At 69.4% G+C, this 81,633-nt stretch carries 73 protein-coding genes (1 of these 73 only partly in view); 32 read left to right on the top strand and 41 right to left on the bottom strand.

Annotation, left to right across the window (positions count from 1 at the left end; all coding sequences use genetic code 11):
* Positions 1-115: 115 nt before the first annotated feature.
* The 5 genes from AB0B90_RS12825 to lanM all read right to left on the bottom strand — a co-directional run bounded on the left by AB0B90_RS12825 (position 116) and on the right by lanM (position 11,831).
* Complete coding sequence (locus AB0B90_RS12825; RefSeq protein ID WP_350948275.1) at positions 116-2,281, bottom strand: peptidase domain-containing ABC transporter; 2,166 nt, start codon at positions 2,279-2,281, stop codon at positions 116-118.
* Positions 2,278-5,520 (bottom strand): type 2 lanthipeptide synthetase LanM family protein, encoded by a 3,243-nt coding sequence (locus AB0B90_RS12820; protein ID WP_362922497.1) that lies wholly within the window; start codon positions 5,518-5,520, stop codon positions 2,278-2,280. The genes AB0B90_RS12825 and AB0B90_RS12820 overlap by 4 nt, the downstream gene beginning before the upstream one ends.
* Before the next feature lie 207 nt (positions 5,521-5,727).
* Entirely contained in the window at positions 5,728-8,661 is a 2,934-nt protein-coding gene (locus AB0B90_RS12815) for an AAA family ATPase (RefSeq protein ID WP_362922494.1), read from the bottom strand.
* Positions 8,662-8,701: 40 nt separating this feature from the next.
* Positions 8,702-8,959 (bottom strand): hypothetical protein, encoded by a 258-nt coding sequence (locus tag AB0B90_RS12810; RefSeq protein WP_350948272.1) that lies wholly within the window; start codon positions 8,957-8,959, stop codon positions 8,702-8,704.
* The gene (gene lanM / locus AB0B90_RS12805; protein ID WP_362922491.1) at positions 8,949-11,831 is read right to left on the bottom strand and encodes a type 2 lanthipeptide synthetase LanM; all 2,883 of its coding nucleotides are present in this window, start codon (positions 11,829-11,831) and stop codon (positions 8,949-8,951) included. The genes AB0B90_RS12810 and lanM overlap by 11 nt, the downstream gene beginning before the upstream one ends.
* Before the next feature lie 183 nt (positions 11,832-12,014).
* Between lanM and AB0B90_RS12800 the strand changes: the two genes are divergently transcribed.
* Together AB0B90_RS12800 and AB0B90_RS12795 are read left to right on the top strand one after the other, a co-directional pair.
* Complete coding sequence (locus AB0B90_RS12800; RefSeq protein ID WP_350948270.1) at positions 12,015-12,302, top strand: type II toxin-antitoxin system Phd/YefM family antitoxin; 288 nt, start codon at positions 12,015-12,017, stop codon at positions 12,300-12,302.
* Complete coding sequence (locus AB0B90_RS12795) at positions 12,299-12,571, top strand: type II toxin-antitoxin system RelE/ParE family toxin (protein WP_350948269.1); 273 nt, start codon at positions 12,299-12,301, stop codon at positions 12,569-12,571. The genes AB0B90_RS12800 and AB0B90_RS12795 overlap by 4 nt, the downstream gene beginning before the upstream one ends.
* 180 nt (positions 12,572-12,751) lie before the next feature.
* Here AB0B90_RS12795 and AB0B90_RS12790 read toward each other — a convergent pair whose 3' ends face one another.
* The 7 genes from AB0B90_RS12790 to AB0B90_RS12760 all read right to left on the bottom strand — a co-directional run bounded on the left by AB0B90_RS12790 (position 12,752) and on the right by AB0B90_RS12760 (position 19,276).
* A complete protein-coding gene (locus AB0B90_RS12790; protein WP_350948268.1) occupies positions 12,752-13,330 on the bottom strand; it encodes a PIN domain-containing protein in 579 nt (192 codons plus the stop codon).
* Positions 13,331-13,349: 19 nt separating this feature from the next.
* A complete protein-coding gene (locus tag AB0B90_RS12785) occupies positions 13,350-13,808 on the bottom strand; it encodes a helix-turn-helix domain-containing protein (RefSeq protein WP_350948289.1) in 459 nt (152 codons plus the stop codon).
* A gap of 247 nt (positions 13,809-14,055) precedes the next feature.
* Positions 14,056-14,949: a hypothetical protein gene (locus AB0B90_RS12780; protein ID WP_350948267.1), complete on the bottom strand. Its 894-nt coding sequence runs from the start codon at positions 14,947-14,949 to the stop codon at positions 14,056-14,058.
* A gap of 327 nt (positions 14,950-15,276) precedes the next feature.
* Positions 15,277-15,828, bottom strand: a complete 552-nt coding sequence (locus AB0B90_RS12775) for a hypothetical protein (protein ID WP_350948266.1) — start codon at positions 15,826-15,828, stop codon at positions 15,277-15,279.
* 85 nt (positions 15,829-15,913) lie between these two features.
* Complete coding sequence (locus AB0B90_RS12770; RefSeq protein ID WP_350948265.1) at positions 15,914-16,666, bottom strand: lysophospholipid acyltransferase family protein; 753 nt, start codon at positions 16,664-16,666, stop codon at positions 15,914-15,916.
* Positions 16,667-16,742: 76 nt separating this feature from the next.
* A complete protein-coding gene (locus AB0B90_RS12765) occupies positions 16,743-18,506 on the bottom strand; it encodes a thiamine pyrophosphate-binding protein (protein WP_362922487.1) in 1,764 nt (587 codons plus the stop codon).
* Positions 18,503-19,276: a cyclase family protein gene (locus AB0B90_RS12760; protein WP_350948263.1), complete on the bottom strand. Its 774-nt coding sequence runs from the start codon at positions 19,274-19,276 to the stop codon at positions 18,503-18,505. Before AB0B90_RS12760 ends, AB0B90_RS12765 begins: the two co-directional genes overlap by 4 nt.
* Positions 19,277-19,472: 196 nt before the next feature.
* On the opposite strand from AB0B90_RS12760, the gene dhaK reads away from it, so the two are divergent.
* The 3 genes from dhaK (at position 19,473) to dhaM (ending at position 21,630) form a co-directional block, all read left to right on the top strand.
* Positions 19,473-20,465: a dihydroxyacetone kinase subunit DhaK gene (gene dhaK / locus AB0B90_RS12755; protein ID WP_350948262.1), complete on the top strand. Its 993-nt coding sequence runs from the start codon at positions 19,473-19,475 to the stop codon at positions 20,463-20,465.
* Between the two features lie 170 nt (positions 20,466-20,635).
* Positions 20,636-21,265, top strand: a complete 630-nt coding sequence (gene dhaL, locus AB0B90_RS12750; protein ID WP_350948261.1) for a dihydroxyacetone kinase subunit DhaL — start codon at positions 20,636-20,638, stop codon at positions 21,263-21,265.
* Positions 21,259-21,630, top strand: a complete 372-nt coding sequence (dhaM, locus tag AB0B90_RS12745) for a dihydroxyacetone kinase phosphoryl donor subunit DhaM (RefSeq protein WP_350948260.1) — start codon at positions 21,259-21,261, stop codon at positions 21,628-21,630. Before dhaL ends, dhaM begins: the two co-directional genes overlap by 7 nt.
* 205 nt (positions 21,631-21,835) lie before the next feature.
* On the opposite strand, the gene AB0B90_RS12740 is transcribed toward dhaM, so the two are convergent.
* The 3 genes from AB0B90_RS12740 to AB0B90_RS12730 all read right to left on the bottom strand — a co-directional run bounded on the left by AB0B90_RS12740 (position 21,836) and on the right by AB0B90_RS12730 (position 24,230).
* Positions 21,836-22,198 (bottom strand): hypothetical protein, encoded by a 363-nt coding sequence (locus AB0B90_RS12740; protein WP_350948259.1) that lies wholly within the window; start codon positions 22,196-22,198, stop codon positions 21,836-21,838.
* 275 nt (positions 22,199-22,473) lie between these two features.
* Positions 22,474-23,829, bottom strand: a complete 1,356-nt coding sequence (locus AB0B90_RS12735) for a hypothetical protein (RefSeq protein ID WP_350948258.1) — start codon at positions 23,827-23,829, stop codon at positions 22,474-22,476.
* Between the two features lie 146 nt (positions 23,830-23,975).
* The gene (locus AB0B90_RS12730; protein WP_329093428.1) at positions 23,976-24,230 is read right to left on the bottom strand and encodes a Smr/MutS family protein; all 255 of its coding nucleotides are present in this window, start codon (positions 24,228-24,230) and stop codon (positions 23,976-23,978) included.
* A 398-nt stretch (positions 24,231-24,628) separates the two neighbouring features.
* Here AB0B90_RS12730 and AB0B90_RS12725 point away from each other — a divergent pair, with 398 nt between their 5' ends.
* The gene (locus tag AB0B90_RS12725; RefSeq protein WP_350948257.1) at positions 24,629-27,973 is read left to right on the top strand and encodes a S8 family serine peptidase; all 3,345 of its coding nucleotides are present in this window, start codon (positions 24,629-24,631) and stop codon (positions 27,971-27,973) included.
* 241 nt (positions 27,974-28,214) lie between these two features.
* Here the strand turns inward: AB0B90_RS12725 and AB0B90_RS12720 are convergent, their stop codons facing one another.
* Together AB0B90_RS12720 and AB0B90_RS12715 are read right to left on the bottom strand one after the other, a co-directional pair.
* Positions 28,215-28,643: a CBS domain-containing protein gene (locus AB0B90_RS12720; RefSeq protein WP_350948256.1), complete on the bottom strand. Its 429-nt coding sequence runs from the start codon at positions 28,641-28,643 to the stop codon at positions 28,215-28,217.
* A gap of 92 nt (positions 28,644-28,735) precedes the next feature.
* The gene (locus AB0B90_RS12715) at positions 28,736-29,935 is read right to left on the bottom strand and encodes a helix-turn-helix domain-containing protein (RefSeq protein ID WP_350948255.1); all 1,200 of its coding nucleotides are present in this window, start codon (positions 29,933-29,935) and stop codon (positions 28,736-28,738) included.
* Positions 29,936-30,118: 183 nt separating this feature from the next.
* Between AB0B90_RS12715 and AB0B90_RS12710 the strand changes: the two genes are divergently transcribed.
* The 9 genes from AB0B90_RS12710 (at position 30,119) to AB0B90_RS12670 (ending at position 39,752) form a co-directional block, all read left to right on the top strand.
* Positions 30,119-30,946: an ABC transporter ATP-binding protein gene (locus AB0B90_RS12710; RefSeq protein ID WP_350948254.1), complete on the top strand. Its 828-nt coding sequence runs from the start codon at positions 30,119-30,121 to the stop codon at positions 30,944-30,946.
* A 35-nt stretch (positions 30,947-30,981) separates the two neighbouring features.
* Positions 30,982-31,887 (top strand): ABC transporter ATP-binding protein, encoded by a 906-nt coding sequence (locus tag AB0B90_RS12705; RefSeq protein WP_350948288.1) that lies wholly within the window; start codon positions 30,982-30,984, stop codon positions 31,885-31,887.
* Positions 31,884-32,774: a branched-chain amino acid ABC transporter permease gene (locus AB0B90_RS12700; RefSeq protein WP_350948253.1), complete on the top strand. Its 891-nt coding sequence runs from the start codon at positions 31,884-31,886 to the stop codon at positions 32,772-32,774. The genes AB0B90_RS12705 and AB0B90_RS12700 overlap by 4 nt, the downstream gene beginning before the upstream one ends.
* Positions 32,767-33,942, top strand: a complete 1,176-nt coding sequence (locus tag AB0B90_RS12695; RefSeq protein WP_350948252.1) for a branched-chain amino acid ABC transporter permease — start codon at positions 32,767-32,769, stop codon at positions 33,940-33,942. The genes AB0B90_RS12700 and AB0B90_RS12695 overlap by 8 nt, the downstream gene beginning before the upstream one ends.
* Positions 33,943-33,946: 4 nt before the next feature.
* Positions 33,947-35,239 (top strand): ABC transporter substrate-binding protein, encoded by a 1,293-nt coding sequence (locus AB0B90_RS12690; RefSeq protein ID WP_350948251.1) that lies wholly within the window; start codon positions 33,947-33,949, stop codon positions 35,237-35,239.
* Positions 35,240-35,396: 157 nt separating this feature from the next.
* Positions 35,397-36,839: an aminopeptidase P family protein gene (locus AB0B90_RS12685; protein WP_350948250.1), complete on the top strand. Its 1,443-nt coding sequence runs from the start codon at positions 35,397-35,399 to the stop codon at positions 36,837-36,839.
* Between the two features lie 120 nt (positions 36,840-36,959).
* Positions 36,960-37,424 (top strand): MarR family transcriptional regulator, encoded by a 465-nt coding sequence (locus AB0B90_RS12680; RefSeq protein WP_350948249.1) that lies wholly within the window; start codon positions 36,960-36,962, stop codon positions 37,422-37,424.
* A 59-nt stretch (positions 37,425-37,483) separates the two neighbouring features.
* On the top strand, positions 37,484-38,164 hold the full coding sequence (locus tag AB0B90_RS12675; protein ID WP_350948248.1) for an LppX_LprAFG lipoprotein: 681 nt from the start codon (positions 37,484-37,486) through the stop codon (positions 38,162-38,164).
* A 37-nt stretch (positions 38,165-38,201) separates the two neighbouring features.
* A complete protein-coding gene (locus AB0B90_RS12670; protein ID WP_350948247.1) occupies positions 38,202-39,752 on the top strand; it encodes an MFS transporter in 1,551 nt (516 codons plus the stop codon).
* 162 nt (positions 39,753-39,914) lie between these two features.
* Here AB0B90_RS12670 and AB0B90_RS12665 read toward each other — a convergent pair whose 3' ends face one another.
* From AB0B90_RS12665 to AB0B90_RS12650, 4 genes are read right to left on the bottom strand one after another with little or no spacing between them, the layout of a single operon-like run.
* A complete protein-coding gene (locus AB0B90_RS12665; protein ID WP_350948246.1) occupies positions 39,915-41,201 on the bottom strand; it encodes an ArsB/NhaD family transporter in 1,287 nt (428 codons plus the stop codon).
* The gene (locus AB0B90_RS12660) at positions 41,198-41,659 is read right to left on the bottom strand and encodes a CBS domain-containing protein (RefSeq protein ID WP_350948245.1); all 462 of its coding nucleotides are present in this window, start codon (positions 41,657-41,659) and stop codon (positions 41,198-41,200) included. The genes AB0B90_RS12665 and AB0B90_RS12660 overlap by 4 nt, the downstream gene beginning before the upstream one ends.
* Positions 41,660-41,703: 44 nt before the next feature.
* Complete coding sequence (locus AB0B90_RS12655) at positions 41,704-42,006, bottom strand: hypothetical protein (RefSeq protein ID WP_350948244.1); 303 nt, start codon at positions 42,004-42,006, stop codon at positions 41,704-41,706.
* Between the two features lie 34 nt (positions 42,007-42,040).
* A complete protein-coding gene (locus AB0B90_RS12650; protein ID WP_350948243.1) occupies positions 42,041-42,385 on the bottom strand; it encodes a hypothetical protein in 345 nt (114 codons plus the stop codon).
* 173 nt (positions 42,386-42,558) lie between these two features.
* Here AB0B90_RS12650 and AB0B90_RS12645 point away from each other — a divergent pair, with 173 nt between their 5' ends.
* The 3 genes from AB0B90_RS12645 (at position 42,559) to AB0B90_RS12635 (ending at position 44,760) form a co-directional block, all read left to right on the top strand.
* Positions 42,559-43,563 (top strand): histidine kinase, encoded by a 1,005-nt coding sequence (locus AB0B90_RS12645; RefSeq protein ID WP_350948242.1) that lies wholly within the window; start codon positions 42,559-42,561, stop codon positions 43,561-43,563.
* On the top strand, positions 43,560-44,255 hold the full coding sequence (locus tag AB0B90_RS12640) for a response regulator transcription factor (RefSeq protein WP_350948241.1): 696 nt from the start codon (positions 43,560-43,562) through the stop codon (positions 44,253-44,255). The genes AB0B90_RS12645 and AB0B90_RS12640 overlap by 4 nt, the downstream gene beginning before the upstream one ends.
* Before the next feature lie 94 nt (positions 44,256-44,349).
* A complete protein-coding gene (locus AB0B90_RS12635; RefSeq protein ID WP_350948240.1) occupies positions 44,350-44,760 on the top strand; it encodes a DUF397 domain-containing protein in 411 nt (136 codons plus the stop codon).
* 57 nt (positions 44,761-44,817) lie between these two features.
* Here AB0B90_RS12635 and der read toward each other — a convergent pair whose 3' ends face one another.
* The 11 genes from der to AB0B90_RS12580 form a co-directional block, all read right to left on the bottom strand.
* On the bottom strand, positions 44,818-46,242 hold the full coding sequence (gene der, locus AB0B90_RS12630; protein WP_350948239.1) for a ribosome biogenesis GTPase Der: 1,425 nt from the start codon (positions 46,240-46,242) through the stop codon (positions 44,818-44,820).
* A complete protein-coding gene (cmk, locus tag AB0B90_RS12625; protein WP_350948238.1) occupies positions 46,239-46,895 on the bottom strand; it encodes a (d)CMP kinase in 657 nt (218 codons plus the stop codon). Before cmk ends, der begins: the two co-directional genes overlap by 4 nt.
* A gap of 270 nt (positions 46,896-47,165) precedes the next feature.
* Entirely contained in the window at positions 47,166-48,248 is a 1,083-nt protein-coding gene (locus AB0B90_RS12620; RefSeq protein WP_350948237.1) for a prephenate dehydrogenase, read from the bottom strand.
* Between the two features lie 34 nt (positions 48,249-48,282).
* Positions 48,283-48,642, bottom strand: coding sequence for a chorismate mutase (gene aroH / locus AB0B90_RS12615; RefSeq protein ID WP_350948236.1), 360 nt, complete (start codon positions 48,640-48,642; stop codon positions 48,283-48,285).
* 75 nt (positions 48,643-48,717) lie between these two features.
* Complete coding sequence (locus AB0B90_RS12610; protein WP_362922477.1) at positions 48,718-50,679, bottom strand: pseudouridine synthase; 1,962 nt, start codon at positions 50,677-50,679, stop codon at positions 48,718-48,720.
* Positions 50,679-51,398, bottom strand: a complete 720-nt coding sequence (gene scpB, locus AB0B90_RS12605) for an SMC-Scp complex subunit ScpB (protein ID WP_362922475.1) — start codon at positions 51,396-51,398, stop codon at positions 50,679-50,681. Before scpB ends, AB0B90_RS12610 begins: the two co-directional genes overlap by 1 nt.
* On the bottom strand, positions 51,391-52,224 hold the full coding sequence (locus tag AB0B90_RS12600) for a segregation/condensation protein A (protein ID WP_350948233.1): 834 nt from the start codon (positions 52,222-52,224) through the stop codon (positions 51,391-51,393). Before AB0B90_RS12600 ends, scpB begins: the two co-directional genes overlap by 8 nt.
* 30 nt (positions 52,225-52,254) lie before the next feature.
* Entirely contained in the window at positions 52,255-53,202 is a 948-nt protein-coding gene (locus tag AB0B90_RS12595; protein ID WP_350948232.1) for a ParA family protein, read from the bottom strand.
* A gap of 99 nt (positions 53,203-53,301) precedes the next feature.
* Positions 53,302-54,228 carry a tyrosine recombinase gene (locus AB0B90_RS12590; RefSeq protein WP_350948287.1) on the bottom strand — a complete coding sequence of 309 codons (927 nt, stop codon included), beginning with the start codon at positions 54,226-54,228 and terminating at the stop codon, positions 53,302-53,304.
* A 12-nt stretch (positions 54,229-54,240) separates the two neighbouring features.
* A complete protein-coding gene (locus AB0B90_RS12585) occupies positions 54,241-54,852 on the bottom strand; it encodes an NUDIX hydrolase (RefSeq protein WP_350948286.1) in 612 nt (203 codons plus the stop codon).
* Between the two features lie 92 nt (positions 54,853-54,944).
* Entirely contained in the window at positions 54,945-56,615 is a 1,671-nt protein-coding gene (locus AB0B90_RS12580; protein WP_350948231.1) for a CTP synthase, read from the bottom strand.
* Between the two features lie 156 nt (positions 56,616-56,771).
* Here AB0B90_RS12580 and AB0B90_RS12575 point away from each other — a divergent pair, with 156 nt between their 5' ends.
* From AB0B90_RS12575 to AB0B90_RS12560, 4 genes are all read left to right on the top strand, one after another.
* Positions 56,772-57,608, top strand: coding sequence for an acyltransferase (locus AB0B90_RS12575; RefSeq protein ID WP_362922473.1), 837 nt, complete (start codon positions 56,772-56,774; stop codon positions 57,606-57,608).
* Between the two features lie 28 nt (positions 57,609-57,636).
* Positions 57,637-58,230, top strand: coding sequence for a DUF4126 domain-containing protein (locus AB0B90_RS12570; protein ID WP_350948229.1), 594 nt, complete (start codon positions 57,637-57,639; stop codon positions 58,228-58,230).
* Between the two features lie 217 nt (positions 58,231-58,447).
* The gene (locus tag AB0B90_RS12565) at positions 58,448-59,062 is read left to right on the top strand and encodes a hypothetical protein (protein ID WP_350948228.1); all 615 of its coding nucleotides are present in this window, start codon (positions 58,448-58,450) and stop codon (positions 59,060-59,062) included.
* Between the two features lie 264 nt (positions 59,063-59,326).
* Complete coding sequence (locus AB0B90_RS12560) at positions 59,327-59,926, top strand: Uma2 family endonuclease (protein WP_350948227.1); 600 nt, start codon at positions 59,327-59,329, stop codon at positions 59,924-59,926.
* Between the two features lies 1 nt (position 59,927).
* Here the strand turns inward: AB0B90_RS12560 and uvrB are convergent, their stop codons facing one another.
* Positions 59,928-62,039, bottom strand: coding sequence for an excinuclease ABC subunit UvrB (uvrB, locus tag AB0B90_RS12555; protein ID WP_350948226.1), 2,112 nt, complete (start codon positions 62,037-62,039; stop codon positions 59,928-59,930).
* Between the two features lie 199 nt (positions 62,040-62,238).
* Between uvrB and AB0B90_RS12550 the strand changes: the two genes are divergently transcribed.
* From AB0B90_RS12550 to AB0B90_RS12515, 8 genes are all read left to right on the top strand, one after another.
* Positions 62,239-63,864, top strand: a complete 1,626-nt coding sequence (locus AB0B90_RS12550; protein ID WP_362922470.1) for an SPFH domain-containing protein — start codon at positions 62,239-62,241, stop codon at positions 63,862-63,864.
* Positions 63,864-65,114 carry an SPFH domain-containing protein gene (locus tag AB0B90_RS12545; protein ID WP_350948224.1) on the top strand — a complete coding sequence of 417 codons (1,251 nt, stop codon included), beginning with the start codon at positions 63,864-63,866 and terminating at the stop codon, positions 65,112-65,114. The genes AB0B90_RS12550 and AB0B90_RS12545 overlap by 1 nt, the downstream gene beginning before the upstream one ends.
* Before the next feature lie 30 nt (positions 65,115-65,144).
* Positions 65,145-65,918 (top strand): sporulation protein, encoded by a 774-nt coding sequence (locus AB0B90_RS12540; RefSeq protein WP_350948223.1) that lies wholly within the window; start codon positions 65,145-65,147, stop codon positions 65,916-65,918.
* A 413-nt stretch (positions 65,919-66,331) separates the two neighbouring features.
* A complete protein-coding gene (locus tag AB0B90_RS12535) occupies positions 66,332-66,538 on the top strand; it encodes a hypothetical protein (RefSeq protein WP_362922467.1) in 207 nt (68 codons plus the stop codon).
* A 145-nt stretch (positions 66,539-66,683) separates the two neighbouring features.
* Entirely contained in the window at positions 66,684-67,403 is a 720-nt protein-coding gene (locus AB0B90_RS12530; protein ID WP_350948221.1) for a TRIC cation channel family protein, read from the top strand.
* 48 nt (positions 67,404-67,451) lie between these two features.
* Positions 67,452-68,708, top strand: a complete 1,257-nt coding sequence (locus AB0B90_RS12525) for an amidohydrolase (RefSeq protein ID WP_350948220.1) — start codon at positions 67,452-67,454, stop codon at positions 68,706-68,708.
* A gap of 169 nt (positions 68,709-68,877) precedes the next feature.
* Positions 68,878-69,699 (top strand): DUF4259 domain-containing protein, encoded by an 822-nt coding sequence (locus AB0B90_RS12520; RefSeq protein WP_350948219.1) that lies wholly within the window; start codon positions 68,878-68,880, stop codon positions 69,697-69,699.
* A 130-nt stretch (positions 69,700-69,829) separates the two neighbouring features.
* Positions 69,830-70,627 (top strand): hypothetical protein, encoded by a 798-nt coding sequence (locus tag AB0B90_RS12515; protein WP_362922464.1) that lies wholly within the window; start codon positions 69,830-69,832, stop codon positions 70,625-70,627.
* 304 nt (positions 70,628-70,931) lie between these two features.
* Here the strand turns inward: AB0B90_RS12515 and AB0B90_RS12510 are convergent, their stop codons facing one another.
* Together AB0B90_RS12510 and AB0B90_RS12505 are read right to left on the bottom strand one after the other, a co-directional pair.
* The gene (locus AB0B90_RS12510) at positions 70,932-71,150 is read right to left on the bottom strand and encodes a hypothetical protein (RefSeq protein ID WP_362922462.1); all 219 of its coding nucleotides are present in this window, start codon (positions 71,148-71,150) and stop codon (positions 70,932-70,934) included.
* On the bottom strand, positions 71,147-71,566 hold the full coding sequence (locus tag AB0B90_RS12505) for an ATP-binding protein (protein ID WP_362922460.1): 420 nt from the start codon (positions 71,564-71,566) through the stop codon (positions 71,147-71,149). The genes AB0B90_RS12510 and AB0B90_RS12505 overlap by 4 nt, the downstream gene beginning before the upstream one ends.
* 252 nt (positions 71,567-71,818) lie before the next feature.
* Here AB0B90_RS12505 and AB0B90_RS12500 point away from each other — a divergent pair, with 252 nt between their 5' ends.
* Both AB0B90_RS12500 and AB0B90_RS12495 read left to right on the top strand, forming a co-directional pair.
* Positions 71,819-72,646 carry a helix-turn-helix transcriptional regulator gene (locus tag AB0B90_RS12500; RefSeq protein ID WP_350948214.1) on the top strand — a complete coding sequence of 276 codons (828 nt, stop codon included), beginning with the start codon at positions 71,819-71,821 and terminating at the stop codon, positions 72,644-72,646.
* Positions 72,628-72,846 (top strand): DUF397 domain-containing protein, encoded by a 219-nt coding sequence (locus AB0B90_RS12495; RefSeq protein ID WP_350948213.1) that lies wholly within the window; start codon positions 72,628-72,630, stop codon positions 72,844-72,846. Before AB0B90_RS12500 ends, AB0B90_RS12495 begins: the two co-directional genes overlap by 19 nt.
* Before the next feature lie 127 nt (positions 72,847-72,973).
* Here the strand turns inward: AB0B90_RS12495 and AB0B90_RS12490 are convergent, their stop codons facing one another.
* The 6 genes from AB0B90_RS12490 to AB0B90_RS12465 all read right to left on the bottom strand — a co-directional run.
* Positions 72,974-73,831, bottom strand: coding sequence for an SAM-dependent methyltransferase (locus AB0B90_RS12490; RefSeq protein WP_362922457.1), 858 nt, complete (start codon positions 73,829-73,831; stop codon positions 72,974-72,976).
* A 316-nt stretch (positions 73,832-74,147) separates the two neighbouring features.
* On the bottom strand, positions 74,148-75,533 hold the full coding sequence (locus tag AB0B90_RS12485) for an endo-1,4-beta-xylanase (protein WP_362922455.1): 1,386 nt from the start codon (positions 75,531-75,533) through the stop codon (positions 74,148-74,150).
* A gap of 157 nt (positions 75,534-75,690) precedes the next feature.
* Positions 75,691-76,935 carry a cellulose-binding domain-containing protein gene (locus tag AB0B90_RS12480; protein WP_362922453.1) on the bottom strand — a complete coding sequence of 415 codons (1,245 nt, stop codon included), beginning with the start codon at positions 76,933-76,935 and terminating at the stop codon, positions 75,691-75,693.
* Between the two features lie 361 nt (positions 76,936-77,296).
* Positions 77,297-78,610 carry a cellulose binding domain-containing protein gene (locus AB0B90_RS12475; RefSeq protein WP_350948209.1) on the bottom strand — a complete coding sequence of 438 codons (1,314 nt, stop codon included), beginning with the start codon at positions 78,608-78,610 and terminating at the stop codon, positions 77,297-77,299.
* Positions 78,611-79,440: 830 nt separating this feature from the next.
* Positions 79,441-79,689: a hypothetical protein gene (locus AB0B90_RS12470; RefSeq protein ID WP_350948208.1), complete on the bottom strand. Its 249-nt coding sequence runs from the start codon at positions 79,687-79,689 to the stop codon at positions 79,441-79,443.
* 567 nt (positions 79,690-80,256) lie between these two features.
* A protein-coding gene (locus tag AB0B90_RS12465; RefSeq protein ID WP_362922450.1) for a LamG-like jellyroll fold domain-containing protein crosses the window boundary here: on the bottom strand, positions 80,257-81,633 show its 3' portion. The gene runs 4,059 nt beyond the window's last position; only the last 1,377 of its 5,436 coding nucleotides appear in the window; the start codon falls outside the window, past its right edge; its stop codon occupies positions 80,257-80,259.

The raw sequence follows: 81,633 nt of genomic DNA, 5'->3' as shown, positions 1-81,633 counted from the left end.
TGGTTCTTCCACTGACGGATCAGCTCGTTCTCGGACATGACGTACTCTCCTTCTGGATTGAGATTTCGTGGTTCGGAATCGGTCCATGGGGCGCGTCGGCGGGACCCGGCGCGCCTCACGCGTTCAGTGCCCCCGCTCGCTGCCGGGGCGCCGCGTCGTGCGCGAACAGCTCTCGGTAGGTCCCCTCTCGTGCGATGAGGTCCTCGTGCGTGCCCCGCTCGACGATGCGACCGCGGTCGAGCACGAGGATCTTGTGGGCGTCGCGGATCGCGCTCAGGCGGTGCGAGATGACGATCCGCGTGACCTCGAGCCGGGACAGCGCCGCGTCAACGCGGCGTTCTGTCTCGGGGTCGAGGTGACTGGTGGCCTCGTCCAGGATGAGCAGGCGAGGCTTGTGGACGAGGGCGCGGGCCAGGGCGACCCGTTGGCGCTGCCCGGCCGACAGCGCGGCGCCGGCCTCTCCGACGAGGGTGCCGTACCCCATGGGCATGGCCTCCACGTCGTCGTGCAGTCCGGCGATGCGGGCGGCGCGCACCACCTCCTCCTCGGTGGCGTCCTCCCGTCCGAGGGTGAGGTTGTCCATGATCGTGCCGTTGAAGAGGTTGAGGTCCTGCAGCACGGCCCCGCAGCGGGAGCGCAGGTCGTGGACGTCGAGCTCGTCCAGTTCGTGCCCGTCGTGGCGCACCGTACCGGCGCTGGGACGCAGCAGGCCGAGGACCAGCAGGGCGATGGTGCTCTTGCCGGAGCCGGTGCGGCCGACGATGCCGAGCTTGGCGCCGGGCGGGACGGTGAAGGTGAGGTCCTTGAGCACCGGCGGGGCGTCCGCCTGATAGTGGAAGACCAGCTCCTCGACCTCGATGCCGCCGGCGGTGTTCTCGGGAAGACGCACGGGGCCGGTGGCCTCCTCGTCCGCGTCGACGATGTCGTAGACCCGCTCGATCTGGCTGCGCAGCATCGGGTAGCTCTGGCCCGCGCTGGCCAGTCCCTGAAGGGGGGCGAGCACGGCGAGGGCGACGGTGCTGGCGGCGAGTGCGGTGCCGATCGTCATGCCACCGTTCAGTACGAGCGCGAGCCCGGTCAGCAGCAGGAGCAGCGGGGCGGCGACGGTGAGGGCCTGATGGAAGGCCTCCAGACCGGCGGTGATCCGGCCGCGGACAACCAGGGCACCGCGATACGTCTCGAACAGCCGCACCCAGTGCTGCTCCGCCCGTCCCTCGACGCCGTTCGCCTTGACCGGGACCACGGCCTCCAGGGTCTCGGTGAGATAGCTCTGCTCCTCGGCCTTCGCCGACAGCTCCCGCTGGTAGACGGCCGCGACCCGCGGGGAGACCCGTAGCACCAGCAGCACGTGGGCGGCGCCCAGGGTGAGGACGACGGGCACGTAGCCGGGGGCGAGGACGGCCAGGCCGATCAGGTAGCCCACCAGGAGCGCGGCGTCCAGCACGAGTATCAGCAGCCGTTGCGTGACGGTCTCCCGGGTGGTGGAGACGCTGCCGAGCCGGGCGAGCAGGTCTCCCCTGCGGCGCTGGATGAAGAACGACAGCGGCAGCCGCAGCATGTGGCGGATGAGCTGCCGTCCCAGCGTCGCCTCGGCGCGGACGCGCAGGGTGAGCACCGCCATCTCCCTCAGCAGGGTCGTCAGCCCGGCCAGGACGGTGGTGCCGAGCACCACCCCGGCGAAGAGCGGCAGGATGTCCGTCCGCTGGTCGGGGGCGAAGGTGTCGACGACCTGCTGGGTGGCGAGCGGCAGCACCAGGGCCAGCAGCTTCAGCACGGTCGCGCAGGCCAGCACGGCGGCGAGCAGGCTCCGGCTGCCCGGCATCGCCACGAAGTCCCGCAGGTAGCGGAGCATCAGCCACTCCCGCATGGGAGTGCGCCGCCGGACGAACTCGGGGCCGGGCGAGAGGTGGATCAGCACGCCGCCGAAGCGCCGGTCGAAGTCCTTCCTGCTCTGCCACTGGCGTCCACCGCCCGGGTCGGCCAGACGGACGCGCCGCGCGCCGACCTGTTCCACGACGACGAAGTGGTGGTCGGCGAGGTAGGCGATGGCCGGCCGGTCGATGGGACCGAGGCTCTTCATCCGCTCGGTCCGCGCGGTCAGGCCCATGCGGGGGGCGGCGGCGATCAGGTGGGCGGCGGACACGCCGTCGCGTCCGATACCGAGCATTTCCCGGCATTCGGCGACCCGGGTGTCCCTGCCGTGGAAGCTGGCGATCATGGCCAGGCAGGCCGCGGCGCATTCGGTGGAGGTGAGCTGGTGTCGCAGCGGGACCCTGCTCATCGGCGCTCACCTCCGATGGGCGCGTCGAGCAGAAGCACGGACGGGACGTGCTCGGGCCGGGCGAGCCTGAGCAGGCCGTAGCCGATGCCGGCCAGCCCGTTCATCAGGCCGGGGGTGGGGGCGGCGCCGGGCGCGCCCCAGCGGGGGCCGCGGCGGGCCAGGTCGTCGAGGAGGTGGGCCGTGCGTGCCGTCAGCAGCTCGGCCGCCTCCGGCCGGTGGCGCAGCTGGATGAGCAGTTCGAGGTTGCCCAGCTCGCCGTGGCAGAGGCTGTGGTTGGCCATCGGCCCGCGCTCCAGTTCGGCGGCGAGCGCGCGGCCGAGGTCACCCTCAAGGTCACCGTCAAGGGCGCGGTCGAGGTGCTCGGACGCCGGGCCGCCGACGCGCGACAGGCCGATGCCGGGTGCTCCGTGGCACCAGGCGTGGAGCATGTCGTCGCCGCCCTGTCCCTGCCGGTAGTCGGGCCAGCCCCGCAGGTCCGGCCGGTAGTGCTCGCTCTCGTAGGCGAAGGCGGCCAGGGCGGTGTCACGGGCGCGCGGGTCGCCGCCCGCCTCGGCGTAGCGGCGCAGCGCCCAGCCGATGCCGCCGGCCCCGTGGGAGAAGCCGGTCAGCGGCCGGTCGTCGCTCATGGGCGTGTGCCAGGCCACTCCGGCTCCGACGGGGGCCGCGGTGTCCAGCAGGCGTTCGGCGCACGCCTCCGCGGCGCGCCAGGCCGCGGGTGACCCGGTGGCCCGGTGGATCGCGAGCATCGTGGCCAGGGTCCCCGCGGCACCGACGATGACGTCCAGTGCCTCGTCTTGGGCGGCCGCCTTCGCGCACAGCTCCACCAGGTCCTCGACCGGCCGCGCCAGCCCCGTGTCGTCCAGCAGGGCGGCCAGGTGGACCAGGGTGTACGCGACTCCGCCGAGGCCGGTGAAGGCGCCCATGACGCCTTCCTCCGGCGGGTCCTCGGCCAGCCCCGCGAGAGGGAGGGCCGCGCGTCGCGCCAGGTCGGCGTACCGTTCCTCACCGGTGACGGCGGCGCACTGCGCCAAGAACAGTGCCACGCCGGTGTAGCCGCCGTACAGGTCCCAGCTCAGCGGCCGCGGCATCCAGTACTTCTCCTCGACCAGCTCCAGCCCGAGCCAGTTGACGCGACCGCCGGGTTCCGAGGCACAGGTGTGGCGGTCGACGAGGTCGGCGACGTCCCGGGCGGCGGCGATCAGCCGGGCCTCGTCCGGCCTGTCGGCGGAGAGGGGGGCGAAGGCGGAGACGGAGGACGTCGTGCCGACGGCGAGGGCGGCGAGCCCGGAGCGGTCCCGGGTGACCATGGCGGCCCGGATGACCCACTCCTGGCGGGCGCGATCGACAGGCCCCATGCCGAGAACCTTGCGGACGGCGCGGCTCAGGCTGGCCTCGGGCAGGATGTCCGGGATGCGGACACCGCCCGAGGTCCACAGGTCGCGGCTGCCCGGCCGGGTGGTGAAGATCGGGATGTCGCCTGCCCAGAGGTCCTCCGCCTCATAGGCGATCAACCGCTCGCGGGTGCGGTCGCCGCGGGTGATCGCCCACAGGTGGTCGAGCACGCGGTCACGGTCGAGGCCGTGGCGGAGCACGTCCGGGTGGGTGGACTCCATCATCAGCTTGGCGTACGTGCGGGTCGCCCGCGGGACGACGCGAACCTCGTCGTCGGAGAACGTGGTCATCAGCCGGACCAGTGCGGGGGCGTCGGCCACGATGGCCTCGTAGCCGCGGCCGAACCCGGCCAGCAGGTCGTCGAGGTGGTCGGCGGGGTCGGCCGCGTCCTCGCCCAGGCGCGGGCGGTTGCGCACGCCGGGAAAGACCAGGTGTTCGCGGACCAGCCGCATCTCGTCGGTGCCCTGTCCGGTCCAGGTCGGCGTCTTCATCGGCAGCATGACGTCCTTGTCGCCGCCCATGCCGGACAGGTCGATCACGCCGTTCTCGCCCACCATCAGCTCGGGCAGCAGACCGCTGCGGCTCACCGACGACTCCAGGGCGAGCGCCGCGGGGTCCGCCATGAGGCGCTCGATCCCCGCCCCGGGCACCAGCGGGTGCAGCAGGGCCTCCAGGTCGACCAGCACGGGCTGGTCGCCGCAGGCGATCAGGTTCTCGCAGTGGAAATCGGCGCCGTCGAGAGCGTGCAGCATCGCGAGCAGCGCCCCGAGCCGGTGGTAGTAACGGGCGACCTCCCGGCGGTCCTGGCACGGCAGGTGGGGCGCGAACTCCACCCAGCCGTACGGGCCGCGGTCCAGCACGGCCAGGCGGATGAGGTCCAAGCCCGCGACGCGCTCGTTGAGCCAGGCCAGGGCGTCGTTGAAGTGCCGGTGAACGGCCTGCGGGCGCGGCTTGTAGACCACCTGCGCACCCGTTTCGAAGGTCAGGACACTCACCGCGCGGCCGCCCTGGTGGGTGTCGCCGCCACCCTCGATCGCCGTCAGCGGGCCGGGATCGACGCCGCCCAGCAGCGTCCGCACGATGTCGGGACGGTCCTCGGTGTAGCGGGCGAGCATCTCGCCCCGGCCGGCCGCGAACCGGTCTGCCGTCTGGGCGAGCAGCCTGGCCAGCACCGGGTACTCCTCGCACAGCGCGGCGAGCGCCTCGGGATGACGCCCGAACCATCGGACGAAGTCCGCGAACCGTTCCTCGGGCGTCGCCCCCTCAAGCCGCCGCGAGACGCGCATGACGTTGAGCTCCAGAACCAGCGTCCGTGACGCGAGCGCCGCGAGCCGCTGCCGGAGCTCGACGCCCCAGGCCGCGAGCAGGGCGTCCGCCCGAACGGCGGGGCCGCACGCGTTCAGCGCGTCACCCAGGCGCCGCAGCGCGCCTTCGGCGAACGGCGTCATGATCGCCGCGAATCCCTCGTCGACGGGTATCCCGTCCGCGCGGGCGCCGGACTCGGCAGGCGCCGCGGCGATCGCCTCCTCGGCCTGTACGGCCCAGTCCGGGCGGGCGACACGGCCGGCCAGCACGGCGGGCTCCTCGTCCAGCAGCGAGGTCAGCTCGTCGACGGTGAGCCCGGCCGCGGCCAGCCGCCGGTCGAACTGTCCGCTCTCCAGCAGCCCGTGAGCGTTCCGCCACTCCCGTAGCCGCCAGCGCGCGGTCTCGCCGGCCGACTCCGGCGACCGGCCGGCGGGGATGTCTCCGCCGGTCCGGTCCAGCCGCTCGGCCAGCGTCAGTCCGCCGGCCCACCATGCCGCGCCGAGCTCGGGCGCCGCCCCCAGGGTGATTCCGTCTCCGCTCATGGCTGGCACTCTGCCGACGCGCGGCGTCGGCCACATGCGGGAGCCGCCCCCATATTCGCGCGGGCCCGCCGGGGGTGATGGGGGCACCGGTCACATCAGGTGGGGCGCATCGGCATTCGCGCGGGCTCGGACCGGGCGCTTGAGAGGACGTCAGCTGGAGCGGCGGCGGCGTTCGCGCGCGCTCGTACGGGGCCACCTGAGGAGGCGTCAGGTGGGGCGCAGCAACTCGGCCGCGTGCTCGTACACGGCGGCCCGGTCGGGCAGGCCCGTTTTCTGCAGCAGGCTCGCGACGTGCTTCTCCACGGTGCGCGGCGAGATGAACAGCCGCTTGCCGATGTCGACGTTGCCACGCCGTTCGGCGAGCAGGGTGAGCACCTGATACTCCCGCACGCTGACGCCCTGGGCGCGCAGCCCGCTCGGCACCTGTTCACGTCCGGTGCGGCGCTGCGCCACGGCCGCGCCGGCTCCGCGCAGCATCGCCCGGCAGGCCCCGGTGACCGCGGGGACGCCCGCCTGGTGGAAGTACTCCTCGGCGGTGCGCAGCCAGACCAGCGGCTCGCCCCAGCCGTCCGCCAGGGCGGCCTCGGCGACCAGCCGGAGCCCCAGGTGGTGGGCGAGGGGAAAGGGCCGGGCGGCCTCGGCGGCCCTGCCGAACGCGGCGAGCGCCCCCTCGGGGTCGCCCTGGCGGCCCGACAGCACGGACCTGGCCAGGTGGAGGAAGGTGCGGTTCCAGGCCAGTTCGGCGGCCGAGGTGCTCTCCGCGGCGTCGCATTCGGTGGCGCCCGCCCGGTCGGCGAGTACGTCCATGAGCACGCGGAGTCCGTACCTGCCGGTGAGGTAGTAGATGGTGGGGTTGTCGTCCTCCCACTCCCGGGCCCTGATCAGCATCTCGCCGCAGAGGTCGCGGTCCTCCTCAAGGAGCGCGCACATCGCCTGGCACAGGCCGTAGACCACCGGCATGTGCAGGCTGCTCTCACCGCCCCACTCGCGGAACCGCTCCAGCACGCCCTCCATTTCCGCGCGTTTGGCCTGGTGGGCCGCGAGCGTGGCCTGGGCGAGCAGGAGGTACTGGGTGTAGGCGGTGTGGCCGAGCCGGATGGTGGACTCGACGCACGGGACGGCGAGCCCGTGGGCCTCACCGTACTCGCCGCGCAGCACGCCCGTCATGACCAGGGACGCCTGGGTGGAGTGGACCAGACTGATCGCGCCCGCCTGTGCCGCCGCCCTGCCGACCTCCTCCAGCGGCTCCCGCTCGCCGGTGCGCAGGGCGTGGTTCACGGCCAGGCGCAACATCGCCCGCAGCTTCCACAGCTTCAGGCCGTGGGCGTCGGCGATGGACACCACCCGCGTCAGGCACCGGTCGGGCTCGTCGAACCCACGGGCCCTGGAGAACATCGCCATCCGCTCCCACGCCTGGCAGGCCACCTCGGGGAGCGGGACGCGTTCGGCGACCTCCACGGCTCGCCGTACGAGGGCCTCGGCCGCGGCCATCCGCTGCGGGCTCTGCTGGAGGACCCCGTGGTCGGGGACGATGAGCTGGGCCTCGATCACGTCGACGGCCGCCGTACGGGCCTCGTCCGGGTTGATCTGGAGGAGCCTGCGGAGCGCCGCGACGTGCGCCAGTCCGTCGGCGGTCCCGCCGATCTCGGCGGCGACCCAGGCCAGTTTGGTGCGCAGGTCCATCTCGTGCGGGATGGTCATCGCCAGGTCGCCGCTGATCGGGAGGTCCTTGGCGAGGGCGAAGGCGCGGTCGGCCTGCCCGCTCTCGGTCAGCGCGTGCAGCAACCCCTGCAGGACGCGCGCCCGCAGGTCGGCGGGGGCGGATCCGAGCAGGGCGTAGGCGCGTTCGAGCAGCGTGACGGCGAGGTCGGCGGCACCGTCGTCCAGCAGGCGGCGGCCGGCGCCGGCGAGCAGGCCGGCCGCGCCCAGGGTGTCCCCGGCGGTCAGGCGCAGGGTGGCCGCGATCTGGCACCACTCGCCGGGCAGCCCGGGGTACAGCCGCTCCAGCGCGTCGGCGGCGCGGCGCGCGATCGACACCCGCTCGGCGGGGATGAGCGAGGAGCGCAGGGCTTCGGCCATCAGCGCGTGACGGAAGGCGTACCAGTCGCCGGCGGAGTCGTCCGGCGTGATGAGCCGCGCCCCCGTACCCGCGCGCAGGAACTCCATCACCTCGCGGTCGGCCAGGCCGGTGGCCTCCTGGATCATCGGAATCGGGAAGCGGGAGCCGAAGACCGCCGCCATGTGCAGCGACTCCCGGGCGGAGGAGCTCAGCTGGGCGGCGCGCAGCATGATGCTGCGCACCAGCGTGGTCGGCACGTCGATCGCGGGGTCGCCGTTCAGCCGCCACCGCCGCCCGTCGCGCTCCAGGGCGCCGACGTTCACCATGGCGGCGAGCAGTTCCTCGACGACGAACGGGACGCCCGCCGTATCACGTTCCAGCCGGGTGAGAAGCTGCCGGGGCAGGTCGTCGGGCGAGGCCTCCAGGCAGGCGGCGGTGAGCCGGGCGAGTTGCTCCGGCGGCAGGGGCGCGAGCTCGACGAGGGTCGCGGTCCGCCGCTGGGCGCAGGCCTCGGCGACGGACCGTGCCGGTCCCGCGTGGCTGCGCAGGTTGGCCAGCAGGAAGGCGGGCACCCCGGCGAGGTTGTCGGCCAGGTACTCGACGACGGCGAGTGTGTCGGCGTCCGCGTCGTGCAGGTCCTCCAGGACGAGCAGGCAGCCACCGTCTCGCCCGATGACGGCGAGCAGCCGCAGGACCGCCTCCGCCAGCACCATCACCGACTCCAGATGGTCGGTTCCCCCCGCCCGGCGCCACTCCGGGACCAGCTTGGTGAGCGCCGGCAGGTAGGGCACCAGGGCCGGATCGTCCGGCGGCTCCTTGGTCCTGGTGTAGGAGAGCAGCGCCTCGCACAGCGGTTTGAACGGGATGTCCGCGCTGATGCCCCCGCCCCGTCCCCGCAACGCGATCATCCCTGTGTCGAACGCCTGGTACGCGCATTCCGCAGAAAGGCGGGACTTTCCTATTCCGGGATCGCCGAGCAGGAAAACCGCGCCACCCCGGCCGTCTCGCGCGGCGGCGAGGCGCCGGTCGAGTTGCTCGACTTCCCTTTCGCGTCCGACCAAAATGGGGGAGGTATATGACATGACGACAGGTTAACTGCCGCCATGTCACCAAAAATGCCTTTTAGCGAGCACTCAGGGAAACGGGAATGACGGTGTCGTCCCCGCTCACGGCCATCACCGCGTGCGCCGCGGTGTCCGGCGAGCCGAACGCGATCGTCGTCCCCGCCGTCAGGCCGGCCAGCACGAGCGCACGGGTCACCGGGGACACACCGGCCAGTCTGATCATGATCGATCCGGCCGGCGTGCCCAGCCGCTCCTGCCACGACGCGGCCGGCTCCTCGGTGGTCGAACGGTTCTCAGCGTCCTTCTCAGGGTCCATGGATCTCTCCTTCATCAGTGGGCCGCAACAGCAGCACCGACGGTGTCATCTCGGGAAGGGCCAGCCTGAGCAGACCGTGGCCGATGCCGGCCAGGCCGTCCAGCAGACCGGGGGTCGGCGCGTGGCGGGGAGTACCGCACCGCGCTCCGTAGGTGTCCAGCGAGGCCAGCAGCCTGCCGGCGTGGCGGTGCAGTGACCGCTGTGCCACGGGGTCGCCCCGCCGGGCGAGGGCGCTCAGCGTCTCCAGACGTCCCGCCTCGCCGTGACACAGACCGTGTCCCCCCAGCGGGACGTCGGAGATCGGGAACGCCGCCGGATCGCCGGGGAGGGCGGCGTCGGACAGGGCCAGGCGCACTCCCGCCCGGCCGTGGCACCAGGTGTCCTCCGCTGCCGCCGCCCGCGCGGCGGCATGGACGAGCAGACGAGCGCCGTCCACACTCTGCCCCTGCCTGGCGAGCGCCCACCCCACGCCCGCGGCGCCGAAGGCGAACCCCGGCGGCAGATCCGCCACAGAGGGCGCCGCGGCCGCCAGGCGTTCCGCGCACCCGGCCGCCACCCGGCCGGCCCCGGCCGTTCCCGTGCTGTGCCGGACGGCGAGCATCGCGGCCAGGCACCCGGCCAGGCCGTCGTGGACGTCCAGCGGCGACTCGTCGACGACCGCCGCGCCGGCCGCCTCCACCGCGGGCTCCACCCAGCTCGCCACCTCGGCGTCGCCGAGCAGGACCCCGAGCTGTGACAGGCCGTACGCGATGCCGCCGAGACCGCCGAATCCCCCGCAGCCCACGGCTCGCAGCAGAGCCTCGTTCCCGGCGATCCGCTCCAGCAGCCGCGGCAGAGGTCGAACCGCCATCCAGGCGAAGTCCATGTAGCGGGAGATTCCGGTGACGCGACTCGCCTGTGCCAGGAACAGCGCGACGCCGAGGTACCCGCTGGACAACCCGGCGCCCAACGGCATGATCGTCCACCGGCCGTCCTCCACCGGCTCCAGGCCCAGCCAGTTGACGGTACGGCCTTCGCGGTGCGCGGTCGCGCACAGGCGATCCGCGATGCCCCGCGCGGCGGCCACGAGCGCCGCGCGATGGGGCACCGTGGCCGGCAACGGCGTCTCGGACGGCTCGCCGGGATCATGCCGCCCGCCCGCGACCCGGGTCGCCATCGACGCCTCGATGATCCATTCCTGGTTCTCCCGGTCGGCGGCGCCCAGCCGGGCCAGCTTGGCGGCCACGACGTCCAGCCCGCTCTCCCGCGAACACCACGGCAGCGCCCTGCCCCCGCCATCGCGAATCTCCCGCTCGCCGGGGGACGTGCTGAAGTACGGGATGTCCCCCGCCCACAGGTCGGCCCGCTCGAACGGCACCGCCGCCGACCGCGCGGGGTCGCCGACCGACACGGCGTCCAGCAGGTCGAACATCTCGTCCCTGTCGGCGTCGGACCGCATCACGTCCGGATGCGTCGACTCGATCAGCAGCTCGCCGTAGAAGCGGGTGGGCCGGAGCAGCACGCGGACCTCGGCCTGGCCGAACCTCGCCAGCGGCCCGCGCAGCAGTTCGTCGCGTCCCGCCGCGACGGCGTCGTAGGCACGCCGGAAACCGGCCAGCAGATTCGGCAGGTGGTCGGCGGGGTCGGCGTCCACCCCGTTCAGGGTGGGACGATTGACCGCTCCGGCGAAACGGGTGACACCGCGCACCAGCCGCATCGTGTCCGTCCCCTCCTCCTCCCACCGGGGGGACAGGAACGGGTACACCCCGCCCTTGTCCCCGCCCAGGCCGGAGACGTCCAGCGCGCCCTGCTCGCCGACCATCATCTTCGGCAGCAGCGCGGTGCGCTGGACGGAGTCCCGCAGGGCGTGCAGCGCCGGGTCGGCGGACGCCTCCGCGGGCAGCGCCGCGTGGAACAGTGTCTCGACGTCGACCAGCACCGGCCGGTCCGCGCAGGCGACGAGGTTCTCGTAGTGCACGTCGATGGCGTTCAACGCGTACAGCAGGGCGAGCAGCGCACCGGCGCGCGTGTAGAACCGCTCCACCTCGGCCGCGTCAGCGCACGGCTCGGCCGGCACGAACTCGACCCAGCCGTAGCCCTCCCGCCGCACCGCGCGCGGAACGCGCAGGCCGAGACCGGGGACCCGTTCGTTGAGCCAGTCGAGCACCTCGGCGAAGTGCAGGTATGCCTGGACCGGTCGCGGCCGGTAGACGACCTTCGCGCCGCCGGCCAGGGTCACCACGGTGACGGCGCGTCCCCCGAGATGGCTGTCGCCGACGGCGGAGAACTCCACCGGGCTCCCGGGGTCACTTCCCAGCAGTTCCCTCAGGTGCTCACGATCCGCCGCGAAGCGCGTCAGAAGTTCCAGCCCCGCCTCCACCTCCTGGTCGGCGGCCTGGCGCAGCAACCGGGCGAGGACGGGATACTCCTCAAGCAACTCGGCGAGCCCTTTTTCGCCGCTCACCCGGCCCACGAAATCGGCGAACCGCTCGGTAGGCGTGTCTCCTGACAGCTCTCCCCTCGTCCTCCGCGCGTTCAGCTCGAACACCAGGACCCGGGAGGCGACCCGCGTGAGCCGGGCCGTCAGATCCTTCGCGAACCGTTCCCCGACCGAGGCGCCCCAGACCCCGCCCTCCAGTCGTGCCGTGCCGGCGGCCAGCCGCTCCACCGCCCGCCGGACGAACGGGAGTACCGCGTCCGACAGAGTCACCTCCCGGCCCGCCGGAACGCCGGACATGTCCACAACGGCCTCCGGCGCGCCTGCTCCGGCGACGGGACGCTCCACGCCGGGAGCGGCGAGGCGAGCCGCGTCGGAGGCGGTGGCCCGATCGGAGGGACGTGCCGCCGTCCGGGCTCGGGGCGGCACGGCGACGAACGGGCTCGCGGAGTTCACAGCCGTCAAGTATGACGACCACCCTGAACCACGATATGGGGGCAATGCCCCCATATTTCCGCGAACCCTCCATCCACCGCCTCCGCACCGGGGACTCCACCCGGTCGACCACCGCTACCCAACCGCACGAAAGATGGCCCGGATTTTGGCCAGCATTCCAGCCAAAGAGATACCATGGACTCCATGGAGATCATCCCGATCAGCGAAGCGAAGGACCGGCTGACCGAGCTGGCCGACCGGGCCGCTCGCGAGCACGATCACTTCACGCTCACCCGGAACGGGCGGCCCCACGCCGTCATCGTGTCCGTGGCCGAGTGGGAGTCCCTGCAGGAGACGCTGGAGATCCTCGCTGACCCTGAAATGCGGGCCGACCTGGTCGAGGCCGCTGCCGCCGAGGCGCGTGGCGACGTGACCACCGAGGAGGAGATGGCCGCCGTCATGGCCGCCCGCCTTGGCAAGGCGAGCGCGTGAGCGACCGATACACCGTCCTGCTGGATCCGCCTGCCCGCCGCGCACTCGCCTCGGGCCTGCCCGAGACCGTGGCGTCCGCAGCCTGGGAATTGATCACCGGCGCCATCGCACGCGAGCCCTGGCGCGTCGGCAAACCTCTCCAAGAGCCGTACGAAGGGCTGCATGTCGCCCGACGTGGAACGTATCGCGTGGTCTACCGCATCGACGAGGACAAGCGCACTGTGACGATCCAGACGATCAAACACCGCCGAGACGCCTACCGTCCATAACAACGGGCCGATCTCAAGAAGGTCCCCCAGGCTCGGGGCAGCACGGCGACGAACGGGCTCGCAGGGCCTCGCGGGACTCCGGACCTATGGGCATCTCACCGGCCGAGGTTGCGATATTTCCATAGCCGACCATGGAAACAATGGTCGGCTTCGTCCACCGTCACATCGCCACCGGCGGAATCAAAACTCTTCGGGTACGGCGAGCAGGCGGTTGCGCGCCCTCCTGGCGAACACGGGCACCCCGGCGCGCTCCAGCGCATGAGTGATGTCCACTCCTGTCATGGGCGGGCGCCGCTTACCCACCGCCATCCGGACCAAGGCCGCCACCACCTCGCGAGGGCTCTGCGCCAGCAGCGAGCACAGATAAGTGTCAGGATCGGTGACGGTCAACCCGTAGGGGCTCAAGGTCACGGCAGGAAAATCGGTGAGATTCCAGGTGACCAAAGTCTGGGCGCGGCCGGCGATAGCGGCCGCCATGTGGTGACAATCATCGAAGTCAGGACCGACCAACCGATCCAGCAGGTGCTTGTAGTCATCCTCGGGCACACGGGTGTCGGCGAAGAACTCCCGAATCGCCGCACTGATGCGAGCCGCCGCTGCTGCGGAGCGGTGCTGCTCGCGCACGATGACGCGCTCCCATTCCTCCAGCAGGTGATCACTCCAGATGACGGTATGCACCGCGTCCTCGGTCAGGGCCAGCATCAGGTCCATCAGCGAGAACGGGAACAACACATTGGTGTCAACGAAGACGCGCACCATCGGCGCACTCCCAGGGCGGTCAATAAGGCAGATCAGCCTCTTCGGCGACATCCATGATCCTGCGACGGCCTTCCGCGCGCCGCTCGCGACGAGCCTGGAACTCCAGGACATCCGCGAGGCGCACCAGACGATGACGGCTGTCCGGCAGACGTTGCGAGGGGATCTCGCCCTCGTCGAGCAGCCGTACGACGAAGGGACGTGACAGCCCCAACAGCTCTGCGGCCTCGTTCGGAGTCAGCCGGGTCTCCACCGGCAGCGCCAGAACGGCATTCCCCTTCGCGAGGTCGTGCGCCGCCGCCACCAGCAGGTTCACCAATGATCTGGGCAACTCGATGTCGGTACCGTCGGGTCCTCGCAGCACCAGTGACGCCTTCGCCGCGGCCGCGGTCGTCTCCAGACGGGCAAGGAGTTCGCGGTCACCGCCACCTGCCTCAACGCGTGTCGCGCCAGCCAGAACACCGGTGCGAGGCATGTCCACCTCCAACTCAAGGAATATCTGCAATAAGTGTAACCCGGGGGATCGGAACACGCCAGCATCGGAAGCATGTGCACGACTTCGCCGCCCAGCGGTGATGCCCGGGTCTCCGGTCGGAGACCCGGGCATCACCGTTCTGAGCCGCCTGTCACCGGAACCGGGGCCGTCACGTCGTGACGGACGGCCCCGGTTCCACGGCGCGGCCACGCGGGTCAGGGCCGCGTGGCGGCCGCGCCCGTTTCCTGCTCGCTCAGGGAGTGGGGGTCGGGGTCGGGGTCGGGGTTCCCTCCGTCACGGTGGGGGTCGGCTCTGGAGTGGGGGCGGGCGGCGGCTCCTCCGTGGGCGGCGGGGTCTCGGTGGGAGGCAGCGGAGACTCCGTCGGCGGGAACGGGGTATCCGTGGGAGGCGGGGTGGGAGGCAGCGGGGTTTCCACGGGCGGCGTGGGGGTCGCGACCGGCGGCGTGGGGCAGATGGCGGGCTTGTGCCACCTGCTGCCCGGCCGCCACTCGTTGATGGACCACCAGCCGCCACCGCGCCAGAACTTCTTGTGAGGCCGCGTCAGGCCGAAGACGTAGGCGGCCGTCGCCGTCTCGCCGGAGGTCGTCGCGGTCACCGAGACCCAGTCGCCCTGCCTGAGCACGTTGTCCCGTCGTCCCGAGAGGGACTTGGTGGTGTCGGCGATCGTGTACACCCGCTCGAAGCCGTCCTGGCTCTTGACGGTGATCGAGTCTTCCGCCAGAGCGGTCGCCTCGCCGGTCTGGGCGAACACGGTGAAGCCGCAGCCGTCCTTCGCCGGTAGGACGAACTCGCCGTGCAGCGTGCCGGGGAACGCCACCGGGGGCACCCGGGGCGGCGTCGTGGTGGTGGGGGTGGGGGTCGGCGTCGGTGTCTCGGCCGAGGGCGGGGGAATCGGTGTCGGGCTCAGCGGGGGTGTCTCGCTCACCGTCACGCCGGGGGTCGGCGTCGGTGATTCCGTCGGTGCGGGCGGCGGCGATGCCGCTGACGCCGGGGAGGCCCCGACGCCGCCCGACGCCACCAGCACGACGGCGGTGGCGATGACCATCGGGCGGGGGATGCGCCGTGGTGGTCCGTCCGGTCCGCTCGACGACACCGCGTTGGGCCTGTCGGGATTTGTTAGCGTCACCTTGTCCTCCATCTGGTTTGATCCGGAACCAGCGGGGGCGTCGAAGTCGAAGGGGTGCTCTCACGCCCGCCGCCGAGACCGAGGACCACCGCCCGGTCGTGGTCCTCCATCGAGGGGCGCGGGGAAGACTTCCCGCTTCCGGAGCAGCCATGCCGACGAAACGGGCGACGGGCCGTCGAAACCGAAACTTTCGCCAGCTCACCGCCACATTTCGCGAATTACAACAAATTTCCCTCAGGGCCTGCAAACGTGCCTCGAGCCGTCTCGCGTGCCCTTCTCTGATCATCGCGAAGCGCGTGAACCGGGACGCGTCTCGGCGAGGACGGTTCAGGAGTAGGCGGCGACCATGCCGACGACGAGACCGGCGAGGGAGACGAGCGTGAGGACGCAGCCGAGGACCACCGCGGCGCGCCTGCCGCGACGCGCCTTGAGAACGTAGAGGAACACGTACGGCAGGAAGCCCAGCACGCCGACGCCGAGAAACGGCATGGTCAGCGCGGCGAGGACGCCCGAGGTGCCGGTCCGGACGGCACGGTCGCCCTCGGGGGTGAGCTGGGCGCGCCTGACGTCTCCCGCGGTGGAGTCGGGTGAGGCGTCGACCGGGACGGCGTCTCCGCCGCCGTCGGGCGCGAAGCTGCCCTTGCAGTCGTAACGGCCCCGGCCCAGTTCCTCGCACGAGACGACCGTGAGCGTGCCGGGAACGCCGACAGAACCCGTCGCGAGCTTGAGGCCGGGCACCGCGAACACGAAGGGCAGCACCCCCAGGCCCGTCCAGAGGATCAGCAGGATGGTCATGCCGATCTTCCCCGGTGTTCTGCCAGGGCCGGGGGTCGGAACCGGCTGGAAGGCGTTCGCCACGTCCTCGAAGGCGTTACTCATGAGGACAGGATGAGGCGCGCCACTTGCGAACCACCTGTTGGTGACTTGGGGGCGATCCTCACGATGAGGCCCTCGATCGAGGGCCTCAGGAGATGGCCCTGTTCGCCTTGGCCTCGGCCTCGGCGGCGTCCAGCTTCGCGGCCTCCTCGGGAGTGGGCGCGGTGCCGCCGAGGTGGCGTGGCTGCCACCAGACGCCCTGCGGGATCTCCGGGTAGCTCCGCTGCGCCGCATCGAGCATCTCGGACATGCGCTCGCGCAGGTCGGCGGTGACCTTGTCGTAGTCGTCGCCGCGCTGGGGATGCATGGGCTCGCCGACCCGGATCGTGATCGGCACGTGCCGCTGGAGCAGTTTCCTGGGGTGGCCCTTGGTCCACAGCCGCTGGGTGCCCCACAGGGAGACCGGGATCATCGGCACCTTGGCGGCGACGGCCATCCGGACCGCACCGTTCTTGATCTCCTTGACCGTGAAGGACCTGCTGATCGTGGCCTCGGCGAACACGCCGACGACCTCGCCGCCCCTGAGCGCCTTCAGCGCCGCGCCGAACGCGGCGGCCCCGGCCGCGCGGTCGACCGGGATGTGGTGCATGCCGCGCATCAGCGGCCCCGAGATCCGGTGGTCGAAGACCTCCTTCTTCGCCATGAAACGCACCAGGCGCCCGGCGGGCCGCGCGGCCCAGCCGGCGAAGATGAAGTCGAGGTAGCTGATGTGATTGCTGACCAGCACGGCTCCGCCGGTCTTCGGGATGCGGTCGGCGCCCTCAACGCTGATCTTGAGGTCCAGCGCGCGGAACAAGGTCAACGCCGCCCCGATGACCGGGGGGTACACGATCTCAGCCATGGCTGAACCGTACCTCAGCCACCCCCTCCCCCCGACCTCCACGTCCTCCCCGGGCGCGCTCGTGCGGGCGGGAACCTCAGTGCCCCCGGAACGCCTCCTCCAGCCACCACGCCCCCCGTACCCGGCTGACCCGAGCGTGGATCATCAGGGGCCGGTCGCGGGCCCCCTCCAGCCACCGGGCCACCGCGGTGAGATCGGCCCGGTCCCGTACGGTCACCGCCTCGCAGCCGAACCCCCTGGCGACGGCGGCGATGTCGGCGGGCGGGAAGGTCACGGTGTCCAGGGGGTGCCCGTCCGGGCCGAAGTGGTGCACCTCCGCGCCGTAACCGTCGTCGTCGTACACGACGATCACCATCGGAAGGCCGAGCCGTACGACCGTCTCCAACTCGGCGACGCCCATCAGGGCGCCCCCGTCGCCCAGCGCGGCCACCGGGAGCCGGTCGGGCTGGGCGAGGGCCGCGCCGATCGCGGTGGCGAGGCCGAGTCCGATCGACTGGAACGCCTGCGTGAAGCAGAACCCTCGCTCGTCAGGGACATCGAGGAACATCGACGGATATCCCATGAAATTTCCGGAGTCGATGGAGACGACGCGTTCCTCGGGAAGCAGGTCGTCCAGCTCGATGGTGAGCGTCCGTGGGTCGATCCTGCCGTCGCCGCTCTCGTCGACGTAGGGCACGTCCCGCCAGCGGTTCTCCCTCGCGATCCGCGCGGCCAGCTCCGCCGAGCGGTAACCGGCTCCGTCACCGTCCGGGACGCTCTCACCGAGCAGGCGGTCGGCGGCGCGCGCGGTGCGGGCGACGTCGCCGACCACCCCGAGATGGACGGGCCGGTGGGCGCCGAGCGCGGCGTCGTCCAGGTCGACCTGGACGACGGTGGTGTCGCGGCCGATCAGCGTGCCGTGGCGCATGGTCCACATGTTGAGCGCGCAGCCCCAGCCCACGAGCACGTCGGCGTCGCGGATGAGCTCGGTCGTGAGCGGCGAGGCGAAGCCACCGCTCACGTCCAGGTCCCACGGACTTCCCCTGAACAGTCCCCTCGCCACGGCGGAGGTGGCGAGCAGTGCCCCGGCCCGCTCGGCGAGCTCCTCGATCTCGCGCCGGGCCCCGCGTGCGCCCCGCCCCGCCACGAAGACGGGACGGCGCGCCGCCGCGAGGATCTCCACCAGCCGGGCGACCTCCTCGGCCCCCGGCTCCGGTGCCGGGGTGCCCTCCCCTGCCTCCGGTGATCGAACGACCTCCCCGACCTCCGGCGACCGAACCCTCTCTTCTGCCCCCGTCGGGACGATCCGCTCGGCTCCCCCTGCCTCGATGTCCGTGCCGTCCGCGAGGGCCGCCGCGACCTGCGCGCCCGCGGCGGGGACGGTCAGCCCCTGGACCTGCAGCGGAAGGTTGAGCAGGACCGTACGACGCCCGTCGCGAGCGGTGCGGAACGCCTCGGCCGTGTCGGCGGCGGCGGTCTCCGCCGACCCGACCCGCAGCGGTACGGCACCCACGGCCTCCGCCAGCGCGGTCTGGTCGACGAAGAAGTTCGAGCGGGTCTCGCTCACCTCTCCGGCCAGCACGACGAGCGGGGTGCGGCTCTTGGCGGCCTCGGCGATACCGGTCATCGCGTTGGTGAGTCCCGGCCCCTGGTGGACGCTGAGCACGGCGACCCCGCCGCTGAGGCGGGCGTAGGCGTCGGCCATGGTCGCCGCACCGCCCTCGTGGCGCGCGGCGACGTAACGCACGCCGTGCGCGACCAGCGCGTTGGTCACGTGGAAGTTGCCGCTGCCCACCACCCCGAAGGCGGTGTCCACCCCGAGTGAGGCGAGGGTCCGTCCCACGACCTCGGCGACGTTCACCTCTCGACCAGGGCCAGCACGCGCAGCGGGCTGCCCGAGCCTCCGACGATGGGCAGCGGCGGCGCGACGACCACGGCGCCGGTCACCGGGAGCCGGTCGAGGTTGCGCAGCTGGGTCAGCCCGTACTTCCCCGCGCCCAACAGGAACGAGTGACATGGGAAGGCGGGGTCGAAGCCGTGCGCGGCGCCCGCGTCGGTGCCCACGGTCTCCACGCCCAGCCCGGCGATCGAGGTCTCCTCGGCCAGCCACCGGGCGCACTCGACCGAGACACCGGGCGTGTGCGGGCCCGTCTCGTTCGCGTTCAGGAAGCGCTCCTGGTCATGGGAGTGGGCGTCCCAGCCGGTGCGGTAGAGCAGCCATCCTCCCTCGGGCAGCGGCCCGTTGACCTGCTCCCACGCCTTGACGTGCGCGATCTCCAGCAGGAAGTCGGGATCCTCGGCCGCCTCCGCGGCGAAGTCGAGCACCACGGCCGGGGCGATCAGCCGCTCGACCGGCACCCGCGAGACGTCCTCGCCGTCCTTGCCGGTGACCCAGTGAACAGGCGCGTCGAAATGGGTGCCGGTGTGCTCGCCGGTCACGATGTCGTTCCAGTACCACGCGGGGCCGCGATCGTCGTAGTGGCTGATCTCCTTGAGCGTGAACGGGACCGTGTTGCCGAACGGCTCCGGCAGCCTCAGGATCGGCGTCTCCGACGACAGCGGCGCCGTCAGGTCGATCACCTCGATCCCGCCGCTCCGGATGCTCTCCACCAGGTTCCGCAACACCGACATGACGCCTCCAGCAGGGATGAGATCTGGGCAGATCCTCCTACACCGCCACCTCGGACCGCCAGCTTCGCGTACGCGCGCGCCGGACCTCCGGGATGCGTACCGGTCTGCTCGCCGCTTCGGGATTCAAGCCCGGGCGGGAGCGGGCCTCCACGGCCGGTGCTTGCCATCGCCTGCGAACAAGGCGAGGTTGGGAGTTGTGAAAAAGCTCATCAACGATGTCGAGTCAGTCGTTCCCGATGCGCTGCGCGGCCTCGCGGCGGCCCATCCCGGGCTCCGGGTGGACGTGGACAACCAGATCGTGTTCCGGGCCTCGGGGCCCCGCCCCGGCAAGGTGGGCCTGGTGTCCGGCGGCGGTTCGGGGCACGAACCACTGCACGCCGGATTCGTGGGGTACGGCATGCTCGACGCGGCCTGCGCCGGTGAGATCTTCACCTCTCCCGTACCCGACCAGATGATCGAGGCCACCACGGCGGTGGACGGCGGGGCGGGAGTCCTGCACATCGTGAAGAACTACACGGGCGACGTGCTGAACTTCCGGATGGCGGCCGAGCTGAGCGGCGAGGAGGGGGTGCGGGTGGAGAGCGTGCTGGTCGACGACGACGTGGCCGTACGCGACTCCCTCTACACGGCGGGGCGCAGGGGCACCGGCGCCACCCTGTTCGTCGAGAAGATCGCCGGGGCGCTCGCCGAGACCGGCGCGCCGCTGCCTGAGGTCGCGCGGGTGGCGAGGGAGGTCAACGCCCGCAGCCGTTCCTTCGGGGTCGCGCTGAGCCCCTGCACCACGCCCGCGGCGGGCAGGCCCACCTTCGACCTCTCCGACACCGAGATCGAGCTGGGCATCGGTATCCACGGCGAGCCCGGCAGGACGCGCTCGGCCATGCGCCCGGCCCGCGAGCTGGTCCACCTCGCGATGGACGCGATCCACGAGGACCTGCCGATCTCCGGCGACACTCTCGTCATGGTGAACGGCATGGGCGGCACGCCGCTGATCGAGCTGTACATCGCCTACGCGGCCGTCGTGGAACACCTCGCGGAAAAGGGGGCACGGGCGGCGCGCAACCTGGTCGGCAACTACGTGACGAGCCTCGACATGCAGGGATTCTCGATCACGGTCTGCCGGTTGAACGAGGAGCTCACCCGGCTCTGGGACGCCCCCGTCGAGACCTCCGCCCTGCGCTGGGGCCGCTGATGACCGCTGCCCCGGGGCCTGACTCGGACGCCGACGCGGCCCCTGTCACGCCCGCCGGAACACAGACCGACACGGATAGGGGGACGGACACCGGGGCACACACCGACACGAACACCGACACGACCACTGACACGAACACTGACACGAACCGAGCCGAGATGAGCACCGCGATGGACACCGCCTTTTTCGCCGCCTGGATCGAGGAGATCGCCAGGGTCGTCGCCGCGGAGAAGGAGTGGCTGACCGGTCTGGACGCCGCGATCGGCGACGCCGACCACGGGGCCAATCTCGACCGGGGGTTCACCGCGGTCACCGGGGCGCTCGCGGCCAAGGGACCCGATACCCCGGGATCGCTGCTGGTGCTGGTGGGCAACACCTTGATCCGCAAGGTCGGCGGGGCGTCCGGCCCCCTGTACGGCACGGCGTTCCGCGAGGCGGGCAGGACACTGGGCGACACCCCCGAGGTGTCCGTCGCGCAACTCCACACCGCTCTGGAGGCCGGGCTCGCCGGGGTGCGGAAGCTGGGCTCGGCCGCCGAGGGCGACAAGACCATGGTGGACGCCCTCGCCCCGGCCGTACGGGCACTGGAGCAGGCCTTACGGGACGGCAAGGACCCGGCGGAGGCGATCGGCGCCGCGTCGGAGGCGGCACGCACCGGAGCCGAGGCGACGATCCCGATGCAGGCGCGCAAGGGGCGGGCGAGCTATCTCGGGCCGCGCAGCGTGGGCCACCAGGACCCCGGCGCCGCCTCCACCGCGCTCGTCGTCTCCGCCCTGCACACGGTGGCGACGTCGTGGTAGGCATCGTCCTCATCTCGCACAGCGGTCCGCTGGCGGCCGAGGTGGCACGGCTCGCCTCGCAGATCGGCGGCGCGAACGTGCCGCTCGCCGCCGCGGGCGGCACCGAGGACGGCGGTCTCGGGACCAGCCCCGACCTGGTGGCGGCGGCGATCGAGGAGGTGGACCGGGGGGACGGGGTGATCCTCATCCCCGACCTGGGAAGCTCGGTGCTCACCGCCCGGCTCTTCGCCGACGAGCGCGTGGTGATCGCCGACGTGCCGTTCGTCGAGGGGACCATCTCGGCCGTCGTGTCGGCGGGCATCGGTTCCTCGCTGGACGTCGTGCTCGCGGCGGCCGAGGAGGCGCGGACCATCCGCAAGCTCTGACGCGGAAAACCCCGCCCTCCGCGGGGGAGAGCGGGGTCCGGCGTACCCGCGAGGCCGGACGGTGCGGGCCAAGGCTCCGGCGCATGACACGGAGGTGCCGCGCGGGCCGAGGCCCGGCGTACACGCGGACGTGCTGTGCCGAGACTCCGGCGTACGCGCGGAGGTACGGCGCCGAAGCCCCGGCGCATGGCGCGCGGAGGCGAGGTCAGCGCGTGGCCAGCAGGCCCTCCAGCAGGCCGAGGACGGCCTGGATCGGAGGGGGCGTGGTCCCGAACTCCACGTCGGTCCCGCTGACGGAGTCCATCACGCTGACCGAGCTCTGCGGCAGACCCCAGCGCTCACCGCCGTCGTGACCCACGCCGACCTCGATACCGGCGAAGGTGACGTACTCCCAGTTCTTGAGGTCCCTCCTGAGCGCCTCGTGACCGCGTGCCGTGGCCCACTCGGCGACGGCCACGAGGATGCCGCCGAGCGTGTTCTCGCGCTCCTTCAGGTCTCCGGACTGGAGTTCCTCGATCTGACGGTCCAGCTCGGCGCGCTGGGCGAGGAGTGCGTTGAGGTCGCTCATGGGGGGCCTTTCGGGGAGGTGAGAGGTATGCGGGCGGGAGCGCCGGGCCCTTTTGGGAAGGTCGTGCACGAGAGAACCGGGCCCGCACCCGGGCAGAACCCCGCCGCGATCCACGAGCTGCTGGAGGCTGCGCCGATCATCGGAGAGGACATTGCCGTCATGCGTCACATAATGGTGCCGTATGAGCCCACTCGGCGTCGATCTATCCCGGTGGAATCCTCATGCTCAGAGACCTCGGGCATCGAGGTATGCCCTGCGCGGCGCCGTCGCGCCGATCAGGGTACGGCGTCCCGGGCGCGGGCGGTGAGGTCGAGATACTCCTCACGGCCCAGCGTACGGGCCTCGAAGCCGAGTCCGTACCGCGTGGCGAAACGATGCGCCTCCTCCGGCGGCCACGGCCCCGGCAGGTGGCGTACGGGCCTGCCTTCGCCGTCCAGCACGAAGAGTCCGGACAGCCCCTCGTGACGGTAGGTCATCAGGGCGGCCGCACAGCCCAGGTCGGGCCCGATCTCGATGTCGTCGGGGACCATCCGCGAACCGAGCCGGACGCGCAGCGTCGTCCCGCCGCGGACCGAGAGGTACGGACCGCCGGGCGGCCCGAGCGCGGCGCCGCGCCGGGTACGCCAGGTGTGCCACGCCTGGCGCGCGGGTTTGAAGACGACGATCAGGGGGGCGAAGAAGACCGCGAGCCACTTGGCGTCCAGCAGGTCCAGCATCATCCCGCCCAGCGCGGACACCCCCCGCCACGCGAGCCAGCCACCCGCCGTGACGACGTAGGCCATCACGAACAACCCGGCCACTCCCGCGCCGGCCGCGACGGCCTTCTTGGCCCTGGACATCCGCAGGACCTCCAGGCCGGCGAGACGCGTCCATCCGGGAGCCCGCCTGCTCAGCGCGGCGCGCACCCCTTTCGACGATGTCTTCAGGGCGTCGTGCACGGGGAGTTTCCGCCCGGCCGCGAAGACGGCCACCTCGTGGACCGGCCAGTCGCCGGGAAGGTCGGCGAGCACCAGCCCGTCGGCGTCGAGCACGGCGAGCCCGGTGAGAGAGCGCCGCTCCTCCTTGCCGGAGACGATCACCCGGCGCTCGTACCGGTAGTGGTACAGGGAGGCGGGCGCGAGCCGCAGCGAGCGTCCGGCCGCCGGATCCTTCGCGACCAGCGTCGGGCCGTCCCAGCTGAGCGCGGTCGCCGGACAGGGGGTGCCCTCCAGCGCACCCTCGCGCGGCCTGATCTCGCCGGACACCTCGTCGTACGGCCGGAGCCTGAGCGCCACCTCCCCGAGAGAGTGGTCGCCACGCACCGGAAGCCCCGCGTGCTCCGTGGTGTGCCACCGCGGCGCCCGGTTCTCAAGGTCGGCGCGCCCCTCGAACTCCGTGGCGTAGCCCCGGTACTCGAAGGTCAACCCGGCGTCCTCGGCGAACTCCTCCACCAGGTGGCGATGTCTGGCCCCCGGGGAGTCGAGCACGACCCTCCCAGCGGTGTCACGGACCGTGATCCCGTAGACGACCCCGCTCTCGCGGGGAAGGCGGTACAGGACCAGGCCGGCCGCGCGTTCCTCGCCGGTGAGCGGCAACCGGATCGGATGGCGGCCCGGCACGTCGACGACGAGACAGCCGTCGTCCACCCTCATCTCACACCCGCCTCCGGCGAGCACCCGCGTCGCGCCTATCGCTACCCCCGTCTCCCCCGCCCCGAAAATTCTCCTTTTTCCAGAAGCGACGGATAAAGCGAACATAAAGTTCCCGAACGGAGAGACGCCACCGGACCGGAAAGCGCCTACTTGTAGCGGAAGTAGACGAAGAGGCGACCGTGGTTCTTGGCGTCCTTGTCGATGCGGTGGTAGAGGGCCTTGATCTCCTTCTGCTCCAGGAAGCGCAGGACCTTCTTCTTCAGCTGGCCCGAGCCCTTGCCGGGGATGATCTCGACCTCGGTGGCCTTCTTCCTGATGGCCTCGTCGATGATGCCCCGCAGCGCCTTGTCGATCTCTCCACCCTTGTTGTAGAGGGGATGTAGATCAAGCTTGAGCTTCAACCGAGCCTCCCGTGTGTCAGGTGCGGCCAGTTTACGCGCGACGGAACATCCTCCTCGGGGTGGTCGTGTCCTCCCCCGGCCACGGGACACGAGGGCACGGGGACACGAGGCACGCGGGCACGGAGGCGCCCGAACTGCGGAGGTATGCGAACACCGCCGAGTCTGCAAGCAAATTTGACCAATTCCGGGGATTATTGTGTCAATTTAACGATCTAGGCAAACAAATGACCTCTAGTTAAGCTCCCTGTCATGATCGGCCGCCCCTGCCGGGTGGCCGAGCACGTGTCACCCGACGGGGAGGGTCGGCGCCCTCCCCGGCATGCCGTGCCCCAGGCATGCCAGGTGGCCTCCCCTCCCTGCCGCGTGATCTGTTCATGCGTGCCTACAGGGAGGTCTCGTTGACCAGAAGGCCCTACTCACCGAGGATCAGACGCGTGGCGGTGCTCGCCGCCGGCGTCGGGCTCGTCGCGGCGATGGCGCCGCCGGCGAGCGCGGATCCCACCCCCACCCCCACGCCGTCCGCCAAATGGACGGCGACTCCCCTGACCGGGGGTGAGCCGATCCAGGGCGCGAAGTCCCCCACCGGCAAACTCGCCCAAAGTGATGAGGGGCTACTGAAGTCGACCTCGGCCGCCACGGTCAGCGTGATGGTCAAGCTCGACTACGACTCTTTCGCCGCCTATCAGGGTGGCCTCGCGGGACTTCCCGCGACGAGTCCGGCGAAGACCGGAAAGGCTCTTGACATCAAGAGCAACGACGCGAAGAAATACCAGCGACACATCGAGGACGTCGAGAACACCTTCCTCGCCGAACTCGCCAGGAACGTGCCAGGCGCCAAGGCGGGCCAGAAGCTGCGGACCGTCTACGGCGGTATCGCGCTGCGCATTCCCGCCAACAAGGCGGCCTCGCTGCTGAAGCTGCCCGGCGTGGCGGCCGTCCAGGAGGACAAGCCCGAGCAGCTGCTCACCGACTCCAGCCCCGCGTTCATCGGAGCGCCCACGATCTACAACAAGCTGGGCGGCAGCTCCTCCTCGGGCAAGGGCGTCATCGTCGGCATCCTGGACTCCGGCGCCTGGCCCGAGCACCCCCAGTTCGCCGACCCCGGCACGCTGCCCGCCGCACCGGCGACCAAGGACGGCACGCCGCGCACCTGTAACTTCGGCGACAACCCGCTCACCCCGGCGGCCGACCCGTTCGTCTGCAACCGGAAGCTCATCGGTGGCGCCCCGTTCCTGGAGACCTACAACGCGAACGTCGGCGGCGAGGTCTTCCCCGACAGCGCCCGCGACTCCAACGGCCACGGCACCCACACCGCGACGACCTCGGCGGGCGGGCCGGTGGCCGACGCGAACCCGCTCGGCATCAGCCGGGGCCCGATCCACGGCATCGCCCCTGCGGCGCACGTGTCGGTCTACAAGGTCTGCGGTGAGGCCGGCTGCTATCCCTCCGACTCCGCCCAGGCGGTCGGCCGGGCCATCCTCGACGGCGTCCGCGTGATCAACTTCTCGATCTCCGGCGGCACCTCCCCCTACAGCGACCCGGTGGAGCTGGCCTTCCTCGACGCGTACTCGGCGGGCGTCCTCGTCTCGGCCTCGGCGGGCAACGCCGGCCCCGGCGCGGCGACCGTCAACCACGTCAGCCCGTGGGTGACCACGGTGGCGGCCTCCACGCAGACCAGGACCTTCCAGTCGACGATCACGCTGTCGGGTTCCGGCGGCGCGACGGCCACGGTGAAGGGCGCCTCCATCACCCCGGGCATCGCCTCCGCGCTGCCGGTGGTGCGGGCCTCGGCCCCGCCGTACTCCAACGCGCTCTGCACCACGCCCGCACCTCCGGGTCTGTTCACCGGGAAGATCGTCCTTTGTGAGCGCGGCCCCGACCGTGTCCTGAAGGGCTTCAGCGTCCGGCAGGGCGGCGCGGCCGGCATGATCCTGTACAACTCCTCCCCGCTCGACGTGATGACGGACAACCACTGGCTCCCCACCGTCCACATCGACAAGCCCGAGGGGGACGCACTGCTGGCGTTCCTGTCGGCCAACCCCGGCGCGACGGCCTCGTTCACCCAGGGCACCAAGACCACCTGGCAGGGCGACGCGATCACCACCTTCTCCTCGCGCGGCCCCGGTGGCGACTTCCTCAAGCCGGACGTCACCGCTCCCGGCCTGCACATCCTGGCCGGGCAGACACCGGTGCTGGAGAGTCCGGCCGGTGGCCCGCAGGGCAACCTCTACCAGGCCATCTCGGGCACCTCGATGTCGTCGCCGCACATCGCGGGCTCCGCGGCCCTGCTCTTCGCGCTGCATCCGACCTGGACTCCCGGCCAGGTGAAGTCCGCGATGGAGACGACGGCGAAGACCTCGGTCACCAAGCAGGACCGCGTCACCCCGGCCGACCCGTTCGACACCGGCGGCGGGCGCGTCGACCTGACCAAGGCCGGCGACCCCGGCCTGACCCTGGACGAGACGGGCGAGAACTTCGCCGCCTCGGCCGACGACCCGCTGAACCGCATCGACCTGAACCTGCCGTCGGTGAACGCCCCGATCATGCCGGGTCTCATCACCGCCAAGCGGACGTTCACCAACGTCACGAACTCGACGCTCACCTTCACCGCGACGGGCACGACTGTGAACGGCGCGAACATCACGGTGCTGCCGCCGCTGTTCAGCGTGAAGGCGGGCAAGAGCGTCAAGCTCAGCGTGGTGATCACCGCGCCGGACCTGCCGGAGGGCCAGTACTTCGGCCAGGTGAACCTCAAGCAGGTGGGCGGCTCGCGCAACCTGCACCTGCCGGTCGCGTTCGTCCGCAAGCAGGGCGCCATCCCGGTGGAGCAGACCTGCGCACCGGCCACCATCCCGCGCAACACCGGCGAGTCCGCCTGCACGGTGACCGTGCGGAACGACACCCTTGAGAACGCCGAGGTCACGGCGCTCAGCACGCTGGACGGAAAGCTGCGGCTGAACTCGGTGACCGGCGCCACCAAGATCGGAACCCAGATCGCGACGACGAAGACCACCCTCGCGGCCAGGCAGCCGGACAGGCCGGGCATCGCCCCGGGCACCGGTCCCGCCCCGTACCTGCCGCTCGACGCCTTCGGCATCGCGCCGGTACCGATCGGCGACGAGCAGGCGATCAACTTCACCGTGCCCTCGTTCCGGTACGCGGGCCAGACCTACAACAGGATCGGCATCGTCTCCAACGGCTACACGATCGCCGGGGGAAGCTCGGGCTCGGCCGACGTCTCGTTCGAGCCGCAGACCCTGCCCAACCCCGCGACCCCGAACAACGTGCTCGCCCCCTACTGGACCGACCTGGACGGCACCGGCACACCCGGCATCTACGCCGGAACGCTGACCGACGGCGTCAGCAACTGGCTCGTCATCGAGTGGCGGGTCAACCTCTACGGCACGAGCAACCTCAAGGTCTTCCAGCAGTGGATCGGCCTGAACGGGACCGAGGACATCACCTACACCTACGACCCGGGCAACCTGCCCGGTGATCCTCCCGCCGGCTACGGCCTGACCGTGGGCGCCGAGAACGCCGACGGCACCGCGGGCGGCCAGATCACCGGCCCGCCGACCACGGATCTCCGGGTGTCCAGCACGCCCGGCGCCCCCGGCGGCAGCCTGAGCTACACGATGAAGATCAAGGGCGTCAGCGCCGGGATCGGGACGGTGACGACGGGCACGTCGACACCGCAGGTCAAGGGGCTGACGATCGAGGTGGACAAGATAACCGTGCAGTAGCGAGAACGTGATGGGCCCGGCGCGACGCGCCGGGCCCATCCGGGCTTCCTGGGAGGATCACGGCGGGCCGGGCTCACGGATCCAGGCGTGGGAAAGGGCGGGTCGAGCTCACGAATCCAGGCTCGGGGAAACGGTCTCTCCGGGCGATACGGGCTCAGCGGGCCTCGCCTCGGGAACCCGGTCCCGAGGGCTCGAACTCAGGGGTCGAACCCTCGAAACCCGGGGTTCGGAGACCTCCGGCTCAGCGGTGGAGGTAGTCGACCAGGTGGGCCTTCTCGGTCTCCAGCGTCTCGATGGCGCTCTTGACCACGTCACCGATGCTCACGATCCCCGCCAGCCGGCCCGCGCTCACGACCGGCACGTGCCGGATACGGTGCGTGGTCATGGTCTGGCGGAGTCCGTCGACGTTGTCGTCCGGCGAGCAGGTGCGGACCTCGGCCGTCATGATGGAGGACACCGGGTCCTCCAGCACGGCGGCGCCCCGGTCGTGCAGTCGCCGCACCACGTCGCGCTCGGAGACGATGCCCGCGATGGACGAGCCGTCCTCGGACACCACCACGGCGCCGATGTTCTTCTCGGCCAGAACGGCCAGGAACGCGGCGACCGTCGAGTCCGGGCGGACGGTCACCACCTCCGTGCCCTTGCCTTGAAGAATCGTACCGATCAGCATTGGCATCACCTCGGTTCAGCCTGGCGCGAGTATTCCTACCTTTGCCCTCTTGTGCCACACGCTAAGCACGCGGGAGAGCAAAGTATCGACTGTCAGGTGACGGGCAGCAACCGCACCGCGTCGAGGGCGAGGGTGAGCTCCACGATGTCGAGCGGGCGGGCGAGCGAGCGGCCGGTGAGCTGCTCGATTCGGCGGATGCGGTTGAAAACCGTGTTGCGGTGGCAGTACAGCCGCCCGGCGGCGCGCATGGCCGAGCCCTCGCATCGCAGCCACGCCTCCAGGGTCCCGAGGAGCACCTCCCTGTCGGCCGGGTCGAGAGCGAGGATGGGCCGTAATACGGCACCGCTGAGGTGACCCGCGAGTTCGGGCTGGCTGACCACCAGCGCGGCGGGCAGTCTGTCCTCCAGTCTGGCGATCTCCGGGCCTTCGCCCACGCAGGTCCGCAGGGCCAGTTCGGCGAGCCGCCTGGCGCGGCCCAGCTCGGCCAGTCCCTCGACGACCGGGCTGATCCCGGCGCATCCGGTGACGTACGGGCGAAGCTCTCCGGCGAGGTCGTCCATGTCCGCGTCGCGCAGCAACACGACCGACACCTCGTAGTCGGGGCGCATCCGCCACAGCAGCCGCATCACGCCCAGGGTGGTCGGCCGCGGGGTGTCGTTCCCGTGGTCGTGGCGGCCGGGCAGCCGGGTGATGACGACGGCGTACCGGCCCAGTTCGGGCAGGTCGAGCGCGGCGGCGGCGCTGCGGACGAGTCCGGCGTCGGCCCGGTCCTCAAGGAGCGCGTCGAGCAGGGCCTGGACCCTCTCGGCTGTGCGGCCGAACAACTCGGACTCCCGTCTTCGGTATGCCTCGGCGGCGGCGATCGCCTGCCGGTCGGTGGCGTGCCACACCTTCGTGGCGCTGCGGATCAGGACGGGCAGGCTGTCCGACTCCTCCTCGGTGACCACGTCGATGAGACCGTCCCACATCACCTGCGCGGAGAGCCGGTAGCTGCGCAGCAGGGAGTCCATGGGCAGTCCCTGCTCAGCCCTGCGCCGGGCGGTCCTCTCCGCCTGCGGCACGTCGCACCGTTCGGAGCGGGGCAGCAGGATGGCGCCGATACCGTCCCGCATCGCCTCGTAGACGCTCTGCCAGTGGTCGTCGGTGGGAACCATCCGCCGGTACGCCTCGTCGGTGTCACGGATCTTGGCGACGAGCTCGTCGGTGAGCTCGGGAAGTCTCAGCAACAGCCTGCGGGCGGCCAGGCGCATGACCCTGCGTACTTCGTCGTCCGTAACCGGCCGGGTCCCCATCTGGGGATCGTGACAGCAAAACACCTTGCCGAACAAGGTTCTGTTCTGTTTCGTGACCCGGGGTTGTGCACACGCACAACCGGGACCCGTCCCGCATGGGCGTCCGCCCCGACTTCACCTTGCCCTCTGGACGCCGGTGAAGCGTCTCGGTTGGGTGCGTTCATCGGCTGTCAGGAGGCACACATGGACGTGCACGCCCCTCGCCCTCCCGGGGACTCCGGGCTGGCCGTCAGGGATCTGGCGGTGGGCTACGGCCCGGTCCCGGCCCTGCGGGGTGTCTCGCTGAGCGTCCCGCGCGGTTCGGTCGTCGCGGTGCTCGGCGGTAACGGCGCGGGGAAGTCGACCCTGCTGCGCGCCGTTTCCGGCACCCTCGGCTTCCACCGGGGCGGCATCACCGCGGGCGAGGTCGGGTTCGGCGGCGCACGGCTGTCCGGCGCCGCCACCTCGGCCATCGTGGCGGGGGGCGTCGTCCAGGTACCCGAGGGGCGCAAGGTCTTCGCGCGGATGACGGTCGAGGAGAACCTGCGGGCCGGCGCCCTCGGCGCACCCGACCGGCGGTCGGCGGCCGAGGCGAGGGAGAGGGTGCTCACGCTATTCCCCGTGCTCGCCGGGCGCGCCGGACAACGCGCGGGCCTGCTGTCCGGCGGGGAGCAGCAGATGCTCGCCATCGGCCGCGCGCTGATGGCCAGGCCCAGGATGCTGCTGCTCGACGAACCCACCCTCGGTCTCGCGCCGCTGATGGCCGCCAGGATCGCCGAGACCGTCCGCGAGATCAACGCCGACGGCACCACCGTGCTCCTGGTGGAGCAGAACGCCGCGATGGCCCTGTCCCTGGCCTCGTACGCCTACGTGCTGGAGGTCGGCGAGGTGGTGCTGTCGGGGCCGGCCGCGGAACTCGCCGCGAGCGACGAGGTGCGCCGTCGCTACCTTGGCATCGAGGACACCTCCCCGGTCGCGGCACGTGGGACGCGGAAGGCGGCTCGGCCCGCGCTGGCGAGGTGGTCGGCGTGAGCGACACATACCAACCGGATGGTACGGCCCCTTACATTCCCCGGCTCGACGTGCGTGACGTGACCGTGCGTTTCGCCGGGCTCACCGCGCTGGACGCGGTCGGCTTCACCGTCGAGCCCGGCAGCCTCCACGCGGTGATCGGGCCCAACGGGGCGGGAAAGTCGACCTTCTTCAACGTCCTGTCGGGCGTCTACCGGGCCGCCTCGGGCAGCGTGCGGTTCGGCGGCGCGGAACTGACCTCCCTGGCCCCGCACCGTGTCGCCGCCCTGGGCGTGGCGCGCACCTTCCAGAACATCGCCCTGTCACCGCGCCTGTCGGTAAGGGACAACCTCATGCTCGGCCGCCACCGGCTGACCCGCGCCGGGTTCCTCTCGGCCGGGTTGCGACTGCCGGCGGCCCGGCGCGAGGCGGCCGAGCACGGCGAGCGGGTGACCGAGATCGCCGCGTTCGTCGGGCTCTCCGAACGACTGGCCACGCCCGCCGGACTGCTGCCGTACGGCGTGCAGAAGCGCGTGGAGCTGGCACGGGCCCTGTGCATGGAACCCCGGCTGCTGCTGCTGGACGAGCCGGTCGCCGGCATGAACGGCGGCGAGCGCCGCGACATGGCCGAGTTGATCGTCGCGGTACGGGAGAGCCTCGGCATCTCGATCCTGCTGGTCGAGCACGACATGGGGATCGTCATGCGGCTCGCCGACGCGGTGACGGTCCTGGACTTCGGCAGGCGCATCGCGGACGGGTCACCCCGCGAGGTGCAGAACGATCCGGAGGTGGTCCGCGCCTACCTGGGCGCGGCGGTGGAAAGCACCGTGGTCGAGAGCGCGACCGCGGTGCTTCCCACCGCCGAGGACACGACCGTCGAGAACGCGAGCGCGGAGAACACGACGGGCAAGGACACGAACGCCGGAAGCGCGGCGGGCGGGGACGGGGAGGTCGCTCCGTGATCACTTTTCTCGAACTCCTGGTGAACGGGATCTCCGTCGGAGCCGTGTACGCGTTGATCGCCCTGGGCTTCGTCATCATCTTCAAGGCGACCGAGGTGGTGAACTTCGCGCACGCCTCGCTACTGCTGGTCGGCGGCTTCATCGTGGCCGGAACGCACCCGTCGGTGGGCTTCTGGACCGCCCTGCTGCTGGGCGTCGCCGGTGCGGCCGCCGTGGGCGCCCTCATCGAGTTCCTGGTCGTCCGCAGGGCGAACACCGCCTCGCACAGCGTGCTGGCGATCGTGACGATCGGCGTCGACATCGTGCTGACGACCGAGCTGACCAGGCGGATCGGCACCGACGTGCTCGCCATGGGCGACCCTTGGCGCGACCGGGTGCTGCACCTGGGTGACGTCAGCGTCGCCCAGACCCGGGTGGTCGCACTGGCCGTCGCGGCGGCCCTGATCACCGCGTTCCTGCTGGCGTTCAAGCACACGAACTGGGGCATCGCCATGCGCGCCACCGCGGAGGACGCGGAGACCGCCGCGCTGATGGGCGTGCGGCGCGGGCGGGTCTCGATGGGAGCCTGGGCGGTCGCCGGGGCGCTCGCCGCCGTCGCGGCGCTCTTCCTGTGCGTCTTCCCGACCCCGGGGCTGGACCGCGGCACCGCCTTCGCGGCGATGAAGGCGTTCCCCGCGGCGATCCTGGGCGGCCTCGACTCCACCACGGGGGCGCTGGCCGGAGGGCTGATCATCGGTGTCACCGAGGCCATGATGAGCGGCTACCAGAACGACCTCGCCTTCCTCGGCCGCGGCATCGGCGACGTCGCGCCGTTCCTCGTGATGATCGTGGTCCTGCTCATCCGCCCCGCGGGACTGTTCGGGACGAGGGAGCCGGCACGTGTCTAGAAAGATCATCCTCTCCTGCGCCGCACTGGCCGTGGTGGCGGTCGCCGTACCGTTCTACCTGGAGGGCTTCTGGCTGCAGACCGGACTTTTCGCGATGTCGGCGGCGATCGGGGCGATCGGTGTCAACCTGCTGACCGGTGCCACCGGCCAGCTGTCCATGGGACACGCCTTCTTCCTGGCGGTCGGCGCGTACGCCTACGTCTACCTCGCCTCCGAGCCGGAGGGCGGCGCACACGCCCTCGGTGGCCTGGGCCTGCCCACGCCCGTGGCGGCGTTGCTCGCGGTGCTCGCGGCGGGCGTCGCGGGCGGCGTGTTCAGCCCCATCGCGGGACGCCTGAAAGGCGCCTACCTCGGCATCGCCACCCTCGCACTGATCTTCGTCGGCCAGCACGTGCTGTTCAACGCCGAACCTGTGACGGGCGGGTACAACGGGCGCCCGGTACCACCGATGGAGCTGTTCGGGTTCGTGTTCGCCGACACCCCCGAACTGGTGGTCGCGCGAGTGCCCTTCGGTTCGCTGGAGCGGCTGTGGTTCCTGGGCCTGGTCCTGCTGACCGGCGCGGCGCTGTTCGCCCGAGGGGTGCTGCGCGGCCGTCCTGGGAGGGCCATGAACACCATCCGTGACCATGAGATCGCGGCCGGGGTGATGGGCGTGCCCGTGGCCCGCTACCGCGCCGGGGTGTTCGTGCTCTCGTCGATGTACGGGGGGCTGGCCGGGGTCCTGCTCGCGCTGATCTTCCAGCGCACCGTGCCCGACTACTTCGGCCTGCTGCTCTCCCTCGACTACCTTGCGATGATCGTCATCGGTGGACTCGGCTCCGTCGCGGGCGCGGTGATCGGCGCGTTCTTCGTCTCGATGCTCCCCCAGTTGCTCAGCCGCTACAGCGACGCCCTGCCGCTGGTGGCCGAGCCGGGCTCCGGCGGAGTCTCGCCCGCGGAGGCGGCCCGCGTCCTGTACGGCGCCGCCGTCGTCGTCATCGTCCTCTTCCTGCCCGGCGGGCTGCTCGGCCTCGCCGGACGCCTGCGCCCGGCCGCCGGTCGGCGGCTCGCCCCCGTCCCCGCTTCCCCCGTCCCCGCTTCCTCCGCTCCCACCTCCCCGGCTCCCGCGGCGACGAAGGCCCCGCCATCGCCGCCGCCGTCCCCCGACTCCCCCGACACAAGGAACTGATGACATGGGAATCCCAAGAACCCCGGTCCGAGGCGTCGCGGCGCTCGCCGCCCTGGCCGCCCTGTCCCTGACCGTCACCGCGTGCGCCAGCGAGAAGGCCACCGGGGGCGGCGGGGATGCCTCCGCCCCCTCCGCCGTCGGGGGGGACGGTGTGAAGACGGGACCCGGCGTCACCGCCGACAAGATCACGATCGGTCTGATGACCGACCTCACCGGCCCGTACGCCTCGTTCGGCAAGAGCCTGACCCAGGCGCAGCAGCTGTACTTCGAGCAGGCGAACGCGGCCGGGGGCGTGTGCGGACGGCAGTTGGAGGCTCTGGTGCGCGACCACGGCTACGACGCGCAGAAGGCGGTCGCGGCCTACACCGAGATCGCCCCGAAGGTGGTGGCGCTCGCCCACGTCGTCGGCTCGCCCATGGTCAACGCGCTCAAGCAGCGCATCGAGACCGACCAGATGCTCACCCTCCCGCAGGCCTGGGCGACCGGGCTGCTCGGCAGCAGGGCCATCCAGGTCACCGGGACGACCTACGACATCGACATGATCAACGGGGTTGACTTCCTGACCAGGGAGAAGGGCCTCAGGTCCGGGGACAGAATCGGGCACCTGTACTTCGAGGGCGACTACGGTGAGAGCGCCCTCAACGGCTCCAAGTACGCCTCGGAGAAGCTCGGCCTCACGCTCGTGGAACAGAAGATCAAGGCCACCGACCAGGACATGAGCGCCCAGGTCGCCGCGTTCAAGGCGGAGGGCGTCAAGGCCGTCCTCGTCTCCGTCGGCCCGAGGCAGACCGCCTCGCTCGTCGGTGTCTCGCTCGCCAAGGGCATGGACGTGCCGTTCGTCGGCAGCAACTCGGCCTACTCCCCGCAACTGCTGCCCACTCCGGCCGGGCCCGCCCTGCTGAAGGACTTCTACTACATGACCGCCGGCACGCCGATCAGCTCAGAACTGCCCGCCCTGAAAAAGCTGGCCGCCGACTATACGGCGAAATATCCGGACACGGCCATCGACAGCGGCGTCCCCGCGGGTTACTCGGCGGCGGCGATCGTCGTCGACGCGCTCAAGAAGGCCTGCGAGGGCAAGGACCTGACCCGGGCGGCGGTGGTCGCCGCGCACCGCGGCCAGTCGGCCTGGGGCGAGGAGTTCGGCACGATCATGGACTTCACCACCTTCGACAGGCCCGCCTCGCTGCTGTCGTACGTGGCCAAGCCGGACAAGGCGGCCCTGGGCGGCGCGGTCGTCTTCGAGGAGGCCGCGACGTCCGACCTGGCCAGGGAGTACCGGGTCCCGGTGGGCTGACCCACGGCCCCCTGTGCTCCCCGGTGCTCCCCCGTGCTCCCCCGTGTCCTCCGTGTCCTCCGTGTCCTCCGTGCGGCCCGGTACGCGCCGGGTGTGCGGGCCGCACCGCTCCGGGCTAGCGTGGGGGCGACCAGAGACCTCCGCTCCCGGGAACACGATGACCCAGAAGCTCAACACCGGCAGCCACGACCTGCCGGTCTCCGAGGCCCTCGCCGCGTTCATGAACACCGGCTGGGCCGACACGCACCGCGACGACCTGGCCCCGCTGCCGCAGGCCGCCTACACCGCCAAGCGACGCGCCGCGCTCGCCGCCCGCTTTCCCGGCGAGCGGCTGGTCGTCCCGTCCGGCACGCTCAAGGTCCGCAGCAACGACAGCGACTACCGGTTCCGGGCGCACAGCGCCTTCGCCTACCTCACCGGCGACCAGGAGCCCGACGACGTGCTGGTCGTCGAGCCCTCGGGGGAGGCCACGCTGTTCCTGCGCCCCCGCTCACCGAGATCGGCGCCGGGCGAGGCCGGGCAGGAGTTCTACCGCGACCGCCGCTACGGCGAGTTCTGGGTGGGCCGCCGCCCCGACCTGGCCGAGGCCGAAGCCCTGCACCAGATCGCCTGCGCGCCGATCGACAGGCTGGACGACGTGCTCGGCGGACCGGCGCGGGTGCTGCGCGGGGTGGACGCGTCCGTCGACGCGCGGGTCTCCCCCGGCGACGGCGACGAGGAGCTGGAGACGTTCCTGTCCGAGATGCGACTGATCAAGGACGAGTGGGAGGTCGCCGAGCTGCAGTTCTCGATCGACGCCACCACGCGCGGGTTCGAGGACGTGGTGCGGGCCCTGCCGGCCGCGCTGGGACACCGGCGCGGCGAACGCTATCTGGAGGGGGTCTTCGGCCTCCGCGCCCGCCTGGAGGGCAACGCGGTCGGCTACGACAGCATCGTGGCCTCCGGCGCCAACGCATGCGTCCTGCACTGGATCCGCAACGACGGGCGGCTGGACGCGAACGAACTGCTGCTCCTCGACGCGGGTGTGGAGACCGACCACCTCTACACCGCCGACATCACCAGGACCCTCCCGCTCTCCGGGCGCTTCAGCCCGGTCCAGCGTCAGGTCTACGAGCTGGTGTACGAGGCCCAGGAGGCGGCGATCGCCACCCTGCGCCCCGGTGTGAGCTTTCGCGACTTCCACCGCGCGGCCATGAGGGTCATCGCGGAGGGACTGCACGACTGGGGTGTGCTGAAGATCGGCGCGGACGAGGCGATGGAGCCCGGCAGCGGCCTGTACCGCCGCTACACGCTGTGCAGCAGCGGTCACATGCTCGGCATGGACGTGCACGACTGCGCCAGGGCCCGCTCGGAGGTCTACCTGGACGGTGTGCTGGAGGAGGGACAGGTGCTGACCGTCGAGCCCGGCCTCTACCTGCAACCGGACGACCTCACGCTTCCGCCGGAGCTTCGCGGTATCGGCGTGCGCATCGAGGACGACCTGATCATCACCTCCGACGGCGCCCGCCTCATGTCGGCCGGGCTGCCCCGCCACCCCGACGAGGTGGAGAGATGGATGGACCTCGCCGCACAGCCACCACGAGCGAACGACGCCTTCTGAGGTAGATTCTGATCTATGACCGCGAAGCAAGCCCCGCCCGGCGAGCGGAGTGGTCGACTGGGGGGTGAACCCGTCGGAGTCGTGGTCACACGCGCGGTGAACGAAAGTGGTGAGCGGCCGGTGAAAGATCAGGAGCCTCGCTGGCTGTCCTCCGTCGAGCAGCGGGCATGGCGTGCCCACCTCGCCGCGCACAAGCTCCTGGAGCATCGCCTCGACCGTGAGTTCCAGCCCTTCGGGCTCTCGTTCAACGACTACGAGATCCTGGTGAACCTCTCGGAGACCCCCGGTCACCGCATGCGGATGAGTGATCTGGCGGAGGCCACGATCCAGTCCCGCAGCCGCCTGTCACACCAGATCTCCCGGATGGAGGCCGCCGGTCTGGTCGCCAGGGAGACCTGCGCCGACGACAGGCGCGGCACCTTCGCCGTCCTCACCGAGCACGGCTGGGCCACCATCCAGAAGGTCGCGCCCCACCACGTGGCCGGCGTGCGCCGTCACTTCATCGACCTGCTCACCGACGACCAGTTGATCGAGCTGGAAGCGGCGTACGCGCCGGTGGTCAAGCACCTCAAAAGCATCCGCTGACGCGAAACCGATACCGGTCGTTCCTCGTTAGTAGACCGGAAGGTCGTTACGATCCGCCCATGTCTGCTCGCCGGATCCTCATCACCGCGGTGATCGCCGCGTTATCCCTGGTCACCGCATGCAGTGGCGGCGGTGCCTCCGACGGCACGACAGCCCTTCCCAGCGGGGCGGATCTGGTCAAGAAGTCCGCGGAGGCGACGCGCTCCGTGAAGTCCGCCACCTTCTCCCTGGAGACCGAGGGCACCCCGCCCGTACCGGTCAAGAAGGCCTCCGGTCGTCTCAGCGGGACCGGCGACGCGGACGGCACCCTCCAGATCGACGTACTGGGCAGTCTCCAGGAGATCAACTTCGTGCTGATCGGGGAGACCGTCCACTTCAAGGGCGTGACCGGCGGCTTCCAGCAGATGTCGCGGAGCCAGCTGGCGGCGATCTACGACCCGTCCGCCATCCTCAACCCGGAGAAGGGCGTCGTACAGCTACTGACCAACGCGCTCGACGCGAAGACCCAGGCGGCGGAGAAGCTGGACGGCGTCGACACCTACCGGGTCTCGGCGACGCTCTCCCAGCAGGTGCTCGCCACGATGGTGCCCGGTCTCACGCAGAACGTCGACGCGGTGCTCTGGATCGACAAGGCCACCAACCGGCTGCTCAAGGCGGACCTGCCACTGACCGACGGCAAGGTGATCGTGACCTTCGGCGACTACGACGTGCCGGTCCAGATCACCGCTCCGACGGAGTGACGGTGACCCGCACGGTGACCCGCACGGTGACCCGCAGATGACCCACGCCGTCTCGGGCGACGCCCTCCCCACCCGGCGACGGACCGCCCTCGGCGTCGGCGGCACCGCGGTGCTGCTCGCGGCCCTGGACGCCTACGTCGTGGTGACCGTCCTCGTCGACATCGCGAGGGACGTCGACGTTCCGCTCAACCACCTGGAGCGGGCCACCCCGATCGTCACCGGTTTCCTGCTCGGCTACATCGCGGCCATGCCGCTGCTCGGCCAGCTCTCCGACCGGTACGGCAGGCGCCCGCTCATCCACCTGTGCCTGGCGGGCTTCGCAGCGGGCTCGGTGATCACCGCGCTGGGCGAGACCGTGCCCTGGCTCGTCGCGGGGCGGACCCTGCAGGGAGTGGCGGGCGGCGCGCTGCTGCCCATCACCATGGCCCTGATCGGGGACCTGTGGGAGGAGGACGAGCGCCCTGTGGCGCTCGGCGCGGTGGGGTCGGCCCAGGAACTCGGCAGCGTGCTGGGTCCCCTGTACGGCGCCGCCCTCGCCGCCCTCGTCCCCGCCGGGCTCCAGATCGGCGGCGTGCAACTCGGCGGCTGGCGGTCGATCTTCTGGCTGAACGTCCCGCTGGTGGCCCTGGCGGCGGTGGCCGTGCAGCGGTCGGTGCCGCCGCCCTCCCGCGACAGGGAACCCGGGGTGAGAAGGCGCGTCGACGTGGTGGGCGGGCTGCTGCTCGCGCTCTCACTCGGCCTGCTCGTGGCCGGTCTCTACAACCCCGACCCCGGCCGGTCGGTCCTCCCCCCGTGGGGCATGCCCATGATCGTCGCCGGGGTCGTGTCCGGCGCGGCGTTCGTCGCCTGGGAGTGGCGCTCCGCGACCCGGCTGATCGACATGACGGGGGTGCGGCGCGGCCCGTTCTTCGCCACGCTCGGGGTGAGCTTCCTGACCGGCGCCGCGCTGCTGGTCACCCTGGTCGACGTGCAACTGTCGGCGCAGACGCTGCTGGGGCTCGACAGCCTGGACGGCGCCCTGGTGCTGTCGCGCTTCCTCGTCGCGCTCTCGGTCGCCGCGCTGGTGGGCGGCGTGATGGCCCGCCGCTACGGCGAGCGCGCGGTGACGGTGCTCGGGCTCGCGGTGGCCACGGCCGGGTACGCGCGCATCGGCCAGTGGCCCCTGGACCTGGCCTCGGCCGGATACCGCGTGGACGTCGACCTCGTCGTCGCCGGCCTGGGTCTCGGCCTGGTGATCGCACCGGTCTCCTCCGCGGTGCTGCGGGCCGTGCCCGCCGTCCAGCACGGGGTGGCCTCGGCGGCGGTGGTCGTGGCCCGGATGATGGGCATGCTGCTCGGCGTCGCCGCGCTGTCCGCGTGGGGCTTCCACCGCTTCCAGTCACTCACCGCCGACCTGGACACGCCGCTGCCCTTCGGGGTGGACCCCGTCGTGTACGCCGGGCGGCTCGCCGAGTACCAGGAGAAGGTGAAGGAGGCGCTGCACATCGAGTACAGCGAGATCTTCCTGATCACGGCCGTCCTGTGCGGGGTGGGCGCACTGGTCGCGCTGCTCCTGCCCCGCGGGTCCCGGCAGGCCGACCGGACCTGACCTCGACACCCGCGCCGACCGGGCACGAGCCGGAACCGGGCGCGGACCCGGCCGCGCGGGTCGAGATCGGAAGCGGACACGATCCCGAACCGGGCACGACCTCGACACGGACCGGCCCGGTTCCGGCCCCCGACGCGGACCGGAACCAGCCCCGCGAGGCGGTCAGGTGAAGTAACGCAGCCAGACGTACACCCACGCCATGAGCGTGCTCAGCACCGTCACCACGATCCCGTACTTGGTGAACTGCCAGAAGCTGATCGGATGTCCCGTCCGCGCCGCGATGCCGATCGCGACCACGTTCGCGCTGGCCGCGACCGCCGTACCGTTGCCGCCGAAGTCGGCGCCCAGCGCGAACGCCCACCACAGCGCCTGCCCGGTCGCCGGGTCGGGGGCCTGCGCCACCATCCCCTCGACGACCGGTGCCATCGTCGCGACGTAGGGGATGTTGTCGAAGAACGCCCCCAGCACGCTGGAGCCGAACAGCAGCGACGTCGCCGCGAGGAAGTAGTCGTCGCCGACCACGTTGATGGCCCACGTCCCGATCGTCGCGATCACACCGGTCTGCACCAGACCCGCGACCATCACGAACAGTCCCATGAAGAACACCAGCGTCGGCCACTCGACCTCCGCCAGCACCTCCGAGACCGACAGGCGCGATATCAGGAGCATCACCCCCGCTCCCACGAGGGCGACGATGGACGGCTCGATGTGCACCACCGCGTGCATCCCGAACCCCACCACCACCACGGCGAGCACCGCCAGGCACCGCACGAGCAGGCGTGGATCGGTGATCGCCCGCTTCTCCTGCAGTGCCATCACCGCGGAGACGTGCTCGGGGTTGTACTGGAAGGAGCTCCTGAACAACACCTTGGTCAGCAGGACGAACGCGGCGAAGATGACGACCACGATGGGTGCCATGTGCACCAGGAAGTCATTGAACGTGAGCCCCGCCCGGCTGCCGATGATGATGTTGGGCGGGTCCCCGATGAGGGTGGCCGCGCCACCGATGTTGGAGGCGAGCACCTCCGCGATCAGGTAGGGCTGAGCCGGGATCCGCAGCCGGTCGCACACGACCACCGTGACCGGCGCCACCAGCATGATCGTGGTGACGTTGTCGAGGAACGGCGAGGCGATCGCCGTGATCACCATCAGCATGACCATCAGCCGGTACGGATCGCCCTTGGACCGCTTGGCGGCCCAGATCGCCAGGTAGTCGAAGATCCCCGTCTGCTTGATGATCCCTACGATGATCATCATTCCGAGCAGCAGGAAGATGACGTTCCAGTCGATGCCCTCGTGCTCGGAGAAGAAGACCTCCGAACCCGGTATCAACCCCAGGACCGCCATCACACCGGCGGCGATGAGGACCACCTTGACCTTGTTGGCCTTCTCGGTGGCGATGAAGAAGAACGCGACTAGAAAGATCGACAGGGCGAGCAGGGCGCTCAAGACTCACCGAGACCGAAGACCGCCAGGCTGGTGAGGAGCCGCTCCAGCGTGATCGCCCCGATCAGCGAGGCGTCCCGGTCGACCACGGCCACGATCGGGCTGCGCGTCCTGGCCATCAGCGCGGCCACCTCGAGCAGGTTCGCGCTCGCGGAGACGGTCACCGGCCTGGTGGCATCGCGCGGCAGGCAGTCACCGACCGTGCGGTTACCCAGATCCTGCCAGAACTGGTCCGCGTAGTCCTCGTCGATGGTCCTGGCGAGGGCGGGATCCTCCTGGTAGGAACCGGGCACGGCGAGCCGCAGCACCTGGGTGCCGGGAAGCACCACCCGGGGCCGCGAGAGGTCGTCCACGATGATCAACCCCGGCAGGCGGCCGATCACCATGATCCTGACCGCCTTCGCGACGGAGTCACCCCTGGTGACCGTCGGAATGGTCACCGCGATGTCGCGCGCTTGCATGGCACCTTCCCGTCGGAGGAGGTGGCGTACCGCGGGCGGTGTGCTCACGAGGCCCCTCCTGTGCTCCCTGTGACCCCTGCGGCCTTCGTGGCCCTGGCGATGTCGGCCATCCGTCGTTCGAGGGCGGCGAGCCTGTCGTCCACCGACCGGCTGTGCAGGACCTGCGCGATCTGGTCGGCCTCGTCCTGCTCCAGCGCGATGGCCTGCGCCGGCTCGTCGCCCGCGCCGTACACCAGAAGCCGCCGCGGTCCGTCGCCCTCCACCATGACCGCGAGTCGCTGGCCGTCTCGGGTGGCGAAGTGAAACAGGGTTCCCGTACCGGGTACGGTCGTGCGGGTGATGTCCATATCGGCGATCACTTCCTTCCACTCGTGGTCGCCGTCACGACGCGATTCGTTCCGCCCAGCGGATCAGGTCCTCGCGGCGCCGCACCTCGACGCGGGTGATCGCCACCAGTGCCACCTCGACGCCCCAGTGGCGTGCCTCGTCGCCGGCCGCGCAGACGAGGTCGACCCGCTTGGACAGCCGGGACAGGTCGCGCCGCCCGACGTAGTCGCGGACCTCCGCCTCGACGGCGGCGAGTTTGGCGGCGTCCGGTGAGCCCGGGTAGGAGGCGCACGCCACGGGATCGGCGATGAAGGCTCGGGCGGCCGCGTTCACCGTGATCGTGACACCGTCGCGGGTGACGGCGTCCAGCCAGAGAATGCCGACATCGCTCGTACCCATGGCCCTCTCCCGTCTGCCGGTGCTCGCCGCCCTTTCATCCCATCGGTCCCACCTCTTCTCCGCCATTGGGGTCGGCACCCATCTGAGCAGGGGTGAAACATGTAGGGACGGCACAGGGGTATGGGAGGCACCCCGAATGGACAGGCCCGTGCCGCAACGAGGAAGCTGGTCAGATGAGCGAACGCACCCACCGTCAAGCAGGGGCGCGCAGTCCGGGGCGCATCCTGTTCAGGCGGCTGTTCGCGATCAACGGGCTGGTCTTCACCGTCGGTACGCTGGTGCTCGCCCTCTCACCGGCCACCGTCTCCTCCCCGGTGCTCCTGACCGAGATCCCGGTGCTGACGGTCGGCCTGGCGGTGATCCTGACGGCGAACGCCCTGCTCCTGCGCACCAGTCTGGCACCGCTCGACGCGCTCACCGCCCTCATGCAGCGGGTGGACCTGCTGCATCCCCATGATCGGCTGCCCAGCGGCGGCAATCGTGATCTCGCCCACCTGATCGACACCTTCAACGCGATGCTGGACCGGCTGGAGGCCGAACGCAGCGCCAGCAGCGCCCACGCCCTCGCGGCTCAGGAGGGCGAGCGACGCCGCATCGCCCGCGAGCTGCACGACGAGATCGGCCAGAGCCTGACCGTGGTCCTGCTGAGCCTCAAACACGCCGCCAACCGAGCGCCTGAAGATCTGCGAGAGGACCTGCACGCGGTGCAGGAGAGCGTCCGCGCGAGCCTGGACGAGGTGGGGCAGGTCGCCCGACGCCTGCGTCCCGGCGTCCTGGAAGACCTCGGCCTGCAGAGCGCCCTCAGCGCGCTGAGCAGCGACTTCTCCCAGAGCACCGGCGTTCCCGTGACACGCAGGGTCGAGGCGGACCTGCCCTCGCTGAGCGAGGACGTCGAGCTGGTCCTCTACCGCATCGCCCAGGAGGGCCTGACCAACGCGGCCAGGCACGCCAAGGCGTCCAGCGTCGAGCTGTCGCTCACCGTCCGGCCCGGCCTCCTGGAGCTGCGCATCACCGACGACGGCCGCGGCGGCGTACGCCAGGACGGGGCGGGGATCCGCGGAATGCGGGAGCGCGCCCTGCTCATCGGCGCCCAGCTGACCGTGACCTCTCCGCAGGACGGCGGCACCGACGTCCGCCTCACCGTACCGGTCGCCGACACCGAACGGAGACCCTCATGAGCACTGTGACCCCCGGGACCCCCGTGACCCCTGTAAGCGTCTCGAGCCCCACCAGGATCCTGCTCGCCGACGACCACGCCCTGGTCCGCCGCGGACTGCGGCTCATCCTGGACGCCGAGCCCGACCTCACGGTGGTGGCCGAGGCCGCCAACGGCGCCGAAGCGGTGGAGGCGGCCACCCCCGAGGGGGTCGACCTCGCCATCCTCGACATCGCGATGCCTCGCATGACCGGCCTGCAGGCGGCCCGCGAGATCTCACGGCGCGCCCCCGGCATCCGGCTGCTGATCCTGTCGATGTACGACAACGAGCAGTACTTCTTCGAGGCGCTCAAGGCGGGAGCCTCGGGCTACGTGCTGAAGTCGGTGGCCGACCGCGACCTGCTGGAGGCGTGCAGGGCGGCGATGCGCGGCGAGCCGTTCCTCTACCCGGGCGCCGTCACCGCCCTGATCAGGCACTACCTGCAGCGCGACAGGATGGGGCAGAGCATGCCCGACAGCATCCTCACCCCGCGCGAGGAGGAGATCGTCAAGCTGATCGCCGAGGGCAACTCCGCCAAGCAGGTCGCCGAGACCCTCTTCATCAGCGTGAAGACCGTCGACCGGCATCGCGCCAACATCCTGCAGAAGCTCGGCATGCGCGACCGGCTCGACCTCACCCGCTACGCCATCCGCGCCGGCCTGATCGAACCCTGACCCGCCACCCCCACGCCTTCAATTGCTCAGTTTTCGTCGAGAGATAGCAGTTACGCTCTAATCGGCACAATTCATTCAAGAAAGGGTGCCGAGTATGGCTGGCGGTCAGAATTGGGGCGGTATCTGGCGTAAAAGCGCTCGCAGCGGCGCTCAGAGCAACTGCGTCGAAGCACGCTTCGACGGCACCGTCGTCTGGCTGCACAACTCCAACAACCCCTCCCCCCATGGTCCCGTCATCGCCGTCACGCCGGAAACCTGGCTCACCCTCCTCGACCACGTGCACGCCGGCGATCTCGCTCCGCGGAAGCTGGGCACCCCCGTCCATTTCGCGGGCCACCTCCTCATCGGCTTCGACGGCGACCGCGTCACCATCCAGGACAGCGACACCCCGCCCACAACCACCGTCACCTACACACTCGGCGAATGGCACGCGTTCCTCGACGGGGTGACCCACGACGACGAGTTCACCCTCCCCTGGCTCCTCGGCACCCCGATCGGCGCCTGACCCTCAGGAAACGACGAACGGCCCGGCGTGGGCCGGGCCGTTCGCGGTGGGGCTCTTTTACTTCTTCTGCCCCTGGCGCTTCTCGCGGATCTTCATGGTGACCTCGATGGGCGACCCGGCGAAGCCGAACTCCTCACGGATCCGGCGCTCGATGAAGCGGCGGTAGGTCTCCTCAAGGAAGCCCGAGGTGAACAGCACGAACTTCGGCGGCTCCGTCGACGCCTGCGTGGCGAAGAGGATCTTGGGCTGCTTGCCGCTGCGGACCGGAGGCGGCGTCGCCGCGACCAGGTCGGTCAGGAAGGCGTTGAGCCTGGCGGTGGGCACCCGGGTCGACCAGGAGTCGAGCGCCTTCTCGATCGCGGGGACGATCCGGTCGACGTGCCAGCCGTTCTTCGCGGAGATGTTGATCCGCAGCGCCCACGGCACGCGGACGAGCTGGCGGTCGATCTCCTTCTCCAGGTAGTAGCGGCGGTCCTCGTCCAGCAGGTCCCACTTGTTGAACGCCACGACCATGCACCGGCCGGACTCGATCACCAGGGAGATGATCCGCAGGTCCTGCTCGGTCAGCACCTCGCTCGCGTCGATGAGCACGACCGCGATCTCCGAGCGCTCCAGGGCCCCCCGGGTGCGCATGCTCGCGTAGAAGTCGGCGCCCTTGAGCTCACGGTCGCGCCGCCTGATTCCGGCGGTGTCGACGAAGCGCCAGGTCTTGCCGCCGAGCTCGATCAGCTCGTCCACCGGGTCGCGGGTGGTGCCCGCCATCGGGTCGACGAGCACCCGCTCGGCACCCGCCAGCTTGTTCAGCAGCGAGGACTTGCCCACGTTGGGCTTGCCGACCAGGGCGACCCTGCGCGGACCGCGCTCGGGGCCGAAGCGCTGCTCGGGCGTCTCGGGCAGCTTGTCGAGGATCACGTCCAGCAGGTCGCCGCTGGAGCGGCCGTGCAGGGCCGAGACCGGCTGCGGCTCGCCCAGGCCGAGGGACCACAGCCCGGCGGCCTCCAGCTCCATCTGCTGGTTGTCGACCTTGTTGGCGGCGAGGATGACCGGCTTGCCCGATCCGCGCAGCACGTGGCCGACGATCTCGTCCGCGTCGGTCACACCCACGACGGCGTCGACCACGAACAGGATCACGTCGGCCAGCTCGGCCGCGATCTGGGCCTGCTCCGCGATCTTCAGCGCCATGCCGGTCGCGTCGGGGTCCCAGCCTCCGGTGTCGACCACCGTGAACCGGCGCCCCCGCCAGGTGGCGTCGTAGGTGACCCGGTCGCGGGTCACTCCCGGCACGTCCTCCACGACCGCCTCCCGGCGGCCGATGATCCGGTTGACCAGGGTGGACTTGCCCACGTTGGGGCGGCCCACCACGGCCACGACCGGCTGCGGGGAGGTGTCGGGCCCCGCCTCCCGCTGCGAGCTGTCATCGGTCCCTGAATCGGCGAGCTCCGCGTCGATCCAGCCGTTGTCGTCGTCGTATTCCCCGGTCACGCTTTTTCCTTAATCACACGCAGTATTTCGGCGATGACCTCTTCGAGGTTCAGCGCCGTGGTGTCGAGCTCGACGGCGTCGGCCGCCTTCGCCAGCGGGTCTGCCTTCCTGGTCGAGTCGAGGGTGTCGCGGCGGGCCATCGCGGCCCGCTGGGCGTCCACCGTGGTGCCGCTCAATTCCGCCGTACGACGCAGGGCCCTGGCGTCCGCGCTCGCGGTCAGGTAGATCTTGACCGCGGCGTCGGGCGCCACCACCGTGCCGATGTCACGGCCCTCGACGACGATGCCGCCCTCGCCGATGATCTCACGCTGCTCGGCCACCAGACGGCGCCGCACCTCGGGCACCGCGCTCACCGCCGAGACGGCCGCGGTCACCTCCGCGGTGCGGATCGGCGCGAGGGCGTCGACGCCGTCGACCGCGACCACCGGCGCGTCCGGGTCGGTGCCCAGCGTGAGAACCGGGTCGAGCGCCCTGGCGGCGATCGCCTCGGGATCGGCGAGGTCGACGCCCCGCTGAAGCATCCACCAGGTGATCGCCCTGTACATCGCGCCGGTATCGAGATAACGAAGCCCCAGGGCTCGCGCCACTCCTCGCGACGCGCTCGACTTACCCGATCCCGAAGGACCGTCCATGGCGACGACCAGTCCGGTCACGACGCCTCTCCCTTACAGCCCGCTTCAGTTGTCCGTACGAGGCTACCGGGAGGCGGGAAGGAACCGCGCATCGAACAGGGGCGCCCGCTCCGGAGATGAGCGAGCCTTGCGGGACAGGCCCGCTCAGGACGCGGGATGCGCGAGGCCCACCCGGATATGAGCGAGCCTCACGCGAGATCCCCCGAAGGGCGGGGCGGGGCCGGCGGCGGGCTCCACCGAGCCCTTGGCGGATCGTCGTGCGAACACCGCGTGATCACGCAGGGGCGAGGATCACGGCAGGTGCCAGCCGTTCGCGCGCAGCGCCTCGGCCAGCGCCGTCACCGCCTCAGGCTGCACCCACAGATCGGCGGCGCCCAGCGGCAGACCGGGGGCGTGCTCAAGCCTGACGTCCTCGATGTTGACGCCCGCCTCCTTGGCCACCTGGAACAGCCGGGCGAGCTCGCCGGGACGGTCGCCGATGATGACCTGGACGACCGCGTAGGTGCGCGCGGGACCACCGTGCTTGCCGGGAATCCTGCCCGTACCCGCGACGCCCCGGTGCAGCAGATCGGTGACCCGGGTCATCGCGCCGGAATCGGCGGAGACCGCCGAGGCACGCAGAGAGGCCGCCGCGGCGGCGAGGTCGGCCGCCACCGCCTCCAGCACCTCGGCCACCGGCAGCGCGTTACCCGACAGGATCCCGGTCCAGAGCCTCGGGTCGCTCGCCGCGACGCGGGTGACGTCGCGCACCCCGGGGCCGGCGAGGCCGAGCGCGGTGACCGGCGCCTCCGCGAGGCGGGCGGCCACCGCCGAGGCGGCCACGTGGGGGGCGTGCGAGACGACCGCGACGGCCCTGTCGTGCTCCGCGGCGGCGATCCTGACCGCCTCGCCCCCGCACAGCTTGACGAGCCCGTGCAGGGCCTCCACGGCGTCCGGTGAGGTCTCCTCGGTCGGGCACAGCGCCCACGGGCGCCCGAGGAACAGGTCCGCGCGCGCCGCGGCGGGGCCGGAGCGCTCACGTCCGGCGAGCGGGTGCCCGGCGACATAGGTCGTCAGGTCGCAGCCGAGGCTCGCGGCCTCCCTGATCGGGAGCGCCTTGACGCTCGCCACGTCGGTGTAGAAACGGGCCGCTCCGGCGCCCTGCAGGGCGGCGAGCTGCCCGGCGACCGCCTGTGGCGGGACCGCGATGATCGCGATGTCCACGGTCACGCCCTCGGCCCACTCGACACCGGCGCCCAGCTCCCGCGCCAGCCGCAGGGATCCCGCGTCGCGATCGGCCAGATGGACGGCCACGCCCTGCTCGCGCAGGGCGAGGGCGATCGAGGTGCCGATCAGGCCCGTACCGACGACCAGGACGCTTTCGAGACCGCTCACGCGCGTTCCTCCGAAATGGTGACGCACGTGGGACTCACTGGGCGATGTCCACGCGCAGGGCGACCGCGCCACGAAGGTAGACGTGCTGGATGTCCTGGCGGGGCCGATCGACGTCGACATGGGCCATCAGCCGCACCACGCGGGGCAGCGCGCCGGGAACGTCGATCTCGGAGGCGCAGATCAGCGGAACGTCGTGAAAGCCGAGCTTGCGGGCGGCCAGAGCGGGAAACTCCGCGGTGAGATCGGGCGTGGCCGTGAAGATCACGCTGATCACGTCATCGGTGGTGAGCCTGTTGCGCCCCATCACCTCCGTCACCAACTCGGTGACGCCGGAGAGGATCTCGTCCCGGTCGTTGGCACCGACCTGGATCGCTCCTCGGATCGCCCGCATCATCGCCGCACCTCCACTTCACCGCGCCGGATCACCCTCAGGGTGATCCGGCGCGTCTCAATACATGTTTCAGGAAGGCTACAACCCGACGGCGGCGTAGAGCTCTCCGACTTCCGTGAGGGTCAGTGCCCGGACGGTGCCCGGCTTGAGACGGCCGAGCTTGACCGGGCCGAACTCGATGCGTGCCAGGTCGATGACCGGGTGCCCGACCTCCTCCAGCATGCGCCGGACGATGTGCTTGCGCCCCTCGTGCAGCACGATCTCGACCAGGGCCTGCTGGCCGTGCTCCTGGACCAGGGCGAAGGAGTCGGCCTTGGCCAGGCCGTCCTCCAGCTCGATGCCCTTCTTCAGGCGGCGGCCGAGGTCGCGCTCGATCCGGCCGGGAACCTTCGCCCAGTACTTCTTCTGGACACCGTAGCTCGGATGGGTGAGCCTGTTGGCCAGTTCTCCGTCGTTGGTGAGCAGGATGAGGCCCTCGGTCTCGGTGTCGAGGCGGCCCACGTGGAACAACCGCTCGGTGCGGTCGGCCACGAAGTCGGCCAGCGAGGGACGGCCGTCCGGGTCGGACATGGTGCTGACGACGCCGATCGGCTTGTTGATCGCGAGGTAGACCAGGTCGGGCATGGTCGGCAGGCGCTTGCCGTCGACGTGGATGACCTGCCTGGTGGGGTCGACCCGGGCGCCGAAGCGGCGGACCACCTGACCGTCGACCGTCACCCGGCCCTCGCCGATCATGTCCTCGCAGGCCCGGCGGCTGGCGACGCCCGCCTGGGCGAGCACCTTCTGCAGCCGGATGCCGTCGGGGACCTCGGTGGTGTCGCGCTCGTCGGTGTAGTCGCGGTCGTAGAAGTCGGAGTCGCGCTTGGGCTGACGGGAGGTCTTGAACCGATCGTTCGCGATCGTCCCCGGCCTGAGCGGCGCCTTCGCCTTGGGCGCGCGGTCGGCGGCCCGGTCCGAGGGTGCGCGGCGCTCGCCGTACGCCTCGGCGCGGTTGCCGCCGATGGTCTGGATCTCGTCCCGGCGCCCGGTCCTGCCGAAGCGGCCACGGGAACCACCGGCGGGGGCACCACCGCGACCACGGTCGGAGCCGGGCCTGCCACGCGAGCCGTCGCGCTCCGCGCGGAAGCCACCGCGGTCGTCCCGACGCGGGCCGTCGGAACGGTAACCGCCCTGCGAACCACCGGAGGACGAGCCGCCACGATCGTCGCGGCGCGGAGCGTCGGAGCGGTAGCCACCCTGTGAACCGCCGCGGTCGTCGCGGCGGGGAGCGTCGGAGCGGTAACCACCCTGGGAGCCGCCGGAGGGCCGCTCGTACCGGCTCCGCGAACCGTCACGCTCCGCGCGGAAACCACCGCGATCATCGCGGCGCGGAGCGTCGGAACGGTAACCACTCTGCGAACCACCGCGGTCGTCGCGGCGGGGACCGTCGGAACGGTAACCGCCCTGGGAGCCGCCGGAGGGCCGCTCGTACCGGCTCCGCGAACCGTCACGGTCGGCACGGAAACCACCGCGGTCGTCACGACGCGGGCCGTCGGAACGGTAACCGCCCTGCGAACCACCGAAGGACGAACCACCACGATCGTCACGACGCGGACCGTCCGAACGGTAACCGCCCTGCGAACCACCGAAGGACGAACCACCACGATCGTCACGACGCGGACCGTCGGAACGGTAGCCACCGGAGGGCGAGCCACCGCGATCGTCACGGCGCGGGCCTTCGGAGCGGTTACCGCCCCGCGAAGCCCCCTGGGAGCCGCCGGAGGGCCGCTCGTACCGGCTCCGCGAACCGTCACGCTCCGCGCGGAAACCGCCACGATCGTCACGACGGGGACCATCGGAGCGGTAACCGCCCTGGGAGCCTCCACGGGAGGAGCCGGATGAGGATCCGCCTCGGGAGGAGCCGGATGAGGATCCGCCTCGGGAGGAGCCTCCCCGGAATCCACCGGACTGCGAGCCCCCACGGGGATTGCCACCGCGCGGGGCTCCGCCACGGCCTTGACCGCGTCCATCACCGGACGGGGTACTGCGCCTGTCGTTCACTACTTCTGCTCCTCTAGGGATTCCATGTCGTCGGGCAGGAAGGGCGCCAGTTCGGGAAGCTCGTCGAGCTCCCGCAGGCCCATCCGCTCGAGAAAATACGAACTTGTCCGGTAGAGCACGGCTTGGCTCTCCGGTTCGGTGCCGGCCTCCTCGACCAGCCCTCTCGTCATCAGCGTGCGCATGACGCCGTCGCTGTTGACACCGCGGATGGCCGCCACCCGGGCCCGGCTCACCGGCTGCCGGTAGGCGACCACGGCCAGGGTCTCCAGAGCGGCCTGGGTGAGGCGCGTCTGCTGGCCGTCGCGGACGAACCGCTCCACGAGCGGCGCGCACTCGGCCCGCGTGTAGAACCGCCAGCCGCCCGCTACCTCTCTCAGGTCGAAACCCCGCCCGGAAGCGGTATATTCCGCCGAAAGCTCACGAATCGCCCGGCTGATCTCGTGGACGGGCCGCTCCAGAACCTGGGCGAGAGTCACCTCCGCGACGGGCTCGTCGACCACCAGCAGGATGGCCTCCAGCCCGGCGCGCAGGTCCGGCTCGGCACTCGGGCCGACCTCGGCCCGCGAACCGGCCTCAGCGCTCGGACCCGCCCCGGCATTCGAACCGGGCTCGCCGAACGGTCCGGCCTCAGCGCGCGAACCGGGCTCGGCTCGCGCCTCGGGGTCGGCGTACGGTCCGGCCCCGGCACGCGGACCGGCCTCGGGTGCCAGGTCAGTCATCGGCGGGCTCTTCCTTCTGGCTGTTCAGGGTCTCGTCGTAGTCGTCGGCCACGGCGACGTCGCCGTCGTCGCTGCCGGTCCAGGTCACGTGCAACTCCCCGAGAGGCTCCACCTGCTCGAAGGAGACGGCGGCCTCCCGGTAGAGCTCCAGGACGGCCAGGAAACGCGCGACGACCTCGAAGGTGCCGGCGCAGTCGGAGGTGAGGGCCCGGAAAGTCGCCCGGCGCAACCGCCGCAGCCGCTCGACAAGGATAACCGCCTGCTCGCGGACATTGGCGAGCGGTTGGTAGATGTGGGCCACCGAGACCGACGGGGGCGCCTTGGGGGCGAAGGCCCGCCGGGCGATCTCCGCGAGGCGGTCGGGGCCGATGCCGAGGATCAACTCCGGCAGCAGGCTCGCGAACTCGGCCTCCATCGGCACCGTACGGGGGAAGCGCAGCGCCTCCTCGGCCATCCGGCCGGAGAAGACCTTCACGACCTCCTTGTAGGCCCGGTACTGCAGAAGGCGGGCGAACAGCAGGTCACGGGCCTCCAGGAGGGCGAGGTCCTCCTCGTCGTCGACCTCGCCCGAGGGCAGCAGCCTCGCGGCCTTGAGATCGAGCAGGGTCGCCGCGACGAGCAGAAAGTGACTCGTCTGGTCCAGATCCCACTCCGGGCCCCTCGCCCGGATGTAGGAGATGAACTCGTCGGTGACCTGGCTGAGCGAGACCTCGGTGATGTCCAGCTTGTGCTTGGAGATCAGGCCGAGCAGGAGGTCGAAGGGGCCCTCGAAGACCTCCAGATGCACCTTGAAGGTGCCATCGTCGGTCTTCGGCGGCTCGGTCATCCCTCCATTGTCCCGCACCCGGAGGCGAGATCACTGCTCCAGCGCGGCCCACCTGGCCAGGACTTCCCTCGCCAGTTCGCGGTACGCGCTGGCGCCGAGCGAGGAGGAGTCGAAACTGGTGATGGGCTCACCGGCCACGGTGGCGTCGGGGAAGCGAACCGTCCGGTTGATCACCGTGTGGTAGACCTTGTCGTCGAACGCCTCGACGACCCGGGCCAGCACCTCGCGGCCGTGCAGGGTGCGCGCGTCGTACATGGTGGCGAGCAGGCCCTCGATGACCAGCTCGTCGTTGATGCGCTCCTGGACCTTGATGATGGTGTCCATCAGCAGCGCGACACCGCGCAACGCGAAGAACTCGCACTCCAGCGGCACCATGACGCCGTGCGCGCAGGCGAGCGCGTTGATCGTGAGCAGGCCCAGCGAGGGCTGGCAGTCGATCAGGCACACGTCGTACTCGGGCAGGAGGGGTTTGATCACCCGGCCGAGCACCTGCTCACGGGCGACCTCCGTGACGAGCTGGACCTCGGCGGCCGACAGGTCGATGTTGCTGGGCAGCAGGTCCATGCCCTCGACGCCGGTCTCCAGCAGCACGTCCCTGGCGGTGATCTGCCGCTCCATGAGGAGGTTGTAGACCGTCAGGTCGAGCTGGAGGGGGTTGATCCCGAGGCCGACCGAGAGGGCGCCCTGCGGGTCGAAGTCGACCAGCAGGACCTTGAGCCCGGCTTCGGCCAGCGCGGCGCCCAGGTTGATGGTGGTGGTCGTCTTGCCGACGCCGCCCTTCTGGTTGACCATGGCGACGACCCTCGCCGGCCCGTGCACCGTGCGCGGGGGCGGGTCGGGGAAGACCGGTCGGGGACGTCCGGTCGGGCCGAGGACTCCCCCACTGCGAGGGGTCCCGGCGGTCTTGGTGTCGCCCCAGGGATTCTCGGGGTTTGCCGGGGTCGCTCCCCGGATAGAACCGTCGGCGGTCACAGTCACCAGTCGAACCTCCCTGACGGCCTCTAACCGGACCGTCCGGACGGACACTATGGCGTCAACACGTATGCGGCAAGGCGGCACGCCCGGACATAAGCAAGGTCAATCCCGCGTGCGCGAATGCGCCGTGGCATAGACCTCGCGGAGCTTGTCGACCGTGACCTGCGTGTAGACCTGGGTGGTGGTCACCGAGGCGTGGCCGAGTAGTTCCTGAACCACCCTAACGTCCACACCCCCGTCAAGGAGGTGAGTTGCGAACGAATGTCGCAACATATGTGGCGACACTCCTTCGAGCCCGCCACGCTCGGCGGCGCCCTGAAGGACCTCCCAGGCGCCCTGGCGGGTGAGCCGCCCGCCCCTGGCGTTGAGGAAGAGCCCCGAGGTGCCCCGGCCGTGTGAGGCGATACGGGGCCGCGCGCGGGTGAGGTAGGCGCGCAGCGCCTCCTCCGCGAAGCCTCCCAACGGCACCAGGCGGGTGCGTCCGCCCTTGCCGCGCAGGCACACCCGCCGGGCCTCGGCACCCAGCTCGACGTCGTCGACGGCGAGCCCCACGGCCTCGGAGATGCGCGCGCCGGTGCCGTACAGCAGTTCGAGCAGCGCCCGGTTACGCAGTGTGAGGGGGGCTCCGTCCGGTCCCGAGGCGGCGATCAGGCGCTCGACGTCGCGGACGCTGATCGCCTTGGGAAGCCGCCTGAGCTGGCGCGGCGAGCGCACCTCGTGGGCCGGGTCGTGCCGGCAGACTCCCTGGCTCAGCGCGAAGCGGTGCAGGCCGCGCACCGCGGAGACGGCCCGCGCCGCCGAGGCGGCGACGAGGGCCTGGTGCTCGCCGTCGCCTTCCCTGAGCGCCGCCACGAAGGCGGCGACGTCACCCTCGGCGATCTGGCCGAAGGTGACGTGGCCGCGCCGCTTGAGATGTTCCACGTATCGCAGGAGGTCACGGCGATAGGAGGCCAGGGTGTTGGCGGCCAGGCCCCGCTCCACGGCCAGGTGGGCGAGGTAACTGGAGAGGACGGCCTCCGTCTCGCTCAGGGTGTCCTCCTGTCATGCCTCCGGTGCGTCGGCGGGCCGCAGTGAGGCGAATCCATCCGCCGAAGCGGCGTATGCGGCGAGAATACCGGTCACGGCTTGGGAATTGTGGATCATTCCCGCCATGGCACGCCGAACCGCGTCGGACAGGGGAATCCACACCACCGGCATGTCGGCCTCCTCATGCCGGTGGACGAAGTCGAGCTCCCCTTCGGGAATGGGGCTGACGTCCCTGGCGAGGAAGATCCGGGTGCGCTCGTCGCTCATTCCCGGCGAGACGAAGGTGTCGACCAGCGTGTGCCAGGTGTCCGCCCGGTAGCCCGCCTCCTCGGCGAGCTCGCGGGCCGCCCCGACCCGCAGGGGCTCGCCCTCGACGTCGCGTAGCCCCGCGGGCAGCTCCCACAGCAGCCGCCGTACGGGGTGGCGGTACTGGCGGATCAGCAGGACCCGGTCCCTGTCGTCGAGGGCCACGACGGCCACGGAGCCCGGGTGGAGGACGTAGTCGCGGTTGACGACCTCTCCGTCCGGCATCACGACCGCGTCGGTGACCCCGGTGATGACACGGGCACGGAAGTGCTCGGTGGAGGAGACGACCTTCCATTCCTCGCAGGCGTCCACGACCTCCAGATCGTCCCTCACCTCTTGAGCCACCGGGATGTCCTGTCTTTTGTCGACCTCGTGGGCCTTCCGGTCCTCCCCGGCACCCGCTCGCGAACCGCTCACTTTCCCCGCCCCGCCTTGGCGACGGTGCCGCGGATGTCGGCGTACGTGAGGGCGGCACCGATCAGGCCCTTGAACAGCGGGTGCGCCCGGGTCGGCCGGGAACGGAACTCCGGGTGCGCCTGGGTGCCGATGAAGAAGGGATGGATGTCGGCGGGCAGCTCGGCGTACTCCACCAGGCGTCCGTCGGGCGAGAGGCCGGAGAAGACCATGCCGGCCTTCTCCAGCTGCTCGCGGTAGGAGTTGTTGACCTCGTAGCGGTGGCGGTGGCGCTCGTCCACCTTCGCCATGCCGTACAGCCGGCGGGCGAGCGTGTCCTCCCCCAGCCTGGCCGGGTAGAGGCCCAGCCTCATGGTGCCGCCCATGTCGCGCTCGCCGGAGACGACGTCCTCCTGGTCGGCCATGGTGGAGATGACCGGGTGAGTGGTCTCCGTGTCGAACTCGGTGCTTCCCGCGTCCTCGATGCCCGCGAGATTGCGGGCGGCCTCGATGACCATGCACTGCATGCCGAGGCAGATGCCGAGCAGCGGGATCTTGTTCTCCCTGACGTGCCGGATCGCGCCGACCTTGCCCTCGATCCCGCGTACGCCGAAGCCGCCGGGGACCAGGACCCCGTCGACGCCGTCGAGCTCGCGGGCCGCGCCCTCGGGGGTCTCGCAGTCGTCGCTCTTCACCCAGCGGATGTTGACGCGGGCGTCGTTGGCGAAGCCGCCCGCGCGCAGCGCCTCGGTGACCGACAGGTAGGCGTCGGGCAGGTCGATGTACTTGCCGACGAGCGCGATCGTGACCTCGTTGGCCGGGCGGTGCACCCGGCGCAGGAGCTGCTCCCACTCCTTCCAGTCGACGTCCCTGAAGGGCAGGCCCAGACGGCGAACCACGTAGGCGTCCAGGCCCTCGGAGTGCAGGACCTTGGGGATGTCGTAGATGCTGGCGGCGTCGATGGCGGAGACGACCGCGTCCTCGTCCACGTCGCACATCAGGCTGATCTTGCGCTTGAGCGAGTTGGTGATCGGCCGGTCGGAACGGCACACGATCGCGTCGGGCTGGATGCCGATGCTGCGCAGCGCGGCGACCGAGTGCTGGGTCGGCTTGGTCTTCAGCTCGCCGCTCGGCCCGATGTACGGCAGCAGCGAGACGTGGAGGAAGAACACGTTGTCACGGCCGACCTCGTGGCGGACCTGGCGGACGGCCTCCAGGAAGGGCAGCGACTCGATGTCGCCCACGGTGCCGCCGACCTCGGTGATGACCACGTCCACGTCGGGCCCGGCCATCGACCGGATGCGGTCCTTGATCTCGTTGGTGATGTGCGGGATGACCTGCACGGTGTCGCCGAGATACTCGCCGCGGCGCTCCTTGGCGATGACGTTGGAGTAGACCTGGCCGGTGGTCACGTTGGCCGAGCCGTGCAGCTCGGTGTCGAGGAAGCGCTCGTAGTGGCCGACGTCGAGGTCGGTCTCCGCGCCGTCGTCGGTGACGAACACCTCACCGTGCTGGAACGGGTTCATGGTGCCGGGGTCGACGTTGAGGTAGGGGTCGAGTTTCTGCATGGTGACCCGCAGGCCGCGCAGCTTGAGAAGGCGCCCGAGGCTGGAGGCCGTCAGTCCCTTCCCGAGACTGGAGGCGACGCCGCCGGTGACGAACAGATGCTTGGTGTGTGCGGCGCTGCGCAAGAAGGCTCCCGTGGTCGTTACAGATCGTCGGCTCACCCTTGTGAATGGCCTACAGGTCCACGGGCTCTCAGAATATCAAACGGTGCAGGCGAACTGCCCTAACAACCCCCCACCCGCATTTTTCTCAAACCCAACCAAGCGGTAATTTGATCCGTTATGTCACTTCATGGTGTGGTAAGGCGGGCCATGGGCAGCCTCGTGCACCGGCTCTGGGCGGCGGTTCGCGCGGCCGGCACCATCACCCCCGCCAGCCCCGCCGGATACCGCTTCAGGCGCCTCGGCGAGGGCGCCTGCCTGTCGTTCCCGCCAGGAGCCATCTTCGGCGAGGCCTGGATCGAGATCGGCGACCACACCCTGATCGGCGAGCGGGTCTCCATCTCCGCGGGGATGGGCCCCGGGGTGGACCTGGGCCCGGACTCGATCGTACGGATCGGCGGAAGCTGCTCCATCGGCAGGGGCACCCACATCGTGGGCCACCAGTCGATCGACATCGGCGACGACGTCTTCACCGGCCCGTACGTCTACATCACCGACCAGAACCACGTCTACGACGACCCCGAGGCACCGATCGGACGCCAGTGGCCGCGCAACAACCCGGTGTCCATCGGGTCGGGATCGTGGCTGGGCACCGGCGCGATCATCCTGCCCGGCACCCGGATCGGCAGGCAGAGCGTGGTGGCGGGCGGGGCGGTGGTGCGCGGGGAGTTCCCCGACCACAGCGTGATCGCGGGCATCCCCGCCAAGGTGGTGCGCCACTACGTGCCCGGCCAGGGCTGGCTGCCGCCCCACCCGGACACCGTGGAGAGCGCGGAAACAGTGGACGCCGTGGGAACGGCGAGGACCGTGCAGGTCACGAGGGTCGCGGAGGTCGTGGAGGGCACAGAGGTCATGGACCTCGGGGCCTCGGGGGCGGCGGAGGGCATCGACACCGAGACCGGAGTGATACCCCGCGAGGGGACGGATCGGGATCGATCGACGGCCGGTAACCGTTGAAGGGGGAGAGAGACACTACGGAGGTGCGATGCTCGCGGCACTGACGGGCCTTGGACTCTCCACGGCGGCCGGGCTCAACGCCTACATCCCGCTGCTGGTGGTCGGCCTGCTCGCCAACTTCACCGACCAGGTACGGCTGCCGCAGGAGTTCGCCTGGCTGTCCAACGGCTGGGTGCTCGGGATCATCGGCGTGCTGCTCCTGGCGGAGTTCGTGCTCGACAAGGTCCCGGTGGTCGACAGCGTCAACGACATGATCCAGACCGTCGTCCGCCCCGCCTCCGGCGGCGTGGTCTTCAGCGCCACCGAGGCGGCGGCCCGGCTGGACGGCTCGACCTGGATGAGCCACAACCCCTGGCTCAGCTGGGTCCTGGGGATCGCGATCGCCCTGGCCGTACACACCATGAAGGCGGTCACCAGACCCGTGGTGAACACCACCACGGCCGGGGTGGGCGCCCCCGTGGCCAGCACGGTCGAGGACGCCGGATCACTGGGCATCGCCCTGGTGGCGATCTTCCTGCCGGTCCTGGTCATCGTGATGGTGGCGGGACTGGCGCTGTTCGCCTGGTGGGCGACCCGCAGGATACGACGACGACGGCGAACGGCCGTCCCGAGCCCACGATGAGAGCGCGTCCGCGCGCCCGCGTCACGGGCCACACCGGACATCACGCCGCGATCCCCACCAGAGACGGTGCCATGGTGCCCTTCACGGTTGACGCCACGCCCTCCGCAGGGCGCGCGGCACCCCCGTCCGCGCCGACCGGCTCCGTGGGGTTCGAGCACCGCGTGAGGATCGCGGCGCGGGCTATGCTCGAAACATCCCGTCCAGTCCCCGCAGGGAGGTGGCTCCGATCGGCGATTTCCTCATCGTCCTGATGGTGATCCTGCTGTTCTTCCTTCTCCTGGGAGCGGCCGGGATCTACCTGCTGGTCAAGATCGGCAAGAAGGCCACGAAGAAGGCGAGGAGCGTCTCCACCAGGGTCGCCAATCACGTGGCGGCGATGGGCACCGGCGACGCCGCGGAGACCGAGCGGATGCGTCTCGACCTGCGGCGCGAGGTCTCCCTCACCCGCCAGGCCGTCGACCACGCGCTGCGCGACGGCTGGGGGTTGGGCGACCTGCCCCACCTCGTGGCCGAGATCGCGGTGCACGCCGAGCAGCTCGACGCCCAGCTCGCCCACTACGCCCAGGAACGCCGGGTCTCGCCCTACGTCGACCACACGGCGCTGGACCGCCTGCGCGAGCACCACGCCAAGCTGACCACCTCCTGCGCCAGGATCAGGGCCGACCTGCGCAACGACCAGATGGCGCACTCGGCCGGGAGCATCGACGCGATCCAGGGCCGCACCGACCTGGAGATCGAGGCGCGCCGCCGCGCCCCCGACCCCCTGGAACAGATCGACGAGCTCTACAACCGCACGATGGTCAACCGCGCCCGCCCCGACGACTCCCGCTGAGTATTCCGGCTGCCTGTGAGTGTGCTTCGGTAAGCGCACTCTCAGGCGACTTCCGACGTGCGCGGGAGCGTTCGACGTTTCCGGGATTCCCGTTTCGCCCCTCACTGCGGCTCTCACCGTGAGGGGACCACCGCCGGGCAGATCACCGGCGAAACCCGTCTCCCCCTGTGGTCACCGCATCTCGAACGACGCACGCGCCGCACACGGTGAGTGGCAAAATGACTCCGCCAGGTAATGCTCTCGGGTGTCGCCGAAGGGGTTCTGATGACAGCTGTTTTCCCCGAATGGTTCTACCCGGGGCCGGCAGGCGGGTGGACCGCCGACATGCTCGATCACCTTCCCCCCGACGCACCCCATCATGTCGAACTGATCGACGGGTCGCTCATCATGAGGCCTCCGCAGACCGCCTTCCACATGTTCGCCGTCAATCTGATGACCGACCAGCAACGCGGCATACGACCACCGGCTCATCTCATGATCGTTCGCGAGATGACCGTGACCCTGGGGATGAGACAGCGACCCGAGCCCGACATCATGGTGGTGGCGAGCTCCGCCCTGACCAGCCTGAGAACGACCTCGTTCAAGCCTGAGGACGTGCACCTGGTGGTCGAGGTGGTCTCTCCCGAGTCGCTGGAGCGAGACCGCACCACCAAGCCGATCAAATACTCCGGCGCCGGGATCAGGCACCTGTGGCGCGTGGAGCAGGAGGACGACAAACCCGTCGTCTACACCTTCGAGCTGGAACCCTCCGTCAAGGCCTACGTCCCCACGGGCATTCACCGGGAGCGGTTGAAGACGGACATCGGCTTCGACGTCGACATCGATCTCGACCTCGGAAGGTTCATCGGCTCGGAAGACTCGTGAATCAGGAGACTCCCGCCTCGCGCATGTCGCGCACCTCGCGCTTGAGCTCCTTGATCTCGTCGCGGAGCCGGGCGGCGACCTCGAACTGCAGGTCGGTGGCGGCCTGGTGCATCTGCTCGGTGAGCGACTCCATCAGCGCCTCCAGCTGAGCCCTGGGCATCTCTCCGGCGATCGCCCTTGCGTGCTGGCCCGCCTGCTTGACCGCGAAGCCCGGGACGGGGGCCTTGCCGCGCGACTGCTGACGGCCGCTGCCGCCGAGGAGCTGGGCGGTGTCGGCGTCCTCGCGGTTGAGCGAGTCGAGGATGTCGGCGATCTTCTTGCGGAGCGGCTGCGGGTCGATGCCGTTGGCCTCGTTGTAGGCGATCTGCTTGGCCCGGCGGCGGTTGGTCTCGTCGATCGCCCGCTCCATGGAGGGGGTGACCCGGTCGGCGTACATGTGCACCTGGCCGGAGACGTTTCTGGCCGCGCGGCCGATGGTCTGGATCAGGGAGGTCTCCGAGCGCAGGAAGCCCTCCTTGTCGGCGTCGAGGATGGCCACCAGCGAGACCTCGGGCAGGTCGAGGCCCTCGCGGAGCAGGTTGATGCCGACCAGCACGTCGAACTCGCCCATCCGCAGCTCGCGCAGCAGCTCGATGCGGCGCAGGGTGTCGACCTCGCTGTGCAGGTAGCGGACCCGGATGCCGAGCTCCAGCAGGTAGTCGGTGAGGTCTTCCGACATCTTCTTGGTCAGCGTGGTGACCAGGACCCGCTCGTCCTTCTCCGTGCGGGTGCGGATCTCGTGGACCAGGTCGTCGATCTGCGACTTGGTCGGCTTCACGATCACCTCGGGGTCGATCAGCCCGGTCGGCCGGATGACCTGCTCGACCACGTCGCCCTTGGAACGGCCCAGCTCATAGGAGCCGGGGGTGGCCGACAGGTAGACCGTCTGTCCGATCCGCTCCAGGAACTCCTCCCACTTCAGCGGGCGGTTGTCCATCGCGGAGGGCAGGCGGAAGCCGTGGTCGACGAGCGTGCGCTTGCGGGAGGCGTCTCCCTCGTACATCGCGCCGATCTGCGGGACGGTCTGGTGGGACTCGTCCAGGACCAGCATGAAGTCTTCGGGGAAGTAGTCGAGCAGGGTGTTGGGTGCGCTGCCCGGGGTGCGCCCGTCCATGTGGCGCGAGTAGTTCTCGATGCCGGAGCAGGTGCCGATCTGGCGCATCATCTCCAGGTCGTAGGTGGTGCGCATGCGCAGCCGCTGGGCCTCCAGGAGCTTGCCCTGGCGCTCCATCGTCTCCAGGGTCTCGGCGAGCTCGGCCTCGATGCCCCGGATCGCGCTCTCCATCCGCTCGGCGCCCGCGACGTAGTGGGAGGCGGGGAAGATGTAGAGCTCGGTGTCCTCGGTGATGACCTCGCCGGTGAGCGGGTGCATGGTCGCGAGCTTCTCGATCTCGTCGCCGAACATCTCGATCCGGACGGCGAGCTCCTCGTACTTGGGGATGATCTCGACGGTGTCGCCGCGCACCCGGAAGGTGCCCCGGGTGAAGGCCATGTCGTTGCGGGTGTACTGCATGTCGACCAGGCGGCGCAGCAGGGTGTCGCGGTCGATCTCCTGGCCGACCTTGAGCCTCACCATGCGGTCGACGTACTCCTGCGGGGTGCCGAGGCCGTAGATGCAGGAGACGGAGGCCACCACGACCGTGTCGCGGCGGGTCAGCAGCGAGTTGGTCGCCGAGTGGCGCAGCCGCTCGACCTCCTCGTTGATCGAGGAGTCCTTCTCGATGTAGGTGTCGCTCTGCGGGACGTACGCCTCTGGCTGGTAGTAGTCGTAGTAGGAGACGAAGTATTCGACCGCGTTGTTGGGCATCATCTCGCGCAGCTCGTTGGCGAACTGGGCGGCGAGCGTCTTGTTGGGCTGGATGACCAGGGTGGGCCGCTGGAGGCGCTCGATCAGCCAGGCGACGGTGGCGGTCTTGCCCGTGCCCGTGGCACCCAGCAGGACGTTGTCCCTGTCACCGGCCTTGACGCGCCGTTCGAGCTCGGCGATCGCGGCGGGCTGGTCGCCCGAGGGGGTCATGTCGGTGACGACCTCGAAGGGTGCCACCCTGCGCTGCAAATCTGTTACCGGCCTCACCTGTCCCACTGTAGGCGGCGTGACCGACAATTCTTCCTCACAGGTCCACGTACGAGTGGGCAGGTGTCAACCACGTGGCAAGCGATCCGCAAGTCGGATCCCCTTTACTGTCCCGCGTGCCAACGATCACAAAGCGTGATATATCGAGCTCTCGACGTATCCCGAACCTGGAGGTGTGATGTCCCGCCCAAGAGAAGCCATGCAGTACGCGAGAGCCGCGGCGCAAGCCATAGGACAGGGGGGCGACGTACGCCAGATGGTCGGGCAGGCCGTGGGGCAGTACGCCGGCCAGTCCGCGGGGCAGTACGCCGGGCAGGTGGCCGAGCAGGTGGCCGGACAGGGGCAGGCCAGAGGCACCAGGTCCGCCGGTGACGGGAGCTTCTCCCTCGACCCCTCCGACTTCATGGCCGCCCGTGATCAGGGATCCTCCATGGGCACGATCATCGAGGCCCGCAGCGCCGCGCTCAACGAGGCCGGGGAGATCGTCAACCAGAGCTTCAGCGGCAGGGGCCCCGCCGGGGAGCCGGTCCACGTCATCTCCCCCGTGGTCATCCCCAAGAGCACCACCGCCAGGGTGGTCGTCCCGCTCGTCGTGCTGGCCGGGCTCGGCCTGGTCGGGCTCGTCGCCACCGGGCTGCCCGACGCCTTCCGCGTGCTGTTCGGCCCGCACTACTGGGCCGTGCTGGTGCTGGCCGCGGCGTTCCTGTGGTGGCGCAGGAGCGTGGTCATGGTGCCCGAGGGCTGCAAGGCCCTGATCACGAAGTTCGGCAAGCTCGTGACCATCGCCGAGCCCGGCCGGGTGACGCTGTTCAACCCGTGGAAGCGGGTCAGCTACATCGTCAACACCACCCGTGAGTATCCCTTCAACGCCCCCATCCGCGAGGCCCCCACCCAGCAGGGCGTCAAGGCGAGCGTCGACCTGTTCCTGCAGTTCCGGATCGAGAACCCCGCCGAGTTCATCTTCGTGCTCGGCTCGGTGAGCGGTTTTCAGGCCAAGCTGCAGAACGCCGTCAGCGAGGTCACCCGCTCCCTCATCTACGCCCAGCGCGCCGAGGAGATCTACGACCTGGTGGGCGAGAGCACCATGGGCATGCTGGACAACCTCAACCAGCAGTTCATGCCCGCCGTGCGCCTCACCGACGTCAACATCACGCACGCCGAGCCCTCCAGCCAGGAGTACCGGATGGACCTGGCGGCCCCCGAGATGATCAGGGTCGCGAAGGAGGCGTACACCTACGAGTACGAGCTGCAGCTGCGCAAGGAGCAGAACGAGGGCGACCTGATCAGGGAGCTCGCCGGGCTGCAGGAGCAGCTGTCGGCCATCCACGCCGAGATCGCCGGGCACCAGGCCAGGATCGACACCGCGTTGGAGCGCGCCTCCCACCAGGCCAAGGCCCAGGGCGGCCAGCGGCTGGTGGAGGCGGAGTCCATCGCGAAGGCGAACGCGGCGCTGCTTGAGGCCCAGGCGCTGGACATCCGCTCGCTGAGCGCCGCCGAGGCGCCGGAGATCCTCGACTACCGCTTCCAGCAGGACCTGCTCGACAAGCTGGAGTCCGTCGCCTCGCACCTGCCCCGCCTGGTGCAGGTCGGCGACACCGTCGACATCGACCTGCTCGCCCTCGCCAGGCAGCTGGTCGGCAACCCCGAGGCCCAGCTGTTCTCCCAGGCGGACATGGCCGCGATCAGGGCACGGATGATCGAGATCGGCGACCGTGTCGAAAGGCGCGGGGCGGAGATCAGCTCCCTTCTCAACCCGCCCGCCGACACCACCGTCCCCATTCCCGTCCCCGTCGCGGGACGCGTCGCGCAGGAAGATGAGGTCTGATGAGCGGCAGAGAGTTCTCCAAGATCAAGGAATCCCTCGCCTCCTGGTCGGAGATCCGCCAGCTGCTGCGCGGCGGCGAGTCCGGCCAGCTGGTCCCCGTGGTGATCCCCAAGGACCGCCGCGGCTTCGCCTGGGTGACGCTGCTCTTCTTCTCCCTGTACCTCGCCGGTACGGCGGCGTTCGCCGGAGGGGCGCTCTCCTTCCTCGCCGCGATCGGAGCGGTGTTCTCACTGATCGCGGCACTGGTGTGGCTGTGGCGCCGGGCGATCATCGAGATCGAGGAGGGCACCACCGGCGTGCGCAGCCGGTGGGGCGCCATCGTCGGCACGCTGCCCCCCGGGCGCCACTACCTGTGGCTGCCGTGGGACCGGGTGGACGCGGTGGTCGACACCTCCACCGAGATCCCCTACTCCGCGCCGATCGTCGCCTGCCCGACGGCGGAGAACGTCCCGCTCAAGTCGATCGAGTTCTTCCTGAAGTTCCGCATCGTCGACCCGGTGGCCTTCGTCCGTACGATCGGCGCCGGCAACTTCGACCTGGTGCTCAGCAGCGCCGTACAGGACGCCATCCGCCAGCGCAGCCGCCGGGTGAACACCGAGCGCGCCTACGACCTGCGCGGCTCCGACGTCGGCGACATGCAGGAGCTCCTCACCCGCCAGCTCGGCCGGTACGGCGTGCGCATCACCGGCGCCAACATCCCCGACGTGCAGTTGCCCGACCAGTACCAGCAGCACCTCGCCACCCGCGAGAAGGTCGCCAAGGAGCTGTCGGCGTTCGAGCGCGAGTGGGAGCTCACCCGCAAGCGTAGGATCGACACCCTGCTGATGGAGATCGAACGTTCCAAAAAGACGCGGGACGCGCGTATCGTCGAGGTCAGAGCAGCCGCCAACACCGCGCGTAAGGACGTCGCCCGCATGCTGGAGGAGCACGAGACCGAGGCGCAGCGGGTGCGCTGGGAGATCGAGGCGAAGGGCCGGGCCGAGCTCACCTCCGCCGAGAACGAGGCGAAGGGGCTGCGCAGGCTCGCCGACTCCTACCGCGACAACCGCGCGGTGCTCCAGTACGAGCTGGCCCGCCGCAGGCTCGACGTGGGCGCCAAACTCGCCGACAGCGCCCCGCGTCCCGTCGTCGTCCGCACCTCCGGCGCCTCCGGCGACCCCTCCGTACTGTCCACCATGCTTCTGGCCCAGATCCTGCCCGAGCTGAGCAGCGGCAACGGCCAGACCAAGCCACAGAGTCAAACCCCCTGATGAGAAATTCTCCAGACCCCAGGAGTCCAGATGGTGTTCCGTAAGCTGATGGCCGCGTTCGGCGCCGGTGTCGAGGTCGACACCGTGCTGCAGAACTCGCACGTGCGGCCCGGCGAGGTCCTGCGCGGGCAGGTCAACTTCCGCGGAGGCGGCTCCGACTACAAGGTGGAGGGCATCTTCATCGACTTCACCGCCGTCGTCGAGGTCGAGAGCGGCGACAGCGAGTACAAGTCGACGTACAGCTTCCTGCGCCAGCAGATCACCGGGCCGTTCCACCTCGCCGCGGGCGCCCCGCAGTCGGCCCCCTTCCAGATCCAGGTCCCCTGGGAGACCCCGATCAGCGCCGTCGGCGGCCACCCGCTGCACGGTATGAAGCTCGGCGTCTCCACCGAGCTCGCCCTCGCCGGCGCGCTCGACAAGGGTGACCTCGACCCGCTGTTCGTCAACCCGCTGCCCGCCCAGGACCACCTGCTCGGCGCGCTGGACCGGATGGGCTTCCGCTTCAAGAAGGCCGACCTGGAGCGGGGCACCCTGCACGGCTCGCGGATGCCGTTCTTCCAGGAGATCGAGTACTACGCCGGCGGCGAGTACCACCGCCACTTCAACGAGCTTGAGCTCACCTTCATCTCCGGCCCCCAGGCGATGGACGTCATCCTGGAGGCCGACAAGCGCGGCGGCTTCCTGTCCTCCAGCCACGACACCTACAGCCGCTTCACCGTCCACTACAACGACCACCCCGGCCAGGTCGAGCAGTCGCTGCGCGCCGGCCTGCAGGCCATGGCCCAGCGGCGCGGCTGGTTCTGACCTTTCACGCACGCGGCCGGGCCCCCTCATCGGGGCCCGGCCGTTTCGCGTTCCGGAGGGTCCGTCCGGCTCGGCGATGCCAGGGGAAGCGTGTTCGATCTCCCATCGGACCCCGGCGGCTTACCGAATACAGCTATATGACCTAATGACCATGAAAATTCGCACGATCATGGCGGCGACAGCCGTATCCGTTCTGCTCTTCCCCGGTACGGCCACCGCCTCGGCATATCCGGTCGAGGACGCCCCGCTCCTGACCGGCAACCCCCTCTACACCGTCGGCAGGCTCCCCGTCGCGAAGTGCGCCGGGAAACCCGCCAAGGGCAGCAGCCTCGCCTCGGTCAAGAAGCACGTCAACGCGCTCATCACCTGCATGAACGACACCTGGCGCCCCTACCTGAAGAAGGCTGTCGTTCGTGCCGCCCGTGGTGGAGACGTACGGGACCGCTCTGGAGGCGAAGTCCGAGCGCTACCGCTTCGGGGCCAAGCCGGACGCCGCCAAGAGCAAGATCCGCCATCTCGGCAAGGGCACCAACCTCGTCTACTGGACCAAGCGGGACTACTCCACCGCCACCCCCGGGTCGCGCAAGACCTGGACCGCTCCTGCCGGCAAGGTCTCGTAGCCCGCTCCCACGAGATCTCCGAGGTGGCCCAGGCCATCGGCGACCTCCACGGGGCCCTGATTGAAGCGACATCACAGACGCAAGGTCGACCAGCTGCCGCGGCGGACCGACGGAGTAGGCTCGTCCCATGTCCATTGTGTCTGCAATGTCGACTTCTTCGACTTTTGTCGGGGTTGATATTGCGACGCGTTACCTGGATCTCGCCGGCGTCTTCTCGTGCGCGCTGCTCGGTGGCGCCGTGGCCCGTACGGTCGGCTTGGACCTGTTCGGGTTCTTGGTAGTCGGCATGGTCTCCGGCCTGGGCGGAGGCGTGATGCGGGACGTGCTGCTGCAGCACGGCACACCGGTCGCCCTGACCGACTACGCCTACCTGCTGACCTCCTTCGCCGGTATCGTGATCGCCTTCCTCATCCGTGTCAGCGAACAGTCCTGGAACCGGCTGTTCACCGCGCTCGACGCCGCGGTGATCGGATTCTGGGCGGTCGCGGGCGCCCAGAAGACGCTGGCGGTCGGCCTGGGCTGGCTCCCGGCCATCCTGCTGGGCAGCCTCACCGCCGTCGGCGGCGGCGCCCTGCGCGACGTCATGCTCGGCCGGATACCCGCCGTGTTCGGCGGCAACGGCCTGTACGCCACCGTCGCCCTGGCGGTCGCCGCAGTCACGGTGCTCTGCTCGTACCTCGGCATCCCCAAGATCGGCATCGGCCTGGGCATCGCCTTGGCCCTGCTCTTCCGGATCACCGCCGTGCACTACGGCTGGAACCTGCCCAACGGCCTGAACTGGCAGCCCCACTCCAAACTGGTCACGCTGATGCGACGCCGCTACCGCCGCGGGGGAAAGTCCCAGTCGCGCAAGGAGTCCTCATGACCTCCTCCCCACAGCTGAAGCCGGGGGACTCCACGCTGGAGGTATCTGATGCCCAACCGTGCCCACACCGTACTGACCGGCCTCGACGGCATCCGCTCCGGCCTGGAGGACCTCTACAGGGACCTGCACGGACACCCCGAACTCGGCCTGCGGGAGCACCGCACGGCGAAGAAGGCGTCCGACGCCTTGCGGGACCTCGGCTATGAGGTCGTCGACGGCGTCGGCGGCACCGGCGTGATCGGGATTCTGGCCAACGGCGAGGGCCCGATCGTCATGGCCCGCGCCGACATGGACGCCCTCCCGGTACGCGAGCAGACCGGCCTGCCCTACGCCTCTACGGTCACCGTGACCGGCGACGACGGCACCGAGCAGCCGGTTACGCACGCCTGCGGGCACGATGTGCACGTGACCTGCCTGATCGGCTGCGCACGGCTGATGGCCCAGGCCAAGGATGCCTGGCGGGGCACCTTCGTGGCGCTCTTCCAGCCCTCGGAGGAGAACGGCGACGGCGCCGACGCCATGATCAACGACGGTCTGACGTCCACATCGCCCCGACCCGACGTGATACTCGCCCAACACGTCCTGCCCTATCCGGCCGGCTATGTCGGCACCCGCTCCGGATCGTTCCTGTCGGCCGCGGACAGCCTGCGCGTCACCGTCCACGGCCGGGGCGCGCACGGCTCCATGCCCCAAGCCGCGGTGGACCCCGTGGTGCTGGCCGCGATGATCGTCGTGCGCCTGCAGGCCATCGTCTCCCGGGAACTGGCCGCCACCACCCCCGCCGTCGTCACCGTGGGCAGCCTCCACACCGGCACCGGCTTCAACGTCATCCCCGACAGCGCCGTCATCCAGCTCAACGTCCGCACCTACGACGACGCCTCGCGCACCCAGGTCCTGCACGCGATCGAGCGGATCGTCAGGGCTGAGTGCGAGGCGTCCGGGTCGCCGAAAGCACCCGAGATCGAGAAGATCGCCACCTTCCCGCCCACGGTCAACGATGAGGCCCCGACCCGGCGCGTCGCCGAGGCATTCGCCGCCCACTTCGGCGACGACGCGCACACCATCGACCTGCAGACCGCCAGCGAGGACATGAGCGAGATCCCTAAAGCGTTCGGCGCGCCGTTCACCTACTGGGGCATCGGCGGCATCGACCCCGCCCGGTACGCCCAGGCCGCCAGGAACGGCACCGTCGCCCAGGACATCCCGGTCAACCACAGCCCCACCTTCGCCCCCGTCATACAGCCCACCCTGGACACCGGTGTCAGCGCCCTGACCGTCGCAGCCCTCGCCTGGCTCGGCACGTGAGGGTGAGCAGGAGGGTGTGACGCTCGGAGTCAGCGAGCCAGTCGTCGATGTCGTGGATCCTCCGTCGTTCCAGCACGGTCTCGTAGCCCGCTCCCGGGCTCCCATCGCCGGGCCGGCGCGCGATCGGCACGTACGATGATCACCCAACCCCCGGGAAGGAATCTATGGCATGGACGACCGGCCCCCTCTCTTCGGGGAGCCCTTCGACAGTGACGATGCCTCCGACGCCATCGCGGACCTGGAGGGGGAGGACGACGTCGCCGCGGCGATGGCGGAGGCGCTTGACGCGTTCGTCCGCGACAACGAGGAGTACGTCGAGGAGGGCGCAGTGGAGGAGGCCCTGGCGTTCGCGTGCCTGGTCGCCGCCCGGATCTCCGGCATCGCCCCAGACGAGGCCGCCCATCACTGGCTGGACCGCATCCCCTTCATCGTCTCCGAGAGCCTGCGGCGGCCGGCCGTAGCCGCGTTCGCTCTGGCCACCCGTTCGCGGGACAACTGGCTCGGCGAAGTCCGGGCCGGGGACTGGCAGGTGTTCCTGGAGCACCTGGAGCCCTACCGTAAAGCTCTCCACGGGGAGCCACAGGACCCGCCCGCCCCGTTCGTGCCGGACTTCTCCGGTCAGAAGAGGCAGTGGTTGCAGGCGTACTGGAGCATCGGCGACCGAAGCCTGCCGCACGACGCCATCTACGCGGACGTGGCGGAACGCCTCGTCCTGGCCGTCAACGAGGCATCGGCCTGGCTCGCGTGGTGGCGTCCCGCCGGACTGCAGAAGCTCACTGTTTTCGGGGAGCTCAAGCCGGGCGCGTACACGGAGCGGATCTCTCGTGGCCGCACCACGGCCGAAGCCTGGATCGGTTTCGGCCACCCTCACGAGGGTTTCGGAGAATCCGTCACCCAGCAGGTCTTCGACGATGCCCACCAGGCTCTGGCCGCCGTGAGCCGCTATCTCCGCCTCGATCCCGTCCCCCGGCTTCCCACCCTGCCGGGGTGACACCAGGTTTTCGTCCGCCAGTCGGGTCCAACCGGCGTAGGGAAGCCAGGCGCGAGGCATTGTCCAGCTTGCCCAGATATGCAGTAAATTAGCTGATCAAGTGCTTCTATATGCCCTAATGTCGGTGACTATGAAAATCCGCACGATCATGGCGATGGCCGTCGCCTTCATTCTGCTTTTCCCAGGTACGGCCACCGCCTTCGCATATCCGGTCGAGGACGCCCCGCTCCTGACCGGCAACCCCCTTTACTCCGCCGGCAAGCTCCCCGCCGCGAGCTGCGCGAGGAAACCCGCCAAGGGCAAGAGCCTCGCCTCGGTGAAGAGGCACGTCAAAGCGCTCGTCACCTGCATGAACGACACCTGGGGTCCCTACTTGAAGCAGGCCGACCTGTCGTTCGTAGCGCCCAAGGTGGAGATGTACGGAACCACCCTGGAGAAGAAGTACGAGCGCTACTGCTTCGGGGCCAAAATGAATCCCGCCAAGTCGGAGGTGGTCCACTGCTTCGGGACCTTCCTCTCCGTGCATATCCGTCCCGACTGGATCAAATCTTCCGACGACGTCCCGATCTTCGCGGAGTTGAGTTCCGCCTACGCCGAGCACGTGCTGAGCCTGGTCGACATCACCGAGGGCTACAACGCCCTGCACGCCGACAACGGCGACGAGATCCTGGAGCAGCTCCGCCGCTTCAACCTGCAGGCGAAGTGTCTGGGCGGAGTGACCGCGAGGAGCATGTGGTCCGCCCTCGGCTACCCTGCCAAGGACGCCCGCCGTCTGTTGGACCTCGCCAAGGCCGAGGCCGACCTCAAGGGCAAGCCCCGTTACTTCGGCAAGAGCGCCAACCTCGTCCACTGGACCAAGCGGGGTTACTCCACCGCCAACCCCGGATCCTGCAAGACCTGGACGGCTCCTTCCGCCAAGGTCTCGTAACCGATTTCCTGGGCTTCCTGGCTTCCCGGGGTTTCCACCATCACGGCGGCGCCCCACGCCACCCCCGCGTGACCGGCCCGGCTTCCGTTTTCCGGAATCCAGGCCGGCCTCTCGGGGGTCTCGCCTTTTCTCGGGGCGGATTGAATCCGGCAGGCGATGATCGGCGTTCTCGGAATCCTCCTCGGACATTCGAACGATCGTTGATCGCAATTCGCCGCGCCTGTCGCCTCATCTGCGTGCGAAGAACCGCGACCGGAGCCGGAGAAGAACCCGCCCGCACCGGTTTCCCCTGCCGCTTCTCGGGTCATTGTGCCGGCAGCCGATTCTCACGTTCGTTCTCGGCCGCCAGGCGGCGCGCCATTTCACCGAGAGTGGCCGCGCACAGTACGTTGGACAGGCCGCTCTCCTCGGACAGGCTGTGTCGGCGTACCGCGTGATATCCGCCTTCAGCCGCCTCTGAGATGAGCCAGTGCCTGCCGTACCTGGCGACGAGGATGGCGATCTCGCCCGGTCCCCCGGTCACCGCCGCGCCAGTTGGAACCAGACGATCCGGCCCGCCGCGCCCTCGTGCCAACCCCAGGCCAGGGCCACCTCGCTCACCAGCCAGAGCCCACGGCCTCCCTCGGCGTCCTCGTCCGGCTCGGCCGGGATCTCGGGCGCGCAGGTGGCGGAGCCCTTGTCTGCCACCGCTATCTGGATGGTCTCACCGCAGTTCGCGACCACGACCGTCACCAGTCCGCCGGCGCGCCCCGACTCGGAGTGCCTCACCGCGTTCGACACCAGCTCGCTGACCAGAAGCTCGGCGTCGTAGGTATCCCGTCGCCCTGCGTTCTCCAGCACGTCCCTGACATATCGCCGGGCCGCACCGACCGACTCGGCCACCCCTGGCAGCTCGACACTGCCCAGCAGACCGAGCACGGGAACCGCTTCGGCACCCATTGGACCACCGCCATTCCTGCGAGGTGCCAGACGTCATAAATTCGCCTGTCACAATGTCTCCGCTAACCGGGCGAATTGTCCATTTAGTTCTTTGACATCGTCCGGATAAAAGCTTGGCACCATAGAGTGCGCAGAGTTAGGCTGCCGTTACAGAAAGAATCGGCCGACAAATGAACGACTAACCCCTACACCCGGTGTAGTAATTTGTCATTTATTCGACGGCCGGCGTCATCGAAACGTTGGAGTGATGACATGGGAAACGGCTTCGACCCACATCTGACCCCGGCCCAACGCTTCGGCCGCGAGCTCGGCCGAGCCCGCAGGGAGGCGGGCCTGTCACAGGAGCGGCTCGGCATCCACCTGGGCGTCTCGACATCGCTCATCGGACACATCGAGACCGGCAACCGGAAGCCCGGCCTCGACATGGCGGCCCGCTGCGACGAGCTCTTCAAGACGGACGACCACTTCACCCATCTCTGCCGAAACATCACCGCCCCCACCGGGCCACGCTGGTACGTCAGATGGTCCGAGGAGATCGAGCCCCGCGCCCGCGTGCTGCGCTGCTGGGACCCGCTCCTGGTCCCCGGCCTGCTCCAGACGGAGAACTACGCGCGAGCCGTATTCCGCGGCGACTTGGCCACCTCGGAACAGGAGGTCGAAGACCAGGTCAGCGCCCGCATGCGACGGCAAATCATCCTCACAAAGGACGGTCCACCCATGCTGTGGGCGCTTCTCGACGAGTGGATCCTCCGTCGCCCCATCGGAGGCCGGGAGGTCATGTACGAACAGCTCGACCATCTCGCTACCGTCGCCGGTCGGCAGAACGTGAAAGTGCAACTCGTCCCTCACGACACCTTCTGCACTGCGGGCCTGATGTCCGGATTCGTACTCGCCCAAATGCCGGACGCACCGACCGCCGTCTCCATAGAGTCTGCCGGCGAAGGCGAAGTGTCAGCGGAGCACAATCTGGTAACCACCGTATGGGACAGATATGACCGGCTTCGGGCAGAAGCACTTCGTTCCAGCCTGTCGCTAGAAATGATCAAAGAAGCGAGGGACCAATGGAAGCAACAGACCTGACCGGCCCCGACCTCTCCAACGCCACCTGGAAGAAGAGCTCCCTCAGCGGCGGAAGCGGCGGAAACTGCGTCGAAGTCGCCAACCTCCCCCGAACCATCGCCATCCGCGACAGCAAAAACCCCACCGCCCCGGCCCTCGTCCTCTCTCCGGGCGAATGGGGTGCTTTCCTGTCCGCCGTGAAGTCGGGCCGGTTCGACTGACCGGCAGAGCCATCCCGGCTCTCGCCTCCGAACACGCCAACGGCAGAAAGCGTCCAGAACGACGGTCGGCAGATGGCGGCGTGGGTCGATGGGCGGGCGGTCGTTCGAGGTGACCGCCCGCGAGGTCTTACGGTTTTACGGCCAGGCCACCGTAGGCCCACGCGTGGCCGCCGCCGGGAATCGGTTCTTGGTATTCGTCCTCGTCCGGTCGCCAGGTGACCACTTCGACGAGTCCGGGAGCCGCCATCGTCCAGCCTTGGAAGAATTCCGTCACCTGCGCGTGGCTTCGCGGGACCATGGGCGCCGCCCCCTTGTCGAAGGGCTTGGTGAACTGCTCTTCTGGCCCCTTCGGTGCGAAGTCGAGCGTGACGTGCGACAGCAGCAGTTGGCTGCCCGAGGGGACGGCGGCCTTGTATCGCTCGACCAGCTCGTGGGGCTTTTCTTCCTCGGTGATGAAGTGCAGGACACCGGCCAAGATGAGCGCCACCGGCCGGGTGAAGTCGATGACTTCGGTGATCTCGGGATGCGACAGGATCCGGTCCGGATCCCGCAGATCGGCCTCGATCACCGTGGTCATACCTTCTTCGCTGCTCGCCAGCAGAGCGCGCCCATGCACCAGGACGATGGGATCGTTGTCCACATACGCCACGCGAGCTGCTGGGTTGACCTGCTGAGCGATCTCGTGGGTGTTCCCCTGCGTGGGGATGCCGGTGCCGATGTCCAGAAACTGGGTGATTTTGGCGTCGGCGGCCAGATGGCGTACGCCTCGGCCGAGAAACGCCCGATGGGCGCGTACCCCTTCCCGCGTGCCGGGTGAGAGTTTGACGAGTTGCTCCCCCACCTCGCGGTCGGCGGCGAAGTGGTCTTTGCCGCCCAGGAGATAGTCATATATGCGTGCCGGATGAGGGATCGTCGGGTCGATTCGCGCGCCGGGCGCATTGGCATCGGCCGCCTGCGCACTTAATCGGTTGATGGAATCGGCCATTGATGCTCCTCGAAGATGCGACTGTACCGACGCGGCCGTCTATACAGAATGCGACATCGCACACTGTAGCCCGTTACCAACCAGTTCGCCGCTTATGCGTATCGACTGATGGACTGCGTCGATGCTCATGACCAATGGGTGGGGCGACCCGATGAACCTATCTCCGGCGCATACAGCTCATATCCACATCAAGCTCTCAAAAAATGCCATCCTTCGCGATTCGATTGAACCATTTCATTGTTCGCGGGGTACGGCGCGTGACCATTGAAACGGTTTCGTCTCCGGTGAAGGCGTGCTCTCGCCGCCGGGCCGGGGTTCATCCCGTCAGACCGTCGCAGGTGATCGACGGGGTGGCCGCCGTGCCGTGAGCGATGAAGCCGAAGGTGGTCGAGGCTCCCGCCGCGACGGAACCGTTGTAGTCGACGTTGCGGACGGTCACGTTGGAGCCGGATACGGTGTGCTCACCGCTCCACAGGCTGCTGATGCCCTGCCCGCCCGGCCAGGTCCACCGCACGGTCCACCCGTTGATCGGCGCGCTGCCCGCGCTCACCGTCACCGTCGACCGGAAGCCACCCGGCCAGACGTTGTTCGTCCGCATCGTCGCCGAGCACTCGCCGGTCCGGGGGGTCGGTGTGGATTTCGGGGTCGGGGTGGGGTTCGGGCTCGCGGCGTTGAGCGCGTCCAGCACGGCGTTGTAGGCCGGCTTCTTGTCGCTGCCGCTGAACAGCAGCGGGGTGTCACTCGAACGCCAGGAGTCCTGGTCGCGCACACCCCACACGGTGATACCGGTGCAGCGCGCCACCGCCAGACAGTCGTTGACCACGTTGGCATAGGTCTGAGCGGGGGCACCCTGGATGTCCAGCTCGGTGATCTGCACGTCCACACCCAGGGCGGCGAAGCTGGAGATGGTGGTGCGGAAATTGCTGTTGTACGGGCTGCCGCTGTTGAAGTGGGCCTGCAGGCCGACGCAGTCGATCGGCACGCCGCGCTGCTTGAAGTCGCGGACCATGTTGTAGACGCCCTGGGTCTTGGCCCAGGTCCAGTTGTCGATGTTGTAGTCGTTGTAGCAGAGCTTGGCGGCCGGGTCGGCGGCGCGCGCGGTGCGGAAGGCGACCTCGATCCAGTCGTTGCCGGTGCGCTGGAAGTTGGAGTCGCGCCGTCCGCCGGAGTTGCCGTCGGCGAAGGCCTCGTTCACCACGTCCCAGGCGTAGATCTTGCCCTTGTAGTGGGCCATCACGCCGTTGATGTGGTCGATCATCGCCTGACGAAGGCCGCTGCCCGAGAGCGACTGCATCCAGGCCGGCTGGCCGGGGTGCCAGAGCAGGGTGTGTCCGCGCACCCGCTTGCCGTTCTGCACCGCCCAGTCGTGGATGCGGTCGCCGCCGGTGAAGGTGAACTGGCCCCGCCTCGGCTCGGTGGCGTCGATCTTCATCTCGTTCTCGGCGGTGATCATGTCAAACTCACGGTTCGCGATCGCGGTGTACGCCGAGTCGCCGAGCTTGCCGGCGCTGATCGCGGTGCCGAAGTATCGCCCGCTCCGCTGGGCCGCCGCGGCCAGCGTGGACGCGGCCGCGTCGGCCGGGAGTGGCATCGTCTGCGTGGAGACGATGCCGAGGATTCCGACAGTTGTGGCCAGCAGCGCACGTCGCAGGCCACGGGAACGTCCGCGGGTTCGGGAAGGGGGTGACGCGTGCGAACTCATGCCTGAGCCTCCATGGCTGGACCGACGATGCGGGAGGTCACGGGAGCGTTCGCGTGTACGGCCTCTCGGCCCCGGTCGCCGGGTCCATCGGCGGCCGGGGCCGAATTCTCACTCTCGCTCCCTTGAGGATCGGTGGTCGACGGTGCGGGTACGCGGGTCAGAAATTCTTGGTGCGGACCGTCCAGGGGGCCCTCGCCGCCAGTCCCGAGGGGCTGAGGATGTAGGCGCGTGCCGTGGCGTTGTCGTTGAGGGTCATGTCCAGGAACTGGACCAGCGCGGTCATGCCCTCGTTCATCTGCGCGCCGGTGATGAACCCGACGTGACCGGCCTGCGGATGCTCGGCCAGCACGGACGGTACGCGCGCGAGGTCGTAGTTGGCCCGGCTGTTGTCGTAGGCGATGTCGGAGGGTCCGCCGTGCATGAACATCGCCGGGGTGTGCAGCTTGGACAGTTCCGAACGCGGATACCCGAACGAGCCGTCCGCGAAGAGTCCGCTGTCCAGTGAGACGACACTCTTGACCCGCTGGTCCTGGGCGGCGATCAGCGCTTCCAGTCCTCCGCAGGAGTGGCCGGCTGTGGCGACCCTGGACAGGTCGAGGCGCTGGTAGAGCGGTGAGCCGGCGCGGGCGTTCTCCCGTTCGGCCCAGCCGATCCCGTCGGTCAACAGCGACGGGATCGGAGACCCGCTCGCCACCCCGTTCGGCGAGTTGTCGACCGACGCGGTGTTCACCACGACGATTCCGCGGGCCGCGACGAACGTCAGCGCTCGGACGACCTCGCTCCCGTTGGTGTGGGCGCACGCCCCGTTGCCGAAGAGCAGCACGGGCATGGCGCGCCCGAGGGCCGCCGGATTCGTCGGCCTGTACACGGTGTAGCGGTTGGTGCCGTACGCCCCCTCCCGCGTGACCGGGAAGTTGTTCTCGATGAGCGGCCGGTTGGAAGGGTCGGGGGTCGGCGTCGGTGTGGGGGTTGGAGTGGGAGTCGGTGTGGGGGTCGGCGTCGGAGAGGGAGAAGGAGTGGGCGTCGGGGTGGGTGAGGCGATGACGCCGGTGCAGGTCACGCCGTTCAAGGCGAAACTGGACGGCACCGGGTTGGAGCCGTTCCAACTTCCGTTGAACCCGAAGCTCGTGCTGCCTCCACTGGGGATGCTGCCGTTGTAGGGGGCGTTCGTCACCGTGACCTGCGCCCCGGACTGGGTAACGGTGCCGTTCCACAGCTGGGTGATGGTCTGCCCTGCGGGGAACGACCAGGTCAGTCTCCAGCCGCTGATCGGGTCCCCGAGGTTGTCGACGTTCACACTCGCGCCGAAGCCACCCTGCCACTGGTTGGTGACCGTGTAATTGACCCGGCATCCGGCCGCCGACGCCGACGCCGACGCCGACGCGATGTGCGTACCGGCCACACCGGCACCGACCATCAACAGCGCGGCTGCGACGGCTGCCGACGGCCTTAACCGCAGGCGGAGGGAAGTGAGGTGTCGCATCGATCATTCCAATCTCGAGACATGGCGTTCCGCAGGACGAGCGCGACTTCGCGGAACCCCGGCTGAGGACTCGCTACGGCGGTAGCCGAGGTTCCGCTGCTCGCCTGCGGGCCGCCCGACGACCGGAGTGGCGGGCTGTTCCACGTGGTACGGGGTTTCCTGGCCCGGCCAGAGGGCGAGGCCATGCGTCGTCGCGACGAACGGTCACCCCGGCCTGCCACGGTGCCCTGGCGAGGGGATGGGAGCGTTGGCTCCCATCCCCTCGCCGCTGGTGACCGGGTCAGGCGGTGGTGCAGGTATTGCCGTTGAGGGTGAAGGAGCTGGGTTTGGAAGTGTTGCCGGTGTGAGTGGCCTGGAAGCCGATCTCAAGGCTGGCCCCGGGGGCCAGGGCGGCGTTGTAGCCGACATTGGTCGCGTTCACGGTGCCGGTGGTGGGACTGTAGGTGGCGTTCCAGCCGCTGGTGATGGCCTGGCCCGAGGGCAGGGTGAAGCTCAGGGACCAGCCGTTCAACGCCGTCGAGCCGGTGTTGGTGATGCTGATGGCGGTGGTGAAACCGTTGTTCCAGCTGTTCATCGTGTACGCCACCCGGCAGGCCCCTGTCCCAGGTGTGGGGCTTGGTGACGGGCTTGGGGTGGCGCTCGGCGACGGACTTGGTGAGGGAGTGGTGGTGGAGAACTGCGTGAAGAACTTCCACACCTCCGCCGGCACCCATGTCCTGGAGCCGCTGTCACCGGGGGCGCCGTCCTGCGGGGCGGCGATGTGGCCTTCGTCGAAGGCGGCCCAGGCGACCGGATAACCCGCCCGGCACCCGGAGTAGGTGGTGACGCGGTGCGTCAGACTGCCCTGGCTGGGCTCGGGAGGGTTCTGCGCGGTGCATCCGTTGTTACGGACGAACGTGTCCCGCAGAGACCGGCCGCTGCCGACACCGAGGACCGAATCCCTGATCCCGTGAATTCCCAGGTAGGCGATGGGCTGGGTGCCACCACTACAGCCGCTGAGCAGTCCGCCGGACTGCACCGCGACGGCGCGGAAGACGGTGGGACGGGAACACGCCAGCGAGTAGGACATCGCCCCGCCGTAGCTGAACCCCAGTGCGAAACGCTGGGAGGTGTCGACGCACAGGTCGGCTTCGAGCTGCCGGAGGATGTTGTCGACCAGGGCGACATCCTCGCCACCGGAGTTGGCCCATCCGTTGTTGAGGCCCTGCGGGGCGACGAAGATGGCGCTGTTGTTGGCCAGCCTCTGCAACCCGTAGTAGGCCCATACGTCGCGCTGGACGGTCTGCCCGGTCGCCACATCGGTGGCGGTGCCACCCAGCCAGTGGAACCCGAAGATCAGCCGGTAGGGGCGATTGTTGTCGTAGCCGTCGGGAATCCGCAGGATGTAGGAGCGGTTCTTGCCGTTGTTCTGGATCGAGTAGGTGCCGCTGCGCAGGGTCGGCGCCTTGCCGCACCCGGCGGTCGGGGCCATCGCGGCCAGGCTGCCGGACGAGGTGGTGCCGGCGCTGTGGCTCAGCGCCGCATGAACTTGAGTCAGGACGAGGAGCGCCGCGATGCCGGCAGCGGCGAAAATGGACTGAGTTCGTGAGATCACGTTGCCTTCTCTGGAGTCGGTCTCGACGACGTGGCTGGGAACCCTCACTCCTTCCTCTCGGACCAGGCACCGAGGTGCCGATGGGGGCACACCAGGGTCTGCGCGCAGGCCGTCGCCGGCCTGTGGTGGGGGGGTTCAGCCCGGCGGACCGAATCGGCCGTCGAACCTTTGCCGCGTGTTTCTCGCACACGGCGGCAATCGTCGGAGAAAGCAGCGCCGACATCATGATTCGGCATGCGCCATCGGCAAATCGGCGCACCAGCCGATCACAGTCCTGGCTATATCTCCAAAGTAAGGTCGGTGATTGTTAACGCTAGCATTTCAGCGCGTCGGATTGCGCGTTACGGTAGGCGCGAGAAAGCCTGGCTGTCAAGCAAGGTAGTGGGGTTCATGCGCGGATCCGGCCAGCGGGGTGAAACTTTCATCCCGAGGCGCCGGCAGGTGACCCCGACCGGCAACGAGAACGCAGGTCACGGCGTTGAAGCACCGCGAGTCGTTATTTCGATGAATAAGCTTATGTCGACAGGCCCAACATCATTGGATGCACTCCGTGAAACCGTCTTTTATAGAGACTGTTGCGAGGGCGGATTTTGCCAACAAGACATTGGTGATGACAATCGATATGATTGCCCGCTTCCACGTCCTGCCGCCCCTGTATCCCGCCTGCGTCTGCGGCCCGTCCTGGCAGGTCCCGGCTCCGCACCTCTCGCAGGTTGAGGTTCGGTCGCCTCGGGGCAGGACACGTCACCCTCTTCGCGCGGGAAGACCCAACACCGAAAATGGCCTTTCGGCCTGAAGGAACGGATTGGGCATCTGATTAGAAACCATGGTTATTCACGACAAAGATCGTATTCACCCGGTTCCCGTATCGAGAAATTCAACCCCCACGCGACATACATCGAGGTGGGTGTGGGAGGCGCGCAGACCCGCACATCGCAGTCGCCCCGAAAACGCCAGTCGCCGCTCCCCTCAGGGGTCCAGAAGTGCAGCATGCTCAGCGACGCGATCACGTAGTATGTATCGGCCGTCTCGCTTTCGCCGTAGACCACGCCGTAATAGATGATCCCTTCGGTAGCCACCCGGACAGATTCCGCAGAAGGGCCGACGGCAGCACGACTCGCGGCGGCCAACCTGCCTCGGATGGCTTGACTGATCTTGGTAGGTCAGGCTCTCCTGGCGGACACATGCCTGAGTCGATATCGCACGTCGAGCTCCCCATAGATACTCGGATTACCCTGGACAACCAGAGGCGTCTATTCGGAATTTTGTATAGGAAATTTTCCTACACGATGGAGTCTCACCACCTCGTGCCTAATAGATAGTCTGATAACCCAATACAGGATCCAGAGCAGCGCCGCCACAAATGCGACCGCAAGCAAGAAAAGGAAGATTGTCAAAGAAAATCCGATTTCCATGAGAAAGTCCCCTATATTTGCAGATATGAACACTAAATTGAGGGTTTCGAAAAGACCTATGGATCACCAGTCCGCACATCAGTGAATGCAGCTATTGTTTGATGAATAAAAATCACAAATATACGCCTAAATAATGGATGGTGAGCCAAAAGGTGCATTCCGGAGGCGCTCGAGCGTTCAGAGCGCCTCCGGAATACCTCCTATTTCAAAATGAGCTGATTTCCGAACTTATCATTTATCCCTTACCGCTTCCGCGAGCAACCGCCCACGCGTAGGACGGCACCCTACCCCCTTGTTTTCTTTATGCCATATCCATCCTATTTCCACGACGAACGTGCGTTCAGTGTGGCACACGATGGAATGATCTGCCATGAGAGTATACTTCATGCCCGATAGTTTGAATTCAGCGCTCAGGACACCGCGGAAGTGGTGCCCGAATCGAGTAAGTCCACAAAACCCGATAAGTGGACTTGTGCTGCACTCGGCTACAACTTCAGGTTCACTGCGCCTGACTGTTGTCTTAGCATTCGCGAGGTTATTTGTGAGTTTCGTTTCATGGCAGCTCCCTCCGACCTCACGCCCAACCGGAAGGGAAAAATTGAACCTGTAATCGGGAGAGTTATTGAAGACCTCAGGGGCAATATCTGTCCCTATACTGCTTCCTATATTTAGGGTTTCCTGAAGGAAGCATCCTTTGGCAATAACCTCCATCCCCTTTTTCTTATTTGTACCGAAAGTTGCCTTTTGCATCATCTTGCCGAATTCGGTATTCCAGTATCGATCAGAATTCGGGTAAGCGAAGAACATGTTTTCGAAGCGACGCACCGCCCACCATTCATGAGCTTTCTTTGTGCCCCAATCCACCGGCGTGGACCACTCAGAATAGATCGACGAACGCAGGTGCCAATTTTTTATCCCCAGACTCTCTATTTGCTGACAATAAATGTCATATGGCTTTGCACGGCAGCCCCCAGCAGTAGATCCGCCCGTGTTACCTCCCTCGGAAACGCCACAGACTATCTCTACCGTTCCATCAGGATTGACGGCCCCGGAGCATGGGTCATGACCGTCGGTTGTATCCTCGTAGTTTGGCAGCGGAACATCGATGATGGTTAGTCCACCGCAACGGTCGAAAACGAATATCGAGATGGTCGGATCGCTCGGCTCAACCTGACCGGCGGAGGTCACACGTGTTTTTGCAGACGCCCCTCTCGCTACCGCAACCTCTTCCTCCGTAGCGGTCTCCTCCCAACTGCGTGTCACCCTCGCTATCACACGAGCTGTGCCGTTACCGCCTTCTTGGGCAACCACATCGTCGAGAGTGACCGTGGAGTTCGAGCGGCTGACACCTGCGATCTCCAAAGCTTGTCTATCCCTGATCAGGGATGCGTCGAGCAGGGAGAGTCTGGCGGCGACCGGTGCATCAGGAGTCACCCCGGGCGCATCCCACACTGTGTCCGCTCGGCCTTCCAGCACAGCGTCTTGCGCCTGATAATAGGCTTTAATCCTGTCAATATATTCTTGCGTCCCGGATTCCGATGATGCGCTAAAGTTGGCGGTTACAGAAGACGCATCGAGGAACGGTACACAAGAGGTAACCGACCTCGG

Origin of the sequence: Streptosporangium sp. NPDC049078, assembly GCF_040648855.1 — a bacterium.
Taxonomy (GTDB): domain Bacteria; phylum Actinomycetota; class Actinomycetes; order Streptosporangiales; family Streptosporangiaceae; genus Streptosporangium.
The sequence above is the reverse complement of the archived record's forward strand: the minus strand, read 5'-3'. Positions and strand labels throughout refer to the sequence as shown.

Bases quoted from the DNA above. Each gene is read 5' to 3' on its own strand.
- AB0B90_RS12825 (WP_350948275.1), bottom strand. From the start codon at position 2,281: ATGAGCAGGGTCCCGCTGCGACACCAGCTCACCTCCACCGAATGCGCC.
- AB0B90_RS12820 (WP_362922497.1), bottom strand. From the start codon at position 5,520: ATGAGCGGAGACGGAATCACCCTGGGGGCGGCGCCCGAGCTCGGCGCG.
- AB0B90_RS12815 (WP_362922494.1), bottom strand. From the start codon at position 8,661: ATGTCATATACCTCCCCCATTTTGGTCGGACGCGAAAGGGAAGTCGAG.
- AB0B90_RS12810 (WP_350948272.1), bottom strand. From the start codon at position 8,959: ATGGACCCTGAGAAGGACGCTGAGAACCGTTCGACCACCGAGGAGCCG.
- AB0B90_RS12800 (WP_350948270.1), top strand. From the start codon at position 12,015: ATGGAGATCATCCCGATCAGCGAAGCGAAGGACCGGCTGACCGAGCTG.
- AB0B90_RS12790 (WP_350948268.1), bottom strand. From the start codon at position 13,330: ATGGTGCGCGTCTTCGTTGACACCAATGTGTTGTTCCCGTTCTCGCTG.
- AB0B90_RS12775 (WP_350948266.1), bottom strand. From the start codon at position 15,828: ATGAGTAACGCCTTCGAGGACGTGGCGAACGCCTTCCAGCCGGTTCCG.
- AB0B90_RS12770 (WP_350948265.1), bottom strand. From the start codon at position 16,666: ATGGCTGAGATCGTGTACCCCCCGGTCATCGGGGCGGCGTTGACCTTG.
- AB0B90_RS12760 (WP_350948263.1), bottom strand. From the start codon at position 19,276: ATGTCGGTGTTGCGGAACCTGGTGGAGAGCATCCGGAGCGGCGGGATC.
- dhaL (WP_350948261.1), top strand. From the start codon at position 20,636: ATGGACACCGCCTTTTTCGCCGCCTGGATCGAGGAGATCGCCAGGGTC.
- AB0B90_RS12740 (WP_350948259.1), bottom strand. From the start codon at position 22,198: ATGAGCGACCTCAACGCACTCCTCGCCCAGCGCGCCGAGCTGGACCGT.
- AB0B90_RS12735 (WP_350948258.1), bottom strand. From the start codon at position 23,829: ATGAGGGTGGACGACGGCTGTCTCGTCGTCGACGTGCCGGGCCGCCAT.
- AB0B90_RS12720 (WP_350948256.1), bottom strand. From the start codon at position 28,643: ATGCTGATCGGTACGATTCTTCAAGGCAAGGGCACGGAGGTGGTGACC.
- AB0B90_RS12715 (WP_350948255.1), bottom strand. From the start codon at position 29,935: ATGGGGACCCGGCCGGTTACGGACGACGAAGTACGCAGGGTCATGCGC.
- AB0B90_RS12710 (WP_350948254.1), top strand. From the start codon at position 30,119: ATGGACGTGCACGCCCCTCGCCCTCCCGGGGACTCCGGGCTGGCCGTC.
- AB0B90_RS12690 (WP_350948251.1), top strand. From the start codon at position 33,947: ATGGGAATCCCAAGAACCCCGGTCCGAGGCGTCGCGGCGCTCGCCGCC.
- AB0B90_RS12685 (WP_350948250.1), top strand. From the start codon at position 35,397: ATGACCCAGAAGCTCAACACCGGCAGCCACGACCTGCCGGTCTCCGAG.
- AB0B90_RS12675 (WP_350948248.1), top strand. From the start codon at position 37,484: ATGTCTGCTCGCCGGATCCTCATCACCGCGGTGATCGCCGCGTTATCC.
- AB0B90_RS12670 (WP_350948247.1), top strand. From the start codon at position 38,202: ATGACCCACGCCGTCTCGGGCGACGCCCTCCCCACCCGGCGACGGACC.
- AB0B90_RS12660 (WP_350948245.1), bottom strand. From the start codon at position 41,659: ATGCAAGCGCGCGACATCGCGGTGACCATTCCGACGGTCACCAGGGGT.
- AB0B90_RS12655 (WP_350948244.1), bottom strand. From the start codon at position 42,006: ATGGACATCACCCGCACGACCGTACCCGGTACGGGAACCCTGTTTCAC.
- AB0B90_RS12650 (WP_350948243.1), bottom strand. From the start codon at position 42,385: ATGGGTACGAGCGATGTCGGCATTCTCTGGCTGGACGCCGTCACCCGC.
- AB0B90_RS12645 (WP_350948242.1), top strand. From the start codon at position 42,559: ATGAGCGAACGCACCCACCGTCAAGCAGGGGCGCGCAGTCCGGGGCGC.
- AB0B90_RS12640 (WP_350948241.1), top strand. From the start codon at position 43,560: ATGAGCACTGTGACCCCCGGGACCCCCGTGACCCCTGTAAGCGTCTCG.
- AB0B90_RS12635 (WP_350948240.1), top strand. From the start codon at position 44,350: ATGGCTGGCGGTCAGAATTGGGGCGGTATCTGGCGTAAAAGCGCTCGC.
- aroH (WP_350948236.1), bottom strand. From the start codon at position 48,642: ATGATGCGGGCGATCCGAGGAGCGATCCAGGTCGGTGCCAACGACCGG.
- scpB (WP_362922475.1), bottom strand. From the start codon at position 51,398: ATGACTGACCTGGCACCCGAGGCCGGTCCGCGTGCCGGGGCCGGACCG.
- AB0B90_RS12600 (WP_350948233.1), bottom strand. From the start codon at position 52,224: ATGACCGAGCCGCCGAAGACCGACGATGGCACCTTCAAGGTGCATCTG.
- AB0B90_RS12575 (WP_362922473.1), top strand. From the start codon at position 56,772: ATGTCACTTCATGGTGTGGTAAGGCGGGCCATGGGCAGCCTCGTGCAC.
- AB0B90_RS12570 (WP_350948229.1), top strand. From the start codon at position 57,637: ATGCTCGCGGCACTGACGGGCCTTGGACTCTCCACGGCGGCCGGGCTC.
- AB0B90_RS12560 (WP_350948227.1), top strand. From the start codon at position 59,327: ATGACAGCTGTTTTCCCCGAATGGTTCTACCCGGGGCCGGCAGGCGGG.
- AB0B90_RS12550 (WP_362922470.1), top strand. From the start codon at position 62,239: ATGCAGTACGCGAGAGCCGCGGCGCAAGCCATAGGACAGGGGGGCGAC.
- AB0B90_RS12545 (WP_350948224.1), top strand. From the start codon at position 63,864: ATGAGCGGCAGAGAGTTCTCCAAGATCAAGGAATCCCTCGCCTCCTGG.
- AB0B90_RS12540 (WP_350948223.1), top strand. From the start codon at position 65,145: ATGGTGTTCCGTAAGCTGATGGCCGCGTTCGGCGCCGGTGTCGAGGTC.
- AB0B90_RS12530 (WP_350948221.1), top strand. From the start codon at position 66,684: ATGTCGACTTCTTCGACTTTTGTCGGGGTTGATATTGCGACGCGTTAC.
- AB0B90_RS12525 (WP_350948220.1), top strand. From the start codon at position 67,452: ATGCCCAACCGTGCCCACACCGTACTGACCGGCCTCGACGGCATCCGC.
- AB0B90_RS12520 (WP_350948219.1), top strand. From the start codon at position 68,878: ATGGACGACCGGCCCCCTCTCTTCGGGGAGCCCTTCGACAGTGACGAT.
- AB0B90_RS12515 (WP_362922464.1), top strand. From the start codon at position 69,830: ATGAAAATCCGCACGATCATGGCGATGGCCGTCGCCTTCATTCTGCTT.
- AB0B90_RS12505 (WP_362922460.1), bottom strand. From the start codon at position 71,566: ATGGGTGCCGAAGCGGTTCCCGTGCTCGGTCTGCTGGGCAGTGTCGAG.
- AB0B90_RS12500 (WP_350948214.1), top strand. From the start codon at position 71,819: ATGGGAAACGGCTTCGACCCACATCTGACCCCGGCCCAACGCTTCGGC.
- AB0B90_RS12495 (WP_350948213.1), top strand. From the start codon at position 72,628: ATGGAAGCAACAGACCTGACCGGCCCCGACCTCTCCAACGCCACCTGG.
- AB0B90_RS12490 (WP_362922457.1), bottom strand. From the start codon at position 73,831: ATGGCCGATTCCATCAACCGATTAAGTGCGCAGGCGGCCGATGCCAAT.
- AB0B90_RS12485 (WP_362922455.1), bottom strand. From the start codon at position 75,533: ATGAGTTCGCACGCGTCACCCCCTTCCCGAACCCGCGGACGTTCCCGT.